Raw genomic sequence first — 110,787 nt, forward strand, 5'->3', positions numbered from 1 at the left:
TGACGTTATTTTACGTACAAACACTTTAAACGTAACTAAAGAACACTTACAAAACGATTTAAAACAAGAAGGTATTGAAACCGAATTTATTGATGGTTGTGATGATGCTTTACGTTTAGTAGAACGTGCCAATGTTTTTAAAACGGAAGCTTTTCATAAAGGTTTCTTTGAAGTACAAGATGCTTCGTCTCAATTAGTAGCTGCTTATTTAGATGTTGAGCCAGGTATGAAAGTAATTGATACATGTGCGGGTGCGGGTGGAAAAACATTGCATTTAGCTGCTTTAATGAAAAACAAAGGGCAAATTGTAGCGATGGATATTTACGAAAGTAAATTGAAAAAATTAAAAGTTAGAGCACGTAGAAACGGTGTTAGTAATATCGATTTAAAAGTAATCGATTCTACCAAAGTAATTAAAAAACTATATGGTAAAGCAGATAGAGTTTTAATTGATGCGCCTTGTTCTGGTTTAGGTGTATTGCGTAGAAACCCTGATAGTAAATGGAAGCTACAACCTGAATTTATAGATAATATTAAAGAAATTCAGCAAGATGTTTTACAACGATACTCCAGAATGGTAAAACCTGGTGGTAAATTAGTATATGCTACTTGTTCTGTATTACCTTCTGAAAATCAAGATCAAGTAAAAATATTTTTAGCTTCTGAAGATGGTAAAGATTTTTCACTTGTAAAAGACAATAAAGTATTGGCTCATAAATTTGGTTTTGACGGATTTTACATGGCTCAATTAGTTAGAAAATAATATTTTAGTAGTATTCTTATTTTATTACGGAATGATGCTTTTCATAAAATTCAAAAGGCTCGTGATTTTTAAATCACGAGCCTTTTTCAATCAACTATTAAAAACTAACGAATTACAAAACTATTCGTTTTATAATTACTCTTATATGACGATACTATTCTTAAATCGTTACACCAAAACTTTACTTTAACTCTTTTTTAAAAATTTTCTTTTTTTACTTATTAAATAAAAATTTTACTCACTTTATATTGAAATCAAAACAACAACACGCTCATATCTTATAAATTTTTATTTATAGTTGTTTATACTTATTTTAGGTGCAACTAACTAAAACTTCAATCTTATGACAAATTCTAACCAACCCAATACTTTATTTTGGGTAATTGGTGTTATTTCATTACTATGGAATGGAATGGGTGTTAATCAATACCTACAACAAGCCTATAATACAGATACTTTTAAAGCAATGTATCCTGATGAAAAATTATTAGAAATGGCGCAAAACACTCCTTCTTGGGCAATGGCTGCTTTCTCAATAGCTGTTTTCACTGGTTTTCTTGGAAGTGTATTTCTATTATTTCGTAAAAAAATTGCGAAACCTATATTTATGGTTTCCTTAGTAGCTATTAGTATACAGATGGTATATAATGTTTTTATAAGTGGAGCTATTGAAGTATACGGTGCTGGTGTTTATGTAATGCCAATTATAGTAATAGTATTTGCTGTTTTTATACTTTGGTACAGTAAAAATTGTGAAGCTAAAGGCTGGCTTTCATAAGTATTAAAATATTTTAAAGCTGTCTTATTTTAGATAGCTTTTTTATTCTATCAAAACAAAAATAAATTCAGCTACACAAGCTGGTTTTTCTTGCCCTTTTATCTCTATTAAACAATTGAATATTAATTTTTTTCCGTTAGGAAAGTCTTCTATTTCTTTTAAAGAACTTACCAATCGTAATTCACTATTTACAGGCACAAAATTTGGAAAACGCACTTTATTTAATCCGTAATTTAAGCCCATTTTAACGCTTTTAATTACAATTAAATCTGATATCAACTCCGACAACATAGCAACAGACATAAATCCGTGAGCTATTGTAGTTCCTGTTGGTGAGTATTTAGCCGCTTTTTCTTCATCAATATGAATCCATTGTTTATCTAAAGTAGCATTGGCAAAATCATTAATCATTTGTTGGGTAACCTTAAACCAAGCTCCCACTGGCAAAGATTTACCTTCTAAACTGTGTAATACTGCTAAATTTTCAAAAACTAATTTACTCATATCAATACTATTATTTACTTACCATAAACATCATCTTTCACCTTTGGTAACTCTAATTCATATTTTACAGCAATTGTTCTTATTATAAAAATAACAATAGCTGGAATTATAAAATGAAGGTTTTTATTTACATTAAAATTCATTAAAATTAGATATACCACGCCGCCTGCTAAACAAGCAGAAGCATATATTTCTTTTTTAAAAATTAACGGTACTTTTCGGGTAAGTACATCTCTAAGGACTCCACCAAAAACAGCAGAAACCATTCCCATAACCAATGCAATAAATGGGTGTAAATCGTAAGCTAATCCTTTCTCTAATCCTAATAATGTAAATACACTAATACCAATAGTATCGAATAGAAACATGGTTTTTCTTAGCGGTGCTATTTTACTTCTAAAAAGAAATGTAACAGCTACAGCTATTAAAATCGTCCAGATATAATTAATATCACCAATCCAGTTTATTGGATGTGCATTAATTAAAACATCTCGCATCATACCACCACCTACTGCGGTAACAAATGCAATGATAATAACTCCGAATAGATCAAAGTTTTTTTTCATTGCAACTAGTGAGCCACTTATCGCAAATGCAAATGTACCTACATAATCTGCTGTGGTAGTTAAACTATCAAGGTTTAAAAGGGTTTCAAACATATTGTGATATTAAAAACTTTTTGAAAGACTATTAAAACAATAACAAATCTAATTAATAAAATTAAAACAACTTTACTAATTTCAAAAGTACTTACCTTATATATCATTAACGAATGTACCCGCTATATCAAGAGCGTAAATAATATCCACTTATATCTTTATTTCAGAGATTCTTATTTGTAAAGTTCTTTCTACTTCTTTTATATTATTTCTTTCATTATTAAGAATCAATACTAAAGAAACTCCTTTTTTACCTGCTCTTGCAGTTCTACCACTTCTGTGTGTGTAATATTCAATTTGTTCTGGTAATTGATGATGTACAACAAATCCTAAATTATGTACATCAATCCCTCTTGCGGCAACATCTGTTGATACTAAAATTTGAAGACTTTCATTTTTAAAAGCGCGCATTACTTTTTCACGATCTCTTTGCTGCATATCACCTTCTAAAGCTTCAACAGAAAAACCTTCTTCTTTTAACTCTTTCGTTAATTTTTGAGCTCCTGCTTTTGTTCTAGCAAAGATAATTCCCCTTTCAGCATGTCTTTTTTCTAAAAACTTAACAATTACATCTACTTTTTCTGGAATTGTAGTTTGCACAAACTGATGCGTAATGTTTGCGTTTACCAATGAGTTTTTATTTACTTCAACCTGTTTTGCTGAAGCATCCATATATTTTTTAATAATATTTCTTATTTCATCTGGCATTGTTGCCGAGAACAACCATGTTTTTCTTGTACCTGAAGTATATTTTAAAATACGATTTATATCTAATTTAAACCCCATACTTAACATTTCATCAGCTTCATCAAGTACCAAGGTGTTTATGTCTTTTAGATCTACTTCACCTCTTTCTATCAAATCAATTAAACGACCTGGAGTTGCGACTACTACATGGGTAGTTCTTTTTAGATTATTAATCTGACGGTCAATTTTTTCTCCACCATAAACAGCTTCTATAAAAATCTTATCATCTACATATTTTGTAAACTTAAATAATTGTTTTTTTATTTGTTGAACCAACTCTCTTGTAGGCGATAATATTAACGCCTGAATTGTGTCTTTTGATGTGTCTATCTTATGTAAAGCAGGCAAACCATAAGCAGCAGTTTTACCCGTACCTGTTTGTGCCAACCCAATAAAATCAGCATCGTTTTGTAATAAATAAGGTATTGCTTGTTCTTGTACTTCAGTAGGCGTTGTTATTCCTAACTCCTTTAATCCCTGAACATATTCTTTTCGTATTCCTAATGCTGTAAATGTTGTCATCCTCTTTATTTATAAATGCAAAGATATTGCTTTATTTTTTTCCTAAAAGTAAGTTTGTTACTTCTTTAGTTACTCTTTTTGGTTTTTGTGTTTTTGCGTCTAACAAACAAAATGTGGTTTGCGACTTCACTAAAAGTGTTTCCCCTCTTCGCATTTCGAAATGACGAACAGATTTTATTCCTGCTGTTTCACCAACCCACGTTTTAACAGTAATTTCATCTCCTAAAACACCCTGTTGTTTGTAATCAATCTCATGGCGAATTACAAACCAAACATAATCTGGTTTTGGTATCTCTTTTATTAACAACGACCAATGATCTGCAGATACTTCTTGCATCCACTTTACATACACCACATTATTAACATGGTTATACTCATCTATTTCATTTGAAGTCGCAATGTATTTTTTTTCGTAAAAATTCATTTTGCAAAACTACAGCAATGATGTTAATTATTACTTAAATATATCTTCAATTTTGTTACTATACCATTTTATTGCTGATCTTCGAAGATTGAAAATTAAGGATGAATAAAACTACAAGTAACTTTGGTACCGAAAAGATTAGTAAACTTCTTTTAAAGCAAGCATTACCTGCTTCTATAGGAATTTTAGTAATGTCGTTAAATATGATTGTCGACACTATTTTTGTGGGTCGTTGGATTAGTGTTATGGCAATTGCTGCCATTACGGTTGTTTTACCAATTGCTTTTTTAATTTCATCTATCGGAATGGGAATTGGTATTGGTGGTAGTTCTATTATTTCAAGAGCATTAGGTAAAGGTGATACCTCAAAAGCTTTTAAAGTATTCGGAAATCAAATTAGTTTAACTGTTTTCTTATCTGTATTATTTGTAGCTATAGGAATCTTTTTTGGCTTTTCGCTTTTGCAGTTGTTTGGTGCTAAAGGAGAAATATTAACTCCTGCTACCGAGTATTTTAATGTTATTCTTTGGGGAGTTCCTTTTTTAGCTTTTGCAATGATGGGAAATCCTGTGGTAAGAGCCGTTGGAAAACCTAATTATGCCATGCTTACGTTAATTTTCCCTGCTATTATAAATATTCTTTTAGATGTTGTTTTTATAAAATTTATGGATATGGGAATGTATGGTGCCGGACTAGCCACTTCTTTCTCTTATGCTGTAAGTGGTTTATTTATATTATGGTTCTTCTTATCTAAAAACACCGAGCTAAAAATTATTCCGAAGTATTTTATTATTGATTTTTCAATTTTAAAAGAAATTATTGCTCTAGGTGGAATTACCATTATTAGACAAGGAACCATTAGTGTTTTAATAATTATTTTAAATTATACGCTATTTAAATATGGCGGAGAAATATCAATTGCAGTATATGGAATTATCAATCGAGTAATGATGTTTTCTCTCTTTCCTGTATTAGGTGTAACACAAGGTTTTTTACCTATTGCTGGTTTTAACTATGGCGCTAACAATACGGTAAGAGTTAAAGAGTCTATAAAAATTGCGATAACTTTTGGTACGGCAATTGCTACACTTATTTTTATATTAATTATGGTATTTCCTACTGAACTCGTAAGTCTTTTTACTGATGATGTTCATCTGATTAACCTTACTTCTAGTGCTTTAATTATAACATTTTTAGCAACCCCTGTAATTACAATACAATTAATAGGTTCTGCTTATTTTCAAGCAGCCGGAAAAGCTTTACCTGCTTTATTATTAACTTTATTAAAACAAGGTTTTTTCTTAATTCCGTTAGTATATATTTTACCTAAATTTTATGGTATAAATGGTGTGTGGATGTCTTTTCCTATTGCTGATGTATTAGCAACTTTAGTTACTTATTTATACTTAAGGAAAGAAGTTAAGCGCCGTTTAAATTAAGCTTTCTCCGTTTAAATTTGTAGTTAACACATCGCTCATTAAGTTAAAAAAAGGACGTAAAGCTTTAAAAGAGGTATTTACTTCGGATAAAAATTCTTTAGATAGCACTTCTTGATCTGTAAAATTACGAACTGCAATAAATCCTTTTTTTCGCAATAAATCGATATCTGGATGGTTTTTATCGAATCCTCTTGGTGCAGATTTCAATTCAGCTCCTTCGAATTTAGCTCCAAAATTCTTTATAAATTCCGGATCTTTTAAAATGTCTCTAAAATCAGAGGCATCCATTTCTATTTCTTTTCGAATACGCAATAAATCTTCTTTATTCGGTTCCCAAAATCCGCCAGCTAAAAAACTTTCTCCCGGACGAATACGTAAGTAATAACCTCCACGTAAATGTTTTCCTTTTCTAGAAAAAGAACCAGCAAAATGTGGTTGATATGGTGTTTTATCTTTCGAAAAACGAACATCTCGATAAATTCTGAATAGCTTAAATTTATCTATTTCGTCGTGTTTTTCTAAATCTTCTCTTATTTGTGCGTAAAAACCTTTTGCATAGTCTTGTACTTCTTTAAAAGCATCTTTTTGTGCTGCAAACCAATCGCGATTGTTGTTTTCTTTTAAGTTTTTTAAAAATTGAAGCGTTGATTTTTCTAATTGCATGCGAATTCGTTTTTTACATTTTGAAAGGTACAAAAAAACGCTGTAGATGAATCGACAGCGTTTGTGTATTTTGTTTTTTTGCGTTAAGGATTGAATGGTTTGTTTGAGCTCTTTTTTATTGTCAATTCGAGTGAATTTGCTTTTCCGTAAATTATTATCGAGCATACAATAAAAAAAGCGAATAATGAAAGCCCGCTCGAACGCCCAAACTAGTATTTTAAACGTTAAATCTAAAATTCATAATATCACCATCTTGCACGATGTACTCTTTACCTTCGATACCTAATTTACCTGCTTCTTTTACTTTTTGCTCACCACCTAAAGTAGTATAATCTTCGTATTTAGTTACTTCGGCACGGATAAAACCTTTTTCGAAATCGGTGTGAATTACTCCGGCTGCTTGTGGTGCTGTATCTCCTACATTAATAGTCCAAGCTCTTACTTCTTTTACTCCTACGGTAAAATAAGTTTGTAAGTTTAATAATTTATAAGCTGCTCTAATTAAAACAGAAGCTCCTGCTTCTTTTAAGCCCATATCAGCTAAAAACATTTCGCGCTCTTCGTAATCGTCTAACTCCGTAATATCTGCTTCTGTACCAACTGCTAAAACAATTACTTCAGCATTTTCATCTTTTACAGCTTCTCTTACTTTAGTAACATAATCGTTACCGTTTACAGCAGCTCCTTCATCAACATTACATACATATAATACTGGCTTTGCAGTAATAAACTGTAATGTTTGAACAATTTCTTGGTCTTTTTCTGAAAACTCTATAGCTCTTACTGAAACTCCTTTTAATAAAGTTTCTTCAACTCTTAATAGAATTTCTAATTCTATTTGTGCTTCTTTATTACCAGTTTTAGCGGTTCTCTTTACACGCTCTAAACGCTTCTGAACAGTTTCTAAATCTTTTAATTGTAATTCAATATCAATCGTTTCTTTATCTCTAATAGGATCTACAGAAGCGTCAACATGAATAATATTGTCGTTATCGAAACAACGTAAAACATGAATAATTGCATCTGTTTCACGAATATTCGCTAAAAATTGGTTTCCTAATCCTTCTCCTTTACTTGCTCCTTTTACCAAGCCGGCAATATCAACAATCTCAACAGTTGCAGGCATTACTCTTTCTGGATTTACCATTCCTTCTAAAACCTGAATTCTAGGATCTGGTACATTTACAACACCTATATTAGGTTCTATAGTACAAAAAGGAAAGTTGGCACTTTGCGCTTTTGCATTAGATAAACAATTAAATAACGTTGATTTCCCTACGTTTGGTAACCCTACAATTCCTGCTTTCATTCTGTTCTTTTATTGAAAATTTGCGTTGGCAAATATACTATTTTGCTTTGAATTCCTGACCTTTATTTAATGTTGAATTCTGTTCAATATTAAATAAATAAATATTTTTCATTATATTTCAAAAAAATTAAGCTAAACATTCATTTTTGTTTATGAAAAAATTGTCTGACAAAATTTTATGGAAATCCTTAAAAGAGGGCGATTTAAAGGCTTTTGAAGCGCTGTTTAAAAACTATTATTCTAGTTTATTTAACTATGGTTTAAAAATTTCTGGCAATAAAACAATAACAGAAGATTCTCTCCAAGACTTTTTTATATATGTTTATGAACATAGAGAAAACTTAAGTGATTTAAGTAACATTACTCCATACTTATTTACTTCATATAGACGGTATATCATTAAAATACTTCAAAAAAACCAAAAATCAAGAATGGTAAGAAATATTGATGAGAACATTATTGATATTCAGTTTACACCAGAAGAACTTCTTACACATCAAGAATCCACTACTTTTAGGAACAAAAATTTAACTGTTTTATTGAATAAACTCCCAAAAAGACAACGTGAAGTTTTGTATTTAAAATATAATTGTAACCTTAAAACTCAAGAAATTGCCGACGTTATGAAAATTAACTATCAAAGCGTAGTAAATAACATTCATAAAGCAATAAAAAGTTTGAGAGAAGAAATTCAAATTTTGCAATTATTTAATTCTTAAATTCGCATTCTTAAAAAGAGTATATACTTTATATTAAGTACTTATAACTATATAAGCATACGTTTTCCCTATATCACATAATGACAAACAAATCATACCATAATATTAACGACTTTTTAAATGACCCCTCTTTTAAAAACTGGGCGCTAAATACTAAATTAAGTGATGTTACTTTTTGGAATCATTGGCTAAAAAACAATGCTGATAAAAAAGAACTTGTTAAAGAAGCTAAAGATATTATTATTGGATTACAGTTTAAACAAAATACAGTTTCTGAAGAAAAAGTAAATTTTGAATGGACTGCTATTGAAAAAAAGCTTTTAGAAAACCAAAAAATATCTAAAAAAAATATTTTTATTAAAAATAAGTGGGCTGGTGTTGCTGCAATTGCTATTTTATTTTTTTCTGTTGCTTTTTTTAATTTTAACACTCCTATCAAAACCTATACTACAGGGTTTGGAGAAATTCTAAAATTAAAACTTCAAGATGGTAGTACAGTTACCTTAAATGCAAACTCAACGTTGTCTTATGCTAAAGACAACTCTAGAAAGGTTTGGTTAAAAGGCGAGGCTTATTTTCAAGTAGATAAGAAAAAATCAACAAATGCCAAATTTTGGGTATTTACAGACGACTTAAAAGTTGAAGTTTATGGTACCGTTTTTAATGTAAATTCACGAAAAGAAAAAACACAGGTATTTTTAGAAGAAGGGAATATATGGCTGTCTTTAAAAAATGGAAACTCAAAAAAAATGCTTCCTGGTGATTTTATTTCTTTTTCTTCAAAACAAAATAAAATTTTAGATAATGATAAAAGTGTACTTTCTGCAGAAAAAATTTCTTGGAAAAATGGTACTTTAATATTTAATAACTCAACATTAATTGATGCGTTAAGTAAGGTTACTGAAACTTATGGTTATAAAATTATTTTCAAAAACACAGAAATAAAGAATACTTTAATTACAGGTACTGTTCCAACCACCAACCTAAATATTTGTTTAAAAGCTATAGAAAAGTCTGCAAATGTTATAATTACAAAAGAAAAAGCTAAATTAGTCGTTTCTAAAAAATAATATTACTTTTCATCAAACCCTTAAAATTTTTAAAAAATCGCTTTTCATCTAACATAATTATCTTCGGATTTTTATGTTTTACTGTTTCACTATACAGTCAAGAGTTTCATGAAAATAAAATATCTGCTGTACAATTACTTAATTCTTTAAGTGAAAGACACAACATCTACTTCACCTATAATCCTACAATTTTAAAAGAAAAATTTATTGATAAATCCAGCTTTAAAGACCTTTCTTTAAAAAATGCTTTACATCTGTTTAAAAAAAACACCTCTTTAAAGTTAGATTATCTAGGTAACAACTATTATGTTATTTATAATAATACAAAGACGATTAAAAGCAGAACAACAAATACCTTAGTTGCCATTAAAAACTATGTAGAAACCTCTAAAAAAACAATTACAGGCGTTGTTCTTAATACTGATTACAGCCCTATAAAGGGCGCTAGTGTTATTGAAAGCGAAACATACAACGGTACAGTTACTTCTGATGATGGTTCTTTTACTATAAAACTAAATAAAAATAAACCTATAATTATTGCACATGTAGGGTACGAGTCACAAACTATTAGTTCTTTTAATACAAAACTAAAAATAATATTACAATCAGGATTAAAATTAGATGAAATTTTAATTGTTGGCTCTAGAAATAGCTTAAGAAAAAAAAAAGATGCTGCTATCGCTACCGATATTATTGATTTAAATGACATTTCATTACAAAGTGATTTGTTAGAAATTAATCAATTTTTGCAATACAGCATTCCTTCTTTCAACGCAACAAAACAATCTGGCGCAGATGGTACTGACCATATTACACCTGCCACTTATAGAGGTTTAGGTCCCGACCAAACATTAGTTCTTATTAATGGTAAAAGAAGGCATCAAGCATCACTTATAAATTTATACGGTACAAGAGGAAGAGGAAATTCGGGTACAGATTTAAACACAATTCCTGTTTCTGCCATAAAAAAAATTGAAATATTAAAAGATGGTGCTTCCGCTCAATATGGTTCAGATGCCATTGCTGGTGTAATTAATATTATATTAAAAAAAAATAAAAATTCTCTTAAAATAAATACAACTTTAGGCTTTAACAATGCCACCATCAACAAAGACCTTAAAACAAAAGGTATTGATGGTATTACGTATAAAGTTGATATGAATTACGGTACAAAAATACTTAAGAAAGGATTCTTGAATATTTCAACTGAATTTTTATCTAAAGATCATACCTTTAGAAGTGCTAGTCCTCTGAGGCAAAAATTTGGAGATGCAGCCATAAAAAACATAAGTACTTTCTTTAATTCTGAAATCCCTATCACAAATAAATTTATTATTTATGCCAACGGTGGATATAATTTAAAAAACACGGAAGCTTATGCTTTTTCAAGAAAACCAGATAGTAAGAGAAATGTAACTGACATTTATCCCAACGGATTTAATCCTTTAATAACTTCACTCGTTTCTGATAAATCGTTTTCTTTGGGAATAAAATCGAGTTATAAAAACTGGACAATTGATTTTAACAATACCTATGGTATTAATAATTTTCATTACTTTATTAAAGAGACATTGAATGCTACTTTATTAAAAAAATCTCCTACAGAGTTTGATGCTGGTGGACATTTACTAAATCAAAATAGCACTAGTATCGATTTTTCTAAAAATTTTAAACATTATCTTAAAGGTATAAATATAGCTTTTGGTATAGAACACCGAGTTGAGAATTATGAAATTTTTGCAGGAGAAAAAGCTTCTTATGACTCTTATGATATAAATGGAAATACTGTAAACTCTACCACTCCATTAGAAAACTTGGTTACTTTAAATAATAAAATTCGCCCAGGAGGTTCACAAGGGTTTCCTGGATATTCTCCACAAAATGAATTAAAAAAAAATCGTAGAAATTCAAGTTTTTATATAGATAGTGAGTTTGATTTTACTGAAAAATGGATGATTGCTACTGCTTTAAGACACGAAAATTATAGCGACTTTGGTAGTACTCTTAACTATAAATTAGCCACCAGAATAAAGCTTTTGCCTACTCTTAACTTAAGAAGCTCATTTAGTACAGGTTTTAGAGCTCCTTCATTAGCCCAAATATATTACAATTTAGCCTTTACTAATTATATGGGTAATGAACCAACTGAGTCTTTGTTAATTGCAAACAACAATCCAATCATAAGAAAATTTGGAATTGGAAAATTAAAAGAAGAAAAAGCTAAAAATATAAGTGCTGGTGTTGCCTTTAAGCCTAAAAAAAACTTTAGCCTTAGTCTTGATTCATACTACATTTCAATAAAAGATAGAATTATATTGAGTGGAAATTTTGATGCCGCTCCTTTGGGGTTTAATGTAGATAACGTACAGTTTTTTGCTAATGGAGTAAATACAACAACCTATGGATTAGATATTAAAATGAATTGGTTTAAAAAAATTAATAGCTCAACGTTTTCAATTAACTTCTTTGGAAATATTAATACTATGAGAATAGATAATGTTAATAACAAAAACTTAAATAAAGAAACTTTTTTTGGTATAAGAGAGCGTCATTTCCTACTAGCATCGGCTCCAAAAAGTAAATTTGGCTTAAACTTTAATTTTAAAAAAAATAAAATTAACATAAATGCAAATATTACCAGGTTTAGTAGTGTGCAGTTAATCGACTGGAAAATAAGCAAAGACCTTAGTTTATTTAATAATTCTGAAAGTGATCGTATCATAGCCGCTACAGATAATTATAAATCAAAATATACAGTTGATTTACATGTACGCTATCATTTATTAAAAAACATGAGTTATCAAACTGGTATAACTAACCTATTTAATAATTATCCAACCACTCAAGATAAATATACAGACAGCGGAGGAGCTTGGGATTCAACCCAAATGGGAAGCAGCGGTGCCTTTTATTACACTAAACTTCAATTTTCTTTTTAAAAATTATAATAACTATTACAAAAGCTTATTTTCCTCTTTTACAAACTCCTTTTATAGTCCGCAATAATTTAAGTTCTATAATTTTCTAAAAAAAATGTTAAATTAGTGAGTATAATACTAATACACACTCCTTATTAATAATATAACCAATAATTTATTTAGTTAAATTAACCGTAAATTATTAACACTCAAATTATTAATTAAATAACTTTTTATGAAAAACTTTAAACTTTTACTTCTATTTCTATCACTTAGTAGTTTTATGTGGTCACAATCACAAATTTCTGGTACTATAGTAGATAGTCGTAATCAACCTTTACCAGGAGCCAATATTGTTGAAAAAGGAACTTCTAACGGAACAAATTCTGATTTTAATGGAGCATTTAAATTAACGGTAGAAGCTGGAGCTACTTTAGTTATTAGTTTTTCTGGTTTTGAAACTCAAGAAATAGCCGTAAATAGTACTTCTAAATTTAAAATTATTCTAAAAGAAGGTTTACAGTTAGATGAAGTAATCATAACAGGATCAAGAACTCCTGCTAGAAGTAATACATCTAGTGCTTTACCTATAGATATCGTTTCTTCTAAAGACTTACAATCTACAGGACAAGCTAGCTTTGATAAAGCTTTACAATACAAAATACCTTCATTTAATACGGTACAAACACCTGTTAATGATGCTACGTCTTTACTAGACCCGTATGAAATTAGAAATATGGGACCAAGTAGAACCTTAATATTAATTAATGGTAAACGTAAAAACTTAAGTGCTTTGCTATATACACAAACTTCTCCTGGACGTGGTGAAACAGGTTCTGATATTTCTGGTATACCAACAGACGCTATTAAAAGTGTACAAGTACTTAGAGACGGGGCTTCTGCTCAATACGGTTCTGACGCTATTGCTGGTGTTATTAATATTATTTTAAAAGATGATGCTAAAAATGGATCTGCTACTTTTAGATCAGGTATTACAAGTGAAGGTGATGGAGAAATGCTAGGCGTAGCTATTAATAATGGAACCACTATTGGTGACAATAAAGGTTTCGTTAATTATACTGCTGATTTTTCTAAAACAGCTATATCAAATAGGCCTGGAAAAGTAAATGCTGATGGTGATTATGCAGATTTTGTACACACAAACCCTAATAGCTATAGTAGCTATCTTGAAGGGACCTCTTTAGGTGGTACAGATTTAACTGGTATGTCCGTAGATCAAGCTAATACAGAATTTACTAACAATTATGTAGGAACTACAGAGTATAGCACAAAACTATCAGCTATTACAGCTGCCAATACATCTGGCAGATCATTTGTTAATGAATTTATTGGAAGAAGACCTGATGCAGGTAATATTAATGGTTCTCCAGAAAATGCTGTTGCCAAATTCTCTATAAATGCTGGCTTTAACATAAGTGATAATACCGAAATGTATGGGAATGCAGCCTACGTTTATAAAAAAGTAAATTCTTTTGCAAATTATAGAACTCCATATTGGAGAACTGTAGAAAGCATGCCTTATTTAGCAGATTTTTTCCCTGGGAACAATCCGAATAATCTAGGTGCCAAAAAAGGATATGATGGTTATGTACCAACCTTTGAAGGAGAATTAAATGACTATAATGCTACTATTGGTTTTAGAACTAAAAAGAATGATTGGAATATTGATGTAAGTTTTACAACTGGGGGTAATTCACAAACCTACAAAGTAAGTAATTCTCACAACAGAAATGTGGTATACTCTCCTTCAACATGGATTGATGCTAATAATAATGGAACAGTAGATGCAGGAGAATTAACAGAAGGATCTCAATTATATAGAGAAAACAGTAAACGTTCATTTGATCCAGGAGGAACTTCTTTTTCTCACAATGTTGGTAATATGGATATTTCAAGAATACTTTCAGATAAAGTAAGTATTGCTTTTGGTTCTGAATTTAGAGCTGAACTTTTTGAAGTTATTGAAGGAGAATTAGGTTCTTATGATGGTGGTGGTGCAGATTCTTTTGCAGGTAATAGCCCTGAAAATTCAGGTAAATTTAGCCGTTATAATTTAGGAGGATATGCTAGTTTAGATTGGGATATTTCAAAAGATTTTCTTGTTAGCGGAACAATAAGAGCTGAAAACTATTCTGATTTTGGTAGTACATTTATATGGAAACTAAGCTCTAGATACAAACTTTCAGATAAATATACTTTAAGAGGATCTGTTTCTACAGGATTTAGAGCCCCAACATTACATCAAATTTACACTCAAAAAGCACAGTATAGCTTTGTTCCTGGTCAAGGAATACAAGTTGGTGGTTTAATTAATAATGTATCATCTCAAGCAAAACTTTTAGGTATTCCTAAATTAGACGCAGAAGAATCTACAAATTTAACAGTAGGTGTAGGTGGTAAAGTAAACAAACACTTAAGTTTTACTGTTGATTATTATAATATTGCTGTAAAAGATAGAATTATTTTAAGTACTGAAATAGGAAAAACGGCTACAGATGCTGTTGGAAACAGTATTGGTAATACAGCCTTAGATCAAGTTTTAAACGCTAATAACTTAAGTGACTTAAGTTTCTTTGTAAATGCTTTAGATACTAAAACATCTGGTTTAGATGTAGTGCTTGGTTATAATAAAATTGAATTAGGTTCTGGGGTATTAGGTTTCAATTTATCTGGTAACTACACTATTGAAAACGAAAGAGATGGCGCTGTTAAAAATCCAAAAATAGTTGCTGATGCTGGTCAGTCTGTAGTAAATGATACACAAGAAGCTTTATTTTTTACTTCTAGACCGAAAACAAAATGGATTTTAGGAACAACTTATGATGTTGGTAAATTCGGAATCTCACTGAACAATACATATTTTGGTAAAACTACATTTAAACAGCAAGGAATGGATGCTAACTTAAGAACAGAATTTACACCTAAAATTGTTACAGATTTAGGAATAAATTTTAACGTAGATAGCCATTGGACAGTTGCTTTAAATGTAAATAATTTATTAAATGTATTACCTGAATGGTCTTTTAAGGCTGAAAATTCAGCTGGTTCGGCAATATTAGCAGATCCTGCTCAAACTCAAGTGCAATCTAATTTAATTACATTTAATCAACGTTACTCTCAAATGACTTATGATGGTTACCATTTTAGTCAATTAGGTACAATGTTTAACTTATCGGTTAATTATCAATTTTAATATTACACGTTTTTTATATAATTATTTGATAAAAAGCCGGAATCGTAAAGATTTCGGCTTTTTTTTACAAAAAAAAGTCCTGAGCTAAACTCAGGACTTTTTTTATATTTCTAAAATATTTTTATTCGTTATGCATAAACTTCTGCTTAGCCAACAACGCTTCTTCTGTTTCAACGTTATCATCATCAGGCACACAACAATCTACAGGACAAACTGCCGCACATTGAGGCTCTTCATGAAAACCTTTACATTCTGTACACTTGTCTGCAACAATGTAATATATCTCATCAGAAATAGGCTCTTGAGTTTCATCTGCATTTGCTTTTTTACCATTTGGTAATACAACATTTCCAGTTAAATCTGTTCCGTCTGCATATTTCCAATCATCAGCTCCTTCATAAATTGCTGTATTCGGACATTCTGGTTCACATGCACCACAATTTATACATTCATCTGTTATAATAATTGCCATAATTAATCTGTTTCAGTTTTGTAACTTTGCAATCGCAAAAATAGTTCCAAATTAACTTAGAAACAAAATATAATGGATACAATCCAAAATAGAATTTCAGCTTTTGTAGAATTAGGGAAATTTTTAGGTCAGTTTACCCAAAAAGAAACTGCTCAAAAAAACGATATCCAATTCAATGATTTGTTTTTTGACGGATTCAAACATCAATTAAAAATAGCAGGAGAAAAGAATACTTGGTTTACCAAAGAAAACCTGTTGTTTGCTACCGAAAGTTGGTCTAAAGCCTTAACAAACGAAAATATTCAACAATGGATTACTAACGAAAATTTAGGTAAAAACGACATCAAGCAAGTTGCCGTTATTATGGCCGGAAATATTCCGTTAGTCGGGTTTCATGACTTTTTATCTGTTTTAATTTCTGGGCATTCGGTTTTAGTTAAACAATCTTCTAATGATAAAAACTTATTGCCTTTTTTAGCTAAGTATTTAGAATATGTTCAACCAGAATTAAAAGGTAAAATTACATTTACTGAGCAAAAATTAACTGGTTTTGATGCTGTAATAGCTACAGGAAGTAATAATACTGCGCGTTATTTCGAATATTATTTTAAAGACAAACCTAGTATTATTAGAAAAAGCAGAAATTCAGTTGCTGTTTTAACAGGAAACGAAACGGCACAAGATTTTGAGAATTTAAGTAACGATGTATTTTGTTACTTCGGATTAGGTTGTCGTTCGGTATCTAAACTATATGTTCCTAAAGATTATAATTTTGATCCTTTTTTTACGGGAATGTTTAACAAACAAGAAATTATCAACAACGCAAAATATGCCAATAATTACGACTACAACAAAGCGGTGTATTTAATGAGCGAGTTTGATATTTTAGAAAACGGCTTTTTAATGATTAAAGAAGATCAAAGCTACGCCTCTCCTATCGCCTCTGTTTTTTACGAATATTACGACAATGCAGATGATTTAAAAACAAAACTAAAGCAAGACGAAGAAAAAACACAGTGTGTCGTTGCCAATAATTTTATGGAAGGAGAAATTGCTTTTGGCGAAACACAGAATCCGCAGTTATGGGACTATGCTGACGGCGTAAATACCTTAGAATTTTTATCAAAAATTTAAAGATAAACTCCTTATAAATTTCGCACCTTTGTGCTAACAAAACACTACTAAATAATGAAAAAACATAACTTTAGTGCAGGCCCGTGTATTTTACCTGAAGAAGTGTTGCAAAAAGCTTCTGAAGCTATTATAAACTTTAATGATGATAATTTATCGTTGTTAGAAATATCGCACAGAAGTAAACCTTTTGTTGCTGTTATTGAAAACGCACGAAGTTTAGCTTTAGAATTATTAGGCCTAGAAAACAAAGGCTACAAAGCGCTGTTTTTACAAGGCGGTGCAAGCAATCAATTTTTAATGACTGCTTACAATCTACTAAACAAAAAAGCGGCGTATTTAAATACCGGTACTTGGAGTTCTAAAGCAATTAAAGAAGCAAAATTATTTGGCGAATTGGTTGAGGTAGCTTCATCCGAAGATAAAAACTTTAATTACATTCCTAAAGGATATGAAATCCCTGCGGATGTAGATTATTTTCATTGCACGAGTAACAATACAATTTACGGATCGCAAATGAAAAGTTTTCCAGAAACAGATGTTCCGTTAATCTGCGATATGAGTTCTGATATTTTTTCTCGCCAATTAGATTTTTCTAAGTTTGATTTAATCTATGCTGGCGCTCAAAAAAATATGGGCCCTGCAGGAACAACGTTAGTAATTGTAAAAGAAGATATTTTAGGAAAAGTAACACGCGAGATTCCATCAATGTTAAATTATCAAACTTTTATTGATAAAGATAGCATGTTTAATACGCCTCCTGTTTTTGCGGTGTATACATCAATGTTAACTTTAGAATGGTTGAAAGATATAGGCGGAATTGAATTTATAGAAAAAGTAAACAATCAAAAATCAGCCCTTTTATATAGTGAAGTAGATAGAAACCCTTTATTTAAAGGAGCTGTTGTTAAAGAAGATAGAAGCCATATGAACGCTACCTTTTCTTTAACAGACAATAATTTAAAAGAAACATTTAACACCATGTGGAAAGAAGCCAATATTAATGGTTTAGACGGTCACAGAAGTGTTGGTGGTTATAGAGCAAGCATGTACAACGCATTACCATTATATAGTGTGCAAGCATTGGTAGATGTAATGCAAGAATTAGAACGAAAAGCATAATACAAACGTCATTCCGAACAAAGTGAAGGAATCTGTTTATAAAGATTGCCACGTCATTTTATTCCTCGCAATGACATTATAAAATAAAAATGAAAATATTAGCAAACGACGGAATCTCAGAAAGTGGAAAATCTACTTTAGAAAATGCAGGATTTGAAGTAATAGTTACTAAAGTTGCCCAAGAGCAGTTAGATAATTTTATTAATGACGAAGAAATTAATGCCATCATTATTAAAAATACTACAGAAATACATGCTGAACTTATAGATAATTGTCCAACCTTAAAGTTAATTGCAAACGCAAGCACAGATAACGACAATATAGATGTTGCTTATGCAGAAGAAGCTGGTTTACAAGTTGTAAATATTTCTGATGCTAGTGCCAATGCTGTTGCCGAATTAGTTTTTGCGCATTTATTAGGAATGGCACGTTATTTACACCAAGCCAACAGAGAAATGCCTTTAGAAGGCGATGTAAGTTTTAATGCTTTAAAATCTCAATTTTCTAACGGAACCGAATTACGTGGTAAAACCCTTGGTATTATTGGTATGAGTGCTGCAGGACAACAAGTAGCTAAACTCGCTTTAGGACTAGGAATGAAAGTGATTGCCTTTGATGTTAACTTCGAAAATACGATAACAATTCCGGTGGAGTTTTTTAACGGTAAAATTATTGATATTGAAGTTGATATGTTAAGTTCTGATGAGTTATTAAAAGAAGCACATTTTATCAGCTTACATTTGTCTGCACAAGAAAACCATCTAATTGGAGTCAAAGAATTTGAAAAAATGAAAGACGGAGTTGGTTTTATTAATGTTGCTCAAGGCGGATTGGTAGATGAGGTTGCCTTAATTAACGCTATAGAAAGTGGTAAAGTAAAATATGCTGGTTTAGATACTTTCGAAAATCAACCAAATCCAGAGATTCAATTATTGATGAATCCTGAGCTTTCTTTAACTCCTAATATTGCTTCTTACACTATAGAAGCACAGCATAAAATAGGTACAGAGTTGGCTGATAAAATTATTAATTCTTTACACTAAAAACTCAAATTATTAATGGCAATTGTAAAACCATTTAAAGCAGTACGAGCAACTCGAGATAAAGTTGCCATGGTATCTTCTAAATCATATGAAGTTTATCCACCAGAAATGTTAAACGCTAAATTAGCTTTTAATCCATATACATTTTTACATGTAATTAATCCTGGTTATAAATATCATAAACAAGATATTACTGGTGATCAACGCTTTAAATTGGTGCACAATCGTTATTTAGAATTTAAAGAAGATGGTGTTTTTACAAAAGATAAGAATCCTGGTTTTTATATTTATCAAAAAATAACACCAACCAATTCTTTTTGCGGAATTATAGCTGCAACTTCTGTAGAAGATTACCACAACAATACCATTAAAAAACACGAAGGTACTTTAAGAGAAAGAGAATTATTATTCGAAAATTACTTAAAAAACACTGGATTTAATGCAGAACCTGTGCTTTTAACGTATCCTGATAATGATGACATTAATTCTATAATTAAAAAATATAAAGCGAATAGAGCTGAATACGAATTTTCTACAACAGATAAAGATTCACATTTATTATGGATTATTGATGATGAAAAAGATGTTGCACAAATTTCTAATGCTTTTTCACAAGTAAACACTTTATATATTGCTGATGGTCATCATCGCTCTACTTCTGCTTGCTTGCTTGCAAAAAACTTAGCAAAAGAAAATCCGGAGCATACTGGTAACGAAAAATATAATTTCTTCATGAGCTACTTGTTGCCAGAAAGTCAATTAAGTATTTATGAATTTAATCGATTTATAAAAGATTTAAACGGCCTGGCTGTTGATGAGTTTTTAATTGAATTAGATACCTTTTTTAGGATAGAAAACAGAGGTCAGGAATTATACAGGCCAAAAGAAAAACATCAATTTAGTATGTATTTAAATGGAGAGTTTTACGCTTTGCACTTGCGAAAATCTGTCTATAAATTTACAGATGCTTTAAGTAAATTAGATGCTCAAATTTTGTATCAAACCATTTTAAATCCGATATTAGGAATTGAAGATATCAGAAATGCATCAAAAATAATGTATTCGCAAGATAAATCAGACAGTTTAGAGCTGAAAACAAAAGTTGATAGTGGTGATTTTAAAGTTTCCTTCGGAATGTTACCAACTACAATAAACGAGTTAAAAGAAATTGTAGATGCGGATATGTTAATGCCTCCCAAAACTACTTATATCGAACCTAAACTAAGAAGTGCTTTAACTATTTATGAATTTTGATATGATGATAGGAATTAAAGAAAATCTTCAGAAAATAAAAAAAACAATTCCCAAAAATGTAACCTTAGTTGCGGTTTCTAAAACCAAGCCTATTGCCGATCTGCAAGAAGCATACGATGCAGGTCAGCGTGTATTTGGTGAAAATAAAATTCAGGAAATGGTTACAAAGTTTGATGCCTTACCAAAAGATATTAAATGGCATATGATTGGGCATTTACAACGCAACAAAGTAAAATACATGGCGCATTTTGTTGATTTAATTCACGGAGTAGATAGTTTAAAAACCTTAAAAGAAATTAACAAACAAGCTAAAAAACACGATCGTGTAATTAACTGCTTACTACAAGCACGTATTGCAAAAGAAGATACCAAGTTTGGGTTATCTTTTTTAGATATTGATGAAATTATCTCATCAGAAGTATTTTCTGAACTACAAAACGTAAAAATTGTTGGGTTTATGGGAATGGCTACTTTTACAGATAATCAAGAGCAGTTACAGGACGAGTTTTCTTCTTTGGCTACTTTCTTTAACGAAAACAAAAAAAAACATATAAATCTATCAGTATTATCAATGGGAATGAGTGGTGATTATCAATTAGCTATCGAAAATGGTAGTAATATGGTACGAATTGGTAGCGCTATTTTTGGAGTTCGAAATTATATTGTTTAGATTTACATTAATCAGCTAAAAAGAAAAAAGAATTGTACGCAATCTTAGATATTGAAACGACAGGAGGTAAATTTAATGAAGAAGGAATGACTGAAATTGCTATTCATAAATTTGATGGACATCAAGTAGTCGATCAGTTTATTAGTTTGGTAAATCCAGAAAGAGATATTCAAGAATTTGTTGTTAAATTAACAGGTATAAATAATAAAATGCTTCGGAATGCACCTAAATTTCATGAGGTTGCAAAACGAATTATTGAAATTACTGAAGGATGTATTATTATTGCTCACAATGCTAATTTTGACTATCGTATTTTACGCATAGAGTTTAAGCGTTTAGGCTATGATTTTAAAAGAAATACACTTTGTACTGTAGCGCTTAGTAAAAAATTAATTCCAGAATCTCCTTCTCACAGTTTAGGTAAATTATGCCGTTTTATTGGCATTCCTATGTCCGACAGGCACAGAGCAAACGGAGATGCTTTGGCAACCATACAGTTATTTAAATTATTGCTAGAAAAAGATGTTGATAAAAGTATTATTCAACAGTCAATAAAGTATGCTGATAAAAGACAAGAAAAACAACATTTTATAAAGATATTAGATAAATTACCTGAAAAACAAGGTGTATTTTATGTGCACAATGAGCAAGGTAATATTATATTTATAGGTAGAGGTAAAAATATAAAACAAGAAGTAAATAAACTCTTCCTAAAAGACACTCCTAAGGCTAAAAAAATAATAAAAAGAATTAATGATGTTACGCATCAAGAAACTGGTAATGTACTTTTCACTCGTTTAAAATACCATTTAGAACTTACCAAGTTAAAACCTAAATTTAACGTTATTCGTAAGCGAAATATTTCTGATAATGATTTTAATCACGATAATTTATTAATTATCGATAAAGGAAGAACCTCAGAAGAGCATGCTGTTATTTTAATAGAAAACAACATTGTTTTAGGGTATACTTACACAAACTTAGCATTTCAAGAAAACCAATTAAATATCTTAAAATCAATGCTTACCCCTGTAGAAAGTACTGATTTAGCTAAAACAATTATTAAAAATTATTTGTTGAAAAATAAAGTATCAAAAATAGTAAGATTACAAGTAGAAGATAATTTGTAATATTGTTTAAAACATCATAAAACTTATATTTTTGGAAAACAAAACTAAAAACTGGAAAGACAAATTACATGATGTAATTTATGGCACAGATACTCCGGCAGGTAAGTTATTTGATCTTGTGCTGTTATTTGCTATTTTAGTTAGTATTTTATTAGTAATGCTTGAAAGTATTGAGAGTTTTGATGCTAAATACCATAGCTTTTTAAATACTGCTGAGTGGGTAATTACCTTTTTATTTACGATAGAATATTTTGCTAGAATAATATCTATTAAAAAACCATCAAAATATATTTTTAGTTTTTATGGTATTGTTGATTTTTTATCTACCATTCCTAAATACCTATCTTTATTTCTAATAGGTTCACATAGTTTAGTAGCATTAAGAGCGTTTAGATTGTTACGAATCTTTAGGATCCTTAAAGTTTCTAGATATGTAGGGGAATCTAATCAGTTAATAAAATCTTTAAACGCTAGTAAAGCCAAAATAGGGGTATTTTTATATTTTGTACTTATCATTTGTATTATTTTAGGGGCAGTAATGTATTTTATAGAAGGAGCTGAAAATGGTTTTACAAGTATTCCTAGAAGTATATACTGGTCTATAGTAACATTAACAACCGTTGGCTATGGAGACATCGCTCCTCAAACAGCTCTGGGTCAATTAATTGCAAGTATTACTGTTATTATTGGATATGCTATTATTGCTATTCCTACAGGTATTGTGAGTTCTGAAATGGCTAAAAAACAAACTTTATCAGATTCAAAAAAATGCGCTGGCTGTTCAACTATGGGGCATAAAAGTGATGCTGAATTTTGTTATAACTGCGGAACAAAACTTAATTAAATGTCTCAAAAAAATATATTAATAACTATTGTTGGTGCTACAGCCATTGGTAAAACTGCACTTAGCATAAAATTAGCACAACATTTTAATTGTGATATTATTTCGTGTGATTCTCGTCAGTTTTTTAAAGAAATGACCATCGGAACTGCGGTGCCCGATTCTGATGAATTGGCTGCTGCTGAACATCATTTCATTCAAAATAAAAGCATTTTCGAAGAGTATTCTGTTGGTCAGTTTGAGAAAGACACTTTGACTAAATTAGATGAATTATTCTTAAAAAATCCAATTCAAATAATGGTTGGCGGTAGTGGGCTATATGTTGATGCTGTTTTGAAAGGGTTAGATTACTTTCCGGAAATTGATCCATCAATAAGAATAAATCTTACCAAAGAATTAGAAGAAAACGGAATGGAACCTCTTCAGAACAAACTGAAAGAATTAGACATTGAAACTTATAATTCGATAACTATTGATAATCCGCATCGGTTAATGCGTGCATTAGAAATTTGTATTGGTACTGGTAAAACATACGCTTCTTTTAAAAACAAACCAAAAGCTCCTCGTAATTTTAAATCTATAAAAATTGGGTTGACTGCTGATAGACAAATAATGTACGACCGTATTAATAAACGTGTTGATATTATGATGGATAATGGTTTATTAGAAGAAGCTAAAGCAATGTATCAATATAAAAAATTAAATGCCTTAAAAACGGTTGGATATAGAGAATTATTTGAATATTTAGATGGCAACTTCACAAAAGAGTTTGCTATTGAAGAAATTAAGAAAAATACCCGTCGTTTTGCAAAACGACAAGGAACTTGGTTTCGAAAAGATAAAGAAATAGTTTGGTTTGATTTTAAAGATCCTATAAAACAAGTTATACAGTCTCTAGAAAATAAAAATTAACGAATTTTAAAGAACTTAGGATACTCACTTTTATATATTTGTCGAAATAATTAACAAAAACAATGAAATCAAAAATTATATTTTTAGCCGTAATTCTTTTATCAACCGTAGCATTTTCACAAACTAAATTAGGCACTGTAAATAGCGACTTAATTATTGGTAAAATGCCGCAAATGAAAAACGTTTTACGAAGAGTTGAAAATTCAGGTAAAAAATTAGACTCTTCATTTAGCATTAAAGCTACAGAGTTTCAAACAAAAACTCAAGCTTTTAAAGAAGGTCAAAAAACATTAAGTGAAGCTGACAAAAAAACAAAATATCAAGAATTAATTTCTTTAGAGCAAGATTTACAAAATTTTCGTGTTAACGGCACAAAAATGATGCAATTACAAAGAGAAGAATATATGCGTCCGTTATATAAAAAATTAAGAGAAGTTATTAGCGAAGTTGCTAAAGCAAATGGCTATACTCAAATTTTAACTACTAATGGAAATGAATTTGGCTATGTTGATGAAAATTTCGACATCACTCAATTAGTTTTAGATAAATTAAGAATAAAAGAATAAATTTCTTTTTAATGGATAAAAAATCTAAAGACTTACAGTTACAATACGAAGGGTTTTTACAAACACCTTTTCTATGGAATGGAAAAGGTGTTTTTGATTTTCAACAATTTGAGAAAAACACTAGTAAAACTACTATTTTTAACGCAGTAATTACTCAAAATTTACGCTTAGGGAAATTAGTAGAGCGTTTTGTTTCCTATGAGCTACAACAAGATCCATCTATTGAAATTATTGTAGAAAACATTCAAATTCAACAAGAAAAGTTAACCTTAGGCGAGTTAGATTGTATTTTATATAAAAATGAAAAGCCAATACATGTAGAAATTGTTTACAAATTTTATCTATACGATAATACTGTAGGAAATACAGAAATAGCACATTGGATTGGCCCTAACAGAAAAGATTCTTTGGTGCAAAAACTAACCAAACTTAAAGAAAAACAGTTACCACTACTCTACTCTAAACAATGCGCAACTTATTTAGATAAACTAAATTTAGTTGCTAACGAAATTGATCAACAACTCTATTTTAAAGCCCAGTTATTTGTTCCGTTTAAAGAATATGGAAACAAGTTTCCTTTAATTAATAATGACTGTATTATTGGGTTCTATGCAAGGTTAAAAGATCTCGAACAATTTAAGGAATGTAAATTTCACATTCCAAATAAACATGATTGGTTGGTAAAACCACATACAAATATTGACTGGCTAAACTTTGAAAGCTATATTGAAAAAGTAAATAGTTTTCTAGAGGATGAAAGAGCCCCTTTATGCTGGATAAAAAATCCGAACGGAAAAATTAATAAGTTTTTTGTTGTTTGGTGGGATTTTTGATACCGCTTACAAAAACAAATTATAAAAATAGTAAAGAGCTTATTATTTACCCTTTCACTACTTTTTATTTTTACTCTTTCTTCCCGTATTGAAGATGAAGTTGAAAGCGCATCGTGTTTAGAGTTCGATAAAATCTAACAAGGTTATAGTATTTTAGAAACAGTAGTTTATACAAATAAAATTATTGAATTTGAAATTTCTAATAGCTGCCCTTATAAAATAAAAGTTACCGATATAAAAATACGAGGAAAAAATTCTAATTAATTTACAATTGAAGGAATTGCAAAAGGCAACTACCTAACAAATAATAAACTAAAATTCAATATTCTTTTCTCCCCTAAAAGTTTAGGAAAAAAAGAAGCTGGTTTAACTATTTTTCATGAGTTTGGCTCACTTATAATTTTGTGTCAGGCAAAGGAATTTAACTACGACCCTTTCCTTGCAACTGTTTTTACCGATCTTTTTCTTGATGTTATAAAATAAACACCTGTTAGTAAAATTATAGAAGCTATTACCGATTGTTCAGTAAGTTGCTCATCTAATAAACTCCAACCTAAAAACAAGGCTATTATCGGATTTACATAAGCCGATGTTGCTACTTTTTCTGGTGATACCGATTTTAAAAGATAATTAAAAGCTGTAAAAGCAACTATACCTCCAAAAATAACCAAGAATATCATTGCTCCTTGTGTTTTAGAAGCCCAATTTAGTGGCGAAACCCAAGTTTCTTTAAAAATTAAACTTGACACTACTAATATAGATCCTGCTATTAACATTTGATATCCCGTAGCTACCAAATAATTTTTAGGTAAATCTGCTTTCGATACAAAAACACTTCCGTAGCTCCAACTTAACACACAGGTTAAGATCATAAAAATACCTAAAACACCACCTTCAGAAGTTGTAATTTCTTTCTGACTTACCAATAAATACATTCCCGCTAAACCAAATAATACTCCGATTATCGATTTTCGTTGCATTTTTTTACCATCTATTAAACGCAATAAAAAAAGCACAAATAATGGTTGTGTAGATGCTAATAATGCCGCAAAACCTGTGTCTACATACTTTAAAGCCCAAACAAACACTCCATTTCCATATACTAAAAATAAAAAACCTGCTATGGCCGAATTTATAAGTTGATTTTTCGTGATCTTTATTGATATTTTTAACAATGTAGCTATAATCATAATCAATACTCCAGCTACTAAAAATCGAATAGAAGCTAAAAATAAAGGAGACAATTCAGTTACCGCAATTTTATTAAATAAATAGGTTGATCCCCATATAATATATATCGAAAAAAATGCTGCTATAATTAATAATTTGGAGTTTTTCATATCATCAAAATTTAAAAAAGTAAAAATACTATAATCGTAATTTATAAAAGTGTATTAAAATATATTTTTTTAGAAGCTATTTTCCCGCTTTTCACACTCGCTCTCTGCGAGGAGCTCAAACAAATGCTACAATCGCGGCTAGCCTATTTATTAAGCTATAGCTAATGTGTATATTTCTGTCTGCTTTATTAAAACCTGTGAGATTTTTAAAAACAAAAAAACCACCATAATTGGTGATTTTTTCATGAAATATATCAAAGCGTCATTCTGAATTTATTTCAGAATCACATCCTAAAAAGCAACACTGAATTGTCATGAGAACCTGAAATAAATTAAGGTTGACGTAATTAAAATTACAAAAGTGTTTCTAAATAATGACTTTCTATAGCATATGCTTCTTTTAAGCCAGATATTTTATCATCAATTTTAGAAATATCGTTCTTTTTTGATGATTTACTTGCCACCAACATTACATTTTTACGTGTATGTTCGTTGCTTATAAATTCAAATACTTTCGTATTGTAATTACTCTTTTCTAAAATAAGCGCACGAATAGTATCAGTAACCATTTCGAATTGGCGCTCTTTAAAAATTCCGTATTTTAAAAGCGGACTCTCCTGTTCTTTTCCTTTTACTTGCTGGCGGATTTGTTTATGACAACATGGTGCACAAATAATTAATTCAGCTTTAGCTGATAATCCTTTATAAATAGCATCGTCAGTTGCTGTATCACAAGCATGTAAAGCGATTAAAATATCAATTTTATTATTATCATATTCCTGAATTGGCTGTGCTACAAACGATAATTTATTAAATTCAGATTTTTCGGCTACATCATTACAATAATCTACCAATTCTTTGCGCAATTCAATTCCAGTAACCGTAGCACTATATTTTTTTTGATTTACTAAATAGTCGTACAAAGCGAAAGTTAAATAACCTTTACCAGATCCCATATCAACAATATTAATATGTTTTGGTAATTTGGTAGACTTTAATAAACCTTCAATAATCTCTAAATATTTATTAATTTGACGGTATTTATCGGACATCTTATGAATAACCTTTCCTTCTTTATCTGTAATTCCTAAATGCTGTAAATAACTACCTGCTTCTGCTAAACGTTCTTTCGGTTTATCATGAGTTACCGGTAATTTATTTTTAAAACTTGCCGCATTTTCACGATAAGAAACCTTTTTCTTTTTTGATATAAAAACTAATAAATCTTTAGTTAATGTAAATAAAGTTGCCGCTCTAAAATTATCCATCAATAAGATTTCTAATTCAGATAATGCTTCGGTAATCGTGTAATTTTTAACCTTATCATTTGTAGTATAATGATACGTAAACTGCATCATTTCTGTTCCTTTAATTGTTACTAAACGAACATATACGTTTGGTAATCCATCACTTTTCTTGATAGGTTTACTTAAAGTTAGTTTTACAAATTTAGATTCTAAAACACTCTCACTTAAAGTATCTCTTAATTGTTGAAATTCATTCATACTGCAAAAATACTATAAAACATTTAGTTTCTTTCTTTTAAAACAGCTTCAATTTCAGTAAGCGTAAATCCTTTTGCTTTTAAAAGTATTACAATATGATAGAATAAATCAGCAGCTTCATTTTTAAATAAATCAGCATCATTGTCTTTTGCTTCAATAACCAACTCAACAGCTTCTTCTCCTACTTTCTGTGCTACTTTATTAATTCCTCGTTTATATAATTGGTTTGTATATGACGTTGGATGATCAGTATCTATTCGTTCGGTAACAATTCGTTCTAATTCATATAAAAACCCTTTTGGAGTTTCTTCCGCAAAACAAGAAGTAGTTCCTTTATGGCAAGTTGGCCCTGCTGGCATTACTTTTATTAAAATAGTATCGTTATCACAATCTATCTTAATGTCTTTTACATCTAAAAAGTTACCAGACTCCTCACCTTTTGTCCATAACCTATTTTTACTTCTACTAAAAAAAGTTACTTTATTTTCTTTCCTTGTTTTTAAGAACGCTTCTTCATTCATATACCCTAACATTAATACTTGTAAAGTGGTATTATTTTGAATTATTACAGGAACTAACCCGTCTCCTTTTGTAAAATCTATATTCATCGTACTGGTATATTTTGTTCTTTTAAATATTCTTTAAGCTTTGGCACTGGTATTTCAGCGAAATGAAAAATACTGGCTGCTAAACCTGCACTCGCTTCTGTTTTTGTAAATACATCTTTAAAGTGTATTTCTTTACCGGCTCCGCCTGATGCTATTACAGGTATATTTATCGCTTTACTAACAGCATTTGTAATATCAAGCGCAAATCCGGCTTTTGTTCCGTCATTATTCATTGATGTTAATAAAATTTCACCTGCACCTAATTTTTCAACTTCCTTAGCCCAAGCAACCGTTTCTAAATCCGTTTCATGAGTTCCTCCTTTTGTAAATACCTTCCAATTATTATCTATATTTTTGGTATCAATGGCAACTACTACAAACTGACTTCCAAAACGATTTTTTAAATCGGTTATTAACTGCGGATTTTTAACTGCCGACGAATTGATACTTACTTTATCTGCACCTGCTTTTATCAAAGCCAAAGCGTCATCAACCGTACTTATTCCACCACCAACTGTAAAAGGTATATTTATTTCTTGTGCTATTTTCTCTACTAACTCAACCAACGTTTTTCTGTTTTCGAGCGTTGCAGTAATATCTAAAAACACCAACTCATCAGCACCATCTTTTACATATTGCTTTGCCAATTCAATCGGATCACCTGCGTCTTTAATATCAATAAAATTAACACCTTTTACAGTGCGTCCGTTTTTGATATCTAAACAAGGTATTATTCTTTTTTTTAACATATTTAATAGTTATCATCATTTTAAAAATCAAAAAGAAACCTTTAAAAGATCACTTCGTTATTCTTTTTTGTAATGATGTATTATTTTATTATAAATTTCTCTAATTGCTTTAACGAAATTCTATTTTCGTAAATCGCTTTACCCAAAATTGTGCCTTCACAACCTATTTCTTTCAATCGTATTAAATCATCAATATTAGCAACGCCACCACTCGCTATTAAATTAACACCACTTTTACTTAATATTTCTTGATACAACTCAACAGACGCACCTTGTAACATTCCGTCTTTAGCAACATCTGTACAAATAGTATTTTTTATTCCTAATTTCTCGTATTTAATAATAAAATCAATCACCTCTACTTCTGATGTTTCTAACCATCCATGTGTCGCAATTTTACGGTTGATACAATCGGCACCTAAAATAATTTTATCGCTACCATATTCTGTTAACCATCCTGTAAAAATATCAGGATTCTTAACAGCAATACTTCCTCCTGTTATTTGACTTGCGCCGTTATCGAAAGCAATACGTAAATCTTCATCTGATTTTAATCCACCACCGAAATCGATTTTTAAATTTGTTTTAGCAGCTATTTCTTGTAACACTTTGTAATTTACAATGTGTTGCGATTTAGCACCATCTAAATCTACTAAATGTAAATATTCGATTCCGCTATCTTCAAATTCTTTCGCTACTTCAACAGGATTTTCGTTATATATTTTTTTGGTTGCATAATCACCTTTTGTTAAGCGTACACATTTTCCGTCAATAATATCTATGGCAGGTATAATTCTCATTTTCTTAATTTTATAATTCTAAAAAGTTTTTTAATAATTTCTCTCCGATGCTTGCTGATTTTTCTGGATGAAATTGCATGGCATAAAAATTATCTTTTTGCATAACCGAACTAAATGGTTTTATATAATCACAAGTTGCAATAGTATTTTCACAAACTTCAGCATAATAACCATGCACATAATATACATCTTCATTAATAGCTAGATTCTCTACTATTTTTGATGGTTTAATTTCTGAAAAATTATTCCATCCCATGTGTGGCACTTTCATTAAAGGAGGAAACTGTTTAGTTACGGTATCAAAAATACCTAAACATGTTGTATTACCTTCTTCTGATGATGTGCACATTAATTGTAAACCTAAACAAATACCCAATACTGGCTGGGTAAGAGATACTAAAAGTTCGTCTAACTTACGTTCTTTTAAATAAGCCATTGCCGAACTTGCTTCACCAACACCCGGAAATATTACTTTATCAGCTTGTTGTATTTCTGTTGGATTATCAGTTATTATACTTTCATAACCTAAACGATTAAGGGTATTTTGAACCGATCTTATATTACCGGCATTGTATTTTATAATTGCAATCATCTTACTATAAAGTTCCTTTGGTTGATGGTAAAATCATTTTACTGGTATCTCTTTTTACAGCTACTTTTATCGCTTTTGCAAATGCTTTAAAAATTGCCTCTATTTTATGATGCTCATTTGTTCCTTCTGCTTTAATGTTTAAGTTACACTTTGCACCATCTGTAAATGATTTAAAAAAGTGGAAAAACATTTCTGTTGGCATTTTACCTACCATTTCTCTTTTAAAATCTGCTTCCCACACTAACCAATTTCTACCTCCAAAATCAATAGCTACTTGCGCTAAACAATCATCCATTGGCAAACAAAATCCGTAACGTTCTATTCCTAATTTGTTCCCTAATGCTTTATTAAAAATCTCCCCTAATGCAATAGCAGTGTCTTCAATAGTGTGGTGTTCATCTACTTCTAAATCTCCTTTAACCTGAATATCTAAATCCATTTGCCCATGACGTGCAATTTGATCTAACATGTGGTCAAAAAAGTCTATTCCGGTACTTATATTACTTTTACCTGTTCCGTCTAGGTTTAATTGAATATCTATTTTGGTTTCGTTCGTATTTCTAACAATACCATCAGTTCTTTCTTCTAATTTTAAAAACTCATAAATAGCATTCCAATCACTACTTTCTAAAGCAATAAATGCATCTAAATCGCTTCTTTTTACGGTGATTTCATCGGTTCCTAAAAAAGTTTCATCGTTGATGTATATCCCTTTTGAACCTAAGTTTTTTGCTAACTCAATATCGGTTAAACGATCTCCTATTACAAATGAATTTGCTAAATCATATTCTTCAGAAAAAAACTTGGTTAATAAACCTGTGTTTGGCTTTCTTGTAGGTTGATTATCTTTTGCAAAAGTGATGTCAATAATTTCTTCAGCAAAAACAATTCCTTCGTCTTTTAAAGTTCTCATTACAAAATTATGCACAGGCCAAAAAGTATTTTCAGGGTATACTTTAGTTCCCAAACCATCTTGATTGGTTACTAAAACCAATTCGAAATCTAACTCATTTGCAATTTTACTTAATCCTTGAAATACCTTCGGATAAAATTCTAATTTCTCAAACGAATCTGTTTGTTCATCTGCAGGTTCTTTAATTAAAGTTCCGTCTCTATCTATAAATAATACTTTTTTCATGTGTTTTCTTTTTATTAAAATCAATGTTTTCAACTAAAACCTCTCGACTACGCTCGAAGTGATAATAATTATATGATTGATTTTAATGCTGTAATTAGTTGTGTGTTTTCTTCTTTGCTACCAACGGTAATTCGTAAACAATTATTTACTAAACTATTTCTGTTACGCGTAATTATTTTTTTAGCTACCAATGTATTATAAACTGCATTTGCATCGGTTACTTCTATTAAAATAAAATTAGCTTCAGTTGGGTGTATTTTTTTAATCAATTTTATATTTTTAAACTCATTCATTAAGCGATCTTTTTCGTTAATGATTGTATTTTTATTCGTTTCGAACAAAGAAATATTATCTAATGAAGCAATAATTGCTTCTTGATTTAAAGTACTTACATTATAAGGTGGCTTTACTTTATTATACAAATCTATAACGTTAGAATTTGCATAGGCAACTCCTACCCTTGCTCCTGCCAATCCCCAAGCTTTACTAAAAGTTTGACTTACAATTAAGTTCGGGTAATTAGCCAATTGTGTTGCATACGATGCTCTTGCGCTAAAATCGATATAAGCTTCATCGATAATAACCATTCCGTTAAAATTATCTAGAATATATTCAATCGTTTCATCTTCAAAACAATTTCCTGTTGGATTGTTTGGCGAACAAATAAATATAATTTTTACATCCTCCATATCTAAATATGGCTGTAACTGATTTAAACTTATTTGAAAATCATTTACCAAAGGTTGCTTAATTAACTCAACATCATTAATACTTGCCGATACATCGTACATACCATAAGTTGGCGAAAAAGTTAACGCTTTATCTTTACCTGGCTCACAGAAAATTCTGAATGCTAAATCGATTACTTCATCACTTCCGTTTCCTATAAAGATCTGATTGTTTTCAACGTTTTTTATAGATGATAAACGTTCTTTAACTTTTGATTGCTTCGGATCTGGATACCTGTTTAAAGTTCCAAACGGATTTTCATTAGCATCTAAATATACTTCAGCTGTTCCTTTAAACTCATCTCTTGCTGATGAATATGCTTGAAGTTTTTGAATATTTGGACGAACTATTTTATTTAAATTAAATTCACTCATAATTTATAGTTTAGTTCTCGACTGCGCTCGAACTGACATTCAATTTATTAATTTCTTTTAATCTTAATGTAACAGCGTTTTTATGAGCCTGTAACCCTTCTGCTTCTGCCATTAACTCAATCGTTTTACCTATATTTTGTATTCCTTCTTTAGATATTTTTTGAAACGTAATACTTTTCGTAAAACTATCTAAATTAACACCTGAATATGCTTTTGCAAATCCGTTTGTTGGTAAGGTATGATTCGTTCCTGAAGCATAATCACCAGCACTTTCTGGAGTATAGTTCCCAATAAAAACCGAACCTGCGTTGGCTACTTTATCTATAAAAAAGTCATCATTCTTTGTTGCTATAATTAAATGTTCAGGAGCATAATCATTTACAAATTTAATTGCTTCATACTCATCTTTAATAACAATAGCTTTTGTGTTTTGTAATGCCTTTTGGGTAATTTCTTTTCTTGATAAGTTAAGAAGTTGCGCGTCTATTTCTTTTGCTACTTCAACAATTAAATCTTCAGAATCAGACACTAAAACAACCTGACTATCGGCACCGTGTTCAGCCTGACTTAATAAATCAGATGCTACAAATGCTACATTTGCCGAATCATCTGCTATTACTAATAATTCACTTGGCCCAGCTGGCATATCAATTGCAATTCCGTATTGCGTTGCCAATTGTTTTGCTACCGTTACATATTGGTTTCCAGGACCAAAAACTTTAGATACTTTCGGTATCGTTTCTGTACCAAATGTAAAACTAGCAATAGCTTGTATACCACCAACTTTATATATTTTAGTTACACCACAAAGTGCTGCTGTATATAAAATTGCAGGATTAATTGCTCCTTTTTTATCCGGTGGAGAACATAAAATAATTTCTTTACAACCTGCAATATTTGCTGGTGTTGCTAACATTAAAACGGTAGAAAATAACGGAGCAGTTCCGCCAGGAATGTACAACCCTACTTTTTCAATAGGTCTTTTTTCTTGCCAACATTGTACTCCTTTTGTTGTTTCTATTGCTATTCTTTCGGTTTTCTGAGCAGCATGAAAAACTTCAATATTTGCCTTTGCTTGTTGAATAGCATTTTTTAATTCTTTAGAAACTAAGTTTTCGGCATTTTTAATCTCTTCTAAACTAACTTCTAATGTATCTAAATTTACACCGTCAAAAAGGGCTGTATACTTTTTTACTGCAATATCGCCTGACTCTTTAACTTCTTTGAAAATATTATCTACAGTTTGCGCTATATCTTCAACAGATTTTGTGGGTCTTTTTAATAACGAGTCCCAATTATCTTTATTTAATTCTACTGCTCTCATCTACCTTAATTTTTAAACAACCATTTTCTCTATAGGACACACTAAAATACCTTCTGCTCCATTAATTTTTAGCTCATCTATAATATCCCAAAACTCATCTTTATCTAGTACTGAGTGTACAGAGCTCCATCCTTCTTCTGCCAATGGTAAAACTGTAGGACTTCTCATTCCTGGTAAGATATCTATAATTTTTTCTAATTTATCATTGGGTGCATTTAACAAGACATATTTAGAACGCTTTCCTTTTAAAACAGCTTGAATTCTAAACTGTAATTTATTTAAAATATTTTTTCTTTCTTCAGTAATTAATGGTGAAGTTGCTAAAACAGCTTCTGAAGTTAGTAATACTTCAATCTCTTTTAAGCCATTTTTAAATAAAGTAGAACCACTTGAAACGATATCACAAATTCCGTCTGCCAATCCTATATTTGGTGCAATTTCAACAGAACCATTAATGATGTGTAACTGTGCATCAATTTGATTTTTAGCTAAATATTTTTTTACCGTTTCTGGATATGAAGTTGCAATTCTTTTTCCATTTAAATCTTTTAAAGAGTTTGCTGTAGATTCTTTAGGAACCGCAATAGAAACCTTGCATTTAGAAAAACCTAAACGTTCTACAAATTCTAAATCATTTCCTTTTTCTATCAATACATTTTCACCAATAACTGCAATATCAACGACACCGTCTCTTAAATACTGAGGAATATCTCCGTTACGTAAATAAAAAACTTCTAATGGAAAGTTTCTTGCAGAAGCTTTTAGCTGGTCTTTACCATTATCAATAGAAATACCACAATCTTTTAAAAGCTGTAATGAATCTTGATTTAATCTTCCTGATTTTTGAATTGCTATTCTTAATTTACTCATTTTGTTAATTAATATGTTTGAGTAAATCTTGTAGTAGAGATTATTTCCTTTTTGGAAATAAAAAACCCGTTTGATTTACTCAAACGGGTTTAAAATATATGTTGACTTTATTCAATACATCTTTAGTTCGCCTGAGTGCAAATATGATGATGATGATGTGATAGAATAAAACGCATGTTTCTTTTTTTGATGCTGCAAATATTTCACTTTATTTTAAAATACGCAAGCTTTTTATGTAAAAATTAATAATCAAACATGACCAAGAAATAATATGTGCCGATATTTTGATAAATATACCGCCACATTGTTATATGGTTTAGAGATATCTCTAAAAAAATCTTTAATCAACTCTAAAGATTTTTTTCTTATAAAACACACTTAAAAGATGTGTCTTTTTGTGATAACTTCGGAAATTCACTAAAGAAAAAGCAAGTTATTTTCTTCAATTTTAAATAAAATTACTTCGACGTTATGAAAAAGAACTTATTTTTCTAATGGAACTTCTGGTAATTTATTTTTAAAACTCGGAGCATTATCTCTGTAAGAAACAGCCTTCTTTTTAGAAATCATTACTAATAAATCTTCATTTAAGGTAAATAATGTACCAGCTCTAAAAGTTTCTAAGACTAGTTCTTCTATTTCTATTATTGCTTCGTTTAAAGAAAACTGTTTATACTTCTCTTCCTCAGCATAACGATATTTAAATTGAAACGTTTCTTTTCCTTCAATCAAAAACAAACGCATATATACATTTTTTAAACCTTCACTTTTTCTAAGAGGTTTACTTAAGGTTAGCTTAACAAAGGTATCGTTCGTTAGGCTTCGTTGTAATGTTTCAAAAAGTTGTTTAAATTCACTCATATTGTAAATATAAAAAAAGCTCAAGTTTAAAACTTGAGCTTTTTTATTTATATATAATTTAAAAGCTTACGCTTTAAAATTAATTTTACGCATACGTAAGCTTAATGGAGTAACTTCTAAATACTCATCTGCTTTAATGTATTCCATGTTTTCTTCTAAAGAGAAATCAATTTTCGGTGCAATTTTCATAGCTTCATCTGTACCAGATTTACGCATGTTTGTTAATTGCTTTCCTTTAACTAAGTTTACTGCCATCTCATCAGATTTACTGTTCTCTCCAATTACTTGGCCAACATAAATCTCTTGGTTAACATCGATAAAAAACTTACCTCTATCTTGTAAACGATTTAATGCATATGCAGTTGCCTTACCAGCTGCTGCAGAAACGATTGCTCCTTTTACTTCTTCAGTAAAATCTCCTTTATAAGGACCATATTCACTAAATCTGTGGTTAATAATTGCTTGACCAGCTGTTGCTGTTAAAATTCTGTTTCTTAAACCAATTAATCCACGAGAAGGTATAGTAAATTCTAAGTGTTGTAAATCTCCTTTAGGTTCCATAATCATTAAGTCTCCTTTACGTAAAGAAACTAAGTTCACAGCTTTAGAGGCAACATCTTCTGGTACATCGATAGACAATGTTTCCATTGGCTCATGTTTCTTACCATCAATCATTTTAATAATTACTTGTGGTCTTCCCACTTGTAATTCATATCCTTCACGACGCATTGTTTCAATCAATACAGATAAGTGTAATACTCCACGACCAAATACGTTAAACTTGTCTTCAGAATCTGTAGTTTCAACTTTTAAAGCTAAATTCTTTTCTAATTCTTTAAACAGACGATCACGAATGTGACGAGATGTAACAAATTTACCTTCTTTACCAAAGAAAGGAGAATTGTTAATTGTAAACAACATACTCATTGTAGGCTGGTCAATTTCTGTTCTTGGTAATGCTTCCGGGTTTTCTAAATCAGCGATTGTATCACCAATTTCAAATCCTTCAATACCTGTAATAGCACAAATATCTCCACAAGGAACTTTATCTACTTGAACTTTACCCATTCCTTCGAATACGTGCAATTCTTTAATTCTTACTTTTTTAGTTGTACCGTCAGCTTTACATAACATGTAATCTTTACCAGCTTCTAAATCTCCTCTGAAAATACGGCCAATAGCAATTCTACCTGTAAAAGCAGAAAAATCTAATGAAGTAATTTGCATTTGTGGAGTTCCTTCGTTGTACTTAGTAGCAGGAATAGATTCTAATACAGCATCTAATAAAGGAATGATGTTATCAGTTTCATTTTTCCAATCAGTACTCATCCAATTATTTTTTGCAGAACCATAAATGGTAGCGAAATCTAATTGTTCTTCTGTTGCTTCTAAAGCAAACATTAAGTCAAAAACTTTTTCGTGAACTAAATCAGGAGTACAGTTTTCTTTATCTACTTTATTAACAACTACGATAGGTGTTAATCCTAATTCTAAAGCTTTACCTAAAACAAAACGAGTTTGTGGCATTGGCCCTTCAAATGCATCAACTAATAATAAAACACCATCAGCCATTTTTAATACACGCTCTACTTCTCCTCCGAAATCGGCGTGACCAGGTGTATCAATTACATTGATTTTTGTGTTCTTGTAGTTTATTGATACGTTTTTAGAAAGAATTGTAATTCCTCTTTCACGCTCTAAGTCGTTATTATCTAACAATAAATCAGTACGTTCTTTACGCTCGTCTAAAATTTTTGCTTGATCTATAATTTTATCTACCAAGGTAGTCTTACCGTGATCAACGTGTGCTATAATAGCGATGTTTCTAATTGGTTGCATTCTTGCTCGTTTTTTAAAGCTGCAAAAGTAGTGTATTAAAAATGAATACTATATAAATGTAGCCGAATTATTTTTTTTTAGCTATATCTTCATCATTTCCTCTAAAAGCACTTGGTAGAATATCTGGAATTAATTTTATTAATAACGGCAATAGTAATGCACCGCCAGGAAGCATAAATACAGTAAAAGCTGGTATTGCTTTACAAATATCTATCATCTGTTCTTTTACCTTTGCCTTTTCTTCGTCTGTTAGGCTTGTGGTAATCGATTTTTTAATCAAAAAAACCAATTCTTTACTTTCTTGAAGTTCTTTTGCTAATCGTTTTTTATTTATTTGAATAGCTGCTTTTATTTCATCTACCGTACTCATTACAATTTACGGCGTTTTCTCTCTGTTTTTATCAAGTTAAGCTCTCTTGATGTTTGCCCTGCTACTGAGGTGTTTTCTTCAGCTCTACGAATTAAGTATGGCATAACATCTCTTACAGGACCAAAAGGAACATATTTAGCCACGTTATAACCTTCTGCTGCTAAATTAAAACTAATATGATCGCTCATACCGTATAACTGACCAAACCACATACGATTGTCATTTGCTGCTATATTGTATTCTTTAGATAAATCCATCAATAAATATGAACTCTCTTCATTGTGGGTTCCTGCAAAGATGGCCATATTTTTATGCTCCATCATAAAACGAACTGCCTCGTTATAATTAATGTCTGTGGCTTGTTTATCATGACATATAGGTGAATCGTACCCCTTTTCTTCTGCCCTTACTCTTTCTCTCTCCATATAAGCACCACGAACTACTTTCATACCTATGTGGTAACCTTTTTGATGCGCTTTTTGATAGAGACTACGTAAATAATCCATACGATCATGACGGTACATTTGTAAAGTATTAAAAACAATTGCCTTGTTTTTATTATAAGTCTCCATTAATTCCTCAATTAAATCATCTGCAGCGTCTTGCATCCAACTTTCTTCGGCATCTATTAATAGCGGAACATCTTTTTCTACTGCTAATTTACAAACAGTATGAAAACGCTCTAAAACTCTAATCCATTCAGATTTCTCATCTACTGTTAATTCTTTTTTTTCTGTTAACTTTTGATACAAAGCAAAACGCCCAAAACCAGTTGGTTTAAAAACAGCGTAAGGTATTGATTGCTTTTCTTGAGAAAAATTTATAATCTTTACAATTTTATTAAGTGCATCATCAAAACTTTCTTCTTCTTCTTTTCCTTCAACAGAATAATCTAATACACTATGAACCTTGCCTTTTTCAAACATCTTGTCAATTACAGGTAAACAGTCTTCTTCTGTTACACCTCCACAAAAATGATCAAAAACTGTAGAACGAATTAACCCCTCAACAGGCAAATGTGCTTTTAATGCAAAATTGGTTACCGCGGTACCAATACGAACCATTGGTTGGTTTTGTATCATTTTAAATAAAAAATAGGCACGCTCTAACTCTGAGTCAGATTTTAATTTAAAAGCAGTTTCTGTATTGTTAAAAAGTCTCATTACTGAAGTCTTATAGTATTTTATTTGTAAAGGCAAATATAAATTACCTGTATGATATATTTTAAATTTTTCTATTTATTTTCGCTATAAATTAAAGATTAAAATGACCTCTATCAAAGCAGCAACATACCCTATTCATTTTAATGAAAAAGCGTATACCGAATTGGCGAATTTAATTCGCAACAATAATTATTCTTCTATATTTATATTGGTTGATGACAATACGCTTACCCATTGTTATCCTCGCTTTATGCCTTTGTTAGAAACCGATAAAACTATTGAAGTAATTCAGATTGATGCTGGTGAGATACATAAAAATATAGAAACCTGCGTTGGTGTTTGGAATGTAATGACCGAACTAGGTGCTGATAGAAAAAGTTTACTAATTACTTTAGGTGGTGGTGTTATTACCGATTTAGGTGGTTTTGTTGCTTCTACTTTTAAACGTGGAATTGATTTTATTAACATTCCAACGACTTTACTAAGCATGGTTGATGCTTCTGTTGGAGGAAAAACTGGTGTTGATTTAGGGGTGTTAAAAAATCAGATTGGCTTATTTGCAAACCCTAAAATGGTGGTATTAGATCCTGAGTACCTACACACACTTTCTGCTCGTGAAATTAGATCGGGAACTGCCGAAATTATCAAATACGGAATGACACACGATATTCGTTTGTTTAATGAAATTAAAGATAATGCCGAATTAAACATTGTAGATTTAATACACCGTTCTATTGAAATTAAAAACGAAGTTGTTTTAAAAGATCCTACAGAACAAAACATCCGTAAGGTTTTAAATTGGGGCCACACCATTGGTCACGGAATAGAATCTTATTTTTTAGATGCTGCTGAAAAAGAAAATTTAACGCATGGTGAAGCCATAGCTATCGGTATGGTTTGCGAAACGTATATTTCTTCTAAAATTTTAGATTTCCCTTCGGATAAACTTAAAGAGCTTAAAAAAGCAATTCTTGCTATTTATGGTAAAGTAGAAATTAAAAAAGAAGACTTCTTTTCTATTACGGAACTAATGAAGCATGACAAGAAAAATGTTGGAGGAGAGATTAACTTTGTACTCTTAAAAGACTATGGTGACTTTCAAATAAATTGTAAAGTCCCTAATAAATTAATAATTGAAAGCTTAGAATACTATAACTCATAATAAAACAAAAAAGCGCAACTTAAGTTGCGCTTTTTTGTTTTATTTAGTTACTGTTATTGGTATACTGTCTTGAGATCCGTAAAGTTTTATCTCTGTAATATCTGCAGGCATATTTAAGCCGTTTTTAGTAATTATTCTTTTACCATTTTTAATCACATCACTTTTAACCTCTAAGGCTGCTCGTTTATATTCTTTGGTTTTTGTCCAAAAAATGATTTTTAAATTAACGGTACTCACTCCTAAACTATCTAAAGTAACAAAGCACTGATGCTCTTCTGTATCAATTACACCTACTGTGTTTACAACCGAATTTATAATTACTTTTTTGCTAAATCAACATCATCTTCATAATCAATACCTACGGTAAAATCTAATCGATAAAAACCATCTTCCGTGTAGTTATAAACTGCTTTTTTAATAATATCACTATTAGGAATGTAAACATCTCTACCATCAAAAGTTTTAAGCTTTGTAAACCTAAATTCCATCATTTTTACTTTTCCGAATATATCACCAATCATTACCGTATCATTTACATCAAACGGTCGATTAAAAGATAAAATTACTCCCGATATAAAATTTTCACCAATATCTTTAAAGGCAAAACCAATTATTACAGCACCTGCACCTGCAGCCGTTAGTAAACCTGTTGCTATGCCACCTAAACCTGCTGCTCTTAAAGCTAACATTATCGTTAAGATTACCAACCCTGCTTTAACTGTTTTTGTTAAAAAATTAGTCATTAAAGGATCTTTAGTTCTTACAGAAATTGTTTTTCTGAAAATCTTAGCTATAGCGTTTGCAATTAAAAAACCTATTGTTATTATAAGTATTCCTATAAAAATACTGGGAACTTGTTGTATAAATTCATTCCAATATATTTGAATAGCGTTTTTTAATTCTATCATAATTTACTTTGGTTATTAGTTTATTTTTAAATAGCTTCTATTGTAATTGATAAATGTTTTATGATAAAACAATATCTTCTTTTAATTGTTCTACCGTACTTTTTGCCCATGCATTTAACATCCAGCTAGTTTTTTCTAAAGAAGCAATATAACCACCCATTAAATCGATGGTACCCTCATCTTCTGCTTCTTCTGCTCTTTTTATTGTGCGAGACATTTGTTCTAACAAAACTTTATGATCATCTAATAAGATATAAACCATATCTGTATCCGTTTGAAAAGGGCTTTCTTCTGATATTGTTGCAATTTTTAAATACCTGCTATACCTACTTATTGGATGGTATTGTAATGTTAAAATACGCTCAGCTATTTCATCTATCTTAACTCTTGCATCACCATACATTTCTTCAAATTTGTTATGTAGCTCAAAAAAGTTTTTCCCTACTACATTCCAATGAAAATTTCTTAATTTTTGATAGTAAATATGATAATCAGCTAATAATTGATTCAATTCTTTTGCTACTGGTAAAACACTTTCATTCTGCATATTTAAATAACTCATGTTGTTTTATTTTATATTAATAATTTATTTCTACCGCAAAAATAGATTCTAAGTGAGGTATAGCTTTGCTCATTTAATAACTTTGCTTGCTCATTTCATTTTGCATGAATTTTAGGTATAAAAAAAAGGATGAGTAAAACTCATCCTTTTCCTGATTTTCGAATTGCTTTACCAATTCGAGGGGGACTTCTTATTTTATAAAAAAATAAAATAAGTTTTATTATTACATTTTAAATGTTTCAAAAACAGCATATTCTATCATACCTGATTTAGTATTTTTATATTCTATTATAAAATCACCATGCTTATTAAAATAGCCTACTCCGTTAAAATCATTTCCTTCAACAATATAAAAATTGTTATTTATAGATTTTAATGCTTTAGCTGATGTAATATCTTTACCTTTTAGTTTATAGGTAATTAATAAATTATTTTGATTGATTAAGAAATCATATTTTACATCTTTATATTTAAAGTATATTACTTTTGTTTTTGTATCATAAAACGGATCTTTATCGTTATCAACCATTATTGTTTTAGAAACAGTAACAGGGCTATCTACAATTTTTTGATTTAATTGATTTTTCTGATTCGGATCGAACTTTGTTTTTTGCGACTTCTCAGTAACCACCTTTACCTTAGTATCGTATTTAACACCATCTTTACCTACTTTTTGTGACTTTTGAACTTTCGTTGTTTTTACAACTTCTGTTTGTGAGTTTACTGTAGTAATTACCCCTACGAACAATAAACTTATGATTATTTTTTTCATTTTGAATCTATTTTAAATTATAAGTGCTTTTTTGCTAAGTGCTCACTTTTTATCACTTTTTTTATTTTTTAAATAGCAATTTGTAATTATTCTCTTTTCATACTACAAAGATATTGGTAGTAATCAATTTTACTTTGCTCCTTTAAAGTCTTTCTTTGCTCATTTCATAAAAATTGTAAAAAAAAAGCAAAAAAAAAGCAAAAAAAAATAAACATGAGAATCATGTTTATTTTTATATCGTATATTTTATTTTTTTATAATTTTTTTCTTCCTGTAATAAGAGAAATAACAAAAAGAATTATAAAAATAAAGAATGCAATTTTAGCAAAACCTGCTGCTGTTCCTGCAATTCCACTAAATCCTAAAAATCCTGCAATTAATGCTATAATAATAAATGTGATTGTCCAACGTAACATATTTTTTTGTTTTTATAGTTAATAATAAGCACAACTATTGTGCTTTACAAAATTAGTTATATGCTTAAATAATGCTTTACTCATTTAATTTGATTGTTGACTCATTTAAAAAAAATGAAATGAGCTAAGAACTATTTCTATTGAACTAAGAATACATTACTATTCTATTTAGTTTTGTTAGGGTATGAATTAAAAATATTTACGCAGGTTTAATTAACTTCTTTATAATAAAAAATAGATTATTCCCTTAAGAAAATTCTGCTAGTTTTTAAAAAATCTTAAATACATTAACTAATAATGAATTATAAACTCTCTAACATAGCTACAAAAGAAAGGATAAAAGATTTCACTAAATTATCTTTTGAATATCCTCACTTATATAAGCCTAAACGTAAAATAAATGGCCTAAAAGAGCAAACTGTTAGCATTATTACAACAGAAAATCCCAACGTAATTACGCAAGGTATTTGGGGAATATTACCTCAAAATTATGCTGAAAACTGGAGTAAATTTCAAAATATTAAAAACACATTACACACTGATAAACTAGAAATAAAAAAAAACATCTTATTTAAAGAAGCGTTATTTAGTCGAAGATGTTTATTTATAGTTACAGGTTTTTATACCCATAAAATTATTGATAACACGATTAAAAATTACTTGGTAGAGAAAAAAGAACAAGAACCCTTTTACCTGGCTGGTTTGTACAACACTACAAGTGATGGCTTTATAACCTGTTCTGTAATAAATACCAAAAACACAAAAGAACTAAATTCTTTTAATAATATATATGAAGTAATGCCCCTACAAATACCTAAAATATTTAAAAATATGTGGCTTAATTCTGAAACAGATATTGATGAAATTGATTTTTTAATAAACAACCCTTATGACACAAAGCTAAATATTCAAGTAATAGCTTCATAAAAGTTTTTAACTTATTTTTATTTTACTCTCTTGTTTATTTTTTAAAAACTCACTCGGACTAATACCATATTTTCTTTTAAATATTTTAGAGAAATAACTTCTACTAGAAAACCCTATTGAATATACTATTTGAGAAATATTATAGTCTGTATTATTAATTAAGTCACGTGCTTGCTCTAATCTAACATGCCTTACATACTCTGTTACTGTTCGTGAAAAAAGCAGCTTAAATCCTTCTTGAAGTTTAGCCTGTGGAAGACCTATTTCATTTGCTAAATTTTCAACATTATAATCTTCTGCTACTTTTTTAAGTATCTTTTGCCCTACGCTTCTTACTAAACTAATTTCTTTTTTAGTTAAAGAAGTACTTGGCTTCTTATCTCTTTTTACATCTTTGTTATGCTGCTGCATATGTTCTGATAAAATTTGGTAAACAATACCCTCTTTTATCAGTATTCGTATTATTCCTTTTTGTTTAATAGCATTGTACTGTTTAATCAGGTTTGCCATTTTTAAATTATAGGTGCCAAAATAAGCAAAAACATTTTCATGCTGTTGATCATAAAAAACTTCGTATAATTTTTGATTTAATATTGATGCATCATTTAAACGTTTATTTATAAACTTTACCCTGTTTATTTGAATTAAATGTATTTGTACTTTAATATCTTTTTCGAAATAACCATAATTATAACCACCATCTTTACTGGTTATTATTACAGATTGATATTGATCTAATTTCCTTTTTTTATTCTCTAATTCAAATCTATGATAAGTATATCCTTCAGTAGTATACACAAAATGAATCGGATTAAATTCAGAAGCATCCATTACTAATAAAATGTTGTCTAAAAAAACAATATCATACTGCAATATACTTCCTCCCCACTCAAAATTTAAAAAAGTAATTTTCCCTTTTGCCAACTCACTATCTACCTCTAAAACATACTCTCCCCATCTTTCTGTTATCGTTCCTCCAATTACTTCTTGTATTTGTTTAACTGTCCCAGCAGTATCAATAGCAGTAATTTTTATAGTAGTCATTTGCTTTTTGGTCTAAAGTTACTACTATTTACTCTTAATAATGTTAAATTATTTTAAAAGAGTGTTTTTCGGTATGAGCAAATATCAAAAACATATGAGCTAAACTCACTTACAATGATGTCGTACTTTTGCCTTGTAACAATAAAAAACACAAACAAATGAAAATTTTAAAAATAGTACTTATAAGTTCTTTCTTTTTTTTAGCTTTAAACGCTAGTGCTCAGCAAATTTCAAAAAACGCCATTGGTGTGAGGGTTGGTGATAATGACGGATTTGGAGGAGAGCTTTCTTATCAACACTATTTAAAAGAAAATAATAGATTAGAATTTGATTTAGGCTTTAGGAACTCCAAAAACGTTGATGCCTTTAAACTTGTAGGTTTATACCAATGGGTACATAAATTAGATGGCAACTTTAATTGGTTTGTAGGAGCTGGTGCCGGTATTGGGTCATACGATACTCCTGCAGGTGATGGATTTTTTGCATTAATCGCTGGTGATTTAGGTATTGAATATAATTTTGATATTCCTTTAATTATGTCTTTAGATATTAGACCTGAACTTGGTTTAAATAATGAATATAGTGATGATTTAGATTTAGATATTGCCCTAGGTATCAGATACCAATTCTAATCAAAAAAAAAATAATTAACTAACCTTAAAATAAAATTATTATGGATAAAATCATCAAAACATTATTAATTATCTCAGGATTGGTATTAACTGCATACGGTGTGTATAAAGTTATTGCTCCTGAAGCAACAGTAGATATTGGTATTGCAGAATTTAGTTCACAAGATAACAAAAAAGCTTACATTTCTTTAGCTGTAGGTGTAGCAATACTAGTTATTTCTGGTTTTGTAAAAAAGAAATAATTTAAAATTACAACAAAAAAAAGCAAGACAATGTCTTGCTTTTTTTTGCTATTTTATTGAACACCTTTTATAAATATCTTCATAAACTGGCAGTATTTTTTCTAAAGAAAACAACTTAATATGTTCTTTCGCATTTTCTTTAAATCTATTTAAAACAACATCGTCTTTTAATATTTTAATGGCATTTTTAGCCATATCATCCACATCTCCTAAATTACTTAAATACCCCGTTTCACCGTGAATATTAACTTCTGGCAAACCTCCACAGTTGGTTGAAATAACTGCTGTACCTGCTGCCATAGCCTCTAATGCTGCCAAACCAAAACTTTCGGTTTCTGAAGGCAATAAAAAAACATCTGAATAGCACAATATCTTAGCTACCTCATTAGAGTTACCCATAAACAATACTTTATCTTCAATGTGTAGTTTTTTTGCTAATTTTTCAGCTTTTAAGCGCTCAGGTCCATCTCCTACCATTAATAATTTTGAGGGTACTTCTTTTTGAATTTTATTAAAAATTTTAATCACATCATTGGTACGTTTCACTGGACGAAAATTACTAACATGTGTTACTATTTTTTCTTGGGGTGTAGCTAAAGCAATCCTTTTACACTCATCTTGATGTGCTTTATTATATTTTTCGCCATCAATAAAGTTGTAAACTACTTTTATATCTTTTTCAATATTAAATAATCGTAACGTATCTTCCTTTAAACTGTTAGATACTGCCGTTACTTCATCTGATTTGTTAATACTAAATTCTACTGCTGTTTTATACGTTGGATGACTCCCCACTAAAGTAATATCAGTACCGTGTAAAGTGGTTACCACTTTTATATTGATTCCTTTATCCTCTAACATCTTCTTTGCCATATAGGCTGCATATGCATGTGGAATTGCATAATGAACATGTAAAACTTCTAGTTTATGTTTTTCAACCACTTCAACCATTTTACTAGACAATGCTAATTCATATGGCTGATATTGAAATAATGGATATTCCTCTAAAACTACTTCGTGAAAATGTAACCTATGTGAAAAAAAATCTAATCGAACAGGTTGATTATAAGTTATAAAATGTACTTCATGTCCTTTATCAGCAAGTGCCATTCCTAACTCTGTTGCTACTACTCCACTTCCTCCAAAAGTTGGATAACATACAATTCCTATTCTCATACTTAAGTTTGATTATTATAGTAAGGTTACTGACGTAAATTTACGGTATTACTTACGCTTTTTTGTGAATAAAAACATAAAAAAAACGTCATTACGAACGAAGTGAAGTAATCTTATAATTTAAGATTGCTTCGTCAAACTTCCTCGCAATGACGTTTATAATATATAACTATCAGTTTATTTTTTTAATAGTCTCCTAATGTTTCTGGATTTTGTGCTAATGAAGAAGCTAATTGCTCATCATTTGGCGCTTTACCGTGCCAAGCATGTGTATGCATCATAAAATCGATACCATTACCCATTTCTGTGTATAATAACACACAAACTGGTTTTCCTTTACCGGTACGAGATTTTGCATCTGCCATTCCGCTTAAAATAGCTTCTACATTATTTCCTTCTCTTACTTCTAATACATCCCAACCAAAAGCTTCAAACTTTGCTCTTAAGCTTCCCATTGCGAGTACCTGATCTGTAGTTCCGTCAATTTGTTTTTCGTTTACATCAATAGTTGATATTAAATTATCAACTTTTTTTCCTGATGCATACATTGCTGCTTCCCAGTTCTGACCTTCTTGTAATTCACCATCACCATGTAATGTGTATACAATTTTATCATCGCCATTTAACTTCTTTGCTTGCGCCGCACCAATAGCAACACTCATACCCTGACCTAATGATCCTGATGCGATACGAATACCTGGTAATTTTTCGTGTGTTGTTGGATGCCCTTGTAAACGAGAATCTAATTTTCTAAACGTTGCTAACTCTGCAACAGGAAAAAACCCACTATGTGCTAAAACACTATAGTAAACTGGTGATATATGTCCGTTTGATAAAAAGAATAAATCTTCGTTATTTCCGTCCATTTTAAAATCAGTAGAATAATCCATGATTTCTTGGTACAAACAGGTTATAAACTCTGCACATCCTAAAGAACCTCCCGGATGCCCTGAATTTACTGCGTGAACCATTCGAACGATATCTCTACGAACTTGTTGTGTAAAATCTTGAAGCTGTTGTGTTGTTGGCATTGTTGTTTTGTTTTATAACAACAAAAGTAACTGTTTATAAAACAATTGCCAATTACTTTTTTTAATTCTTAAAAATAAAAAAGGTTCGTGAATTTAAAATTTCTTTTTCATTTAATTTCCCCTTCTAAACAATACAGTTTCCGAACCCTTCATTTACGTATTTCAAAGAACAAGCATTTATGCTTAATAGACAAAACACTGTAGTCTGTTTTCATGAATACCGTGTTATCAAAAACACAACCATATCTTTTTCAAGCTTTTAAAAAAAAATATTTTTATCATAAAAATGGTAGATTTGAGTATTCTAATAACACTATATGTACTTTACAATAAAAAGAACACTTTGTTTTTTTACTTTTTTATCTTTCAGTTTAACTATTAACAGTTAAAACACAACTTCTTTACCCGATTCATTATCTAATAAAAGTTTTTTAGAGTTATCTGATTTATTCTATAATAGCAAACCTGACACCTTAAAAGCAATAACATATGCCAATGCTGTTTATTTTAAAGCTCTAAAGATGAAAGATACTATGGAAATGCTAGATGGAAAATATTATTTAGCTGATATAAAAAATAACGAAAGTATTTATTTAAATTATTGTGATTCTTTAATTGAGGTTACGAAAAAGAAACCTTCTAAAAACTTCCCCGTAATTATCTATTTTGAAAAAGGAAATTTTTTTTTAAAAAGAAGCAAATACAACAAAGCTTTAAGTAATTTTTTTAAAATCAACAACAGTCTAGACACTAATAAAAACGATAGCATTAACGCATTAAAAAACATGTATTTAGGCTTAGTTAAATCATCTATTAACGAAACTACTAGTGCCTTATTATTTTATAAAAAATCTTATAATTATTTTTCAAAAAAACAAAGCTATCAAAAAGATGAGTACCTATCTTTATTAATGAATTTAACTACTGTTTACAAAAGGCTTAATCAATTTGATTCTGCATATTATTACAATAAAAAAAGTGTCGAGCTATCAAAAAAACTCAAAGACACTTTGTTTCTTAATTTTTCTTATTTTATTAAATCGACTATTGATTTTGAAAACAAAAAATATGATAAAGCCTTAATTGGATTTCATAAAGCTACTCCTCATATAATTAATGATGAAAATCTTTTTTTACTGGCTAAATCTTATACTTTAATTGGTGTAGCTTATGATTCTATAAAAGAATATAAATCAGCTTTAAAATACCATTATAAAGCTGATTCTTTGTATTCAGTAAATAAAATCTCTACTTCGACTCTTAAAAATAGTTTCACCTTTCTGTTTAATCATTATAAAAATAATGGTAATATAAAAAAGCAATTATTATATATTAATAAGCTCTTATATATTAATGAAATTAATTTAACTTAGAAAAACAAAATAGATAAAACTTTTACTGAAAAATATGACATACCTAACTTACTTGCTGAAAAGAAAATTATTATAGATAAATTAGAGGAACAAGTTCTAAAGTCAAAAAAAAACAAACTTATTTACGTTTCACTTCTTGTTATTGCTTTTATATTAATCCTGTATCAGTTAAGAAAAAAAAGAATTTATAAGAAACGTTTTTTAGCTTTGGTCAATCAAGAAAACCCGAATACTAAAAAACCTCTAATCGTTAAAAATACCGGCAATACAATTACTGTTAAGCATAACATACCAAAAGACATCGTTTCTCTTATTTTAAAAGAGCTAGAGGTTTTTGAAGAAAAAGAAGCGTTTTTACATGCTGATAATAGCTTACAGAACCTAGCTAGCAAACTTAACACCAATAGTAGTTATTTATCTAAAATAATAAATCAGCATAAAAACACCAGCTTCTCTAACTATATTAATAACCTTAGAATTAATTATATTGTAGAGAAACTAAAAACAGATTCTTTGCTAAGAAAGTATACAATTAAGGCTATTGCTAGCGAAGTCGGCTTTAAAAATGCTGAATCTTTTTCGAAAGCTTTTTATAAGGTTACAGATATTAAACCTTCATACTTCATTAAAGAACTAGAAAAAAAGAATACTAAGCATTAAATTTATTGGCTTTATTTTTTATCCAAAAAAAAATACTTTATTTCATTCGTAATGATGCTTCAAAAAATTATTCGTCACATCACTACAAGGTGCGAAGTAGTCTTTAACAAATAAACTATCTAATACTATTTAAAATTCAAACCAAACAGATTACTTCGTTTCATTCGCAATGACACTAATACAATCAAGTTTTTTGCTTTTTCTTTTTTGCGGCAGGAAATAACACATTGTTTAAAATTAAACGATATCCTGGTGATGTTGGATGCAAATCTAACTCTGTTTTTGGGTCTCCTACTCTATGCTGATAATCTTCCGGATCATGACCTCCATAAAAAGTAAACATACCTTTTCCTTTGGTTCCGTGAATATATTTACCTTCTCCGTTGGTTTTATTTTCTCCTAAAATCATTACGGTAGATTTCACAGTACTACGATCAAAAGAAGTTGTTTGTCCCATAAATGCTTTTACCAACTGTGTGTGATTTTGAGTTAACATGGTTGGCACTTGATCCCACTTTGCGGAGAACTCTCCTAATGTAAAATAATCAACCTCTTTTTTAATTCTACGTTTACGAGTCATATCAATAGACGAAAACTCGTAAGTTGTTGGATTACGAATCAACTCGAAATCTTTAAAAGCAAAGGTTTTCTTAAAATCTATTTTAGATTGATAATTTGGTTCTGATGCATCGCCATCAAACATTCCTTCAGCAATATCTACTCCATCTGCAGCTAAGGCAATATCAAAACTATCGGTTGCTGAACACATGGCAAACATGAATCCGCCACCAACTACGTAATCTCTAATCTTTTTTGCTACTGCTCTTTTTTCTTCTGATACTTTAGTGTAGCCTAATTTTTTAGCCAATGCTTCTGCATCTTTTTTCTGTTGAATATACCAAGGCGCAGTTCTAAAGGCTCCGTAAAAACGACCATATTGCCCCGTAAAATCTTCGTGATGCAAATGCAACCATTCATACAATAGTAACTTATCATTTAACACTTCTTCATCGTAAATTACATCAAACGGAATCTCTGCATAAGCCAGCACCATCGTTACAGCATCATCCCAAGGCATTTTACCTTTTGGTGAATACACGGCTATTTTGGGTGCTTTTTCTAAAGTTACTGCTTCTTGATTTTTTGAAGGTGATGAAATTTCTTCTAAAATTAATGCTGATTTAGCATCTGAAGTTATCTGATATGAAACTCCCCTTATTTTACATTCTTTTTCTACAGATTCATTGTTTTCTATTAAAAAAGCACCGCCATCATGATTTAACAACCATTTTGCTTTTAACCCGTTTTGCAACGCGTAATAAACAATTCCGTATGCTTTTAAATGGTTTTTCTGATTCTCATTACTCATGGGAACATAAATAAAAGATGCCCAAATTGAGTTTGAGAGAAATAAAAATAATATTATATATACTGTTTTCTTCATACCAAAAACTAAAATACACAATTACTAAGTAGCAATTGTGTATTTATTATAATTTATGAATTGTTTAAGTTTTAAAACGGTACATCATCGTCACTTGGTCCGAAAGCATCTTCTGGTGATGCAAAATTACTAGAAGCTACATCAGTATTAAAGCCAGATTCAGCGCCTGAGTTCATACTCGACTGAAACTCGCTACTAATACCTTCTTCTAAATCTGAGAATAACGCTAAATGCCCTGTAAATTTTAAACGGATATTGTCCATTCCACCATTACGGTGTTTTGCTACAATAAATTCTCCCTGCCCTTCACATGGTGAATGATCATCATCATCCCATTCTGTCATACCATAATATTCTGGTCTAAAAATAAACGATACAATATCGGCATCCTGTTCAATTGCACCAGATTCACGTAAATCTGATAATAACGGACGCTTAGAGCCTCCACGCGTTTCTACCGCACGAGATAACTGAGATAATGCAATAACTGGGATACTTAATTCTTTTGCTAATGCTTTTAAGTTACGCGAAATAGTAGATATTTCTTGTTCACGGTTTCCTCCTGCTCCACCAGCCGTCATTAACTGTAAATAATCAATCACAATTATTTTTACATCGTGTTGCGATACTAAACGTCTTGCTTTTGCTCGTAAATCGAAAATTGAAAGCGCCGGAGTATCATCAATAAAAATCGGAGCATCAGAAAGTTTTTTAACCTTTACATTTAATTGTTCCCACTCATGTGGTTCTAAATTTCCTTTTCGTAGTTTTTCTGATGTTAAACCTGTTTCAGAAGAAATCATACGTGTAATTAACTGTACCGATGACATCTCTAGTGAGAATACTGCCACTGCATGCCCAAAATCAATCGCCATATTTTTAGCCATCGAAATTACAAATGCCGTTTTTCCCATACCAGGACGGGCCGCTATAATAATTAAATCGGATGGTTGCCACCCCGATGTTAAGGCATCTAATTTGGTAAATCCGGTAGCCAAACCACTCATTCCTTCTTTACCTGAAATTTCTTGTATTTTGGTAATAGATTGTTGTACTAACGAATCGGCTCTCTCTGCTCCTTTTTTAAGGTTTCCTTGTGTTACTTCAAATAACTTACCCTCGGCATCGTCTAATAAATCAAAAACATCGATGGTTTCGTTGTAAGCACTTTCTATTATTTCAGAGGAAATTGTAATTAATTTACGTTGAATATATTTTTCTAATATAATTCTTGCGTGAAACTCAATATGTGCCGAAGAAGCAACTTTTTGAGTTAAGCCAATTAAGAAAAAATCACCTCCTGCTAAATCTAACTTTCCATTCTTCTTTAATTGATTAGATACAGAAAGTAAATCAATGGGTTCTGAATTTTGAAAAAGTGTATAAATAGCTGCGTATATCTCTTGGTGTCTTTTATCATAAAAAGAATCAGGATTAAGAATATCAATTATTTCATCAATCCCTTTTTTATCAATCATCATAGCACCTAAAACAGCCTCTTCTAACTCTAAAGCTTGTGGTGGTAATTTTCCTTTTTCAAGACTAATAATTTTTGTCTTGTCTATTTTAGTTCCCCTAAGAGATTGAGTTCTTTCCATAACTACAAATGTAATTTTTTAAGCTGATATTTCTAGGAGCTATCTTTAACTTTCTTTATGCACAAGTTTTTAAACAAAACTGTTATTAACTTGTTGATAACCTTCTATCTTTCTTATTTTTGGTGTTATGCATTACAATAAGAAACAATTAATCCTAGCTTTATCTTTACCTCTTCAAATATTATTTGTACATTTTTTTAGCCAAAAACCACAATGGGTAGAGCAATATTATAGCACTGGGATATATCCTTATGTTTCAAAATTTTTGCGTTTTATTTTAGGGTGGATTCCTTTTTCTTTCGGCGATTTTTTAGGTTTTATATTAATACTTATGTTTATAAAAGCTATTTATGAGTTAATTAAAAACCGATTTAAAAACATCATCCCCATACTTCTGAAATTTATAACGGTTTTATCGATTGTTTATTTTTGTTTTTATGCTTTTTGGGGGTTCAATTATTTTCGCGAGCCTTTGGCTAAAAATTTAGGCTTACAGCAATCAACTTACACTACTGATCAATTGGTTGAAACTACTCAAAAAATTGTTTATGAGTTAAACAAAATACATTTAAAAATTACCAATAATGACTCAGTAAAAGTTATCGTTCCTTATTCACAAAAAGAAATTTATCATTTAGCTACAAATGGTTATAAAAACTTAGCTTTTATTTATCCGCAGTTAGCCTATAAAAATTCGTCTATAAAAAGTTCTTTGGTGAGTTTGTTTCAATCTTATAACGGAACTGCAGGGTATATAAACCCGATTACTGGTGAGGCACAAGTAAATGATATGATTCCTAAAACCGGATATCCCTCAACGACGTGTCATGAAATGGCACATCAAATTGGTTGGGCTGCAGAAAACGATGCCAATTTTGTTGGCTTCTTAGCCTCTATATCGAATAACGATGTATACTTTAAGTATTCGGGATACAGAATGGCATATAATTATTGCATTGGGCAAATTTATAAACGAGATAAAAAACTGGCATCAGAAATTAAGAAAACGGTAAACAAAGGAATTTATAAAGATTATATAGCTAGTTATTTACATTGGAAACAATTTAAAAATCCTATTGAGCCCTACTTAAAAAAAGGATATAATTCATATCTAAAGGCAAACAATCAATCAAAAGGAATAAAATCTTACAGTTATGTAGTAGATTTGTTAATCGCTTACTTTAAACATCAGAAATAAAAAAAATGAAATATATAGTGGCTATTTTAGTGTTAATTTTAATGATTTCTTGTAATTCATTTCCCAATTTAAAAGAAGAATTTCCTTGTAAAGAAACTAGTTCTTATGGTAATCTTAAAAAAAATGAAGATGTTAGAAATATGTTTAGTGTGCAGTTTCCAGAAAACTGGAAGGTAAACTTATATTATGATGACACTAAAACATCAATCTATGCTGCCGACACTACTATTAGTGTTACTAAAACAACACTTATAGATGTTACTTTGGTGCATAAAACTGTTTTTTTAGACAATACTTTTAAGCAAAGAATTACTGATGACAACAAAAAAATGGGCTTATCAGAAATTAAAACAAACGATGTAAATATACTTAACAAACCTTCTTATTATAGTTATGCTAAAGGTAAGAAAGGTAATTATTCGTATCATATATTAAATACATTTACTAAAATTAACGTTGATAATTTCTTACATGTTAAAACGGAAGTTTATGGAGATTCTTTAATCGATGAACGAATTTGCAAAGCCCTAAATTTAATCAACAAAACACAACTGAATTAGTTACTTTTGAAACGCATAAAATTATAACAATGAACAAGCAACATATCATCAATCGATTTATAAAATATGTAACTATTGATACCGAAAGCGACCCTAACAACCCTGCTTTTCCGAGCACCGAAAAACAATGGGATTTAGCAAAGGTTCTTGAAAAAGAATTGAAAGAGATAGGAATGGAAGACGTTGATTTAGATGAAAACTGTTACCTAATGGCTACACTTCCTAGTAATTTAAATTATGAAGTACCAACTATTGGTTTTGTGGCACATATTGATACAAGTCCTGATTTTACTGGAGCGAATGTAAAACCGCAAATCCATGAAAATTATGATGGTAAAGACATTATTTTAAACAAAGAGCAAAACATTGTATTGTCTCCTGATTATTTTGATGACTTATTACAGTATAAAGGTCAAACTATTATTACTACTGATGGTACAACGCTGTTAGGTGCTGATGATAAAGCTGGTGTTACCGAAATAGTTTCTGCGATGGAATACTTAATTCAGCACCCAGAAATTAAACATGGTAAAATTAGAGTATGTTTCCCTCCTGATGAAGAAGTTGGTAAAGGTGCGCATATGTTTGATGTTGAAAAGTTTGGTGCTAAATGGGCGTACACTATGGACGGAAGCCAGATTGGTGAACTAGAGTACGAAAATTTTAATGCTGCAGGCGCAAAAATTACTATAAACGGTAAAATAGTTCATCCAGGTTATGCGAAAGGAAAAATGATTAATTCGATGACAATCGCTAGTGAATTAATCAATGCGATGCCAAAAGATGAAGTTCCTGAAAAAACTACTGGTTATGAAGGTTTTTTCCACTTACATCAAATGGAAGGAAAGGTTGAGCAAACAACTTTACAATACATTATTAGAGACCATGATATGGAATTGTTTCAAAACCGTAAACAAGCCATGTTAGATTTAGTTTCGGTAATGAATACTAAACTAGGAAAAGAGATAATTGATATTGAAATTAAAGATCAATATTATAACATGAAAGAAAAAGTAACTCCGGTTATGCACATTGTCGATATTGCTGAAGAGGTAATGCATGAAATGGGAATTAAACCATTAATTAAACCTATTAGAGGTGGTACAGATGGTTCTCAATTGTCTTATAAAGGCTTACCGTGTCCTAACATTTTTGCAGGTGGACACAATTTTCACGGACGTTACGAATACGTACCTTTAGAAAGCATTATAAAAGCTACTGAAGTAATTATTGGAATTGCAGAAAAAATATCGGTTAAATTTAAATAAACTTAATTACATCTAAAAAACTCTAGCGAATGCTAGAGTTTTTTTTATGATATTATCTCCCCCTAAAAGAAAACATCATAAAGATTGAAATAAAACCCCTTATTTTATCTCAATACAAAAATGACACTTTTTTAGTTCATAACTTAAAGGTAAAACACCTTTTATTACACATAACACCCTTAAAAACAACAAACTATTTTTTTACTTATCTATAAACATGTGTTTTTCTGTTTTTTAAACAATATCTTTTTAAGACTCTTAATATTATTTTTTTTTACAAAAAAACAAGATTTGTGTATTTCTTGTAAATAATTTGCTAAAAAAAAATGCTTAGCTACATTTGGCGCTTCTAATAACTAATATAATGAATAGAGAAGAATTAATCAGTTTAGCAAATAAGCATGGTTCACCACTTTATGTATATGACACTGAAAAAATAATACACCAATACAAAACAATTACCACTGCTTTTTCTAAAGTTAAAAACCTAAAAATAAACTATGCAGTTAAAGCATTGTCTAACATTAATATCTTAAAGGTTTTTAATACATTAAAAAGCGGACTAGACACCGTATCTATTCAAGAAGTAAAGCTTGGTTTACATGCTGGTTTTAAACCTAAAGATATTATTTATACACCAAACGGAGTTTCTTTACAAGAAATTGAAGAAGTTGCTAAATTAGGTGTTCAAATTAATATTGATAACCTATCTATACTAGAACTATTTGGACAAAAACATCCTAAGGTACCTGTTTGTATTCGCATAAATCCACATATTATGGCTGGTGGAAATAGTAATATTTCTGTTGGGCACATAGATTCTAAATTCGGAATATCAATTCACCAAGTTCCGCATATAAAAAGAGTTGTTGAAAATACGGGTATGCACATTAACGGTATTCACATGCACACAGGATCTGATATTTTAGATATTGATACTTTTTTAAGAGCTACAGAGATTTTATTTGATGTTGCCAAACAATTCAAAAATATTGATTTTATTGATTTTGGTAGCGGATTTAAAGTGCCTTATAAAAAAGATGATATTTCTACCGATATTATTGAGCTAGGTGAAAAATTATCTCTTAGATTTACTGAATTCTGTAAAGAATATGGTAAGAACATTACTCTAATGTTTGAACCTGGTAAGTACTTAGTAAGTGAATCTGGTTATTTTTTAGCTAAGGTTAATGTTATCAAACAAACAACTTCTACCGTATTTGCGGGTATTGACAGCGGAATGAATCATTTAATTCGTCCGATGCTTTACAACTCATATCATCATATTGAAAACCTTTCTAATCCGAAAGGAAGAGAACGCTTTTATAGTATCGTTGGTTACATTTGCGAAACAGATACTTTTGGTTCGAATAGACGGATTAATGAAATATCTGAAGAAGATATTTTATGCTTTCATAATGCTGGAGCTTATTGTTTCTCAATGACTTCTAATTACAACTCTAGGTTTAAACCTGCGGAAGTTATGATATACAAAGGCAAAGATTATTTAATAAGAAAAAGAGAAACCTTAGATGATATTCTTAAAAACCAAGAAGAAATTAAATTATAAAAAAAACTCTGATCTTTACAGATCAGAGTTTTTCTAAAATATAATCAACCCCTCAATAGATTATATTTTAAAGCACTGTAATAAAATCCCCCGAAAATTCTATTCATATTACAAATATCATCAATTAGATTTAATTAAAAGCAAAGAAAAACCCCTTTTCTGATATACAAACAACAAAAGCACCTATTAAATAGGTGCTTTTGTTGTTTGTATAAATTAATTAGTTATACAGATTAAAATGTATAACGTAAACCAAATTGCATTTGCCAACGTGATAATAAGCTACTATCTGCTCCAAATGTTTCGGTTAACGAAGTATCAAAAGTATATGTTGGCGTATTTGTAGCATCTACAGAAACTCCAACAGGAGATAAGTTATTAGGTTGTTTTACAACTCCCCAATCAGAATTTAACAAGTTTCCGAAATTTAAAATATCTACACTTAATTGTAATGAATTTTTATTGTTAAATATTAAGTCTTGTAAAAACTTAACATCCCAACGGCTTCTCCAAGGAGCTAAAGCACCATAACGCTGCATATAGTCTCCTCTATTCGAATTCATGTAATCATCTTGTTGTATATAGTTTTCAAATGCTGTAGCTTGTTGTTGTGCTGTTTCACCATTTGGTCCTGATGTAGAAAACTGCATCTGTTGTACTTCTGAAGCTGTAGGAACATATAATAAATCATTGTTCTGAAAAGAAGAATCTCCATTAATATTTCCTGCATACGTATAATTAAACCTACCTCCTTTTGCATATTCAAAAAATGTAGATATGGTTGTTGGTGCTTTTTCTCCAAAAAAGTTAAACTTTTTAAATGCTACACCAATTACTCTATGTGTATCACCATATTTAGAAAATGATAAAGCATCATTATTTGCATTACCTGTATTTGGATTAAAATCAAAAGCGTCTCCTGTAATTTCTGCTTCAATAGAGTTTACATCTTTAGCATTTAAGTAATTATACGCCATACTTACATATAAACCGCTATCAAATGATTTTTGAAGTTTTAAAGAAGCATTAAAGATACGTCCTTTATCTGAATTTGTAAATACATAAGCATTATTACCTTTATCTCCCGCTGAATACACTGGTCTGTTATCTCCAGGTGCATTTAAATTTCCTGTAGGGTTTCTTAATCCCCAGTTTTGAACGTGTGCTCCATTAATATCTTTGGTATAAGAAACATCTGCTGTTGCAGTTATACCATTTTCAAATCTGTGATCTACTCCAATATTAGTTCTCCATACTTGTGGCCATTTAAAATCTGGGTCTACCACTTGATAGAAGAAAAAATCTAACCCTTGTACCTGGTTTCCTAACCACACAAAAGGAAAACGACCTGTGAATATACCACTACCTCCACGAACTTGTGTTACTCCCTCTCCTTTAACGTCCCAATTAAAACCAACTCTTGGCGAATATAAGAACCCATTGTTTGGTAATGTTCTAGAATCTATCGTAGTTTCTTTGTTTGTATTAGGGTTAAAATACTGAATTGCAGGATCGAAGGTAAACGGTTTTCTTGTAATGTTTTCGTCTATTTTAGATTGCGTATCAAAATACAAAGGCTTATCTAAACGCAAACCATAAGTTAACTTAAAATTATCATTTACATTCCATTCATCTTGAAGATAAAATGAAAATTGCCCAACATTTGTTTCTGCTAAAGACCAACCTTCTCCTGTAGGTAGCGCATTATTGGTTGCTTCTACATTTTGTGCATTTGCTAAAGCATTTGCTAAATTACCATTATTTACATCTGCCATAAATGCGGCTACATCAGCATATGCATTAAAAGCACCTACTCCATTGAACCCATAAGCACCTAAATTAAATGAATTGTCAAATTCAAATTTCTCAAAAGAAGCCCCAACAGTAAGTGTATGATCTCCTAAAAATATATTTGTATTATTGGTCATTTGAAACACTTTCTGATCTAATTTATTATTAATAGAAAATGGTTCATGACCAGTAATTATATAACTTGAATTATTACCATCTTGAATTGTTATAGCTGGCATTGCTGCCGATAAAGGATCTCTATAATCATCAAAATGGGTATAACCTGATTGAAATTTATTCGTAATTTTTTCAGAAAAGGTTGAATTTAGCTCTAACTGAAATGAACTAATATTGTTGTTAATTTCATATCCTGAGTTTTCGAACTGTAATGTTTGAAAACTTGGACCTCTTCTTTTTATAGCTGTTGGATGCGCTGGATTTTCTTTAGAAGCACTTAAGAAATTATAGATAAAAGCTAATCTGTGATCATCGTTTATGTTTAAATCAAACTTAATAAGTCCTTTCGTAGATTTAGCTCCATATGTAAATCCTTTGTAAGCACCGGTATCATATCCTAAACTAGATAATGCATCGCTAACTAAAATTAAATCTGATTCTAAAACCTTAGATTCATTAATACTAAAATTTCCGTTTCCATCATTAGGAACCCATCCATTGGTACCTAAATCATTTCTATCATCTTTCTCGAAGTTTGCAAAAAAGAATAATTTATTTTTTACAATTGGCCCACCAATACTAATTCCGTATTGAGATTGTTTCAAATCTGGTTTAATTACTTTTTCACCTAAAATACTTCCTCCTGTTAAGGATTCGTTTCTATAATATCCGTAAACAGTTCCATGAAACTCATTGGTACCACTTTTTGTTACTGCATTTACAGAGGCACCTGTAAAACCTGATTGTGTTACATCATAAGGCGCAATAGATACTGATATTTGCTCAATAGCATCTAATGAAATTGGTTGAGAACCTGTTTGACCTCCAGGTGTAGGAGCATCTAAACCAAAAGGGTTATTGAAAATTGCCCCGTCTAACGAAAAATTATTATACTGATCATTTCTTCCTCCAAATGAATTACCGCTTGCCGTTGGCTCTAAACGAGTAAAATCTGATGCTGAGCGAGAAATCGTTGGTAACGTTTTTAACTGTATTGAAGATACACTGGTTTGAGCACCTGTTCTATCGCTATTAAATACTTTACTTTTTGATGATGAAATGACAACTTCTTCCAATTGCTCTCCATCTTCTGATAACTTACCGTTAATATTTGTTGTTTTCCCTAAGGTTAAAAATACGTTATCAACTACTTGAGACTTAAAACCTATATAGCTAAAAGTTATTTTATAAGGCCCTCCTACTCTTAAGTTAGGTATACTATATTTACCATTATCTTGCGCTACTGCACCTGCAACTGTACCTGTAGGAACATGTAAAACAATAACATTAGCGCCAAATAGTGGCTCATTTAGGTTGTCTATAACTGTTCCTTTAATTTTTGCTGTTGTTACTTGTGAAGTAACAGCTAGTGTTAGCAATGTAAAAAACAGTAAGAAAATTTTATTCTTCATTTGTGTGTTGTTTTGTGTTGTGTGTTAATTTTTTTCAAATTTAAACAAAAAAAACCCGCTCATATAGAACGGGTTATCTTTTTTTTAACAAATACTTAACGTTGTTTCTGCTATTCAGCAACAACTTCAAATATGATATCAGCAACTACAGCTCTGTGTAAACGTACAGCAGCGTTATATTTACCTAATCTTTTTACACTACCTCCTGTAACTTTGATAAATTTCTTATCAATTACAGTACCAGCTTTAGCTAAAGCTTCAGCAACATTAATGTTGTTTACTGAACCAAATAACTTATCACCAGAACCTACTTTAGAAGTAATTTTTAATTCATATCCTTTAACAGTTTCAGCTATTTTACTAGCATCCTCTACTAATTTAGCTTCTTTAAAAGCACGTTGCTTTAAGTTTTCAGCTAATACTTTTTTAGCTGAAGAAGTAGCTAATATTGCATATCCTTTAGGAATTAGGCTGTTACGACCATAACCATTCTTTACAGTTACAACATCGTCTTTAAAACCTAAATTTTCTACGTCTTGTTTTAGTATCAATTCCATGTCTCTACCTCTTTATTATTTTAATAAATCACCAACGTATGGCATTAAAGCTAAATGACGAGCTCTTTTAATAGCCTGTGCAACTTTACGTTGATATTTTAATGATGTTCCTGTTAAACGTCTTGGTAAAATTTTACCTTGTGCGTTTACTAAATACATTAAGAAGTCTGCATCTTTATAATCGATATACTTAATACCGTTCTTTTTAAAACGACAGTACTTAGCTTCTTTTTTTGTTTCGATATCAAGCGGAGTTAAGTAACGTACTTCACCTTGCTTATTTCCTTTTGATTGTTGTTCTATTGTAGTTGACGCCATTTCTTACTTTTTTGCAGATTTAACACGTTCTCTTCTTTTTTCAGCCCACGCTTCAGCATGCTTGTCTAACCTTACAGTTAAATAACGCATAACACTATCATCTCTTCTGAACTCTAATTCAAAAGCAGTAATAGCATCTCCAGCTACTTTGTAGTCTAATAAGTGGTAAAATCCACTTTTTTTCTTCTCAATTGGGTAAGCTAATTTTTTTAAGCCCCAATCTTCTTTAGAAATCATTTCTGCACCTTTAGATAGTAAGTAGTCCTCAAACTTCTTTACTGTCTCCTTTATCTGAGTTTCAGATAAAACGGGATTCAAAATGAAAACAGTTTCGTAATGATTCATAATTAAATTGTTTAAAATTTATTTTAAGTTTGCAAATATACTGTTTTTCATCGGGCAAACAATATGTTGCTGTTAAAAATAGCATATGTTTTTTTCGTGCTATTGTAAATAAATTATTGGAATGCAAAAACCTAGAGCATCTAACTTTATTTATTTTGTCTTACCTTTTTTATCGTAATTGTTATTATTGAAGAAATAGTTACAGTAAAAGTTTAAATTAGATGGTTGTGAATTTAAAGGTGTTGCTACGTCTATATGCAATGAAATTAGGCAACCTTGTTATTTCCTGTGCTTTTGAGCTTGAAATTGAAAACCAGTTTACGGATTGACTACAAACATAAACACTAATAATTTTATTAAGACAACATCTTTAGAATGGTATAACCTATTAAAAGATACTTTTAGGAGTAACCTCCTTAGGTAAAATAATTTTATATTTTTCAAAAACCATCTGGATGGAACCAGCACATAACTGGAAATGTTTCTGGTTATTTACGCCAAGAATGGGAAGAAAATAAAAAAGGAGAAGTTTTAAACTTCTCCTTTTTTATTAATTAATATCAAATCGCAATCCTAACGAAAGGTTTCTTGTTTCTGTATTTTTAAACAACGGGTTCAAATCATACTTTGCGTATAACCCGTAACCTTTGTAAGCAAAATAAGCACTCAATCCATAGTTAATAGTATTGGTATTAAAACTGGCTTTTTGAAGTTCTTCGACATTTACTTCTTCAGCATTTTTGTATTCTAAATATTGGCGTGTTCCTAATTTAAAACCAAAGAAACCTCCAAGTCCAAAACGAATAGCTTGATGCGTTCTATCAACAACCTTATTATCCGCGTATTTTTTGTTTTTTGAAAAATCGAATTCTAAATGCATCGGAAAAGTCATTTGCACATGACGCAACCTACTTTCACTTAACTTATTTGGATGCTCAATTAAAACTGTTTCGTTTCCATTTACGGTATGATACATATTATTTTCAGCTCTTAAATTATTCCATAAAAAAGAAACTCCGTATTTAAAGTATGCTTTTGATGGTTGTTGTAAAAGGCGGGTTTTCCATGTAAAACCAACTTCATAAAAATGTGATTGCCAGAATTTATAGACTGAATTATTTAGTGAATTAAACTCATTGTTTGCTAAAACATTATTTACACCCATTGCAAATACAAATTGAGTTGTTGTTCGATTACTTTTTCTATATTTATCCTTCTTTTTATCCTTGTCTGACAAATTTAGTTTAAAAGTTGCTCCTCCTATTTTAAAGGTATTTCTTTCATCAATATCATCATTGCTTACAATCTTTCCTTCAGTTTTATTTTGTACTAATTGTTGCAACATTTGTTCTTGAAAACTTACCTTCTTTTCTATTTGAGAAGCATAATATATCGCTGCTTCCTTTTTTAAAGAAATAGCGGCTGCATTTGTAAGCTCATTTTCTGCTACCTTAAAATTAATTTCTTTTACTTTAAGCTTTAAAGAGTCTTTATGCTCTTTTGTTATTTTATCTATTCTTCTAGATATTTTTTGCACCTCATTTTCAAATGTTTTCACTTGAGAATTGGCAATAGTTGTTACAAACAACACTAATAATAGTATTCTTTTCATCATATAATTTTTAAATTAAACAGTAAAATTGGGTGTTTTTAATAATCGATAATTGATAAGCGCTTATTTGTTTCTATCTGCAATTGCAACAATTACTTCTGACATTTTTGATTTGAATTTTCGCATAAAATTCTGCTTAAAATCAGCTTCTTCGATGTCATATTCTACTTCTGCTAAAATTGTTTCCGGATTTATTTTTAAGTTAGACCTTATCAATTCTTTTTGAATTGTATCCAACATATCTTTTCTTTTTATTTTATAGGTAGCGTAATATTCTTTTACTTCTTGTTCTGAGTGCGTTACAGCAAACAATAAATCATCACTATTAACCTTTATTCTTGATCTTACAAGTTTCTTTTTTTGAATATTTACAACTTGTAAGGTTTCAGTTTCATCATTCACTTTTGTTATTTTTTCCTCCTCTACAGGATTCTTTATTACAGTTGCCATTACATTTTCTGTAATTCTTTTGTGTTTTTCAACTACCTCTTTTTCAATTATTTTTGATGGAACTTCGCTATCTATAACTGTCTTTTCTTGCTTAACAATAGCTTCTTCAATTGGCGATATTTCATGCAAATTAATATCCTTTATTTTCAACCTATCTAAAGAAGCGTTAACTATTGTATTTTCGATATTTACATTATTATCATTGCTTTCATAAAAAAAACCAATACTAATTAACACAGCAACACTAGCAGCGTAGCTTAAATAAAGCAATCGTTTTCTTTTTTTCTTTTGTTGCCCTTTATCCAACTGAACACTCAAGCGTTCCCATGCTGATATGGATGGTTTTATTTCTCGATCCTTTAACTTATCCGCAAAATGTGTATCTATATTATTTTTCTGCATTTTCAATCTGATTCGTTTTTATATAACTTTCTTGTAACCATTTTCGCGCTTTAAATAATTGCGATTTAGAGGTTCCTTCTGAAATATTTAATTTTTTTGATATTTCAGAATGCTTGTAACCTTCGATAGCATATAAATTAAAGACTAGTTTATATCCTTCGGGTAATTTGTCTATTAATTTTTGAATATCCTCTACCGAAGTATTCTCCAAACTTTCGGTAGCTGCATCATTAAAAACAAATTCTTCATCTGTTAATTGAATTGGATTTTTTTTACTCAAATACGTAAGACAGGTGTTTACTATAATTTTACGAATCCAACCTTCAAAACTTCCTTCACTCTTAAACGTATGTAGCTTTGTAAATACTTTTAAAAATCCTGATAGCATTAAATCTTCCGCATGATGTACATCTTTTACATACTGCCTGCAAACACCTAACATTTTAGGTGAATACTGTTTAAACAACAACTGCTGAGCTTCTCTATTCTGCTCACTTGCTCTTTTTATTAATTCAGCTTCTTTTTTATGTAATTGGATAATTTTCAATTCAAATAATTAATTTACTTGTCTACAAATATAAAGACTAGAAGATTGCACAAAAGGTTGCCTAGGAGTAAAAAAAACGCCAACTTTTTTGAAAAAGTTGGCGTTTTAAGTATCATATTGAATGATATATCAGGAGGACTTACATATTATAAAGTCTTATTACCTCTGAATTACACCACAAATATAGCTTTATAAATTAATATTAATTAGGGGAAAAACACTTTATATTTTATAATAAAATGACACCCTTTTTCTCGCGTACTGATTAGTGTTAAATATTTCTTAATAAAACTTGCTCAGTAAAATTCTTTACACTATTTTTATTTTGAAACATATCAAAAAAAAGAGGTTTAAGCGTATGAGTTATAATGCAACGATAGAAGAAGAAAATAAAGAAATAGCCCACAGATATAAAGATTTACTTAAAGGAACATATCAAAAATTATCTGACGATGATAAAAAACTAATACGTAAAGCTTTTGAAATTGCTGTAGAAGCACATTCAGAACAACGTAGAAAAACTGGTGAACCTTATATTTTTCATCCAATAGCTGTTGCTAAAATTGTTGCTTATGAAGTTGGTTTAGGAGCCACTTCTATTGCTGCTGCATTACTTCATGATGTTGTTGAAGATACACACTATACCATTGATGATATGGAACGCTTATTTGGTGAAAACATAGCACGTATCGTTAGCGGGCTCACCAAAATATCTAGCTTAAAAAAAGAACAAGATTACTCGATACAAGCAGAGAATTTTAGAAAAATGCTGCTTACCTTACATGATGATGTAAGGGTCATTTTAATAAAAATAGCCGATCGTTTGCACAATATGCAAACAATGGATTCAATGCCCCCCCATAAACAAGTAAAAATAGCTTCTGAAACTTTATATATATACGCGCCTTTAGCACATCGTTTAGGCCTATACAATATTAAAACCGAACTTGAAGACCTCGGTTTAAAATACACAGAACCTGATGTTTACAAAGATATCTTAATTAAAATAAAAGATAATAAAGAGGAACAACAAAAATATATTGACACCTTTACAGGTATACTTAACGAAGCTTTAGACAAGGAGGGTTTTAAATATGAAATTAAAGGACGTTTTAAATCCATTTTTTCTATTAGAAGAAAAATGCGAAAACAAAACGTAAGTTTTGATGAAGTGTATGATAAATTTGCCATTCGTATTATTTATGAACCAACTTCTGATGATGAAAAATTTGATGCTTGGAAAATATATTCTATTGTAACCGATTTTTTTAAACCTAATCCCGCTCGTTTACGTGATTGGATTTCTCAACCTAAATCAACAGGATACGAAGCCCTACACATAACTGTTATAGGCCCACAAGCTAGATGGGTAGAAGTACAGGTTCGCTCTGAGAGAATGGATGAAATAGCCGAAAAAGGTTATGCCGCTCACTTTAAATACAAACAAGGTGAAGTACAAGAAAACGGACTTGAAGGTTGGTTAAATAAATTAAAAGAAACTTTAGAAAACCAAAGCACAGATGCTGTTGATTTTGTAGAAGATTTTAAACTTAATTTATATGCTAAAGAAATATATGTTTTTACTCCTAAAGGAGATTTAAAATCGTTACCAAAAGGGGCATCTGCTTTAGATTTTGCTTTTTCTGTACATACCGATGTTGGCTTAAAATGTCGCGGCGCAAAAGTAAATGGTAAATTAGTTCCTTTAAGTTACACACTTAAAAGTGGAGATCAAGTAGAAGTACTTACAGCAAGTAATAACAAACCAAATGTACGTTGGCTAGATTTTGTTTTAACCGCCAGAGCGCGTACTAAAATTAAATCTGCTTTAAATGCTGAAGAAAAAACAATTGCAGAAGAAGGTAAAGCTATTTTATTAAGAAAACTGCGTCATTTAAAAATAGGTTCTGGAGAAAAAATAATCAATGAACTTGCTAGTTATTTTGATTTAAAAACCAGTTTCGATTTATTTTTTAGAATCGGTAACGGAGCTATTGACAATACGCAATTAAAAGAATTTGTTTCTCAGAGAAGCGGACTTATTATGGGCTTTATTAAAAGTACCTTTCGTAGAAACCCATCAAGAGGAATTTCTGAAAAAGAAGAAGTTACCCATAAATATGATGCTTTAGTTTTTGGTAAAGACGAACAAACCTTAGATTATACCTTAGCAAAATGCTGCTCTCCTATTCAAGGCGATACCGTTTTTGGTTTTGTTACCATTAATGAAGGTATTAAAGTGCATAAAAACAATTGCCCTAATGCAATTTCTTTACAATCGAACTATGCATACAGAATTATGCCTGCAAAATGGATAGATTCTACCAAACAAGAATTTACCGCAATTATACTTTTATCAGGAATAGACAACAAAGGGATCGTAAATAATATTACTCGTCTTATTTCAAATAGTATGGATGTTTTTATACACAGCATTAATATTTCTGGAGACCATGGTGTATTTGAAGGTAAACTCTCTTTAAGCGTTAAAAACAAAGCGCAATTAAATAAACTAATCGATAGTATGAAAAAACTAGAAGGAGTGCAAAAAGTAGAGCGTGTTAATACATTGTAAATATCATTTTAATATCCTTGTTTTTTTATCAATAAATAACTGTAAATTTGTCCGTCCGTAAATTTTTAAATTATAATGAGTAGTTCAGCCGAAAATCAGGAAATTGTAAAAAAAGTTTTCACTACCTTTTTAGAAGAAAACAAGCACCGTAAAACGCCAGAGCGTTATGCTATTTTACAAGAAATATATGTTGCTGAAGAACATTTTGATATAGAATCTTTATATATTAAAATGAAAAATAAAAACTATCGTGTAAGTAGAGCAACGCTTTACAATACGATGGATTTACTTTTAGACTGTGGATTGGTTCGTAAACATCAATTCGATGGACAGTCAATGGCGCGTTACGAAAAAAGTTATTTCGATAAGAATCACGATCATTTAATTATGACTGATTCTGGCGAAGTAAAAGAATTTTGCGACCCAAGAATTCAAATTATCAAAAAAACGATTGAAGATGTTTTTGATATTGATATTCACAACCACTCTCTTTATTTCTACGGAACAAAACGAAACACAAAATAACAACAACAAACACACTTAATAACACACTAAATGGCAGTAGATTTATTACTCGGATTGCAATGGGGAGACGAGGGAAAAGGTAAAATCGTAGATGTATTAACAGGAAATTACGATATTATTGCACGATTTCAAGGAGGTCCAAATGCTGGTCATACCTTAATTTTTGATGGTAACAAACATGTTTTACACACAATTCCTTCTGGAATTTTTCACAAAACCGCTTTAAACGTAGTTGGTAACGGTGTGGTAATTGACCCTGTTATCTTTAAAAAAGAATTAGAAAATTTAGACGTTCATAAAATCGATTATACATCTAAATTATTAATTTCTAGAAAAGCTCATTTAATTTTACCTACACACCGTTTATTAGATGCTGCTTCTGAAACTTCAAAAGGAAAAGCAAAAATCGGATCTACTTTAAAAGGAATTGGCCCAACTTATATGGACAAAACCGGTAGAAACGGAATGCGTGTTGGAGATTTAGAGTTAGACAACTGGAAAGATAAATATAGAGCATTAACAAAGAAGCATTTAAGCATGCTTGATTATTTTAATGTTCAGGTAGAATATGATTTAGATGAATTAGAAGCTGAATTCGATTTAGGTATCGAAAAATTAAGAACACTTCAATTTATCGATTCTGAAGAATATTTAAACTCAGCAATAAAAGAAGGGAAAACAATTTTAGCTGAAGGTGCACAAGGATCGTTGTTAGATATCGACTTCGGAACCTATCCTTTTGTAACTTCTTCAAACACAACTGCAGCTGGTGCTTGTACTGGTTTAGGAATTGCTCCTAACAGAATTGGTGATGTATTTGGTATTTTTAAAGCCTACACTACTCGCGTTGGTTCGGGTCCTTTTCCTACAGAGTTATTTGACAAAGATGGTGAAGAAATGGCAAGAATTGGTCACGAATTTGGTGCTACTACAGGTCGTGCTAGAAGATGTGGTTGGTTAGATTTAGTGGCATTAAAATATGCTGTTGATGTAAACGGTGTTACACAATTAATGATGATGAAAGGAGATGTTCTTTCTGGATTCAATACCTTAAAAATATGCACATCATATAATTATAAAGGTAAAAAAATAACACATTTGCCTTACAATATCGAACCAGAGAATATTTCAGTAAATTATACTGAATTTAAAGGATGGGAAGATGATTTAACTAAAATGACTACTGCAGATCAGTTACCTAAAAACTTATTGGATTATGTTGCTTTTATTGAAAAAGAAACTGGAGTTCCGGTAACAGTTGTATCTGTAGGACCCGATAGAAAACAAACAATTAATAGATAAATTAAAAAAGGAGCTCTTAAAGAGCTCCTTTTTTTTGTGCTTTATGGTAGAAGAATATTTAGAGAATATAGCTAAGCAATTTAAATCTTATAAAGAGGTAGCCGATAAAACTATAGATCAGTTACAAGAAAAAGAATTGCATTTTAAATATAATGAAGAAAGTAATAGCATCGCTTCAATTATAATACATGTTTCTGAAAATATGTTATCGCGTTGGACAGATTTTTTCACTTCGGATGGTGAAAAAGATTCGAGAGATAGAGATAAAGAATTTGAGTCTCATAATTTATCGAAACAAGAATTACTAGCTAAATGGGAAAATGGATGGAACTGTCTTTTTACTGCTCTAAATTCGTTAAACAAAAATAACTTTGAGCAACCTATTTATATCAGAAACAAAAAACACAAGCTTATAGAAAGTATCACAAGGCAAATAGCACATTACCCATATCATATTGGTCAAATAACTTATGTAGGTAAAATGATTTTAAATGATAAGTGGCAAACAGCTTCTATTGCCAAAGGAAAATCAAAAGAATACATGAAGCAACTATTTCAAGAAAATTCAAAATAAAAAAGGGAGCTCTTAAAGAGCTCCCTTTTTTTATTTCTTTAAAATCTCTTGTCCGAATTTATGACACAAGGCTAATGTTTCATCGACATCATCAATTGTGGTTTTCGGATTTATCAAACACATTCGTAATACTACTTGTTTGTTTAAAATAGTCGTAACCAAGAGTGCTTCTTTAGATTCCATTACTCTTTTAGAAATCTCTTGATTCAAGCTATCAATTTCTTTTTCTGATAAATTTAATCCAATAGGATTATATCTAAAATTAATAATTGCCAAAGTTGCAGGAGATATAATTTCCCATGTTCTACTTTTTCTTAATTGTTTTTCTACATCTTCTGCTAACTTAATATTATAAGTTACAGCTTTCTTAAAAGTATCTAAACCATACGTTTTAATAGACATATAAAATTTTAAAGCTCTAAACCTACGTGTTAATTGAATTCCGTAATCATAAAAATTTATTTCAGATTCATTTCCTTCAATATCACGTAAATATTCTGGTGTTTCGCTAAAAGTACTACTTAACCAAGATGAGTCTTTAACTAATAAACAACCTATTTCATAAGGTTGATAAAACCATTTATGAGGATCTACTGTTAAAGAATCTGCTCTTTCGATTCCTCGTAAAGCTTTTTCTCCTTTTTTTGCTAAAATTGCTGCTCCACCGTAAGCTCCATCAATATGAAACCATAAGTTTTCTTCCTCACAAATATCCGCAAGTTCATCTAACGGATCTACAGTTCCTGTATTTGTTGTTCCTGCAGAAGCTATAAAACAAAAAGGCTGTAACCCTTCTAGCCTATCTTTTGCTATTGCATTTTTTAATTTATTGATGCTTATTCTAAACTCAATATCTGTTGGTAAAATTCGAATTTGTTCTTTTTTAAATCCTAAAACACGAATTGCTTTAATATTAGATGAATGTGCTTGATCTGACAAATAAATAACTGCTTTCGAAAAATCATCACCACATTTAATACGGCGAGCTGTAGCTAGCGCTGTTAAATTAGCCATAGAACCACCACTTGTAAAAATACCTCCTCCTTTTTCAACAGGAAAATTAAACATTTTTAACAACCAGTTCATCGTAACAATTTCTAACTCAGCTGCTGCAGGTGATGCTACCCAGCCTCCAGAAAATATATTAAATCCTGTCGCTAAACTGTCTGCCATTGTGCTAATAAAATTACTAGGTCCTGGCACGAATGAATATGCTTTTGGATGTGAAATAACGGTACTGTTAGGTATTACGTTTTCCATTACAAAATCTAAAACCTCATTAGCATTCATACCTTTATCAGGTGCTTCTTGCAAAAATAAATTATCCATTTCTTTACGTGAAGCAGAAGTAACTGGTTTTTTATCCTCTAATGTATCCCAATGCTCAGCAATAAGGTCTACTATTTTATAGCCATAAGACTTCATTTCTTCTAGAGATAAATCAAAATGGGCGCTCATAAAATTCTTTTTAAATGTTTATGCAAAATTAATCATTATAAAAACGACACTCTCTTATTCTTCTTATAATTTTATTGATTTATTAAGAAATATGGCAGATTCTTTTCATTATTTTTGTTGTCTAAAATATTATTACTTTGAAAAATTTATTTCTTGTAACTTTTTTGTTATTTGCTGTTTCTAGTTATTCTCAAGTAAAAAAAATAAAAATACTCTCAACAGAGTTAAGTACTGCTGATGAAGAAAAATATCCTGGAGCAACGATACTTATAGGTAAAGTAAAGATGGAGCATGAAGGTGCTACTTTAGAATGCAAGAGGGCGTTACTTTTTAAAAAAGAAAATATTTTTAAAGCACTTGGTGAAGTTGTAATCGAACAAGGTGATAGTATTATTCAATACAGTGATTTTGCTATTTATAATGGAGATACTAAAAAAGCAAAATCTTGGGGAAATGTTGAGATTAATGATAAAGAAATGAAACTTACCACAGATACACTTCATTTCGATAGAGTAAATCAACTTTTGTATTATCCTAACGGAGGAACAATTCGCGATAAAAAAAACACGCTAAAAAGTATTAAAGGAACTTATTTTTTAAGGGATAAAAAATTCACAGCAAAATCTAAAGTTACCGTAGTTAACCCTGAAAACAACTTAGAATCTGATCATTTAGAGTATTACACAAATTCTAATCTAGCATACTTATACGGGCCAAGTACGGTTACTAATTTAAAAGATAGTACTAAAATTTATTCTGAAAGAGGTTTTTATGATACCAATACTGATATTTCTTATTTCGTAAAAAACGCCAAGCTGTTTCTAAAAGAACGCACAATATTAGCCGATAGTTTATATTATGATAAACGCAAAGGTTTTGCTTCTGCAACGAACAGAATAAAGGTAATTGATACACTTCAGAAAATGGTTACCAAAGGTAATTACGCCGAATTATATGAAAAGAAAGATTCGCTTTTTATCATCAACAAAGCTGTGGCAATTTCTGTACTCGATAAGGATTCGATGTATGTTGCTGGAGATAAAATTTTACTAACAGGTAAGCCTGAAAAAAGAATTGTTAGGATTTTTAAGAATGTAAAAATTTTTAAATTTGACTTACAAGGAAAATGTGATTCTATTCATACAAGTCAAACCACAGGACTTACACGAATGTTTAACAATCCTGTTTTATGGTCTGGTAAAAGTCAAATTACTGGTGATAGTATTCAATTTATTACTGATAAAAAAACAAATAAACTCGATTCATTAAGAGTCTTACAAAATGCATTTATGATTCAGAAAGATTCCTTATCAGAAGATGATTATAATCAAATAAAAGGGCGAAATATTTACGGTAAATTTCAAGAAAATGATTTGAGAACTATGCTTGTTAAAGGAAACGCCGAATCGTTGTATTATAATAGAAATGATGAATCTCAGCTATTAGAAACAATAACGAAAGAAATAGCTAGCGATATTGAGTTTATTTTAGAAAACAACGATATTATACAAACAAAATACTTTAAAAAATCCGAAGGAAAAACATTTCCTCCGTCTGAGTTCCCATCCGAAGAAAAAAAATTTAAAGGTTTTATTTGGCGAGAAGATGAACAACCAAAAACAGTTGAAGATATTTTTATTAAGGATAAAACTACCAACATCACTTCTCTTGAAAAAAATAATTCTGCAGTAAAAAAAGCTAAAAAACAGTTCTTAAAAGAAACTGTAAAAAGACAGGACTTGAAAAAACCAGCAAAACTGAAGCCTTCTTTAAAATTAAAAAATTTAAAATAACAAGAATTAGTGAAAAACGATTTTTTAAAATATCAAGGACAAACAACTCCTCATCCTTTAGCTATTGAAATTTCTCATGCTAGCGGAAGTTATATATACGATACTAACGGTAAAAAAATGTTAGATTTTGTAGCCGGAGTTTCCGCAAATAGTTTGGGTCATAATCACCCAAAAGTTAACGCCGCTATAAAAAATCAATTAAATTCCTATACCCATGTTATGGTGTACGGAGAGTTTATTCAAAAACCTCAATTAGAACTTTGCAAGGCTTTAGCGAATACGTTGCCTGAAAATTTACCTGCTGTTTATTTGGTTAATTCAGGAACAGAAGCAACTGAAGGAGCTTTAAAACTAGCAAAACGGTTTACAGAAAGAAGTGAAATAATAGCTGCTAAAAACGGATACCATGGCAATACCCAAGGAGCTATGAGTGTTTGTGGTGCTGAACAACAAAATCGTGCTTTTCGCCCGTTAGTTCCTGGTGTTAGATTTATTGAGTTTAATAATGAAATTGATCTAAAAAAAATTACTAAAAAAACCGCTGGTGTTATCTTAGAAACTATTCAAGGTGGCGCAGGTTTTATAGAGCCTAAAAACGATTATTTATCAAAAGTAAAAGAACGTTGTAAAGAGGTTGGGGCTTTATTAATTTTAGATGAAATTCAAACCGGTGTCGGACGTACAGGAAAATTCTGGGGATTTGAAAACTACAATGTTGTTCCTGACATTATTATAGCCGGTAAAGGTTTAGGTGGCGGAATGCCAATTGGTGCTTTTATTTCATCTTTTGATGTGATGAGTTGCCTTAAAGAAAACCCTAAATTAGGGCATATTACTACTTTTGGCGGACATCCTATTATTGCTAGTGCTGGCTTAGCAACCGTAAAGGAAATTACAGAAACAAATCTTATAGAAGAAACATTAAGAAAAGAAAATTTAATAAGAGATAAGTTTAAAAATCATCCTACTGTTAAAGAAATTAGAGGACGTGGATTAATGTTGGCTTTATTAGTTGAATCGCCTGAAATTGCATCAAAAATTATATTAAATTGTTTAGATAAAGGATTAATTTTATTCTGGTTACTTTTTGAAGGAAGCGCTATAAGAATCACACCTCCATTAACTATTTCTGATGAAGAAATTAACGAAGGCTGTGATCTGATATTAAGTGAACTTAATAGCTTTTAAAACTAACGAGAAAGCTGGTTTACATTATGGAGAAAATATAAAAGTAAGACATCATATAAAAATAACGTATTAAAAAACTAGCTAAAACAATAGTTTTTAAACTAAAAATTCAAATAAATTAGGTTTGTCATTCAGATATTCTCCGTAAAAATTAAGAGTTTTCATTCTTGTTATTAAAGGTGCTAAATCTTCTCTTTTTTCTAGCTCAATTCCAACGACTGCGGGCCCGTTTTCCCTGCTTGTTTTTTTAGAATATTCAAAATAAGTAATATCGTCATTCTTTCCTAAAACATCAATTACAAATTCTTTTAATGCTCCTGCACGTTGCGGAAATCGAATAATAAAATAATGCTTTAACTGACTATACAATAAGGCTCTTTCTTTTATTTCTGCTGTTCTTGTAATGTCATTATTACTACCACTAATAACGCAAACAACATTTTTATCTTTAATTTCTTCCGAAAAAAAATCTAAAGCTGTTACTGTTAAAGCCCCAGCAGGTTCTACAACAATGGCTTCTCTATTATATAAATCTAAAATGGTCTGACATACTTTTCCTTCAGGAACTGTTATCATATCATATAAATTTTCTTTACAGATATCAAAAGTTAAATTCCCTACTTGCTGTACAGCTGCTCCGTCGATAAACTTATCTATTATTTCTAGCTTCACATTTCTATTCTCAGAAATAGATGTTTTCATCGATGGTGCTCCTGCTGGCTCTACGCCTATAATTTTTGTATTCGGAGACAGTAATTTAAATACACTCGATAATCCTGAAGCCAATCCTCCCCCTCCTACAGGAACAAATACGTAATCTATAGGAGTTTTAGATTGATTGATAATTTCTAGACCTACTGTTGCCTGACCTTCTATAATTTTTTCATCATCAAACGGATGAACAAATGTTTTACCTAAAGTATCACATACATGTTTTGCAAACTTATATGCATCATCAAAAGTATCTCCAGATAATTCAATATCAACATAAGCGTCACCAAACATCTTAACTTGTTCTACTTTCTGTTTTGGTGTAGGAGCTGGCATTACAATTGTACCATGAATTTTAAGCTTCTTACATGCAAAAGCAACTCCTTGCGCATGATTTCCTGCACTTGCACAAACAATTCCCCTACATCGTTCTTCTTCAGTTATTGAACTTATTTTATTATAAGCTCCTCTAATTTTATACGATCTAACTTGCTGCAAGTCTTCTCTTTTTAAAAAGACATTCGCTTTAAATTTTTCTGAATAAATATAATTTTTCAATAACGGAGTTTCTATAGCTACATCTTTCAATCTAACTACAGCCTCCTCTATTGCTTTTATTGTCGGTCTATATATTGTTTGTATCTGCATATTTTAATGAAAAACTACTCCTTCTTTTTCTTCTTCTTTACTTATTGTTTTCATTGCTATCATTGAACTCCTTAATGTTTTCCCTATTTTCTCAACAGGATGACTACGTAAAGCTTCATTTACCTGAATCAACGCTAAATTGTCAACCTCGTTAGAAGATGAATATAATTCACCTATAACAGAAGTGTCTATTTTTTTCATAAAATTAACCAATAATGGTTTTGCTGCGTGATCGAATAAATAACAGCCATATTCTGCAGTATCTGAAATAATACGATTCATTTCATATAACTTCTTTCTTGCTACAGTATTTGCTATTAATGGCAATTCATGTAATGATTCATAATATGCTGACTCTTCTTTAATTCCAGATGCTACCATTGTATCAAATGCTAACTCAACACCTGCTCTTACAAAAGCAATCATTAAAATACCATGATCGAAATACTCTTGTTCAACTACCTCAACTTCTGTCGCTTCTGTTTTTTCAAAAGCAGTTTCACCTGTTACTGCTCTCCATGACAATAAATTAACATCATCATTTGCCCAGTCTTCCATCATTGTTCTTGAAAAATGACCCGACATAATATCATCCATATGTTTAACAAACAAAGGTTTTAGTAATACTTTCAATTCTTCTGAAAGTTCAAATGCTTTTATTTTAGCTGGATTTGACAAACGATCCATCATATTGGTAATTCCTCCGTGTTTTAACGCTTCTGTGATTGTTTCCCAACCATATTGAATTAATTTTGAAGCATACGTAGGTTCAATTCCTTCTGATAACATTTTATCAAAAGATAAAATAGAAGCTGTTTGTAGCACGCCACATAAAATAGTTTGCTCTCCCATTAAATCAGACTTCACCTCAGCTACAAAAGAAGACTCTAAAACACCTGCTTTATGACCACCGGTTGCAACTGCGTACGCCTTTGCTTGTGCCCATCCTTTATTTTCTGGATCATTTTCTGGATGTACTGCTATTAATGTTGGCACACCAAAACCTCTTTTATATTCTTCTCTTACTTCAGTACCAGGACATTTAGGGGCAACCATTATTACTGTTACATCTTCACGGATTTTCATTCCCTCTTCAACAATATTGAACCCATGAGAATACGATAATGTCGCACCTTTTTTTAATAAAGGCATTACTGTTTTAACAACTCTTGTGTGTTGCTTATCTGGTGTTAAGTTTAAAACTAAATCTGCTGTAGGTATTAATTTTTCAAATGAACCAACATTAAAATTATTTTCTGTAGCATTTTTATAAGAAGCTCTTTTTTCAGCAATAGCTGCGGGTCTTAATGCATAAGAAATATCTAAGCCTGAATCTCTCATATTTAAACCTTGATTTAATCCCTGAGCTCCACAACCAATAATAACAACTTTCTTATCTTTTAATACCTTTACTCCTTCAGAAAATTCTGATGAGTCCATAAATCTACATTTTGCGAGTTGTTCTAATTTCCCTGCTAATGATAGTGTATTGAAATAATTTTTCATTTTTATATTTTTTTATTGCCTTTACGAAACACTTCTTTATATCTATTTTTAATAAGAATACTTCGTTCCTTTCGTAATGACGTTCTTGTTTTTTAGTTATTTATTGATAATAAGGTTGATATTTTCATTTCATCTTTGGTAATTGCAATACGTCCTGATCGAACAAATTGCATAATTCCATGCTTATCTAATGTGTGATATAACTCTTCTATTTCTTCTTTATTTCCTGATTTTTCAAGCACAAAAAAATCTTTATTTATATTAATCACTCTAGATTTACTGCTATTGATAATCGTTTGAATTTCATCATTTACAATTAAAGATTCAGAACTTAATTTGAACAAGCATGATTCTTGATAAATAGTATCCTTATCTGTATGATAATAAGCTTTTACAACCTCTACCTGTTTTTCTATTTGCCCTACAATCTTTTTTATTTGTTCTTCTGATACTTTTACTAAAAGTGTAAATCTTGAAACACTTTTTATTTCTGATTTAGAAATATTCATGCTTTCAATATTAATATTCCTTCTTAAAAATATTCCTGAAATCCTATTCAACAATCCTACATTATTTTCTGTATAAACCGAAACGGTATATGTTTGTTTATTCTCCATAATTATGCTAATCTTATATCTGAAACGGATGCTCCTGTTGCTATCATTGGAAATACGTTATTTTCTTTCTCTACACAAACTTCTAAAAAATAGGCCTCTTTAGATTCCATCATTTCTTTAACCGCACTGGCTAAATCTTTTCTTTTGTTAACTCTTTTTCCGTCTATACTATAGCCTTTTGCAATAGCTACAAAATCGGGATTTGTCATTTCGGTTGATGCATATCGTTTATCAAAAAACAATTGCTGCCATTGACGCACCATTCCTAAAAACTCATTATTAAGCACTACTATTTTAACTGCTGCTTTTGTTTGTAAAATAGTCCCTAGTTCTTGAATAGTCATTTGGTACCCTCCATCACCAGCAATCATTACCACCTCTCTACCTGGAACTCCCATTTTTGCGCCAATTGCCGCTGGTAAAGCAAAACCCATCGTTCCTAACCCTCCAGAAGTAATGTTACTTTTTGTTTGATTAAACTTCGCATAACGGCATGTAAACATTTGATGCTGCCCAACGTCTGAAACAATAATAGCATCTCCGCCTGAAGCAATATTAATTTCTTTTAAAACCTCAGCCATAGTTAAACCATCTTTGGTTGGATATAAATCTTCTTTCTTTACCTTATCAAACTCTATAGCTTCTAATTTAGTAAATTCTTCTAGCCATTCTTTATGTGAATTTTCATTGATTAGCGGTAAAACTTCTGCCAAACTCTCTTTAACATCACCTAAAACAGCTATATCAGCTTTTACGTTTTTATCTATTTCAGATGGATCTATTTCAAAGTGAATTACCTTTGCTTGTTTTGCATACCTACTTAAATCTCCAGTTACACGATCATCAAAACGCATTCCTACGGCGATTAACAAATCGCAATCGTTTGTTAATACATTAGGCGCATAATTACCATGCATTCCAACCATACCTACATTTAACCGATGGTCAGTGGGTAATGCCGATAAACCTAAAATTGTCCATGCCGACGGAATATCTGCTTTTTCAATAAAAGCTCTAAAAACCGCTTCTGCTTCTCCTAAAATAACTCCTTGCCCGAAAACAATCAAAGGCTTTTTAGCGCTATTAATTAAAGTTGCCGCTGCTTTTACTTCTTCTATATTAACTTCTGGTTTTGCCTTATAACTACGTACTGAAGTACATTTTTTGTATTCAAAATCAAAAGTTTCAAACTGAGCATCTTTGGTTATATCTATTAAAACAGGTCCTGGTCTTCCTGATTTGGCTATATAAAAGGCCTTGGCAAAAATTGCTGGTATTTCAGACGCTTTTGTTATTTGATAATTCCATTTTGTTACTGGTGTTGAAATACCAACAATATCTGTTTCTTGAAAAGCATCCGATCCTAATAAATGAGACGCTACCTGACCAGTTATACACACCATTGGTGTAGAATCTATTTGTGCGTCTGCAATACCTGTAATTAAATTGGTAGCTCCAGGCCCAGATGTCGCTATAGCAACTCCTACTTTACCTGTTGCCCTCGCAAAGCCTTGTGCTGCGTGTGTTGCTCCTTGTTCATGACGCGTTAATACATGGTTAATTTTATCTTTGTATTTATACAATTCGTCATATACTGGCATAATTGCACCTCCAGGGTATCCATAAATTAAATCTGCATCTTCTTCTAATAAACATTTTACTACAGCTTCTGCTCCAGAAATATGCAGTTTTTCTTTAGAAACTGTTTTAGGTTTTGTTTCGGTTTTTGTATTCATAATTTATAAGATTAAAATGCATCTGTTACGCATCCTTTAGATGCTGATGCAACTGTTTTTGCATACTTGTATAATATTCCTTTTGTATGCTTTAATGCTGGCGAAACCCATTTTGCTTTTCTTTCTGCTAATTCCTTTTCTGAGATTAACACATTTATAGAGTTGTCTTCTGCACTAATTTTAATTTTATCTCCTGTTTCTAATAAGGCTATTGTTCCTCCAGATTGTGCTTCTGGCGTAATATGCCCTACTACAAAACCGTGAGTTCCTCCTGAAAAACGACCATCTGTAATTAAAGCAACCGATTTACCTAAACCTGCTCCCATAATTAACGACGTTGGTTTTAACATTTCTGGCATCCCAGGACCTCCTTTTGGCCCAACATATCTAATAACCACAACATCACCTCTTTCTACTTCACCATTTGAAATACCTGTATTTGCAGCTTGTTCACCATCATAAACAACCGCTTTCCCTTCAAACAAAAGACCTTCATTACCAGATATTTTAGCTACCGCTCCTTCAGTTGCAAGATTCCCATAGATTATCTGAATATTTCCAGATGTTTTTAAAGCTTTATCGTTTGGATGAATTACATCTTGATCTTCAAATTCTATTGCTTCAACATTTGCTAAATTTTCAGCCAATGTTTTTCCTGTTACAGTTAAACAATCACCATGTAAATAACCATTATCTAATAAATATTTCATGATTGCTGGAGTTCCTCCAACACCATGAACATCTTCCATTAAATACTTACCTGAAGGTTTTAAATCAGCAATTAAAGGCGTTCTATCGCTTACTTTTTGAAAATCATCTAAAGTAAACTCTATATCTGCTGCATGTGCAATCGCTAAAAAGTGTAATACCGCATTGGTAGAACCTCCTAAAGCATTTACAATAGCAATGGCATTTTCTAATGATTTTTTAGAAATAATATCCAAGGGTTTTAAGTCTAATTCTAATAAATTTTTTATTGCCAAAGCAGTTCTTTCTGCTTCTGATAGTTTATTAGGGTTTTCAGCAGGAATTGAAGAGTTATAAGGCAATGCAAAACCCATACATTCAATAGCAGAAGCCATTGTGTTTGCGGTGTACATTCCGCCACAAGCACCTGCTCCAGGAATTGCTCTTTTTATAATTTCTTTATATTCTTCTTCGTCTATTTCTCCTGCTACTTTTTGACCTAGGGCCTCAAAAGCAGAAACAATATTTAGCTTTCTTCCTTTATAATTTCCTGAAGCAACACTTCCTCCATACATCATTATTGACGGGCGATTTAAACGCAACATTGCTATAATTGCACCTGGCATATTTTTATCGCAACCTACTACAGAAATTAAGGCATCATAACTTTGTGCATTCATAACAGTTTCTATAGAATCGGCAATAATATCTCTTGAAGCCAATGAGTAATTCATACCAGAAGTTCCCATAGAAATTCCATCTGAAACTCCAATTGTATTAAATCCTAAACCAACTAAACCTGCTATTTTTGTTTCAATTTTAACTTCAGCAGCTAAATTGTTTAAATGCATATTACATGGATTTCCATCATAGCCAGTACTTGCAATACCAACTTGTGCTTTACTCATATCTTCATCTGTTAAACCTACAGCATATAACATTGCTTGTGATGCTGGTTGAGATTCATCCTGAGTTAACCTACTACTGTGTTTGTTTAACTTCATTTTAATTTACTTTTCTTTTTTGACGTTGCCCTAAAACTTCGTTCTTATATAATTTCATTAATTGATATCCTTGAGATTGTTCCCATGCTAAAGGAAATTGATACTCATCTAATGATTGTAATCCTACAACTTCGGCAGCTGTTCCTGTAAAAAAACAAGCATCTGCATTTTTTAATTCTTCTAATGTGAAGTGTTTTTCTTCTAAAGAAATCCTCTCTTCTTTACATAAATCGATTACTGTTGAGCGTGTAATTCCTGCCATAATATGACCACGAGGCGGTGTATATAATTTCCCGTCTTTTTCCATGAAAACATTTGCACCTGAACATTCGGCTACATTACCATTCATATCTAACAGTAAAGCTTCATCATATCCGTATCTTTTAGCTTCATTCGTTGATAAAATTGAATTCACATAATGACCTGTTACTTTTGCTTCTACAAAACAAGACTTAGGGTTTGGACGTTGAAATGAGGATGTTTTTACGCGTAATAAATTATCTCCCATATATTTCCCCCATTCCCAACATTGAATCACTAAGTTTGTTTTGTTAGACGTAGACAAACCCATATCTGCTCCAGTTGTAATTAATGGACGTACATATGCGTCTTTTAACCCGTTTCGCTCTAATAATTCATATGTGATTTTTGTTAATTCATCTGCTGTATAATCAAAATGAATATTCATTACTTCTGCACCGTATTTTAAACGTTTGTAATGTTCTTCAGCTTTAAAAACTTTAGTTCCGTCTTCTGTATTATAAGCTCTTATTCCTTCAAAAACTCCATTTCCATAATGCAAGCTTTGGCTATATGGACTTTCTGTAGCTTTTTTTGCTTTGATAAATTTTCCGTTATAATAAATTATACTTTCTTCGTTGTAATACATGGTTTATTATTCTATGATTCAAAATTATTTTATTATACTATTATTCTATTTCTCTTTTTAATTTTTATATGATTATCAATCATCTAAAAAAAAAGATAAAAACATCAAAAACAACAACTTAACATTTTATTATTATGATTTCTAAATCAAAAAAAAACCTGTATCAAAATTGACACAGGTTTTTTATTGTATAGCAATAAATATCAGTATCAACTCGGTGGAGAGCTAATAATGATAATAATTAATACGATAATGTTAAAAAATTGATTCATATTCTTGTAATAAAAAAGGCTTCCTAAATTATAGGAAGCCTTTTAAAAAATTTATTTTTAAGTATACTTCCTTTACCCTTGTAAAATAATTACAACGACTACAATAGAAATAATATTTAAAATTTGTTTGTTCATTTTTTGTGTTAATTCAGTTTATAAAAAACCGATAGGCAAATATTGAAATTTATTTTTTAATTATCCAAATTTATTTTGATTATTTATATAATAGTAATTTGGCCCATGTGAATATTTTTAAAATTTATATTACTATCTTCTTGATTATAAATATAATCTGCAATAAAATCTCCAACTTTATTGGTTCCGAAATTCTTAACTGAATTAATATCTTCTGTCGTGATTCCTAACTCTAATGATTTTTCAACCGCTTTTTCTATAGTTAAAGCTTCTTCCTGCAACCCTAAATGATTCAATAACATAGCGGCAGATAATATTGAAGCTAACGGGTTTGCCATGTCTTTCCCTGTTGCTTGTGGAAATGAACCATGAATTGGCTCGAATAACGCATTTTCTTTTCCTATAGATGATGACGCTAATAATCCGATAGAACCTCCTATTATACTTGCTTCATCAGATAAGATATCTCCAAATAAATTTTCTGTAAGAATTATATCAAACTGCTTCGGATTTAAAATTAATTGCATTGCTGCATTATCAACAAATATAAAATCTAAAGCTACATCTGGGTAATTGGACGCTAAATAAGTAACTGTTTTTCGCCACAATCTTGAGGTTTCTAAAACATTTGCTTTATCAACTAGCGTTAGTTTTTTCCTACTATTTTGCGCTGCTTTAAAAGCTAAATGTGCAATGCGCTCTATTTCTTCTACTGAATAAGAACATCCATCGAAAGCTATTTGTTTATCATCACTAAGCTCTTTAATACCGAAGTAAATTCCGCCTGTTAATTCTCTATATATTGTAATATCTGTACCTTCAATGATTTCTCTTTTTAACGGAGAATTATCTAACAACTGTTTATATGCTTTTACAGGACGTACATTACAAAACAAGCCTAGTTCTTTTCTTAATTTTAATAACCCTTGCTCTGGACGAACTTTGGTCGTTGGATCATTATCATATTTTGTATGCCCAATAGCACCAAATAAAATTGCATCTGAAGCTTTACATAATTTTAATGTTTCTTCTGGCAACGGATTCCCTGTTTTATCAATAGCGCAAGCGCCCATTAATGCTTCTTTAAATATAAATGTATGATCATATACATTTGCTACTGCTTTTAAAACTTTTTGAGCTTGTGCAGTTACTTCTGGTCCGATACCGTCTCCTGGAATTACAGCTATATTAAATTTCATTTTTTTATATTTTATAATGAGGCTTCAAAAGATTCTATTTCCTCTTTTTTACTTACTAAAAAATCAATATCATCATATCCATCTATCAGACATAATTTTTTATATGCATTAATTTCAAATTCACTAATCCCTATAGTTGTTCTAATTACCTGATTTTCTATATCAACAATTACAATTGTCTCTGGTTTCTCAGTAACTTTTTTAAGTAATTTTTTTAAATATTCATTAGATACTTGCACAGGTAAAATTCCGTTATTCAAGGCATTTTCTTTAAATATATCTGCAAAAAAACTACTTATAACAACTTTAAATCCGTAACCAACTAATGCCCATGCTGCATGTTCTCTACTAGAACCACATCCAAAATTATCACCAGCAATTAAGATACTTCCTTTATAGTTTTTATTGTTTAGAATAAAAGTATCGTTTACACTTCCATCTTTATGAAAACGCCAATCTTTAAATACATTATCCCCAAACCCTTTTTTATCAGTTGCTTTTAAAAAACGAGCAGGAATAATCTGATCGGTATCTACATTTTCGGTTATCAAGGGAACCGCTGTATCAATTAATTTCACAAATTTTTCCATCTTAATTTAAGTATTTAGTTATATCAATAATTTTTCCCTCTACAGCAGTTGCAGCAGCCATTAAAGGGCTTGCTAAAATAGTTCTAGCTCCTTGCCCTTGTCGTCCTTCAAAATTTCTATTAGAAGTAGAAACACAATATTCTCCTTCAGGAATCTTATCGTCATTCATTGCTAAACAAGCTGAACACCCTGGTTGGCGCAACTCAAAACCTGCAGCTTCAAAAACAGTTTGCAATCCTTCTTCTTTAATTTGTTTTGCAACTTTTTGTGAACCAGGAACTAACCATGCGTTTACATTTTGAGCTTTTTGTTTTCCTTTTACATAAGAAGCTGCCACTCTAAAATCTTCTATTCTAGAATTTGTACAGCTACCAATAAAAACATAATTAATTTTCTTATTAATTAAGCTTTCTCCTTTATGAAAATTCATATATGCTAACGATTTTTCAAAAGAAACATCATTGTGATTCGGAATCGTTTCTGAAATTTTTATTCCCATTCCTGGGTTTGTACCATAAGTAAGCATTGGTTCAATGTCTTCTGCACTAAAACTATATTCTTTATCAAACTTAGCATCAGCATCTGATGGTAATGTTTTCCAATAGGCTACTTTCTTTTCAAATTCACTTCTTTTTGGTGCAAATTCTCTATCTCTTACATACTCAAAAGTAGTTTCATCTGGTGCAATCATTCCTCCTCTTGCCCCCATTTCTATACTCATATTACAAACCGTCATACGACCTTCCATAGACATTTCTTCAAATATATTTCCTGCATATTCACAAAAATATCCTGTTCCTGAATTGGTTCCTAATTTTGCTATAATGTATAAAATGACATCTTTTGGTAATACGCCTCTTTTCAACTTTCCTTTAACTGAAACTCGTAAACTTTTAGGTTTCTGAAGCAATAAGCATTGACTTGCAAATACTTGTGCGACCTGACTTGTACCTATACCAAAAGCAATAGTACCAAATGCTCCATGAGTAGAGGTATGACTATCGCCACAAACCATAGTCATACCTGGTTGTGTAATTCCTAATTCTGGCGCTATAACATGTACTATTCCGTTATTTTCGTGCCCTAATTCATATAAAGTAATATTATTTTCTTTACAATTTTTCGTTAATTGCGCTAATTGATTTCTAGACAATTCATCCTTAACAGGTAAGTGTTGATCTGTTGTTGGTGTGTTATGATCTGCCGTCGCAACAATTTTTTCTGGACGAGCAACAGGAATATTACGTTCTTTTAACTCGTTAAATGCTTGTGGACTTGTAACTTCATGAATTAAATGCTTATCGATATATAATACTTGTGGTCCATTTTTAATGGAGTCTACCACATGAGCGTCCCATACTTTATCAAATAATGTTTTTCCCATTATGCAATTGCTATTTTAGATATTTTATTTACTTGTTGCATAATCAAATGAAGATCATCATCAATTACTTCTTTCTGTTTATCTGCAAAATTTAAAAACGTTTTATAAGCTGAATCTAATTGTAATTTGGTTAATTCATAACCTATTTTTTTGGCTCTATACGCTAACGCAGCTCTACCACTTCTTGCTGTTAATAAAATTGCACTCTCTGTTACACCTACATCTGCGGGGTTCATAATTTCATACGTTTCACGGTTTTTAATTACACCATCTTGATGGATTCCTGAACTATGTGCAAACGCATTTGCACCAACAATTGCTTTATTAGGTTGCACTGGCATTCCCATACTTTCACGAACCATCATACTTGTATCGTACAATAACTGTGTATTAATATCTGTTTGTAAATTTAAATATGGATGTTGTTTTAAAATCATAACGACTTCTTCTAAAGCGGTATTTCCTGCTCGCTCTCCTATTCCGTTAATGGTACATTCTATTTGTCTCGCTCCATTTATTGCTCCTGCAATAGAGTTTGCGGTTGCCAAGCCTAAATCGTTATGGCAATGGCAAGAAATTATTACGTTTTCAATTCCTTTTACATGTTCTTTTAAATACTTAATTTTTGCTCCATATTCTTCAGGCAAACAATACCCTGTAGTATCTGGAATGTTTAAAACGGTTGCTCCTGCTTTTATCATTTCTTCACAAACTTTCGCTAAAAATGCATTTTCTGTTCTTCCTGCATCTTCTGCATAAAACTCTACATCATCTACAAAGTTTTTAGCATAAAAAACGGCATCTTTTCCTCTACGAATAACTTCTTCTTGTGATGAATTAAATTTATATTTTATATGAGAATCACTTGTTCCGATTCCAGTATGAATTCTTGGTTTGACAGCATATCTTAAAGCTGCCGCCGCAACCTCAATATCTTTTCTAACCGCTCTGGTTAATCCACAAACAGTTGCATTTTTTACCATTTTAGCAATTTCATTTACCGAGGTAAAATCTCCTGGACTAGAAACAGGAAAGCCTGCTTCAATAACATCAACACCTAAAAAATCAAGTCTTTCTGCAATGATTAGTTTTTGTTTAGTATCTAATTTACAGCCTGGCACCTGCTCTCCATCTCGTAAAGTAGTGTCGAAAATTTTGATTTTATCGTTGTTCATTATTTTAAAATAATTGACATTATATAAATCAAATGTATATATTGGTTTCCTTAACAAGGTCTTTTTCAGCTTATTACTTACGATATTTAAATGCTACAAAAAGAACACAAAACACTTAAAAAGAATACTTTATGAATAAATTTATTACAGTATCCAACCAACAAAACGACACGCTATTTGTTTTAATAAAGTCTTTATCTAAGTCTGAAAAGCGTCAGTTTAATCTTTATGTTGGTCGTTTGGATGGTAATAATGATGCAAAGTTTTTTTCTCTTTTTAGGTTTTTAGAGAAACAAAAAAAATATGATGAAAAAACAATCATAAAAAGTGGTATTGTAAGTAAGCAACAGCTTTCGAATTTAAAAGCACATTTATATAAACAACTATTAATTAGTTTACGAATGAATTCTGCTCATAAAAATATTAGAATTCAAATAAGAGAGTTGTTAGATTTCGCTACAATTCTATATCAAAAAGGTTTGTATAAACAGAGTTTAAAATTACTTGATAAAGCCAAAAATACAGCAATTGATTATGAAGAAAAGAATATTGCCTATGAAATCGTTGAGTTCGAAAAAGTTATTGAAAGTCAATACATAACCAGAAGTATTAATACTAGAGCTGATGAATTAACCATTCAGGCAAAAGAATTAAGTCAACAAAATGTAATTACCAGTAAATTATCAAATTTATCCTTACAACTATATGGCTTTTTATTAAAAACTGGATACGTAAAAAATGATGCTGAACTTAAAAGAATTAACTTTTATTTTAGCTCAAAACTACCAGATTACGACTATGAAAGCTTAGGTTTTAGAGAAAAACTTTGGTTATACAAAGCTAACTTATGGCATAGTTTTTTAATACAGAATTTTCTTCAGAGCTATAAATATGCTAACAAATGGGTGAATTTATTTAAAAGCAATTCTAGAAATATTGTAATCCATCCTGTTTTTTATTTAAAAGGGAAAAACTATTTATTAGAAAGTTTATTTTTTATAAAACATTACACTAAATTTAAAAAGGAACTTACTTTATTTGAAAAAGAAATTGAAAATAATATAATACCACAAAATAGTAATACTGAAATTCTTATTTTTCAATATTACTATGCTAATAGATTACACTTACATTTTTTAGAAGGCAGTTTTTCTGAAGGAGAATATTTGGTTGAGACTATAAATAATAAAATTGACAGCTATAAAAATAGGCTAGATAATCATCATATTGTTGTGCTGTATTACAAAATAGCCTGCCTATACTTCGGAATGGAAAAAAATAGAGAATGTATTTTCTATTTGAATAAAATTATTAAAGCTAAGAAAATTCATGTTGCCAAAGATTTACAATGTTTTGCTAGAATTTTAAGCTTAATTGCTCATTATGAATGTGGTTTAGATTATGATTTTGAAAGACAATTTAAAGACACCTACCGCTTTTTATTAAAAATGGAAAATCTTCAAGAAGTTCAAAAAGAATTCATTTCTTCAATAAAAGCACTAGGTGATGTGTTTCCTCATCAAATAAAAAAAGAATTTAAAAAAATCTATGATCGTTTAAAAATTTATGAAAATCATCCCTATGAGAAAAGAGCGTTTTTATACTTAGACATACTTTCTTGGTTAGAATCTAAAATAGAAAATAAGCCAGTTGCTTTGATTATAAAACAAAAACTCGTTCTAAATAAAAGATAATGTTAAAACAATGCTTTAGCAATTGCTTTAACATTATCACTTTTTCCCATAGAGTAATAATGTAATAGCGGCACTCCTGCTTCTAATAATTCTTTAGATTGTTCAATACACCATTCTACACCAACCTGTCTTACCTCTTTATTATTTTTACAATCATCTATCGATTTAATTAATGCTTCAGGCAAATCAATTTTAAAAACTTGTGGTAACAACTGTAAGTGGCGTTTTACCGAGACTGGTTTAATTCCAGGAATAATAGGTACCGTAATTCCTATTTCTCTTGCTGCATTTACAAACTCAAAATATTTTTGATTGTTAAAAAACATTTGTGTTACCACATAATCTGCCCCTGCATCAACCTTTTCTTTTAATCGTTTCAAATCCGTTTGTAACGATGGTGCCTCTAAATGTTTTTCTGGGTAGCCTGCAACTCCAATGCAAAAATTTTCTTTGTGATTTGCTTCAATTACATCGTGTAAATATTTACCTTTATTTAAATTCTGAATTTGATTAACTAATTGTTTTGCATATTGATGCCCATTTTTACTGGCTTCAAAATATCGTTGATGGCTCATCGCATCACCACGCAAAGCCATTACGTTTTCAATTCCTAAATAATGACAATCTACCAATAAATATTCTGTTTCTTCTTTCGTAAAACCTCCACACAAAACATGCGGTACAGTATCAATATCATATTTGTGTTTTATTGCTGCACAAATACCAACTGTTCCTGGTCGCATTCTGGTTATCTTTCTATCAAGCAATCCATTACCTTTATCAATATACAAATGCTCCTCTCTTGAGGTTGTAACATCTATAAAAGGTGGATTAAATTCTATTAAGGGATCTATATTATTATATAAATCTTGAATATTGTTTCCCTTTTTTGGTGGAATTATTTCAAAAGAAAACAATGTTTTCCCATTTGCTTTTTTAATATGTTCTGTTACCTTCATAAGTAAATACAAAGGCATATTTAACTACATAAATGATGCTATTAATAATGATACTGAAAAAATTATAAGTAATTGAATTATAAACCGAATCTCTAAACTGTACTTCTTCACTTGTTTAAATTTTAATGATTTTTGTTCTTCAATATTACTTTTGTTTTTCAGTTTTAATATTATCTAAAAAATAATTTATTGTTAATTAAATATGCACTTATTTATGTTATATTTTTATTAGTTTTTAATAATTAGCTATCGTTGGATGCAACCATTTTCGGGCTTTATCTAATGTTATTCCTTTTCTATTCGCAAAATCTCGTACCTGATCATCAGTAATCTTACCCAACCCAAAATATTTAGCCTCTTCATTACCAAAATAATATCCTGAGACTGCTGCTGCAGGCCACATTGCTAGACTTTCTGTTAATGTTACCCCTATTTTTTCTTCTACTTTTAATAAATCCCAAATCGTTTCTTTTTCTAAATGATCTGGACAGGCTGGATAACCTGGTGCAGGGCGAATTCCTTTATAAGTTTCCTTTATTAATTCATCATTTGATAATGTTTCATCAGCTGCATATCCCCAATGTTTCGTTCTTACCCTATGGTGTAAGTATTCTGCAAATGCTTCAGCAAAGCGATCTGCAATTGCTTGTACCATAATTGCATTATAATCATCTTCTTTTTCTTTATATGTTTTCGCTAGTTCATCTGCTCCAAAAATAGCCGTGCAAAATGTTCCCATATAATCTTGCTTTTTAGATTCTTTTGGTGCGATAAAATCTGACAAAGCCATACTTGGCTTTCCTTCTCTCTTTTTAAGTTGCTGACGTAAAGTTCTAAAAACAGCAATTTCTTCTCCTTTTTTCTGAATTGAAATATCATCATCATTAATTGTATTTGCTTCAAACAACCCAAATATTGCTTTTGGTTTTAATAATTGTTTCGTAATTATTTTATCCAAAATCACCTTCGCATCTTCATACAATTGCGTTGCTTGTTCACCAACTACCCCATCAGTTAAAATATCTGGATATCTACCGTGTAAATCCCAACTTCTAAAAAATGGACTCCAATCAATAAACGGCAGTAATTCTTTTAAACTTACTTGCTCTAGTGTTTGAATACCTAATTCTTTTGGTTTTGTAATTAATGTAGTTTCCCAATTTATTTTAAACTTTCTTGTACGAGCTTCTTCTATAGAAACATATGCTTTGGTTTTTCCTCTCTTTAAAAAATTTTCACGAAACTCATCATAATCCTTTTTTAACTTAACTTTATATGCATTGCTCGTTTCTTTATTTAATAAATCACTCACAACAGTTACTGCTCTTGAAGCATCATTTACATGCACAACTGCGTTTTTATATTGCGTATCTATTTTTACAGCCGTATGTGCTTTTGATGTTGTTGCTCCACCAATTAATAAAGGAACCGAAAAATCTTGGCGCTCCATTTCTTTTGCCAAATACACCATTTCATCTAACGAAGGTGTAATTAAACCAGACAAACCAATTATATCTACGTTTTCTTTTTTAGCTGCTTCTATAATTTTTTCTGGAGCAACCATAACTCCTAAATCAACAATTTCATAATTGTTACACCCCAGTACAACACTTACAATATTTTTACCAATATCATGAACATCTCCTTTTACCGTTGCCATTAAAACTTTGCCTAAAGCTTGTTGTTTCTCTCCTTTCTCTGCTTCAACAAATGGATTTAAATAAGCAACCGCTTTTTTCATTACACGTGCAGATTTTACAACTTGAGGCAAAAACATTTTACCTGCTCCAAACAAATCTCCAACGACGTTCATTCCAATCATTAAATGGCCTTCTATTACTTGAATTGGTTTTTCAGATTCTTGTCTCGCTTGTTCTACATCTTCAATAATAAATTCATCTATTCCCTTCACTAAAGAATGTGTAATTCTTTCTTGTAAAGGGAAACTTCTCCATTCTAATATTTTAGTTTCGTCTTGCTTCTTAACCCCTTTTACCGTTTCAGCAAAATCTAATAACCTTTCTGTCGCATCATCTCTTCTATTTAAAACAACATCTTCTATATGTTCTAATAAATCTTTCGGAATATCATCATAAATCTCTAACAATGCAGGGTTTACAATACCCATATTCATTCCTGCCTGAATAGCATAATACAAGAAAACAGAATGCATTGCTTCTCTAACAGTATCATTTCCTCTAAATGAAAATGACACATTACTGACTCCTCCACTTACACTTACATTTGGTAGGTTTTCTCGAACCCAACGTGTTGCTTCAATAAAATCTAATGCATTTTTTCTGTGCTCATCCATTCCTGTTGCTACAGGAAAAATGTTTAAATCGAAAATAATATCTTCGGAAGCAAAGTGGACAATGTCCACCAATATTCTATAAGATCGTTCGGCAATTTCAATTCTTCTTTCATAATTATCAGCTTGACCAACTTCATCAAATGCCATTACAATTACTGCTGCTCCATATCTTTTTATTTGAGTAGCTTCCCAAATAAATTTTTCTTCTCCTTCTTTTAAAGAAATAGAATTCACAACACATTTTCCTTGTACAACTTGTAAACCTGCTTCAATAATTTCCCACTTCGAACTATCAATCATTAATGGAACTCTGCAAATATCTGGTTCAGCAGCAATCAAATTTAAAAAACGAACCATTGCTTCCTTTCCGTCAATCAAACCATCATCCATATTTACATCAATGATTTGTGCACCTCCTTCTACTTGATGCCTAGCAATTGCTAATGCTTCATCAAATTTTTCTTCTTTTATTAATCGTAAGAATTTTCTAGAACCAGCAACGTTAGTCCGTTCACCTACATTAATAAAATTAGTATACTCACTTAAAATTAAAGGTTCTAAACCTGATAGCTTTAAATATTTATCTTGTTTTATTTGCATTTTCTTGGTTGATATTTAGCTGCTAACTCAGCAATTGCAGAAATATGTTCTGGTGTTGTTCCGCAACACCCACCTATAATATTGATTAAACCTTTCTTTAAATAATCTTCAATTTGATCTGCCATTTCCTCAGCTGTTTCTTCATATTCTCCAAAAGCATTTGGTAGTCCTGCATTAGGATGCGCAGATATAGCAAATGCTGTTTTTGATGAAATTGCTTCTAAATGTGGTTGTAATAAATTAGCACCTAATGCACAATTAAATCCTACAGACAATAGCGGAATATGAGATACCGAAATTAAAAATGCTTCAGCTGTTTGTCCTGATAAAGTTCTACCACTTGCATCGGTAATCGTACCACTTAACATTATTGGAATGTCAATTTTACGTTCGTCCTTTACCTCTTCTATTGCAAATAAAGCAGCTTTAGCATTTAGAGTATCAAAAACAGTTTCTACTAATAAAAGATCTGCACCACCATCTATCAAAGCTTCAACTTGTAGTTTGTAAGCGATACGCAGTTCATTAAAAGTAACCGCTCTATAACCAGGATCATTTACATCTGGAGACATACTTGCTGTTCTGTTTGTTGGACCGATTGAACCTGCTACGAATCTTGGCTTGTGGGGTTCTTTTGCTGTAAACTCACTAGCCACCACTTTGGCTATTTTAGCAGACTCATAATTTAATTCATACACCAAATCTTCCATTTGGTAATCTGCCATTGCAATCGTAGTACTCGAAAAAGTATTGGTTTCTATAATATCTGCACCTGCTTGAAAATATTTTGCATGTACTTCTTTAATTGCCTTAGGTTGAGTAATGGACAGTAAATCGTTATTTCCTTGTAGTGAAATTGGATATTCTTTAAAACGTTCTCCACGAAAATCTTCTTCTGAAAATTTGTATGCCTGTAGCATCGTTCCCATGGCTCCATCGAGTACGAGAATTCTATTTTGTATTTCTTTGTAAATGTTTAACATTCCTGATATGTATAGTAGAAGTTATCAGGAAAAGAGGAAAGTTCTTTCCGTTATCTCTCTTCAGTACTGAAATTAAAACAGTAATAAAGTAGAATTTAGCACCTTCTTTGCTTACACAAAGGGTTGCTAAGGTCTCACAGGGTCTAATCCCTCCACCTTTCTTGATAACATTCGTATTAAATTAATGAACTAAAGTACAAATAAACAAACTTTTTTTGTTTTTACACTCTTTTTTAATAATTATATAAATTAGAAGATAAATATCTATCACCTATATCACAGATAATTGCGACAATAATACCTTCTTCTATTTTCTCTGCTACTTGAAGTGCCACATGTACTGCTCCTCCACTACTCATACCCCCAAACACACCTTCTTGACTTGCTAATTTACGTGCCTGATTTCTCGCTTGATTTTCGCTTACTTCAATAATTTCATCAACTTTTGATCTATCAAAAATCTTTGGTAAATATTCTTCTGACCATTTTCTAATTCCTGGTATACTTGAACCGTCAGTTGGTTGTGCTCCAATAATTTGAATATTTGGGTTTTGCTCTTTTAAATAGGTAGAAACTCCCATTATAGTTCCAGTAGTTCCCATAGCTGATACAAAGTGTGTTATTTCTCCTTCAGTATCTTTCCAAATTTCGGGTCCAGTTGTTTTATAATGTGCCTTCCAATTGTCATTATTTTCAAATTGATTTAACATAAAATAACCTTCTTTATATCGTAATTTTTGTGCTAAATCTCTCGCTCCTTCAATTCCTTCTTCTTTTGGTGTTAACAAAACTTCTGCTCCGTAAGCCTTCATAGTTTTCACACGCTCTTCTGTCGCATTTTCAGGCATTACTAATGTCATGTGTAACCCTAAAACTTTAGATATAAAAGCTAAAGCAATTCCTGTATTTCCGCTAGTCGCCTCTACTAAATGATCTCCTTCTTTAATATTTCTTCTATTCAAAGCCTCAAAGATCATATTATAAGCAGCTCTATCTTTAACACTTCCTCCTGGATTATTTCCTTCTAATTTTAAAAACAATCGTACTCCTTTTTTATTAAGGATGTTACTTACCTCAACTAAAGGTGTATTTCCAACAAAGTCGGTTATTTTTTTTGCCTTCATAATTTACTTTTTTCTATTGAAACAATTTTATTTTCTGATTGATAAATCACTAATGAGTTTGGTGGTACCGATTCAGTAACACATACATTTGCTCCTATTATGCTATTCTCACCAATTACAACTTCACCTCCTAAAATGGTTGCGTTTGCATAAATGGTTACATTATTTTCTATTGTTGGGTGTCTTTTTGTTTCTGCTAAACTCTTTTTAACTTGAATACCTCCTAATGTTACCCCTTGATAAATTTTTACATTCTCCTTTATCAATGTAGTTTCTCCAATAACAATTCCGGTAGCATGATCTATAAAAAAAGCCCCACCTATCGTTGCTCCTGGGTGAATATCAGCCCCTGTTAAACCGTGTGTATATTCACTCATCATTCTTGGTAAAATAGGCACGTTTAATTTTACCAATTGATTACTTAAACGATAAACTGCTATAGCATGAAAGCCTGGATACGCTAAATAAATCTCAGCTAAACATTTTGCTGCAGGATCTGTTTGTTCAAAAGCAATTGCATCTAAATCTAATTTCTGTCGTATTTCTTTAAATGTTGTTTTATATATATCCCAAATAGTAGCTCTATTTTTTACTTGTAACTTTTCTGTTATCTTAAAAAATAATTCCGCTATCTCATTTATATTTTCTTGATAATAAACCTCATCAAAAAGTGAATAAAACATTTTTTTAGTAAACTCTTCTACAGTATCTTTTAATGTAAGTGTATAGTTCTTTAATGCCATATTACATTTCAGGTGCTAATTCAACTTCTAATCCTTCTAAATTTGGTTTCATTTGAATTTGACAACCTAAACGACTGTTATCTTCTACATGAAATGCTTCTGCAAGCATCATATCTTCATCAACTCCCATCTCTGGTAATTCATGTTCAGATTTCACATAACATTGACAAGAAGCACACATTGCCATACCACCACAAATACCAATCGTACCTTCTTCTGCTAATTCGTATGAACGAACTATTTCCATTAAATTCATTGCCATATCTGTTGGCGCTAAAATTTCGTGAAGCACTCCTTCTCTATCTGTTATTTTTATGTTAATATCTGACATTATATAATTATTAAATCGTTTTATTGAATCGCTTTTACAACTGCTTTTGTCGCTTCTTTTTTAGTTCCATCAAAACCTTCAACACCACCTACAGTAGTATATTTCATCACATATTTTTTATTTGGATGAATACGTTTATAAGCACTTTGACACATTAAAGTTGCTTCGTGAAAACCACATAAAATCAACTTTAATTTTCCTGGATATGTATTCACATCTCCAATAGCATAAATACCGGGTATATTTGTTTGATAGTCTAAAGCATTATTAACTTTAATAGCGTTTTTCTCAATTTCTAATCCCCAATTAGCAATAGGTCCCAATTTTGGTGATAAACCAAATAACGGTATAAAATGATCTGTATCTATAATAAAAGGTTCTTCACCTTTTTTCTCTACCGCAACACCTGTAACGTGTTCTTTTCCTAAAATCCCTTTTACTTCAGCTGGAGTTATTAAATTAATTTTTCCTAAATTTTTTAACTCTTGTACTCTATCGACACTATCTAAAGCTCCTCTAAATTCATTTCTACGGTGTATTAATGTTATTTCAGATGCTACATCAGATAAAAAAACTGCCCAATCTAAAGCTGAATCTCCACCTCCAGAAATTACTACTTTTTTATCTCTATATAACTCAGGATCTCTAATAATATACTCAACTCCTTTATCTTCAAAATCAGTAATATTAGGAATCGGTGGTTTACGTGGTTCAAAACTACCTAAACCTCCTGCAATTGCGACTACTGGTGCTTGATGTTTTGTACCTTTATTAGTCGTTACTATAAAAGTTCCGTCTTCTTGTTTTTCAATGGTATTTGCTCTTTCTCCTAAAGTAAAACCAGGTTCAAACTGTTTTGTTTGCTCTATTAACTTATCAGTTAAATCTCCTGCTAAAATTTCTGGATATGCAGGAATATCATAGATCGGTTTTTTAGGATATATCTCTGAACATTGCCCTCCTGGTTGTGGTAATGCATCTATTAAATGACATTTTAATTTTAACAATCCTGCTTCAAAAACGGTAAATAATCCTGTTGGGCCCGCGCCTATAATTAATATATCTGTATGTATCATTGGTAATCGTATTATCCCTGTGAAATAGGAACCTTTATGCTTTTATATCTTGTTTTATAAAAGTTATAATCTTTTAATTTATTAAACTTTTTGTTAATTGATTTAACTGTACTACTTTATTTTCAAAACTTCCTTTAATTTTTTTTCTATATTTATTTAAATTCTGAACTAATTCGTTAATGTCTTCTGGAATTATTTCTTCAAAGAATTGTCGTAATCTTTTTGCTGTAGTTGGTGATTTCCCATTGGTGGAAATTGCTATTTTTACATTTCCCTTTGTTACAATACCTCCCATAAAAAAATCACAATATGGTGGGTTATCAGCTACATTTACTAAAACATTTCTTTGCTTACAATCTTTATAAACTTGCACGTTTACATGGACATTGTCAGTTGTTGCAATAACCATGTGTTTATTTTTTAAAAAAGAGCTATCATATTTAGTAATAATCATTTGTATACCAAACTTATTTGCTAATGCTTTTGTTTCTTCTCTAAAAAATGTAGCAACCATTGTTACTTTAGAATTCGGACTTGACTTTAATAAAAAAGACAATTTTTCTAAAGCTACAAAACCGCCTCCCACAATAAGTATTTCTAACTGTTTGGTTTTTAAAAAAATTGGATATAATTCGTTTTGTTCCATTACACAGCTATTAACTCTCTTGAATATTCCTCTTCTGCCTTTTTTAAAGCTTCTCTATGTTTTACAACCTCTCCTAAAACAATAATTGCAGGATTACTTAGCTCATTTTCTTTTACAATATCTAAAATAGTATCTACAGTTCCAACACCTACCTTCTCTCTAGTAGTTGTTCCGTCTTGAATTATAGCAACTGGTAATTCATTTTTACCTTCTTGTTGAAATAATGCTACAATTTCTGCTAGCTTCCCCATTCCCATTAACACCACTACTGTAGCATTCGATTTTGCAGCCAAGGCTACATCATTCGATAATTTATGTTCTTTTGTTGTACCAGTAATCACCCAAAAACTTTCTGCACTTCCACGTTTTGTAACAGGTATATTTTGATACGCTGGTACTGCTAAAGAAGATGAAATTCCTGGAACCATTGCTGTTTCTATATTAAAAGCTGCTGCAAACTCCATTTCTTCTGCTCCTCTTCCAAAAATAAAAGGATCACCACCTTTTAAACGAACTACATGTCCATGAGTTTTTGCTCTTTCAACAATCAACTCGTTTATTTGTTCTTGTTGGTATTTATAACAACCTCTACGTTTTCCTACAAAAATTAATTCTGCTTTTGGGTTTATAAAATCTAATAACTCTTCATTAACCAAGGCGTCATATAAAACAACATCTGCAGTTTTTAAAACTTTAATAGCTTTTAGCGTAATTAAATCTACATCTCCTGGACCAGCGCCAACAACGGTTAATTTCGGAATCTTATTATACATTACTTACTGCTGTTTTTCTATAAGCATCAATCTTTTTATAAAATGCTTTCGCATCATTTAAATAGCTCTCTGCAAATATTTTTGTTGGTGCTTCTTTCTTTATTTGATACACAAAATCTTCAAAACTGGTATCTAAACTAACTTTATCTGTAGCTATAAAATGCTCTTGAAAACTAGTAATAATACCTGCTTGTGTATTTGTTTTTACATTTTCTGCAATTAATAATGCTTTTGCTGTATTAACTAAAGATGTGTATGAATGATAAATACTATCAGAAAATAAACCTTCCTTTAATGCTTCTTCTGAATTGGTTATTTTCTCTTCGCTTTCAAATAAAAGTGTTGCGATTAAATCAATTACAACTCCTGCACATTCTCCTACTCCAATTGCTTTTACATAGTTTTCTGAATGTCCCCAATCTATAAAATCACTAAGTTCTAAATCACTAGTATCAGACAATCCTTTTAATAAATCGTAGAAATACGTTTTTCCTTGTCTATCATAATATTCTAAAAAAGTTTCATTTTCTTGTTGATTATCAACAATATCATTTAATAAAACACGTAATGATTCTGGCCCTCTTTTACTTGGAATCTTAACTAATTTATCTGAAAAACGACCTTTACCATCACCTAATATACCTCCTCCTATTAAAATTTGTAAAGCAGGAGCTTGTAAATTACCTACTTTTATAGACATTCCTTGAAAACCAATGTGTGCCATATTATGTTGCCCACAAGCATTCATACATCCGCTAATTTTAATAGCGATTTCTTTATTATTTAAATACTTCGGATATTCTTCTTCTAATACTTTTTCTAACTCAACTGCAATTCCTGTACTACTAGAAATTCCTAAATTACATGTATCTGTTCCAGGACACGCCGTAATATCAGCTGTAGAATTATAACCTGCTTTTGCAAAACCTAATTTTTGTAATTCTACATAGAAAAAAGGTATTAATTCTTCTTTAACATGACGAACTAAAATGTTTTGCCGTAATGTTAAACGAATTTCATTTGCTGCATATTTCTTAACTAAATCAGCCAATAACCTTGCTTTTGGAGTGTAAAAATCTCCTAAATGAACTTTAATTCCAATCGCAAATAAACCTTCTTGTTTTTGTTTAATAACATTGGTTTCTTTCCATTTTTTATATGCTGATTCATCTTCTATTTCTACCGAAGGAATTGCATTTCCTTGAAAAGTTATTGGTTGTTCAAAAGCAGTTGTATCTACTTTAAAAATTGTATTTTCTAAAGCCTTAACTTCATCAGAAACTAACTCTAAAAAAGCTTTAACACCTAGTTCTTTTATTAAAAATTTTAATCTAGCTTTCGCTCTTTTTGCACGCTCTCCAAAACGATCGAAAATTCTTAAAACTCCTTCTATTGTTGGAATTAATACATCTTCATCTAAAAAATCATAAATAACATCTGCATGTCTTGGCTGTGAGCCTAAACCACCACCTAATAAAACTTTAAACCCTTTTTTTGTTACTCCTTTTTCAGTCTTTATTTTTGCAATAAACCCTAAATCATGAATAAAACTAATAGCTGTATCATCATCTGTACCTGAAAAAGACATTTTAAACTTACGTCCCATTTCTTGACATATAGGATTTCTTAAAAAGAACTTAAACGTAGCATCTGCATATGGTGAAACATCAAAAGGCTCATTTACATCAATCCCTGCTGTTTCTGATGCTGTAATATTTCTTACTGCATTACCACAAGCTTCTCTTAAAGTAATATCGTCTTTTTCTAATTGCGCCCATAATTCTGGCGTTCTATCTAAACTTACGTGATGTATTTGAATATCTTGTCTTGTAGTGATGTGTAATCTGCCACGAGAATACTCATCTGAAACATCTGAAATTCTATGTAATTGTTCGCTAGTAACTTTACCATAAGGTAATTTTATACGAATCATTTGTACTCCAAATTGACGCTGACCGTAAACTCCTCTTGCCAAACGTAAACTACGAAAGCGTTCTTCGTCTATTTTACCTTCTTTAAAAAGTTGAATTTTTCTCTCTAATTCTAGAATATCTTTTTCTACAATTGGGTTTTCTATTTCGGTTCTAAAACTTTGCATTGCTATATATCTTAAAGCTCGTAAGCGTTACTTTTTAATTATGTAAGAATTTTTGTTTTGCCAATAATTCTTCTTCTGTTTCTACATGATTGTCATCTGGTACGCAACAATCTACTGGACATACAGCTGCACACTGTGGCTCTTCATGAAACCCTATGCACTCTGTACATTTATCAGGTGCTATAAAATAATATTCGTCAGATACTGCTTCTTGTGTTTCACCTGCATCTACTTCAATACCATCTTTTAATTTTACACTTCCTGTTAATGAAGTTCCATCGCTATACTTCCAATCTTCAGCCCCTTCATAAATAGCTGTATTTGGACATTCTGGTTCGCATGCCCCACAATTGATGCATTCGTCAGTTATTATAATTGCCATACTATTCTGAATTACTTAATAAAGCCTACTCCAGCTGTATTATTCGTTTTTGGATTGATTAAAATAAAAGTACCATTCGCTTTATTTTCAAAATAAGAATCAAAAAATAATGGTTTACTTAATTTTAAAGTCACATCACCAATTTCATTTAATGTTAATTGTGATGGATTTTCTTCTTTCCCTGAAAAATCAGTTTTTATGATAGATGATAATGACATGATTTTTGCTTGCACATCGTTTACTCCATGTTTTACATAATATTTATTGGAAGCTTCTAAAGGATCTTTATCCATCCAACAAATAGTTGCATCTAACTCTTTAGCAACTGTTGGTTGTTCGTTCGTTTTCACTAACATATCACCTCTACTTACATTTACATTATCTTCTAAAGTAATTGTTACTGAACTTCCCCTTTTAGCTTCTAAATACTCTTTCTCAAAAAAGTGAATACTTTTTATTTTAGATGCTGTTGCTGATGGTAATACGGTTACCGAATCTCCTACTGCTAAATCTCCTCCATAAATTTTACCTGCATATCCTCTAAAATCATGATATTTATCTGTTTTAGGTCGTATAACAGTTTGTATAGGAAAACGTGTTTGAGACTTTTCTTGTAAATCTTCAGAAACTAAACCTTCTAAATGGTCTAATAATGTTTCTCCTTTATACCAAGGCGTCTTTTCTGATTTTTTAACAACATTATCTCCTTGTAAAGCAGACATAGGTATAAAAGTTAATTTTTGACTTTTATAAGAACTTTTGCCTGCTAAATATTCAATTTCATTTTTTATTTGATTAAATTTTTCTTCTGAAAAATCAACCAAATCCATTTTATTAATGGCTATAACTACGTTTTCAACTCTTAATAGTGTATTTATAAAAAAGTGACGATAAGTTTGCTCAATTACTCCATTACGTGCGTCAATTAACACAATTGATGCTTGTGAGTTTGAAGCTCCTGTAACCATATTTCGTGTATACTCAATATGCCCTGGAGTATCAGCAATAATAAAACTCGTTTTTGGAGTCGAAAAATATATATGAGCTACGTCTATCGTAATACCTTGTTCTCTTTCTGCAACTAAACCATCTGTTGCTAATGAAAAATCTAAATAATCAAAACCTCTTTGCTTACTTTTTTCTTCAATGGCTTCTAGCTTGTCATCTGTTAACGAGTTAGTGTCATATAAAATACGTCCGATTAAAGTACTTTTACCATCATCTACACTACCTGCTGTTGCTATTTTTAATACATTCATTTTTTTATGCTTTTGGCTGATAGCTATATTTTACTACTTGCCTATATTTAAATTACTAAAGACTAAAATGCTTTAGTTAAATGGAAAATTCACTTTATTGAATTTTAAAAATACCCTTGCTGCTTACGTTTCTCCATGGCTGCTTCTGATCGTTTATCATCTATACGAGCACCTCTCTCTGATATCGTTGATACTTTAATTTCATCTACTACTGTATTTATGTCAACAGCATTAGAAAGTACAGCTGCTGTACAACTCATGTCTCCAACAGTTCTAAAACGCACCATTCTTTCTTCTACCTCTTCATTTTCATCTCTATAAACAACATCATCTTCTGCTGACCATATTAATCCATCTCGTAAAAAAGTAGCTCTTTTATGCGCAAAGTAAATTGATGGAATTTCAATTTCTTCACTTTTAATGTATGACCAAACATCTAGCTCTGTCCAATTTGAAATAGGAAAAACCCGTACGTTTTGCCCTAAATCAATTCTTCCATTTAGCATATCAAACAATTCTGGACGCTGATTTTTTTCATCCCATTGACCAAAGTCATCACGAACAGAAAAAATACGTTCTTTAGCTCTTGCTTTTTCTTCATCTCTACGTGCGCCACCAATACATGCATCAAAACCAAACTCTTCAATTGCATCTAATAATGTTTCGGTTTGTAGCATGTTTCGGCTAGCGTACTTACCTGTTTCTTCTTTTACTCTTCCTTTATCAATATTATCTTGAACGTTTCTAACAATTAATTCAACACCTAACTCTTTTGCTAAACGATCTCTAAATTCAATAGTTTCAGGAAAATTATGTCCTGTATCTATATGCATTAAAGGAAAAGGGATTTTTGCTGGATAAAATGCTTTTTGAGCAAGTCTTACCAACGTTATACTATCTTTTCCTCCTGAAAATAACAATACTGGTTTTTCAAACTGAGAAACTACTTCTCTAAATATATATATGGCTTCACTTTCTAAAGGGCCTACTTTTATTGTTTTTGTACTCATAATAAAATTATTAAATATGTAAACCACATTCTCTGTTACTCTCTACTTTTGTTGGATCAAAATATTTAAACTCGTTTGGAAGTTTATTATCGTTTAAATACTCATCTAAATCTTTATCTGACCAGTTATAAAAAGGACTTACTTTTAAAATTCCTTCTTTACTAAATGAAATTACACCAATACTATCTCTAAAAGCTGTTTGCCCTTTACGTAAATTAGTAAACCATATTTCTGGTTGATGTTCAGCCATTGCTCTTTTAAAAGGCTCTAACTTTACTTGTTCTGTAAATTTTTCATGATTTTCATCTTCTACAGAAGGAAGCCCCATGGTTATATTACGATGAGCCACGGTTTGTTTTGGTACATATAAATAAATATTCAAGTTCAGTTTTTTAATTAACTCTTCAGCGTGTTTATAAGTTTGAGGTGTATTATAACCTGTATCGCACCAAATGGTCTTTATTGACTGATTATTTTTAGTTACTAAGTGCAAAAGAGCTACTTCATATGGCCTGAAGTTTGTCGTAATTATTGTTTTTTTCTTTAAATCAAAAACCCATTCTACAATTTCTTTTGGACTTAATTTCTCTAGTCCTTTGTTTAACTCTTTAACATCAAATTGATCTTGTAAACTCATTATTTTCCCCATTTTATTTTATTCCAAATTCTTTCGTGAAAGAAATACAATATCATTTTTGTTCCTAATTCTACAGCTCCTATTGAAAAAGCAGTTGTTAACTTCCCTGTAATTATCCAAGAAATTAAAACAGTGTCTATAGTTCCTACAATACGCCAACTAAATGATTTAACGATACTTCGTATAGGTTTTTCAGATTGTTTATCAATGTTATAATCACTACTTCCTTTTATAAATTGTTCAAGCATTATTTTAATTATAATAACCCTATAGGATTACTAGGGTAATAATTTACAAATATATAATATCCTTTATCATATCAAAGAACATATACTTTTTATTTAAAAAATAATATGTGTATTAAACTAAATCAGCTAGTGTATTACTGCGAAGAACTTTTAATGTATTATCTCTAACTTGAATCATTAATTTATGAACCGAACATGCGTCTTCATCTGGACAATCGCTACATTTTTCATAAAAATTTAAACTCACACAAGGTAGCATAGCAATAGGACCTTCAAGAGTGCGAATAACATCAGTCATTTTTATTTCTGATGCATCTTTTAGCATGTAATATCCTCCTCCTTTTCCTTTCTTAGCGCCTAAAAAACCAGATTTTCGTAAAGTGAGTAGTATGCTTTCTAAAAATTTATGTGAAATATTTTCTTTTTCAGAAATAGTTGCTATCTGCACCATATTTCCTTTTTCTTGCCTAGCAATAAATGTAAGCGCTTTTAAGCCGTATTTCGTTTTTTTAGAAAGCATATTACAAAAATACACTTTTTATTTAGTTGTTATTTCTCTAAAGCTTGTTTTAAATCATTAATAATGTCATCTATATTTTCTAAACCAATAGAGCATCTTACTAAGCCATCTGTAATTCTTACTTCTAACCTATCATCAATACTTAATTTGCTATGTGTTGTAGAAGCAGGATGCGTAACGATACTTCTTGTATCTCCTAAATTTGCTGATAATGAACACATTTTAATAGTATTTAAAAACTTTCGTCCTGCTTCAATACCTCCACTAACCTCAAAAGCAACAATATTACCCCCTAAACGCATTTGCTTTTTTGCTATTTCATATTTTGGATGCGATTTTAAAAACGGGTACTTTACTAAATTTACCTTCGGATGAGTTTCTAAAAACTCTGCTACTTTTAAGGCATTTTCACAATGTTTTTCTACACGAATACTTAATGTTTCTAAACTTTTTGATAATACCCAAGCATTAAACGGAGACATTGCAGGACCAGTATTTCTAGAAAATAAATAAATTTCACGGATTAAATCGGCTTTACCAACTGCAACTCCTCCTAAAACTCTTCCTTGTCCGTCAATTAATTTTGTTGCCGAATGAATTACTAAATCTGCACCAAAATCTATTGGATTTTGTAAATATGGTGTTGCAAAACAATTATCTATAATTAATAATAAATTGTGTTTTTTTGCAATTTTTCCTAAGAGTTCTAAATCTATAATATCAACAGCCGGATTTGTTGGCGTTTCTGCATATAATATTTTAGTATTAGGTTTAATTAAGCTCTCAATAGTATCAACTTCACCAATATTAAAATAACTAGTTTCAATATTCCATTTTGGAAAAAATTTAGTAAATAAACTATGAGTAGAACCAAAAACCGACCTGCAAGAAACAATATGATCTCCCGCATTTAACAACGCTGCAAAAGTAGAAAACATTGCTGCCATACCTGTAGCAAAAGCATAACCTGCTTCCGCTTTTTCCATCGCTACAATTTTATTTACAAATTCTGTTGTATTCGGGTTTGAAAATCGACTATATAAATTCTTTTCTTTTTCTTCTGCGAAAGATGCTCGCATATCTTCAGCATCATCAAATACAAAACTAGATGTTAAGTATAAAGGTGTAGAGTGCTCAGAAAATTGCGATCGTTCTGTTTGTGTTCTTATCGCTTGGGTTTCAAAATTCTTACTCATTTTATTTTTTTTTATAGATATTGATTACCAATATCAAATCCATTTTTTTTAATGACACTTTATAATCTCTAATTGTTGTTTTTTGCTAATCTTAAAATATCACCAAACACACCTCTTGCAGTTACCTCTGCTCCTGCTCCTGCTCCCTGAATTACAATTGGTTGTTCGCCATAAGATTCTGTATAAATTTCAAAAATAGCATCCGATCCTTTTAAACTTCCTAAAGGTGAATTTGCTGGAACAGATACTAATTTTACATCTAACTCTCCTTTATTTCTTGATAAATCTCCATGTAAATCACCAATGTATCGTAATACATGATTTTCTTCTTGTGCTTCTTTTTTTTCTTTAAACGCTGTATTTAACTTATCTAAATTCGATAAAAATTCTGCTGATGAAATGTCTCTAAACGCTGTTGGTATTAAATTTTCGACCGTAATATCTTCAAATTCATTTTCTAAATCTAACTCACGAGCCAAGATTAATAATTTTCTTGCTACATCATTTCCACATAAATCTTCTCTCGGATCTGGTTCTGTATATCCGCTATCAATTGCTTCTTGTAATACGTTTGAAAACGGAACTTCATCTGAAGAAAACTTATTAAATAAATAACTTAACGAACCTGAAAACACCCCTCTAATACGCGTAATATTTTCGCCTGAATCATGCAGCAATTTAATGGTATCAATTAATGGTAAACCTGCACCAACATTAGTTTCATATAAATATGACTTGTTATTAATTTCTAATATTTTTCGTAAACTTTTATAAAAATTATGTGATACTGTATTTGCTATTTTATTTGATGAAACTAAATCGAAACCATTTTCTATTAACGGTATATAGTTTTCAATAAACTCAGTACTTGCAGTATTATCTACGGCTAATAAGTTCTCTAAATGATGCTTTTTAGCATAATCTATAACTGTATCAACAATATGGATTTCTTCTAGATTATTATCAAACGTTTTTTGCCAATTTTTTAAAGCTCCTTCTTTATTTAAAAGTACTTTTTTAGAGCCTGCGATGGCAAAAATATTTAGTTGAATTTTCTTTCTTTCTACGATTGATTTTGTATTTGCTATTATTTGATTAATCAGCGTACCACCAACTAAACCTTTACCAAAAACAGCTATATTTATTTTTTTTGCAACACCAAAAACTTGTCCGTGAATTACATTTAAGGCTTTGTGTAATTGTACTGTTTTAACTACTAAACTTACATTTTTACCAGAAATTGTGTTATTAAATAACAACGGAACAATTTGATTTTTTATCAACGAATTGTATGCTTTATGAAATTCACTTAAATCTTGCCCAATAATAGAAATTACCGAAACATCGTTTATAATAGCTATTTTATTTACATCTTTAGTGTAAAAATCATTTTCAAATTCTTGCTCTAAAGCTCTAACCGCTTTATTTGCTTTATTTTTATCAATTACTAAACCAATACCCCTTTCTGATGATCCTTGCGAAATAATACTTACACTTATTCCGTTAATACTTAAAACTCTAAAAATTCTAGCATCAACGCCTACTTTTCCTAATAAACCTCTTCCTTCAATATTTAATAGTGCTACATTATCTAAAATTGATAAGGCTTTTATTCCTTTTGATTTTGATTTAGCCGTGATTAAAGTTCCTGAATTATCTTGATTAAAAGTGTTTAAAATTCGAAGGTTGATGTTTTTTTCTAAAAGCGGTATAATCGTTTTTGCATGTAAAATATTAGCTCCGAAATTTGCTAACTCATTTGCTTCTGAAAATGATAATTCTTCTATTTTCCTTGCATCTGCAACCAAATCAGGATTTGCAGTAAAAATTCCATCAACATGCGTATAATTTTGTAATTCCTCAGCATCTAAATAATTCGCTAATAATGCTGCTGTGTAATTGCTACCATTTCTACCTAAAGTAGTGGTTTCTCCTTTTAAATTAGATGCAATAAAACCTGTTATAATATTAATAGTTTCTCCGTTATGCTTTTTAAAATGCTTTATTACATTTTCTTTAGATATGTTTAAAATTGGTTGTGCATTACCAAAATTTTCATCCGTAATTAACAGTTCTCTAGCATCTGTTACGTTTGCTTTTATCCCTTTTTTATTTAAAAGCACTGAAACTGTTTTGGCTGATAATAACTCACCTTGCGCTAAAACTTCATCTTTTATTTTTTGACTAAAATCCCCTAATAGACTAACACCTTCAAAAAGCTTTTCTAAGCGAGAAAATTCTGATGAAAAGTCAACTAACGGAGTTAATTTAGATTGTTCATATTTAAAAGCTGTAAATTGTTCGATGTAGGTTTCATTTTTAATAGTTTTTTCTAAAATTTCTTCTAGTTGATCTGTAGCATTCCCTCTTGCTGATACTACTACAGCTACCTTTTCTTGATTATTTACTTTTTTTTCAATAATAGAAATTACATTATTAATTCCCTCATTTGACAGCGATTTTCCACCAAATTTTAATATATTCATTTTATTATATTTTATATTTAGATTAAAAATCGGAGCAATTATTTCTTCTAACTGCTCGTATTCAATCAAAAAAGCATCGTGTCCGTGAACCGAATTTATTTCGTTATAAGTAACGTTTGAATTTACTAACGCTAATTTTTTTTGAGTTTCTCTATTTTCTTCTGCTGTAAAAAACAGATCAGAATCGACTCCAATAATGTGAATATCAGCTTCAATTGTTTCTAAAACACTTGAATCATTTTTACCTCTAGTAACATCAATTGTTTTTAATAATTGATTCATTAATTTATAAGATGCTAACTGATAACGTTCTTGTAATTTTTCACCATGATGTAGCAACCAACTTTCTACATTAAATATTTTTAAATCTTCATTTTTTGAACGATAAAAACGCTCTTTAAAAGATTTTGGGGTTCTATAACATAGCATTGCATGCATGCGAGCATCGTGAACCGGATTACTTGAATTATTTAAAAACTGTTCTTGAATTTGGCAATTACCAATCAACCAATCGGTCGATTTCCAATCAGTAGCTATCGGAATTAAGTGCATAGTTATCTTTGGGTTTAAAACAGCCATTTCCCAAGCTATTCCACCTCCTAAAGATCCTCCGATTAAAGCAAATAATTGTTTTACTTTTAGTTTGTTTAAGCCTAATAAAAATATTTTAGCAATATCTCTTGCTATAAAATCTTTATAGTTCTCTATTAAAAAACTATCATGTCCATTCCCAGGAATATTAAAGCATAAAACGGTATATTTATTAGTATCTACCACTTTATTTTGCCCTATTAATTCTTTCCACCAACCTTCTTTAGCATCGGCAACATTACTATTACCCGTTAAAGCATGATTAATTAATACCACAGGAGCAGTTCCTAATTTTTTTCCAAAAATCTGATAACTTAAAGTTATTTCACTTAATAAATTACCACTTTCTGTAATAAAATCAATAATATTTATATGTACCAAAGTATTTGTCAATTGTATCTTTTTTAAATATAAAACCGAACGATTTATATCTCCTTATTCCCTTCAAAGAAATAAGACTCAATATATTTGGTTTTTGTAGTTTTTATATGGTAGAGAAAGCTTCTTTTAAATCACCTTTTAAATCTTCTAAATCTTCAAGTCCTACAGATAAACGAATTAAATCATTAGTTACACCTGCACTCTCTTGCGCTTCATTACTTAATTGTTGATGAGTAGTACTAGCTGGGTGAATAATTAGTGATTTTGTATCTCCAATATTTGCTAGTAATGAGAAAAGTTTTGTATTATCTGACACTTTTTTTGCAGCTTCATAACCTCCTTTAACACCAAATGTAACAATACCACTTTGCCCTTTTGGCAAATATATTTTTGCTAATTTGTTATATGAACTACTTTTTAAACCTGGGTAATTTACCCAAGCTACTTCTTGTTGTTCTTCCAACCATGTAGCAATATCTAGCGCATTTTCACTATGTTTTTTTATTCTGATGTCTAACGTTTCTAATCCTTGAATAATATTAAATGCATTTGTAGGGCTTAAGGCGCCTCCAAAATCTCGTAGTCCTTCTAAAATTAATTTAAATGTGTAAGAAGCTGCACCTAAAGCATCGTGATATACTAGTCCATG

The 110,787-nt window shown here is 30.6% G+C and carries 102 protein-coding genes and 1 riboswitch (2 of these 103 running past the window's edge); of the genes, 34 read left to right on the top strand and 68 right to left on the bottom strand.

The window, feature by feature from the left end; translation table 11 throughout:
• Positions 1 to 763, top strand: partial view of an RsmB/NOP family class I SAM-dependent RNA methyltransferase gene (locus ACQ629_RS02475; protein ID WP_483706381.1) — the 3' portion only. It extends 449 nt beyond the left edge of the window; the window shows 763 of its 1,212 coding nt (coding positions 450–1,212); its start codon lies off the left edge, out of view; its stop codon occupies positions 761 to 763.
• Positions 764 to 1,106: 343 nt separating this feature from the next.
• Positions 1,107 to 1,541, top strand: a complete 435-nt coding sequence (locus tag ACQ629_RS02480; protein ID WP_483706382.1) for a hypothetical protein — start codon at positions 1,107 to 1,109, stop codon at positions 1,539 to 1,541.
• Between the two features lie 42 nt (positions 1,542 to 1,583).
• Here the strand turns inward: ACQ629_RS02480 and ACQ629_RS02485 are convergent, their stop codons facing one another.
• The 4 genes from ACQ629_RS02485 to ACQ629_RS02500 form a co-directional block, all read right to left on the bottom strand.
• The gene (locus ACQ629_RS02485) at positions 1,584 to 2,045 is read right to left on the bottom strand and encodes a MaoC family dehydratase (RefSeq protein WP_483706383.1); all 462 of its coding nucleotides are present in this window, start codon (positions 2,043 to 2,045) and stop codon (positions 1,584 to 1,586) included.
• Positions 2,046 to 2,059: 14 nt separating this feature from the next.
• Positions 2,060 to 2,704: a trimeric intracellular cation channel family protein gene (locus ACQ629_RS02490; RefSeq protein ID WP_483706384.1), complete on the bottom strand. Its 645-nt coding sequence runs from the start codon at positions 2,702 to 2,704 to the stop codon at positions 2,060 to 2,062.
• A gap of 150 nt (positions 2,705 to 2,854) precedes the next feature.
• Positions 2,855 to 3,973: a DEAD/DEAH box helicase gene (locus ACQ629_RS02495; protein WP_483706385.1), complete on the bottom strand. Its 1,119-nt coding sequence runs from the start codon at positions 3,971 to 3,973 to the stop codon at positions 2,855 to 2,857.
• Between the two features lie 31 nt (positions 3,974 to 4,004).
• Positions 4,005 to 4,397, bottom strand: coding sequence for an acyl-CoA thioesterase (locus ACQ629_RS02500; RefSeq protein ID WP_483706386.1), 393 nt, complete (start codon positions 4,395 to 4,397; stop codon positions 4,005 to 4,007).
• A gap of 101 nt (positions 4,398 to 4,498) precedes the next feature.
• Here ACQ629_RS02500 and ACQ629_RS02505 point away from each other — a divergent pair, with 101 nt between their 5' ends.
• Complete coding sequence (locus ACQ629_RS02505) at positions 4,499 to 5,836, top strand: MATE family efflux transporter (RefSeq protein WP_483706387.1); 1,338 nt, start codon at positions 4,499 to 4,501, stop codon at positions 5,834 to 5,836.
• Here ACQ629_RS02505 and ACQ629_RS02510 read toward each other — a convergent pair.
• Positions 5,828 to 6,499: a DUF2461 domain-containing protein gene (locus ACQ629_RS02510; RefSeq protein WP_483706388.1), complete on the bottom strand. Its 672-nt coding sequence runs from the start codon at positions 6,497 to 6,499 to the stop codon at positions 5,828 to 5,830. The two genes, ACQ629_RS02505 and ACQ629_RS02510, sit on opposite strands and share 9 nt — an antisense overlap.
• Positions 6,500 to 6,716: 217 nt before the next feature.
• The gene (ychF, locus tag ACQ629_RS02515) at positions 6,717 to 7,808 is read right to left on the bottom strand and encodes a redox-regulated ATPase YchF (RefSeq protein WP_483706389.1); all 1,092 of its coding nucleotides are present in this window, start codon (positions 7,806 to 7,808) and stop codon (positions 6,717 to 6,719) included.
• 152 nt (positions 7,809 to 7,960) lie between these two features.
• Between ychF and ACQ629_RS02520 the strand changes: the two genes are divergently transcribed.
• The 4 genes from ACQ629_RS02520 to ACQ629_RS02535 all read left to right on the top strand — a co-directional run bounded on the left by ACQ629_RS02520 (position 7,961) and on the right by ACQ629_RS02535 (position 15,729).
• Complete coding sequence (locus ACQ629_RS02520; protein WP_483706390.1) at positions 7,961 to 8,527, top strand: RNA polymerase sigma factor; 567 nt, start codon at positions 7,961 to 7,963, stop codon at positions 8,525 to 8,527.
• A gap of 80 nt (positions 8,528 to 8,607) precedes the next feature.
• The gene (locus ACQ629_RS02525; protein WP_483706391.1) at positions 8,608 to 9,597 is read left to right on the top strand and encodes a FecR family protein; all 990 of its coding nucleotides are present in this window, start codon (positions 8,608 to 8,610) and stop codon (positions 9,595 to 9,597) included.
• A gap of 365 nt (positions 9,598 to 9,962) precedes the next feature.
• Positions 9,963 to 12,536 carry a TonB-dependent receptor gene (locus ACQ629_RS02530; protein WP_483707146.1) on the top strand — a complete coding sequence of 858 codons (2,574 nt, stop codon included), beginning with the start codon at positions 9,963 to 9,965 and terminating at the stop codon, positions 12,534 to 12,536.
• A gap of 214 nt (positions 12,537 to 12,750) precedes the next feature.
• Complete coding sequence (locus ACQ629_RS02535) at positions 12,751 to 15,729, top strand: TonB-dependent receptor (RefSeq protein ID WP_483706392.1); 2,979 nt, start codon at positions 12,751 to 12,753, stop codon at positions 15,727 to 15,729.
• Positions 15,730 to 15,850: 121 nt separating this feature from the next.
• On the opposite strand, the gene ACQ629_RS02540 is transcribed toward ACQ629_RS02535, so the two are convergent.
• Positions 15,851 to 16,201, bottom strand: a complete 351-nt coding sequence (locus ACQ629_RS02540; RefSeq protein ID WP_483706393.1) for a 4Fe-4S dicluster domain-containing protein — start codon at positions 16,199 to 16,201, stop codon at positions 15,851 to 15,853.
• Between the two features lie 72 nt (positions 16,202 to 16,273).
• On the opposite strand from ACQ629_RS02540, the gene ACQ629_RS02545 reads away from it, so the two are divergent.
• From ACQ629_RS02545 to ACQ629_RS02590, 10 genes are all read left to right on the top strand, one after another.
• Positions 16,274 to 17,335, top strand: coding sequence for an acyl-CoA reductase (locus tag ACQ629_RS02545; protein WP_483706394.1), 1,062 nt, complete (start codon positions 16,274 to 16,276; stop codon positions 17,333 to 17,335).
• A gap of 54 nt (positions 17,336 to 17,389) precedes the next feature.
• Complete coding sequence (gene serC / locus ACQ629_RS02550) at positions 17,390 to 18,454, top strand: 3-phosphoserine/phosphohydroxythreonine transaminase (RefSeq protein WP_483706395.1); 1,065 nt, start codon at positions 17,390 to 17,392, stop codon at positions 18,452 to 18,454.
• An 89-nt stretch (positions 18,455 to 18,543) separates the two neighbouring features.
• Complete coding sequence (locus ACQ629_RS02555; protein ID WP_483706396.1) at positions 18,544 to 19,497, top strand: NAD(P)-dependent oxidoreductase; 954 nt, start codon at positions 18,544 to 18,546, stop codon at positions 19,495 to 19,497.
• Positions 19,498 to 19,512: 15 nt separating this feature from the next.
• Positions 19,513 to 20,751 carry a DUF1015 domain-containing protein gene (locus ACQ629_RS02560; protein ID WP_483706397.1) on the top strand — a complete coding sequence of 413 codons (1,239 nt, stop codon included), beginning with the start codon at positions 19,513 to 19,515 and terminating at the stop codon, positions 20,749 to 20,751.
• A 4-nt stretch (positions 20,752 to 20,755) separates the two neighbouring features.
• The gene (locus ACQ629_RS02565) at positions 20,756 to 21,421 is read left to right on the top strand and encodes a YggS family pyridoxal phosphate-dependent enzyme (RefSeq protein ID WP_483706398.1); all 666 of its coding nucleotides are present in this window, start codon (positions 20,756 to 20,758) and stop codon (positions 21,419 to 21,421) included.
• A 32-nt stretch (positions 21,422 to 21,453) separates the two neighbouring features.
• Positions 21,454 to 22,551, top strand: coding sequence for an exonuclease domain-containing protein (locus ACQ629_RS02570; RefSeq protein WP_483706399.1), 1,098 nt, complete (start codon positions 21,454 to 21,456; stop codon positions 22,549 to 22,551).
• A 31-nt stretch (positions 22,552 to 22,582) separates the two neighbouring features.
• Positions 22,583 to 23,395 (top strand): ion transporter, encoded by an 813-nt coding sequence (locus ACQ629_RS02575; RefSeq protein WP_483706400.1) that lies wholly within the window; start codon positions 22,583 to 22,585, stop codon positions 23,393 to 23,395.
• Entirely contained in the window at positions 23,396 to 24,304 is a 909-nt protein-coding gene (miaA, locus tag ACQ629_RS02580; RefSeq protein ID WP_483706401.1) for a tRNA (adenosine(37)-N6)-dimethylallyltransferase MiaA, read from the top strand.
• 62 nt (positions 24,305 to 24,366) lie between these two features.
• Positions 24,367 to 24,870: an OmpH/Skp family outer membrane protein gene (locus tag ACQ629_RS02585; RefSeq protein WP_483706402.1), complete on the top strand. Its 504-nt coding sequence runs from the start codon at positions 24,367 to 24,369 to the stop codon at positions 24,868 to 24,870.
• An 11-nt stretch (positions 24,871 to 24,881) separates the two neighbouring features.
• Positions 24,882 to 25,703 (top strand): DUF1853 family protein, encoded by an 822-nt coding sequence (locus ACQ629_RS02590; protein WP_483706403.1) that lies wholly within the window; start codon positions 24,882 to 24,884, stop codon positions 25,701 to 25,703.
• 425 nt (positions 25,704 to 26,128) lie between these two features.
• On the opposite strand, the gene ACQ629_RS02595 is transcribed toward ACQ629_RS02590, so the two are convergent.
• From ACQ629_RS02595 to ACQ629_RS02660, 14 genes are all read right to left on the bottom strand, one after another.
• Positions 26,129 to 27,043 carry an EamA family transporter gene (locus ACQ629_RS02595; RefSeq protein WP_483706404.1) on the bottom strand — a complete coding sequence of 305 codons (915 nt, stop codon included), beginning with the start codon at positions 27,041 to 27,043 and terminating at the stop codon, positions 26,129 to 26,131.
• 353 nt (positions 27,044 to 27,396) lie between these two features.
• Positions 27,397 to 28,548 (bottom strand): class I SAM-dependent methyltransferase, encoded by a 1,152-nt coding sequence (locus ACQ629_RS02600; protein ID WP_483706405.1) that lies wholly within the window; start codon positions 28,546 to 28,548, stop codon positions 27,397 to 27,399.
• A 23-nt stretch (positions 28,549 to 28,571) separates the two neighbouring features.
• Positions 28,572 to 29,156, bottom strand: a complete 585-nt coding sequence (hisIE, locus tag ACQ629_RS02605; protein WP_483706406.1) for a bifunctional phosphoribosyl-AMP cyclohydrolase/phosphoribosyl-ATP diphosphatase HisIE — start codon at positions 29,154 to 29,156, stop codon at positions 28,572 to 28,574.
• Positions 29,153 to 29,905 (bottom strand): imidazole glycerol phosphate synthase subunit HisF, encoded by a 753-nt coding sequence (hisF, locus tag ACQ629_RS02610; protein WP_483706407.1) that lies wholly within the window; start codon positions 29,903 to 29,905, stop codon positions 29,153 to 29,155. Before hisF ends, hisIE begins: the two co-directional genes overlap by 4 nt.
• Before the next feature lie 80 nt (positions 29,906 to 29,985).
• On the bottom strand, positions 29,986 to 30,705 hold the full coding sequence (hisA, locus tag ACQ629_RS02615; protein WP_483706408.1) for a 1-(5-phosphoribosyl)-5-[(5-phosphoribosylamino)methylideneamino]imidazole-4-carboxamide isomerase: 720 nt from the start codon (positions 30,703 to 30,705) through the stop codon (positions 29,986 to 29,988).
• Between the two features lie 10 nt (positions 30,706 to 30,715).
• A complete protein-coding gene (hisH, locus tag ACQ629_RS02620) occupies positions 30,716 to 31,297 on the bottom strand; it encodes an imidazole glycerol phosphate synthase subunit HisH (RefSeq protein ID WP_483706409.1) in 582 nt (193 codons plus the stop codon).
• Between the two features lie 4 nt (positions 31,298 to 31,301).
• Entirely contained in the window at positions 31,302 to 32,435 is a 1,134-nt protein-coding gene (hisB, locus tag ACQ629_RS02625; protein WP_483706410.1) for a bifunctional histidinol-phosphatase/imidazoleglycerol-phosphate dehydratase HisB, read from the bottom strand.
• Between the two features lie 68 nt (positions 32,436 to 32,503).
• On the bottom strand, positions 32,504 to 33,538 hold the full coding sequence (gene hisC / locus ACQ629_RS02630; protein WP_483706411.1) for a histidinol-phosphate transaminase: 1,035 nt from the start codon (positions 33,536 to 33,538) through the stop codon (positions 32,504 to 32,506).
• A gap of 10 nt (positions 33,539 to 33,548) precedes the next feature.
• A complete protein-coding gene (hisD, locus tag ACQ629_RS02635; RefSeq protein ID WP_483706412.1) occupies positions 33,549 to 34,862 on the bottom strand; it encodes a histidinol dehydrogenase in 1,314 nt (437 codons plus the stop codon).
• A gap of 12 nt (positions 34,863 to 34,874) precedes the next feature.
• On the bottom strand, positions 34,875 to 35,732 hold the full coding sequence (hisG, locus tag ACQ629_RS02640) for an ATP phosphoribosyltransferase (protein WP_483706413.1): 858 nt from the start codon (positions 35,730 to 35,732) through the stop codon (positions 34,875 to 34,877).
• A gap of 483 nt (positions 35,733 to 36,215) precedes the next feature.
• Positions 36,216 to 36,593, bottom strand: coding sequence for a hypothetical protein (locus tag ACQ629_RS02645; RefSeq protein ID WP_483706414.1), 378 nt, complete (start codon positions 36,591 to 36,593; stop codon positions 36,216 to 36,218).
• 66 nt (positions 36,594 to 36,659) lie between these two features.
• Positions 36,660 to 38,432, bottom strand: coding sequence for a translational GTPase TypA (typA, locus tag ACQ629_RS02650; protein WP_483706415.1), 1,773 nt, complete (start codon positions 38,430 to 38,432; stop codon positions 36,660 to 36,662).
• A gap of 67 nt (positions 38,433 to 38,499) precedes the next feature.
• On the bottom strand, positions 38,500 to 38,802 hold the full coding sequence (locus tag ACQ629_RS02655; RefSeq protein WP_483706416.1) for an LETM1 domain-containing protein: 303 nt from the start codon (positions 38,800 to 38,802) through the stop codon (positions 38,500 to 38,502).
• The gene (locus ACQ629_RS02660; protein ID WP_483706417.1) at positions 38,802 to 39,965 is read right to left on the bottom strand and encodes a proline dehydrogenase family protein; all 1,164 of its coding nucleotides are present in this window, start codon (positions 39,963 to 39,965) and stop codon (positions 38,802 to 38,804) included. Before ACQ629_RS02660 ends, ACQ629_RS02655 begins: the two co-directional genes overlap by 1 nt.
• Positions 39,966 to 40,068: 103 nt before the next feature.
• On the opposite strand from ACQ629_RS02660, the gene aroB reads away from it, so the two are divergent.
• Complete coding sequence (gene aroB, locus ACQ629_RS02665) at positions 40,069 to 41,127, top strand: 3-dehydroquinate synthase (protein ID WP_483706418.1); 1,059 nt, start codon at positions 40,069 to 40,071, stop codon at positions 41,125 to 41,127.
• Positions 41,128 to 41,166: 39 nt separating this feature from the next.
• Here aroB and ACQ629_RS02670 read toward each other — a convergent pair whose 3' ends face one another.
• From ACQ629_RS02670 to ACQ629_RS02690, 5 genes are all read right to left on the bottom strand, one after another.
• Positions 41,167 to 41,364 carry a hypothetical protein gene (locus ACQ629_RS02670; protein WP_483706419.1) on the bottom strand — a complete coding sequence of 66 codons (198 nt, stop codon included), beginning with the start codon at positions 41,362 to 41,364 and terminating at the stop codon, positions 41,167 to 41,169.
• Between the two features lie 80 nt (positions 41,365 to 41,444).
• Entirely contained in the window at positions 41,445 to 42,035 is a 591-nt protein-coding gene (locus ACQ629_RS02675; RefSeq protein ID WP_483706420.1) for a mechanosensitive ion channel family protein, read from the bottom strand.
• A gap of 58 nt (positions 42,036 to 42,093) precedes the next feature.
• Positions 42,094 to 42,597, bottom strand: coding sequence for a Dps family protein (locus tag ACQ629_RS02680; protein ID WP_483706421.1), 504 nt, complete (start codon positions 42,595 to 42,597; stop codon positions 42,094 to 42,096).
• Between the two features lie 223 nt (positions 42,598 to 42,820).
• Positions 42,821 to 43,369, bottom strand: a complete 549-nt coding sequence (locus ACQ629_RS02685; RefSeq protein ID WP_483706422.1) for a hypothetical protein — start codon at positions 43,367 to 43,369, stop codon at positions 42,821 to 42,823.
• Between the two features lie 254 nt (positions 43,370 to 43,623).
• On the bottom strand, positions 43,624 to 43,785 hold the full coding sequence (locus tag ACQ629_RS02690; protein ID WP_483706423.1) for a DUF1328 domain-containing protein: 162 nt from the start codon (positions 43,783 to 43,785) through the stop codon (positions 43,624 to 43,626).
• A 297-nt stretch (positions 43,786 to 44,082) separates the two neighbouring features.
• Between ACQ629_RS02690 and ACQ629_RS02695 the strand changes: the two genes are divergently transcribed.
• Complete coding sequence (locus tag ACQ629_RS02695; protein WP_483706424.1) at positions 44,083 to 44,712, top strand: SOS response-associated peptidase family protein; 630 nt, start codon at positions 44,083 to 44,085, stop codon at positions 44,710 to 44,712.
• A gap of 6 nt (positions 44,713 to 44,718) precedes the next feature.
• Here ACQ629_RS02695 and ACQ629_RS02700 read toward each other — a convergent pair whose 3' ends face one another.
• Positions 44,719 to 45,756 (bottom strand): helix-turn-helix domain-containing protein, encoded by a 1,038-nt coding sequence (locus ACQ629_RS02700; protein WP_483706425.1) that lies wholly within the window; start codon positions 45,754 to 45,756, stop codon positions 44,719 to 44,721.
• Between the two features lie 158 nt (positions 45,757 to 45,914).
• On the opposite strand from ACQ629_RS02700, the gene ACQ629_RS02705 reads away from it, so the two are divergent.
• Complete coding sequence (locus ACQ629_RS02705) at positions 45,915 to 46,388, top strand: hypothetical protein (RefSeq protein ID WP_483706426.1); 474 nt, start codon at positions 45,915 to 45,917, stop codon at positions 46,386 to 46,388.
• A 41-nt stretch (positions 46,389 to 46,429) separates the two neighbouring features.
• Complete coding sequence (locus ACQ629_RS02710; protein WP_483706427.1) at positions 46,430 to 46,630, top strand: hypothetical protein; 201 nt, start codon at positions 46,430 to 46,432, stop codon at positions 46,628 to 46,630.
• Between the two features lie 48 nt (positions 46,631 to 46,678).
• Here ACQ629_RS02710 and bshA read toward each other — a convergent pair whose 3' ends face one another.
• Both bshA and ACQ629_RS02720 read right to left on the bottom strand, forming a co-directional pair.
• The gene (gene bshA / locus ACQ629_RS02715) at positions 46,679 to 47,806 is read right to left on the bottom strand and encodes an N-acetyl-alpha-D-glucosaminyl L-malate synthase BshA (RefSeq protein ID WP_483706428.1); all 1,128 of its coding nucleotides are present in this window, start codon (positions 47,804 to 47,806) and stop codon (positions 46,679 to 46,681) included.
• Positions 47,807 to 47,991: 185 nt separating this feature from the next.
• Positions 47,992 to 48,837 carry a transketolase gene (locus ACQ629_RS02720; protein ID WP_483706429.1) on the bottom strand — a complete coding sequence of 282 codons (846 nt, stop codon included), beginning with the start codon at positions 48,835 to 48,837 and terminating at the stop codon, positions 47,992 to 47,994.
• Between the two features lie 521 nt (positions 48,838 to 49,358).
• Here ACQ629_RS02720 and ACQ629_RS02725 point away from each other — a divergent pair.
• Positions 49,359 to 50,210, top strand: coding sequence for a hypothetical protein (locus ACQ629_RS02725; protein ID WP_483706430.1), 852 nt, complete (start codon positions 49,359 to 49,361; stop codon positions 50,208 to 50,210).
• Between the two features lie 207 nt (positions 50,211 to 50,417).
• Positions 50,418 to 50,870: a helix-turn-helix domain-containing protein gene (locus ACQ629_RS02730; RefSeq protein ID WP_483706431.1), complete on the top strand. Its 453-nt coding sequence runs from the start codon at positions 50,418 to 50,420 to the stop codon at positions 50,868 to 50,870.
• A gap of 184 nt (positions 50,871 to 51,054) precedes the next feature.
• Here ACQ629_RS02730 and ACQ629_RS02735 read toward each other — a convergent pair whose 3' ends face one another.
• Both ACQ629_RS02735 and dnaB read right to left on the bottom strand, forming a co-directional pair.
• Entirely contained in the window at positions 51,055 to 52,239 is a 1,185-nt protein-coding gene (locus ACQ629_RS02735) for an asparagine synthetase B (RefSeq protein WP_483706432.1), read from the bottom strand.
• A 146-nt stretch (positions 52,240 to 52,385) separates the two neighbouring features.
• A complete protein-coding gene (gene dnaB, locus ACQ629_RS02740) occupies positions 52,386 to 53,912 on the bottom strand; it encodes a replicative DNA helicase (RefSeq protein WP_483706433.1) in 1,527 nt (508 codons plus the stop codon).
• A 127-nt stretch (positions 53,913 to 54,039) separates the two neighbouring features.
• Here dnaB and ACQ629_RS02745 point away from each other — a divergent pair, with 127 nt between their 5' ends.
• The 4 genes from ACQ629_RS02745 to lysA all read left to right on the top strand — a co-directional run bounded on the left by ACQ629_RS02745 (position 54,040) and on the right by lysA (position 58,508).
• Positions 54,040 to 55,110: a DUF3810 domain-containing protein gene (locus ACQ629_RS02745; protein WP_483706434.1), complete on the top strand. Its 1,071-nt coding sequence runs from the start codon at positions 54,040 to 54,042 to the stop codon at positions 55,108 to 55,110.
• A gap of 5 nt (positions 55,111 to 55,115) precedes the next feature.
• Complete coding sequence (locus ACQ629_RS02750; protein ID WP_483706435.1) at positions 55,116 to 55,670, top strand: hypothetical protein; 555 nt, start codon at positions 55,116 to 55,118, stop codon at positions 55,668 to 55,670.
• Between the two features lie 29 nt (positions 55,671 to 55,699).
• Complete coding sequence (pepT, locus tag ACQ629_RS02755; RefSeq protein ID WP_483706436.1) at positions 55,700 to 56,938, top strand: peptidase T; 1,239 nt, start codon at positions 55,700 to 55,702, stop codon at positions 56,936 to 56,938.
• A gap of 364 nt (positions 56,939 to 57,302) precedes the next feature.
• Positions 57,303 to 58,508, top strand: a complete 1,206-nt coding sequence (lysA, locus tag ACQ629_RS02760; protein WP_483706437.1) for a diaminopimelate decarboxylase — start codon at positions 57,303 to 57,305, stop codon at positions 58,506 to 58,508.
• 233 nt (positions 58,509 to 58,741) lie between these two features.
• Here lysA and ACQ629_RS02765 read toward each other — a convergent pair whose 3' ends face one another.
• From ACQ629_RS02765 to ACQ629_RS02795, 7 genes are all read right to left on the bottom strand, one after another.
• A complete protein-coding gene (locus tag ACQ629_RS02765) occupies positions 58,742 to 61,888 on the bottom strand; it encodes a TonB-dependent receptor (protein ID WP_483706438.1) in 3,147 nt (1,048 codons plus the stop codon).
• A gap of 110 nt (positions 61,889 to 61,998) precedes the next feature.
• Complete coding sequence (rplI, locus tag ACQ629_RS02770; RefSeq protein ID WP_483706439.1) at positions 61,999 to 62,445, bottom strand: 50S ribosomal protein L9; 447 nt, start codon at positions 62,443 to 62,445, stop codon at positions 61,999 to 62,001.
• Between the two features lie 15 nt (positions 62,446 to 62,460).
• Complete coding sequence (rpsR, locus tag ACQ629_RS02775; RefSeq protein WP_483706440.1) at positions 62,461 to 62,763, bottom strand: 30S ribosomal protein S18; 303 nt, start codon at positions 62,761 to 62,763, stop codon at positions 62,461 to 62,463.
• Between the two features lie 3 nt (positions 62,764 to 62,766).
• The gene (gene rpsF / locus ACQ629_RS02780; protein WP_101044420.1) at positions 62,767 to 63,108 is read right to left on the bottom strand and encodes a 30S ribosomal protein S6; all 342 of its coding nucleotides are present in this window, start codon (positions 63,106 to 63,108) and stop codon (positions 62,767 to 62,769) included.
• 550 nt (positions 63,109 to 63,658) lie between these two features.
• Positions 63,659 to 64,720 carry a hypothetical protein gene (locus tag ACQ629_RS02785; RefSeq protein WP_483706441.1) on the bottom strand — a complete coding sequence of 354 codons (1,062 nt, stop codon included), beginning with the start codon at positions 64,718 to 64,720 and terminating at the stop codon, positions 63,659 to 63,661.
• A gap of 63 nt (positions 64,721 to 64,783) precedes the next feature.
• The gene (locus tag ACQ629_RS02790) at positions 64,784 to 65,578 is read right to left on the bottom strand and encodes a hypothetical protein (RefSeq protein ID WP_483706442.1); all 795 of its coding nucleotides are present in this window, start codon (positions 65,576 to 65,578) and stop codon (positions 64,784 to 64,786) included.
• The gene (locus ACQ629_RS02795) at positions 65,559 to 66,119 is read right to left on the bottom strand and encodes an RNA polymerase sigma factor (RefSeq protein ID WP_483706443.1); all 561 of its coding nucleotides are present in this window, start codon (positions 66,117 to 66,119) and stop codon (positions 65,559 to 65,561) included. Before ACQ629_RS02795 ends, ACQ629_RS02790 begins: the two co-directional genes overlap by 20 nt.
• A gap of 358 nt (positions 66,120 to 66,477) precedes the next feature.
• Here ACQ629_RS02795 and ACQ629_RS02800 point away from each other — a divergent pair, with 358 nt between their 5' ends.
• From ACQ629_RS02800 to ACQ629_RS02815, 4 genes are all read left to right on the top strand, one after another.
• Complete coding sequence (locus tag ACQ629_RS02800; RefSeq protein ID WP_483707148.1) at positions 66,478 to 68,694, top strand: RelA/SpoT family protein; 2,217 nt, start codon at positions 66,478 to 66,480, stop codon at positions 68,692 to 68,694.
• A gap of 75 nt (positions 68,695 to 68,769) precedes the next feature.
• Positions 68,770 to 69,219 (top strand): Fur family transcriptional regulator, encoded by a 450-nt coding sequence (locus ACQ629_RS02805; protein ID WP_483706444.1) that lies wholly within the window; start codon positions 68,770 to 68,772, stop codon positions 69,217 to 69,219.
• A 30-nt stretch (positions 69,220 to 69,249) separates the two neighbouring features.
• Positions 69,250 to 70,521, top strand: a complete 1,272-nt coding sequence (locus ACQ629_RS02810) for an adenylosuccinate synthase (protein ID WP_483706445.1) — start codon at positions 69,250 to 69,252, stop codon at positions 70,519 to 70,521.
• 43 nt (positions 70,522 to 70,564) lie between these two features.
• Positions 70,565 to 71,095: a DUF1572 family protein gene (locus ACQ629_RS02815; protein ID WP_483706446.1), complete on the top strand. Its 531-nt coding sequence runs from the start codon at positions 70,565 to 70,567 to the stop codon at positions 71,093 to 71,095.
• A 30-nt stretch (positions 71,096 to 71,125) separates the two neighbouring features.
• Here ACQ629_RS02815 and ACQ629_RS02820 read toward each other — a convergent pair whose 3' ends face one another.
• Complete coding sequence (locus tag ACQ629_RS02820) at positions 71,126 to 72,553, bottom strand: pyridoxal phosphate-dependent decarboxylase family protein (RefSeq protein ID WP_483706447.1); 1,428 nt, start codon at positions 72,551 to 72,553, stop codon at positions 71,126 to 71,128.
• Positions 72,554 to 72,690: 137 nt separating this feature from the next.
• On the opposite strand from ACQ629_RS02820, the gene ACQ629_RS02825 reads away from it, so the two are divergent.
• Together ACQ629_RS02825 and ACQ629_RS02830 are read left to right on the top strand one after the other, a co-directional pair.
• Positions 72,691 to 74,346, top strand: coding sequence for an OstA-like protein (locus tag ACQ629_RS02825; RefSeq protein WP_483706448.1), 1,656 nt, complete (start codon positions 72,691 to 72,693; stop codon positions 74,344 to 74,346).
• A 9-nt stretch (positions 74,347 to 74,355) separates the two neighbouring features.
• A complete protein-coding gene (locus ACQ629_RS02830) occupies positions 74,356 to 75,534 on the top strand; it encodes an aspartate aminotransferase family protein (RefSeq protein WP_483706449.1) in 1,179 nt (392 codons plus the stop codon).
• A 96-nt stretch (positions 75,535 to 75,630) separates the two neighbouring features.
• On the opposite strand, the gene ilvA is transcribed toward ACQ629_RS02830, so the two are convergent.
• The 10 genes from ilvA to ACQ629_RS02880 all read right to left on the bottom strand — a co-directional run bounded on the left by ilvA (position 75,631) and on the right by ACQ629_RS02880 (position 88,087).
• Positions 75,631 to 76,893 (bottom strand): threonine ammonia-lyase, encoded by a 1,263-nt coding sequence (gene ilvA, locus ACQ629_RS02835; RefSeq protein WP_483706450.1) that lies wholly within the window; start codon positions 76,891 to 76,893, stop codon positions 75,631 to 75,633.
• A gap of 3 nt (positions 76,894 to 76,896) precedes the next feature.
• A complete protein-coding gene (gene ilvC / locus ACQ629_RS02840; protein ID WP_483706451.1) occupies positions 76,897 to 78,399 on the bottom strand; it encodes a ketol-acid reductoisomerase in 1,503 nt (500 codons plus the stop codon).
• A 92-nt stretch (positions 78,400 to 78,491) separates the two neighbouring features.
• Positions 78,492 to 79,016, bottom strand: a complete 525-nt coding sequence (gene ilvN / locus ACQ629_RS02845; RefSeq protein WP_483706452.1) for an acetolactate synthase small subunit — start codon at positions 79,014 to 79,016, stop codon at positions 78,492 to 78,494.
• Between the two features lie 2 nt (positions 79,017 to 79,018).
• Positions 79,019 to 80,752, bottom strand: coding sequence for a biosynthetic-type acetolactate synthase large subunit (gene ilvB / locus ACQ629_RS02850; protein WP_483706453.1), 1,734 nt, complete (start codon positions 80,750 to 80,752; stop codon positions 79,019 to 79,021).
• Between the two features lie 11 nt (positions 80,753 to 80,763).
• Positions 80,764 to 82,443, bottom strand: a complete 1,680-nt coding sequence (gene ilvD / locus ACQ629_RS02855) for a dihydroxy-acid dehydratase (protein ID WP_483706454.1) — start codon at positions 82,441 to 82,443, stop codon at positions 80,764 to 80,766.
• Between the two features lies 1 nt (position 82,444).
• Positions 82,445 to 83,332 (bottom strand): branched-chain amino acid transaminase, encoded by an 888-nt coding sequence (locus tag ACQ629_RS02860; protein ID WP_483706455.1) that lies wholly within the window; start codon positions 83,330 to 83,332, stop codon positions 82,445 to 82,447.
• Positions 83,333 to 83,822: 490 nt separating this feature from the next.
• A complete protein-coding gene (leuB, locus tag ACQ629_RS02865; RefSeq protein WP_483706456.1) occupies positions 83,823 to 84,938 on the bottom strand; it encodes a 3-isopropylmalate dehydrogenase in 1,116 nt (371 codons plus the stop codon).
• 11 nt (positions 84,939 to 84,949) lie between these two features.
• The gene (gene leuD / locus ACQ629_RS02870; protein WP_483706457.1) at positions 84,950 to 85,528 is read right to left on the bottom strand and encodes a 3-isopropylmalate dehydratase small subunit; all 579 of its coding nucleotides are present in this window, start codon (positions 85,526 to 85,528) and stop codon (positions 84,950 to 84,952) included.
• Position 85,529: 1 nt separating this feature from the next.
• Positions 85,530 to 86,912, bottom strand: coding sequence for a 3-isopropylmalate dehydratase large subunit (gene leuC / locus ACQ629_RS02875; protein ID WP_483706458.1), 1,383 nt, complete (start codon positions 86,910 to 86,912; stop codon positions 85,530 to 85,532).
• Positions 86,912 to 88,087 (bottom strand): 2-isopropylmalate synthase, encoded by a 1,176-nt coding sequence (locus tag ACQ629_RS02880; RefSeq protein ID WP_483706459.1) that lies wholly within the window; start codon positions 88,085 to 88,087, stop codon positions 86,912 to 86,914. Before ACQ629_RS02880 ends, leuC begins: the two co-directional genes overlap by 1 nt.
• A 131-nt stretch (positions 88,088 to 88,218) precedes the next feature.
• Here ACQ629_RS02880 and ACQ629_RS02885 point away from each other — a divergent pair, with 131 nt between their 5' ends.
• Complete coding sequence (locus ACQ629_RS02885) at positions 88,219 to 89,781, top strand: hypothetical protein (protein WP_483706460.1); 1,563 nt, start codon at positions 88,219 to 88,221, stop codon at positions 89,779 to 89,781.
• Between the two features lie 2 nt (positions 89,782 to 89,783).
• Here the strand turns inward: ACQ629_RS02885 and metF are convergent, their stop codons facing one another.
• From metF to ACQ629_RS02980, 19 genes are all read right to left on the bottom strand, one after another.
• A complete protein-coding gene (gene metF, locus ACQ629_RS02890) occupies positions 89,784 to 90,740 on the bottom strand; it encodes a methylenetetrahydrofolate reductase [NAD(P)H] (protein ID WP_483706461.1) in 957 nt (318 codons plus the stop codon).
• Positions 90,741 to 90,975: 235 nt separating this feature from the next.
• Positions 90,976 to 93,654, bottom strand: coding sequence for a methionine synthase (gene metH / locus ACQ629_RS02895; protein WP_483706462.1), 2,679 nt, complete (start codon positions 93,652 to 93,654; stop codon positions 90,976 to 90,978).
• Positions 93,645 to 94,637 carry a homocysteine S-methyltransferase family protein gene (locus tag ACQ629_RS02900; RefSeq protein WP_483706463.1) on the bottom strand — a complete coding sequence of 331 codons (993 nt, stop codon included), beginning with the start codon at positions 94,635 to 94,637 and terminating at the stop codon, positions 93,645 to 93,647. Before ACQ629_RS02900 ends, metH begins: the two co-directional genes overlap by 10 nt.
• A 47-nt stretch (positions 94,638 to 94,684) precedes the next feature.
• Positions 94,685 to 94,808: riboswitch (SAM riboswitch) on the bottom strand.
• Positions 94,809 to 94,870: 62 nt separating this feature from the next.
• Positions 94,871 to 95,761 carry a cysteine synthase CysM gene (gene cysM / locus ACQ629_RS02905; RefSeq protein WP_483706464.1) on the bottom strand — a complete coding sequence of 297 codons (891 nt, stop codon included), beginning with the start codon at positions 95,759 to 95,761 and terminating at the stop codon, positions 94,871 to 94,873.
• Positions 95,758 to 96,504: a serine O-acetyltransferase EpsC gene (gene epsC, locus ACQ629_RS02910; RefSeq protein ID WP_483706465.1), complete on the bottom strand. Its 747-nt coding sequence runs from the start codon at positions 96,502 to 96,504 to the stop codon at positions 95,758 to 95,760. The genes cysM and epsC overlap by 4 nt, the downstream gene beginning before the upstream one ends.
• Before the next feature lies 1 nt (position 96,505).
• Positions 96,506 to 96,835 (bottom strand): 2Fe-2S iron-sulfur cluster-binding family protein, encoded by a 330-nt coding sequence (locus ACQ629_RS02915; RefSeq protein ID WP_483706466.1) that lies wholly within the window; start codon positions 96,833 to 96,835, stop codon positions 96,506 to 96,508.
• Between the two features lie 20 nt (positions 96,836 to 96,855).
• The gene (locus ACQ629_RS02920; protein WP_483706467.1) at positions 96,856 to 97,911 is read right to left on the bottom strand and encodes an NAD(P)/FAD-dependent oxidoreductase; all 1,056 of its coding nucleotides are present in this window, start codon (positions 97,909 to 97,911) and stop codon (positions 96,856 to 96,858) included.
• A gap of 73 nt (positions 97,912 to 97,984) precedes the next feature.
• Positions 97,985 to 98,557, bottom strand: coding sequence for a precorrin-2 dehydrogenase/sirohydrochlorin ferrochelatase family protein (locus ACQ629_RS02925; protein ID WP_483706468.1), 573 nt, complete (start codon positions 98,555 to 98,557; stop codon positions 97,985 to 97,987).
• Positions 98,557 to 99,330 (bottom strand): uroporphyrinogen-III C-methyltransferase, encoded by a 774-nt coding sequence (cobA, locus tag ACQ629_RS02930; RefSeq protein ID WP_483706469.1) that lies wholly within the window; start codon positions 99,328 to 99,330, stop codon positions 98,557 to 98,559. The genes ACQ629_RS02925 and cobA overlap by 1 nt, the downstream gene beginning before the upstream one ends.
• Entirely contained in the window at positions 99,323 to 101,428 is a 2,106-nt protein-coding gene (locus tag ACQ629_RS02935; protein ID WP_483706470.1) for a nitrite reductase, read from the bottom strand. The genes cobA and ACQ629_RS02935 overlap by 8 nt, the downstream gene beginning before the upstream one ends.
• A 34-nt stretch (positions 101,429 to 101,462) precedes the next feature.
• Positions 101,463 to 101,810: a 4Fe-4S dicluster domain-containing protein gene (locus tag ACQ629_RS02940; protein WP_483706471.1), complete on the bottom strand. Its 348-nt coding sequence runs from the start codon at positions 101,808 to 101,810 to the stop codon at positions 101,463 to 101,465.
• Positions 101,811 to 101,821: 11 nt separating this feature from the next.
• A complete protein-coding gene (locus ACQ629_RS02945) occupies positions 101,822 to 103,069 on the bottom strand; it encodes a sulfate adenylyltransferase subunit 1 (RefSeq protein ID WP_483706472.1) in 1,248 nt (415 codons plus the stop codon).
• 104 nt (positions 103,070 to 103,173) lie between these two features.
• A complete protein-coding gene (gene cysD / locus ACQ629_RS02950; protein ID WP_101046417.1) occupies positions 103,174 to 104,079 on the bottom strand; it encodes a sulfate adenylyltransferase subunit CysD in 906 nt (301 codons plus the stop codon).
• A gap of 10 nt (positions 104,080 to 104,089) precedes the next feature.
• A complete protein-coding gene (locus ACQ629_RS02955; RefSeq protein WP_483706473.1) occupies positions 104,090 to 104,716 on the bottom strand; it encodes a phosphoadenosine phosphosulfate reductase domain-containing protein in 627 nt (208 codons plus the stop codon).
• The gene (locus ACQ629_RS02960) at positions 104,716 to 104,964 is read right to left on the bottom strand and encodes a DUF2061 domain-containing protein (protein ID WP_483706474.1); all 249 of its coding nucleotides are present in this window, start codon (positions 104,962 to 104,964) and stop codon (positions 104,716 to 104,718) included. The genes ACQ629_RS02955 and ACQ629_RS02960 overlap by 1 nt, the downstream gene beginning before the upstream one ends.
• Before the next feature lie 112 nt (positions 104,965 to 105,076).
• Positions 105,077 to 105,484, bottom strand: coding sequence for an RrF2 family transcriptional regulator (locus tag ACQ629_RS02965; RefSeq protein WP_483706475.1), 408 nt, complete (start codon positions 105,482 to 105,484; stop codon positions 105,077 to 105,079).
• Between the two features lie 29 nt (positions 105,485 to 105,513).
• Positions 105,514 to 106,680 carry a trans-sulfuration enzyme family protein gene (locus ACQ629_RS02970; protein WP_483706476.1) on the bottom strand — a complete coding sequence of 389 codons (1,167 nt, stop codon included), beginning with the start codon at positions 106,678 to 106,680 and terminating at the stop codon, positions 105,514 to 105,516.
• Positions 106,681 to 106,748: 68 nt separating this feature from the next.
• Positions 106,749 to 110,150, bottom strand: a complete 3,402-nt coding sequence (gene thrA, locus ACQ629_RS02975) for a bifunctional aspartate kinase/homoserine dehydrogenase I (protein ID WP_483706477.1) — start codon at positions 110,148 to 110,150, stop codon at positions 106,749 to 106,751.
• A gap of 91 nt (positions 110,151 to 110,241) precedes the next feature.
• Positions 110,242 to 110,787, bottom strand: the 3' end of a protein-coding gene (locus ACQ629_RS02980) for an O-acetylhomoserine aminocarboxypropyltransferase/cysteine synthase family protein (RefSeq protein WP_483706478.1). 729 nt of this gene lie beyond the right edge of the window; only the last 546 of its 1,275 coding nucleotides appear in the window; the start codon falls outside the window, past its right edge; the stop codon is at positions 110,242 to 110,244.

The sequence above is a fragment of the Tenacibaculum sp. SM2510 genome (assembly GCF_057002845.1).

Bases quoted from the DNA above. Each gene is read 5' to 3' on its own strand.
- serC (WP_483706395.1), top strand. From the start codon at position 17,390: ATGAAAAAACATAACTTTAGTGCAGGCCCGTGTATTTTACCTGAAGAA.
- ACQ629_RS02820 (WP_483706447.1), bottom strand. From the start codon at position 72,553: ATGAGCGCCCATTTTGATTTATCTCTAGAAGAAATGAAGTCTTATGGC.
- ACQ629_RS02925 (WP_483706468.1), bottom strand. From the start codon at position 98,557: ATGGAACAAAACGAATTATATCCAATTTTTTTAAAAACCAAACAGTTA.
- hisF (WP_483706407.1), bottom strand. From the start codon at position 29,905: ATGTTAAAAAAAAGAATAATACCTTGTTTAGATATCAAAAACGGACGC.
- ACQ629_RS02725 (WP_483706430.1), top strand. From the start codon at position 49,359: ATGAAAGATACTATGGAAATGCTAGATGGAAAATATTATTTAGCTGAT.
- ACQ629_RS02535 (WP_483706392.1), top strand. From the start codon at position 12,751: ATGAAAAACTTTAAACTTTTACTTCTATTTCTATCACTTAGTAGTTTT.
- ilvC (WP_483706451.1), bottom strand. From the start codon at position 78,399: ATGAAAAATTATTTCAATACACTATCATTAGCAGGGAAATTAGAACAA.
- ACQ629_RS02915 (WP_483706466.1), bottom strand. From the start codon at position 96,835: ATGTCAGATATTAACATAAAAATAACAGATAGAGAAGGAGTGCTTCAC.
- metF (WP_483706461.1), bottom strand. From the start codon at position 90,740: ATGAAGGTAACAGAACATATTAAAAAAGCAAATGGGAAAACATTGTTT.
- bshA (WP_483706428.1), bottom strand. From the start codon at position 47,806: ATGAGAATAGGAATTGTATGTTATCCAACTTTTGGAGGAAGTGGAGTA.
- epsC (WP_483706465.1), bottom strand. From the start codon at position 96,504: ATGGCATTAAAGAACTATACACTTACATTAAAAGATACTGTAGAAGAG.
- ACQ629_RS02495 (WP_483706385.1), bottom strand. From the start codon at position 3,973: ATGACAACATTTACAGCATTAGGAATACGAAAAGAATATGTTCAGGGA.
- ACQ629_RS02735 (WP_483706432.1), bottom strand. From the start codon at position 52,239: ATGAGTAATGAGAATCAGAAAAACCATTTAAAAGCATACGGAATTGTT.
- ACQ629_RS02970 (WP_483706476.1), bottom strand. From the start codon at position 106,680: ATGAGTAAGAATTTTGAAACCCAAGCGATAAGAACACAAACAGAACGA.
- ACQ629_RS02595 (WP_483706404.1), bottom strand. From the start codon at position 27,043: ATGAAAAACTCCAAATTATTAATTATAGCAGCATTTTTTTCGATATAT.
- ACQ629_RS02710 (WP_483706427.1), top strand. From the start codon at position 46,430: ATGGATAAAATCATCAAAACATTATTAATTATCTCAGGATTGGTATTA.
- ACQ629_RS02700 (WP_483706425.1), bottom strand. From the start codon at position 45,756: ATGACTACTATAAAAATTACTGCTATTGATACTGCTGGGACAGTTAAA.
- ACQ629_RS02585 (WP_483706402.1), top strand. From the start codon at position 24,367: ATGAAATCAAAAATTATATTTTTAGCCGTAATTCTTTTATCAACCGTA.
- ACQ629_RS02920 (WP_483706467.1), bottom strand. From the start codon at position 97,911: ATGATACATACAGATATATTAATTATAGGCGCGGGCCCAACAGGATTA.
- hisC (WP_483706411.1), bottom strand. From the start codon at position 33,538: ATGAGTGAATTTAATTTAAATAAAATAGTTCGTCCAAATATTCAAAAA.
- rplI (WP_483706439.1), bottom strand. From the start codon at position 62,445: ATGGAATTGATACTAAAACAAGACGTAGAAAATTTAGGTTTTAAAGAC.
- ACQ629_RS02705 (WP_483706426.1), top strand. From the start codon at position 45,915: ATGAAAATTTTAAAAATAGTACTTATAAGTTCTTTCTTTTTTTTAGCT.
- ACQ629_RS02565 (WP_483706398.1), top strand. From the start codon at position 20,756: ATGATAGGAATTAAAGAAAATCTTCAGAAAATAAAAAAAACAATTCCC.
- ychF (WP_483706389.1), bottom strand. From the start codon at position 7,808: ATGAAAGCAGGAATTGTAGGGTTACCAAACGTAGGGAAATCAACGTTA.
- ACQ629_RS02785 (WP_483706441.1), bottom strand. From the start codon at position 64,720: ATGAAAAGAATACTATTATTAGTGTTGTTTGTAACAACTATTGCCAAT.
- hisB (WP_483706410.1), bottom strand. From the start codon at position 32,435: ATGAAAAAAGTATTATTTATAGATAGAGACGGAACTTTAATTAAAGAA.
- ACQ629_RS02555 (WP_483706396.1), top strand. From the start codon at position 18,544: ATGAAAATATTAGCAAACGACGGAATCTCAGAAAGTGGAAAATCTACT.
- aroB (WP_483706418.1), top strand. From the start codon at position 40,069: ATGACCTCTATCAAAGCAGCAACATACCCTATTCATTTTAATGAAAAA.
- ACQ629_RS02955 (WP_483706473.1), bottom strand. From the start codon at position 104,716: ATGAGTTTACAAGATCAATTTGATGTTAAAGAGTTAAACAAAGGACTA.
- ACQ629_RS02500 (WP_483706386.1), bottom strand. From the start codon at position 4,397: ATGAATTTTTACGAAAAAAAATACATTGCGACTTCAAATGAAATAGAT.
- cobA (WP_483706469.1), bottom strand. From the start codon at position 99,330: ATGTATAATAAGATTCCGAAATTAACCGTTGTTGGCGCTGGTCCAGGA.
- ACQ629_RS02525 (WP_483706391.1), top strand. From the start codon at position 8,608: ATGACAAACAAATCATACCATAATATTAACGACTTTTTAAATGACCCC.
- hisIE (WP_483706406.1), bottom strand. From the start codon at position 29,156: ATGAATATAGATTTTACAAAAGGAGACGGGTTAGTTCCTGTAATAATT.
- hisH (WP_483706409.1), bottom strand. From the start codon at position 31,297: ATGATTGCAATTATAAAATACAATGCCGGTAATATAAGATCGGTTCAA.
- ACQ629_RS02945 (WP_483706472.1), bottom strand. From the start codon at position 103,069: ATGAATGTATTAAAAATAGCAACAGCAGGTAGTGTAGATGATGGTAAA.
- ilvD (WP_483706454.1), bottom strand. From the start codon at position 82,443: ATGAAGTTAAACAAACACAGTAGTAGGTTAACTCAGGATGAATCTCAA.
- ACQ629_RS02965 (WP_483706475.1), bottom strand. From the start codon at position 105,484: ATGCTTTCTAAAAAAACGAAATACGGCTTAAAAGCGCTTACATTTATT.
- ACQ629_RS02695 (WP_483706424.1), top strand. From the start codon at position 44,083: ATGAATTATAAACTCTCTAACATAGCTACAAAAGAAAGGATAAAAGAT.
- leuD (WP_483706457.1), bottom strand. From the start codon at position 85,528: ATGGAAAAATTTGTGAAATTAATTGATACAGCGGTTCCCTTGATAACC.
- ACQ629_RS02800 (WP_483707148.1), top strand. From the start codon at position 66,478: ATGAGTTATAATGCAACGATAGAAGAAGAAAATAAAGAAATAGCCCAC.
- hisA (WP_483706408.1), bottom strand. From the start codon at position 30,705: ATGAGAATTATACCTGCCATAGATATTATTGACGGAAAATGTGTACGC.
- ACQ629_RS02505 (WP_483706387.1), top strand. From the start codon at position 4,499: ATGAATAAAACTACAAGTAACTTTGGTACCGAAAAGATTAGTAAACTT.
- ACQ629_RS02600 (WP_483706405.1), bottom strand. From the start codon at position 28,548: ATGAATGAATTTCAACAATTAAGAGATACTTTAAGTGAGAGTGTTTTA.
- miaA (WP_483706401.1), top strand. From the start codon at position 23,396: ATGTCTCAAAAAAATATATTAATAACTATTGTTGGTGCTACAGCCATT.
- ACQ629_RS02520 (WP_483706390.1), top strand. From the start codon at position 7,961: ATGAAAAAATTGTCTGACAAAATTTTATGGAAATCCTTAAAAGAGGGC.
- ACQ629_RS02935 (WP_483706470.1), bottom strand. From the start codon at position 101,428: ATGCAAAGTTTTAGAACCGAAATAGAAAACCCAATTGTAGAAAAAGAT.
- ACQ629_RS02805 (WP_483706444.1), top strand. From the start codon at position 68,770: ATGAGTAGTTCAGCCGAAAATCAGGAAATTGTAAAAAAAGTTTTCACT.
- ACQ629_RS02545 (WP_483706394.1), top strand. From the start codon at position 16,274: ATGGATACAATCCAAAATAGAATTTCAGCTTTTGTAGAATTAGGGAAA.
- dnaB (WP_483706433.1), bottom strand. From the start codon at position 53,912: ATGGAAAGAACTCAATCTCTTAGGGGAACTAAAATAGACAAGACAAAA.
- ACQ629_RS02960 (WP_483706474.1), bottom strand. From the start codon at position 104,964: ATGCTTGAACAATTTATAAAAGGAAGTAGTGATTATAACATTGATAAA.
- hisD (WP_483706412.1), bottom strand. From the start codon at position 34,862: ATGAGAGCAGTAGAATTAAATAAAGATAATTGGGACTCGTTATTAAAA.
- ACQ629_RS02765 (WP_483706438.1), bottom strand. From the start codon at position 61,888: ATGAAGAATAAAATTTTCTTACTGTTTTTTACATTGCTAACACTAGCT.
- rpsR (WP_483706440.1), bottom strand. From the start codon at position 62,763: ATGGCGTCAACTACAATAGAACAACAATCAAAAGGAAATAAGCAAGGT.
- ACQ629_RS02540 (WP_483706393.1), bottom strand. From the start codon at position 16,201: ATGGCAATTATTATAACAGATGAATGTATAAATTGTGGTGCATGTGAA.
- ACQ629_RS02680 (WP_483706421.1), bottom strand. From the start codon at position 42,597: ATGAGTTATTTAAATATGCAGAATGAAAGTGTTTTACCAGTAGCAAAA.
- ACQ629_RS02660 (WP_483706417.1), bottom strand. From the start codon at position 39,965: ATGAGACTTTTTAACAATACAGAAACTGCTTTTAAATTAAAATCTGAC.
- ACQ629_RS02880 (WP_483706459.1), bottom strand. From the start codon at position 88,087: ATGAACAACGATAAAATCAAAATTTTCGACACTACTTTACGAGATGGA.
- leuB (WP_483706456.1), bottom strand. From the start codon at position 84,938: ATGAAATTTAATATAGCTGTAATTCCAGGAGACGGTATCGGACCAGAA.
- typA (WP_483706415.1), bottom strand. From the start codon at position 38,432: ATGCAACCAATTAGAAACATCGCTATTATAGCACACGTTGATCACGGT.
- metH (WP_483706462.1), bottom strand. From the start codon at position 93,654: ATGCAAATAAAACAAGATAAATATTTAAAGCTATCAGGTTTAGAACCT.
- ACQ629_RS02750 (WP_483706435.1), top strand. From the start codon at position 55,116: ATGAAATATATAGTGGCTATTTTAGTGTTAATTTTAATGATTTCTTGT.
- ACQ629_RS02485 (WP_483706383.1), bottom strand. From the start codon at position 2,045: ATGAGTAAATTAGTTTTTGAAAATTTAGCAGTATTACACAGTTTAGAA.
- ACQ629_RS02590 (WP_483706403.1), top strand. From the start codon at position 24,882: ATGGATAAAAAATCTAAAGACTTACAGTTACAATACGAAGGGTTTTTA.
- lysA (WP_483706437.1), top strand. From the start codon at position 57,303: ATGAATAGAGAAGAATTAATCAGTTTAGCAAATAAGCATGGTTCACCA.
- ACQ629_RS02885 (WP_483706460.1), top strand. From the start codon at position 88,219: ATGAATAAATTTATTACAGTATCCAACCAACAAAACGACACGCTATTT.
- ACQ629_RS02690 (WP_483706423.1), bottom strand. From the start codon at position 43,785: ATGTTACGTTGGACAATCACATTTATTATTATAGCATTAATTGCAGGA.
- ACQ629_RS02745 (WP_483706434.1), top strand. From the start codon at position 54,040: ATGCATTACAATAAGAAACAATTAATCCTAGCTTTATCTTTACCTCTT.
- leuC (WP_483706458.1), bottom strand. From the start codon at position 86,912: ATGGGAAAAACATTATTTGATAAAGTATGGGACGCTCATGTGGTAGAC.
- hisG (WP_483706413.1), bottom strand. From the start codon at position 35,732: ATGAGTAAATTAAGAATAGCAATTCAAAAATCAGGAAGATTAAATCAA.
- ilvB (WP_483706453.1), bottom strand. From the start codon at position 80,752: ATGAATACAAAAACCGAAACAAAACCTAAAACAGTTTCTAAAGAAAAA.
- cysM (WP_483706464.1), bottom strand. From the start codon at position 95,761: ATGAAGGCAAAAAAAATAACCGACTTTGTTGGAAATACACCTTTAGTT.
- ACQ629_RS02720 (WP_483706429.1), bottom strand. From the start codon at position 48,837: ATGCCAACAACACAACAGCTTCAAGATTTTACACAACAAGTTCGTAGA.
- ACQ629_RS02560 (WP_483706397.1), top strand. From the start codon at position 19,513: ATGGCAATTGTAAAACCATTTAAAGCAGTACGAGCAACTCGAGATAAA.
- ilvA (WP_483706450.1), bottom strand. From the start codon at position 76,893: ATGCAGATACAAACAATATATAGACCGACAATAAAAGCAATAGAGGAG.
- ACQ629_RS02490 (WP_483706384.1), bottom strand. From the start codon at position 2,704: ATGTTTGAAACCCTTTTAAACCTTGATAGTTTAACTACCACAGCAGAT.
- ACQ629_RS02815 (WP_483706446.1), top strand. From the start codon at position 70,565: ATGGTAGAAGAATATTTAGAGAATATAGCTAAGCAATTTAAATCTTAT.
- ACQ629_RS02685 (WP_483706422.1), bottom strand. From the start codon at position 43,369: ATGAAAAAAATAATCATAAGTTTATTGTTCGTAGGGGTAATTACTACA.
- ilvN (WP_483706452.1), bottom strand. From the start codon at position 79,016: ATGGAGAATAAACAAACATATACCGTTTCGGTTTATACAGAAAATAAT.
- ACQ629_RS02655 (WP_483706416.1), bottom strand. From the start codon at position 38,802: ATGAGTACGGTAGATGAAATAAAAGCAGCTATTCAAATAAATAAAAAA.
- ACQ629_RS02510 (WP_483706388.1), bottom strand. From the start codon at position 6,499: ATGCAATTAGAAAAATCAACGCTTCAATTTTTAAAAAACTTAAAAGAA.
- pepT (WP_483706436.1), top strand. From the start codon at position 55,700: ATGAACAAGCAACATATCATCAATCGATTTATAAAATATGTAACTATT.
- cysD (WP_101046417.1), bottom strand. From the start codon at position 104,079: ATGAGTACAAAAACAATAAAAGTAGGCCCTTTAGAAAGTGAAGCCATA.
- ACQ629_RS02900 (WP_483706463.1), bottom strand. From the start codon at position 94,637: ATGTTAAACATTTACAAAGAAATACAAAATAGAATTCTCGTACTCGAT.
- ACQ629_RS02860 (WP_483706455.1), bottom strand. From the start codon at position 83,332: ATGTATTACAACGAAGAAAGTATAATTTATTATAACGGAAAATTTATC.
- ACQ629_RS02645 (WP_483706414.1), bottom strand. From the start codon at position 36,593: ATGAGTGAATTTAAACAACTTTTTGAAACATTACAACGAAGCCTAACG.
- ACQ629_RS02940 (WP_483706471.1), bottom strand. From the start codon at position 101,810: ATGGCAATTATAATAACTGACGAATGCATCAATTGTGGGGCATGCGAA.
- ACQ629_RS02480 (WP_483706382.1), top strand. From the start codon at position 1,107: ATGACAAATTCTAACCAACCCAATACTTTATTTTGGGTAATTGGTGTT.
- ACQ629_RS02675 (WP_483706420.1), bottom strand. From the start codon at position 42,035: ATGATAGAATTAAAAAACGCTATTCAAATATATTGGAATGAATTTATA.
- ACQ629_RS02810 (WP_483706445.1), top strand. From the start codon at position 69,250: ATGGCAGTAGATTTATTACTCGGATTGCAATGGGGAGACGAGGGAAAA.
- rpsF (WP_101044420.1), bottom strand. From the start codon at position 63,108: ATGAATCATTACGAAACTGTTTTCATTTTGAATCCCGTTTTATCTGAA.